General features: G+C 69.1%; 103 protein-coding genes (2 of these 103 only partly in view). 47 read left to right on the top strand and 56 right to left on the bottom strand.

Annotation, left to right across the window (positions count from 1 at the left end; all coding sequences use genetic code 11):
- A protein-coding gene (locus ACGFI6_RS23665) for an LLM class flavin-dependent oxidoreductase (protein ID WP_393121936.1) crosses the window boundary here: on the bottom strand, window positions 1-632 show its 5' portion. The gene continues 202 nt to the left of window position 1, outside the view; only the first 632 of its 834 coding nucleotides appear in the window; its start codon is at window positions 630-632; its stop codon lies off the left edge, out of view.
- Window positions 633-725: 93 nt separating this feature from the next.
- On the opposite strand from ACGFI6_RS23665, the gene ACGFI6_RS23660 reads away from it, so the two are divergent.
- The 3 genes from ACGFI6_RS23660 to ACGFI6_RS23650 are packed head-to-tail and all read left to right on the top strand — an operon-like array spanning window position 726 to window position 2,818.
- Window positions 726-1,193, top strand: coding sequence for an Lrp/AsnC family transcriptional regulator (locus ACGFI6_RS23660; protein ID WP_393121935.1), 468 nt, complete (start codon window positions 726-728; stop codon window positions 1,191-1,193).
- A 12-nt stretch (window positions 1,194-1,205) separates the two neighbouring features.
- Window positions 1,206-2,042 (top strand): hypothetical protein, encoded by an 837-nt coding sequence (locus ACGFI6_RS23655; RefSeq protein WP_393121933.1) that lies wholly within the window; start codon window positions 1,206-1,208, stop codon window positions 2,040-2,042.
- Window positions 2,039-2,818 (top strand): SDR family oxidoreductase, encoded by a 780-nt coding sequence (locus ACGFI6_RS23650; RefSeq protein ID WP_393121931.1) that lies wholly within the window; start codon window positions 2,039-2,041, stop codon window positions 2,816-2,818. The genes ACGFI6_RS23655 and ACGFI6_RS23650 overlap by 4 nt, the downstream gene beginning before the upstream one ends.
- On the opposite strand, the gene ACGFI6_RS23645 is transcribed toward ACGFI6_RS23650, so the two are convergent.
- Window positions 2,805-3,083: a hypothetical protein gene (locus tag ACGFI6_RS23645; RefSeq protein WP_393121929.1), complete on the bottom strand. Its 279-nt coding sequence runs from the start codon at window positions 3,081-3,083 to the stop codon at window positions 2,805-2,807. The genes ACGFI6_RS23650 and ACGFI6_RS23645 overlap by 14 nt on opposite strands.
- A 55-nt stretch (window positions 3,084-3,138) precedes the next feature.
- Window positions 3,139-3,579, bottom strand: a complete 441-nt coding sequence (locus ACGFI6_RS23640) for a MarR family transcriptional regulator (protein ID WP_393121927.1) — start codon at window positions 3,577-3,579, stop codon at window positions 3,139-3,141.
- A 68-nt stretch (window positions 3,580-3,647) separates the two neighbouring features.
- On the opposite strand from ACGFI6_RS23640, the gene ACGFI6_RS23635 reads away from it, so the two are divergent.
- Window positions 3,648-4,442 (top strand): alpha/beta fold hydrolase, encoded by a 795-nt coding sequence (locus ACGFI6_RS23635; protein ID WP_393121925.1) that lies wholly within the window; start codon window positions 3,648-3,650, stop codon window positions 4,440-4,442.
- On the opposite strand, the gene ACGFI6_RS23630 is transcribed toward ACGFI6_RS23635, so the two are convergent.
- Complete coding sequence (locus tag ACGFI6_RS23630; RefSeq protein WP_393121923.1) at window positions 4,432-4,860, bottom strand: OsmC family protein; 429 nt, start codon at window positions 4,858-4,860, stop codon at window positions 4,432-4,434. The two genes, ACGFI6_RS23635 and ACGFI6_RS23630, sit on opposite strands and share 11 nt — an antisense overlap.
- Window positions 4,861-4,892: 32 nt before the next feature.
- Complete coding sequence (locus ACGFI6_RS23625; protein WP_393121921.1) at window positions 4,893-5,543, bottom strand: SDR family oxidoreductase; 651 nt, start codon at window positions 5,541-5,543, stop codon at window positions 4,893-4,895.
- A gap of 17 nt (window positions 5,544-5,560) precedes the next feature.
- Here ACGFI6_RS23625 and ACGFI6_RS23620 point away from each other — a divergent pair, with 17 nt between their 5' ends.
- Window positions 5,561-6,340 carry an alpha/beta fold hydrolase gene (locus ACGFI6_RS23620; RefSeq protein ID WP_393121919.1) on the top strand — a complete coding sequence of 260 codons (780 nt, stop codon included), beginning with the start codon at window positions 5,561-5,563 and terminating at the stop codon, window positions 6,338-6,340.
- Here ACGFI6_RS23620 and ACGFI6_RS23615 read toward each other — a convergent pair.
- Window positions 6,308-8,224: a propionyl-CoA synthetase gene (locus tag ACGFI6_RS23615; RefSeq protein ID WP_393121917.1), complete on the bottom strand. Its 1,917-nt coding sequence runs from the start codon at window positions 8,222-8,224 to the stop codon at window positions 6,308-6,310. The two genes, ACGFI6_RS23620 and ACGFI6_RS23615, sit on opposite strands and share 33 nt — an antisense overlap.
- 17 nt (window positions 8,225-8,241) lie before the next feature.
- On the opposite strand from ACGFI6_RS23615, the gene ACGFI6_RS23610 reads away from it, so the two are divergent.
- On the top strand, window positions 8,242-9,162 hold the full coding sequence (locus ACGFI6_RS23610; protein ID WP_393121915.1) for a threonine/serine dehydratase: 921 nt from the start codon (window positions 8,242-8,244) through the stop codon (window positions 9,160-9,162).
- Here the strand turns inward: ACGFI6_RS23610 and ACGFI6_RS23605 are convergent.
- Window positions 9,155-9,766, bottom strand: coding sequence for a rhomboid family intramembrane serine protease (locus tag ACGFI6_RS23605; RefSeq protein ID WP_393121913.1), 612 nt, complete (start codon window positions 9,764-9,766; stop codon window positions 9,155-9,157). The two genes, ACGFI6_RS23610 and ACGFI6_RS23605, sit on opposite strands and share 8 nt — an antisense overlap.
- A 107-nt stretch (window positions 9,767-9,873) precedes the next feature.
- Between ACGFI6_RS23605 and ACGFI6_RS23600 the strand changes: the two genes are divergently transcribed.
- Entirely contained in the window at window positions 9,874-11,073 is a 1,200-nt protein-coding gene (locus ACGFI6_RS23600) for a Cmx/CmrA family chloramphenicol efflux MFS transporter (RefSeq protein WP_393121911.1), read from the top strand.
- Here the strand turns inward: ACGFI6_RS23600 and ACGFI6_RS23595 are convergent.
- Window positions 11,015-12,424 (bottom strand): APC family permease, encoded by a 1,410-nt coding sequence (locus ACGFI6_RS23595; RefSeq protein WP_393121909.1) that lies wholly within the window; start codon window positions 12,422-12,424, stop codon window positions 11,015-11,017. The two genes, ACGFI6_RS23600 and ACGFI6_RS23595, sit on opposite strands and share 59 nt — an antisense overlap.
- Window positions 12,425-12,557: 133 nt before the next feature.
- Here ACGFI6_RS23595 and ACGFI6_RS23590 point away from each other — a divergent pair, with 133 nt between their 5' ends.
- Both ACGFI6_RS23590 and ACGFI6_RS23585 read left to right on the top strand, forming a co-directional pair.
- Window positions 12,558-13,511, top strand: coding sequence for a DUF389 domain-containing protein (locus ACGFI6_RS23590; RefSeq protein ID WP_393122528.1), 954 nt, complete (start codon window positions 12,558-12,560; stop codon window positions 13,509-13,511).
- A 154-nt stretch (window positions 13,512-13,665) separates the two neighbouring features.
- Window positions 13,666-14,613, top strand: coding sequence for a transcriptional regulator TrmB (locus tag ACGFI6_RS23585; protein ID WP_393121907.1), 948 nt, complete (start codon window positions 13,666-13,668; stop codon window positions 14,611-14,613).
- Here the strand turns inward: ACGFI6_RS23585 and ACGFI6_RS23580 are convergent.
- From ACGFI6_RS23580 to ACGFI6_RS23570, 3 genes are all read right to left on the bottom strand, one after another.
- Window positions 14,610-15,239 carry an HNH endonuclease family protein gene (locus tag ACGFI6_RS23580; RefSeq protein WP_393121905.1) on the bottom strand — a complete coding sequence of 210 codons (630 nt, stop codon included), beginning with the start codon at window positions 15,237-15,239 and terminating at the stop codon, window positions 14,610-14,612. The genes ACGFI6_RS23585 and ACGFI6_RS23580 overlap by 4 nt on opposite strands.
- Before the next feature lie 108 nt (window positions 15,240-15,347).
- Window positions 15,348-16,109 carry a YaaA family protein gene (locus ACGFI6_RS23575; protein WP_393121903.1) on the bottom strand — a complete coding sequence of 254 codons (762 nt, stop codon included), beginning with the start codon at window positions 16,107-16,109 and terminating at the stop codon, window positions 15,348-15,350.
- A 97-nt stretch (window positions 16,110-16,206) separates the two neighbouring features.
- Window positions 16,207-17,151: an aldo/keto reductase gene (locus tag ACGFI6_RS23570; RefSeq protein WP_393121901.1), complete on the bottom strand. Its 945-nt coding sequence runs from the start codon at window positions 17,149-17,151 to the stop codon at window positions 16,207-16,209.
- 34 nt (window positions 17,152-17,185) lie between these two features.
- Here ACGFI6_RS23570 and pepN point away from each other — a divergent pair, with 34 nt between their 5' ends.
- The 3 genes from pepN (at window position 17,186) to ACGFI6_RS23555 (ending at window position 22,108) form a co-directional block, all read left to right on the top strand.
- Window positions 17,186-19,651, top strand: a complete 2,466-nt coding sequence (pepN, locus tag ACGFI6_RS23565) for an aminopeptidase N (protein WP_393121899.1) — start codon at window positions 17,186-17,188, stop codon at window positions 19,649-19,651.
- 187 nt (window positions 19,652-19,838) lie between these two features.
- Entirely contained in the window at window positions 19,839-21,326 is a 1,488-nt protein-coding gene (sepH, locus tag ACGFI6_RS23560) for a septation protein SepH (RefSeq protein WP_393121898.1), read from the top strand.
- 374 nt (window positions 21,327-21,700) lie between these two features.
- Window positions 21,701-22,108, top strand: coding sequence for a hypothetical protein (locus tag ACGFI6_RS23555; protein ID WP_393121897.1), 408 nt, complete (start codon window positions 21,701-21,703; stop codon window positions 22,106-22,108).
- 492 nt (window positions 22,109-22,600) lie between these two features.
- On the opposite strand, the gene ACGFI6_RS23550 is transcribed toward ACGFI6_RS23555, so the two are convergent.
- On the bottom strand, window positions 22,601-23,020 hold the full coding sequence (locus ACGFI6_RS23550) for a winged helix-turn-helix transcriptional regulator (RefSeq protein ID WP_393121896.1): 420 nt from the start codon (window positions 23,018-23,020) through the stop codon (window positions 22,601-22,603).
- A 56-nt stretch (window positions 23,021-23,076) separates the two neighbouring features.
- On the opposite strand from ACGFI6_RS23550, the gene ACGFI6_RS23545 reads away from it, so the two are divergent.
- Window positions 23,077-23,874 carry an NAD(P)H-binding protein gene (locus ACGFI6_RS23545; RefSeq protein ID WP_393121894.1) on the top strand — a complete coding sequence of 266 codons (798 nt, stop codon included), beginning with the start codon at window positions 23,077-23,079 and terminating at the stop codon, window positions 23,872-23,874.
- A 12-nt stretch (window positions 23,875-23,886) separates the two neighbouring features.
- Here ACGFI6_RS23545 and ACGFI6_RS23540 read toward each other — a convergent pair whose 3' ends face one another.
- Both ACGFI6_RS23540 and ACGFI6_RS23535 read right to left on the bottom strand, forming a co-directional pair.
- Window positions 23,887-24,165, bottom strand: coding sequence for a hypothetical protein (locus ACGFI6_RS23540; protein ID WP_393121892.1), 279 nt, complete (start codon window positions 24,163-24,165; stop codon window positions 23,887-23,889).
- A gap of 166 nt (window positions 24,166-24,331) precedes the next feature.
- On the bottom strand, window positions 24,332-25,483 hold the full coding sequence (locus ACGFI6_RS23535; protein ID WP_393121890.1) for a hypothetical protein: 1,152 nt from the start codon (window positions 25,481-25,483) through the stop codon (window positions 24,332-24,334).
- Window positions 25,484-25,608: 125 nt separating this feature from the next.
- On the opposite strand from ACGFI6_RS23535, the gene ACGFI6_RS23530 reads away from it, so the two are divergent.
- Complete coding sequence (locus ACGFI6_RS23530; protein WP_393121888.1) at window positions 25,609-26,718, top strand: tyrosine-type recombinase/integrase; 1,110 nt, start codon at window positions 25,609-25,611, stop codon at window positions 26,716-26,718.
- Here the strand turns inward: ACGFI6_RS23530 and ACGFI6_RS23525 are convergent.
- Window positions 26,705-27,256, bottom strand: a complete 552-nt coding sequence (locus ACGFI6_RS23525; protein ID WP_393121886.1) for a TetR/AcrR family transcriptional regulator — start codon at window positions 27,254-27,256, stop codon at window positions 26,705-26,707. The genes ACGFI6_RS23530 and ACGFI6_RS23525 overlap by 14 nt on opposite strands.
- Window positions 27,257-27,346: 90 nt before the next feature.
- Here ACGFI6_RS23525 and ACGFI6_RS23520 point away from each other — a divergent pair, with 90 nt between their 5' ends.
- The 3 genes from ACGFI6_RS23520 (at window position 27,347) to ACGFI6_RS23510 (ending at window position 33,707) form a co-directional block, all read left to right on the top strand.
- A complete protein-coding gene (locus ACGFI6_RS23520; RefSeq protein WP_393121885.1) occupies window positions 27,347-28,711 on the top strand; it encodes an MDR family MFS transporter in 1,365 nt (454 codons plus the stop codon).
- Window positions 28,712-28,786: 75 nt separating this feature from the next.
- On the top strand, window positions 28,787-32,611 hold the full coding sequence (locus ACGFI6_RS23515; RefSeq protein WP_393121883.1) for a glycosyl hydrolase family 28-related protein: 3,825 nt from the start codon (window positions 28,787-28,789) through the stop codon (window positions 32,609-32,611).
- A gap of 7 nt (window positions 32,612-32,618) precedes the next feature.
- A complete protein-coding gene (locus tag ACGFI6_RS23510; RefSeq protein WP_393121882.1) occupies window positions 32,619-33,707 on the top strand; it encodes a Gfo/Idh/MocA family protein in 1,089 nt (362 codons plus the stop codon).
- A 55-nt stretch (window positions 33,708-33,762) separates the two neighbouring features.
- On the opposite strand, the gene ACGFI6_RS23505 is transcribed toward ACGFI6_RS23510, so the two are convergent.
- Genes ACGFI6_RS23505 through ACGFI6_RS23475 form a run of 7 tightly spaced genes read right to left on the bottom strand, consistent with a single transcriptional unit; the run spans window position 33,763 to window position 40,985 of the window.
- Window positions 33,763-34,320, bottom strand: a complete 558-nt coding sequence (locus ACGFI6_RS23505) for a GNAT family N-acetyltransferase (RefSeq protein WP_393121880.1) — start codon at window positions 34,318-34,320, stop codon at window positions 33,763-33,765.
- Window positions 34,317-35,591 carry an ROK family transcriptional regulator gene (locus ACGFI6_RS23500; protein ID WP_393121878.1) on the bottom strand — a complete coding sequence of 425 codons (1,275 nt, stop codon included), beginning with the start codon at window positions 35,589-35,591 and terminating at the stop codon, window positions 34,317-34,319. The genes ACGFI6_RS23505 and ACGFI6_RS23500 overlap by 4 nt, the downstream gene beginning before the upstream one ends.
- Before the next feature lie 57 nt (window positions 35,592-35,648).
- Complete coding sequence (locus tag ACGFI6_RS23495) at window positions 35,649-36,902, bottom strand: enolase C-terminal domain-like protein (RefSeq protein WP_393121876.1); 1,254 nt, start codon at window positions 36,900-36,902, stop codon at window positions 35,649-35,651.
- Window positions 36,903-37,778: an NAD-dependent epimerase/dehydratase family protein gene (locus ACGFI6_RS23490; RefSeq protein WP_393121875.1), complete on the bottom strand. Its 876-nt coding sequence runs from the start codon at window positions 37,776-37,778 to the stop codon at window positions 36,903-36,905.
- Between the two features lie 7 nt (window positions 37,779-37,785).
- Window positions 37,786-38,670: a carbohydrate ABC transporter permease gene (locus ACGFI6_RS23485; RefSeq protein ID WP_393121873.1), complete on the bottom strand. Its 885-nt coding sequence runs from the start codon at window positions 38,668-38,670 to the stop codon at window positions 37,786-37,788.
- A complete protein-coding gene (locus ACGFI6_RS23480) occupies window positions 38,667-39,545 on the bottom strand; it encodes a carbohydrate ABC transporter permease (protein ID WP_393121871.1) in 879 nt (292 codons plus the stop codon). Before ACGFI6_RS23480 ends, ACGFI6_RS23485 begins: the two co-directional genes overlap by 4 nt.
- A gap of 51 nt (window positions 39,546-39,596) precedes the next feature.
- Window positions 39,597-40,985 (bottom strand): ABC transporter substrate-binding protein, encoded by a 1,389-nt coding sequence (locus ACGFI6_RS23475; protein WP_393121869.1) that lies wholly within the window; start codon window positions 40,983-40,985, stop codon window positions 39,597-39,599.
- Window positions 40,986-41,182: 197 nt separating this feature from the next.
- Here ACGFI6_RS23475 and ACGFI6_RS23470 point away from each other — a divergent pair, with 197 nt between their 5' ends.
- On the top strand, window positions 41,183-41,659 hold the full coding sequence (locus tag ACGFI6_RS23470) for a GNAT family N-acetyltransferase (RefSeq protein WP_393121867.1): 477 nt from the start codon (window positions 41,183-41,185) through the stop codon (window positions 41,657-41,659).
- Here the strand turns inward: ACGFI6_RS23470 and ACGFI6_RS23465 are convergent.
- Together ACGFI6_RS23465 and ACGFI6_RS23460 are read right to left on the bottom strand one after the other, a co-directional pair.
- Window positions 41,656-42,711: a DUF4185 domain-containing protein gene (locus ACGFI6_RS23465; protein WP_393121865.1), complete on the bottom strand. Its 1,056-nt coding sequence runs from the start codon at window positions 42,709-42,711 to the stop codon at window positions 41,656-41,658. The two genes, ACGFI6_RS23470 and ACGFI6_RS23465, sit on opposite strands and share 4 nt — an antisense overlap.
- A gap of 93 nt (window positions 42,712-42,804) precedes the next feature.
- Window positions 42,805-43,203 carry a MarR family winged helix-turn-helix transcriptional regulator gene (locus ACGFI6_RS23460; protein WP_393121864.1) on the bottom strand — a complete coding sequence of 133 codons (399 nt, stop codon included), beginning with the start codon at window positions 43,201-43,203 and terminating at the stop codon, window positions 42,805-42,807.
- Between the two features lie 85 nt (window positions 43,204-43,288).
- Here ACGFI6_RS23460 and ACGFI6_RS23455 point away from each other — a divergent pair, with 85 nt between their 5' ends.
- Entirely contained in the window at window positions 43,289-44,224 is a 936-nt protein-coding gene (locus ACGFI6_RS23455) for a zinc-binding alcohol dehydrogenase family protein (protein WP_393121862.1), read from the top strand.
- A gap of 68 nt (window positions 44,225-44,292) precedes the next feature.
- On the opposite strand, the gene ACGFI6_RS23450 is transcribed toward ACGFI6_RS23455, so the two are convergent.
- Both ACGFI6_RS23450 and ACGFI6_RS23445 read right to left on the bottom strand, forming a co-directional pair.
- Window positions 44,293-45,114 (bottom strand): sulfurtransferase, encoded by an 822-nt coding sequence (locus ACGFI6_RS23450; RefSeq protein WP_393121860.1) that lies wholly within the window; start codon window positions 45,112-45,114, stop codon window positions 44,293-44,295.
- Window positions 45,111-45,764, bottom strand: coding sequence for a thymidine kinase (locus ACGFI6_RS23445; protein ID WP_393121858.1), 654 nt, complete (start codon window positions 45,762-45,764; stop codon window positions 45,111-45,113). The genes ACGFI6_RS23450 and ACGFI6_RS23445 overlap by 4 nt, the downstream gene beginning before the upstream one ends.
- Window positions 45,765-45,861: 97 nt before the next feature.
- Here ACGFI6_RS23445 and ACGFI6_RS23440 point away from each other — a divergent pair, with 97 nt between their 5' ends.
- Window positions 45,862-47,505 carry a S8 family serine peptidase gene (locus ACGFI6_RS23440; RefSeq protein ID WP_393121856.1) on the top strand — a complete coding sequence of 548 codons (1,644 nt, stop codon included), beginning with the start codon at window positions 45,862-45,864 and terminating at the stop codon, window positions 47,503-47,505.
- On the opposite strand, the gene ACGFI6_RS23435 is transcribed toward ACGFI6_RS23440, so the two are convergent.
- From ACGFI6_RS23435 to ACGFI6_RS23415, 5 genes are all read right to left on the bottom strand, one after another.
- Window positions 47,502-48,626 (bottom strand): alkaline phosphatase family protein, encoded by a 1,125-nt coding sequence (locus ACGFI6_RS23435; RefSeq protein WP_393121854.1) that lies wholly within the window; start codon window positions 48,624-48,626, stop codon window positions 47,502-47,504. The two genes, ACGFI6_RS23440 and ACGFI6_RS23435, sit on opposite strands and share 4 nt — an antisense overlap.
- A 4-nt stretch (window positions 48,627-48,630) precedes the next feature.
- A complete protein-coding gene (locus tag ACGFI6_RS23430; RefSeq protein WP_393121852.1) occupies window positions 48,631-49,242 on the bottom strand; it encodes a DUF5998 family protein in 612 nt (203 codons plus the stop codon).
- 68 nt (window positions 49,243-49,310) lie between these two features.
- Window positions 49,311-50,945: an FtsX-like permease family protein gene (locus tag ACGFI6_RS23425; RefSeq protein WP_393122526.1), complete on the bottom strand. Its 1,635-nt coding sequence runs from the start codon at window positions 50,943-50,945 to the stop codon at window positions 49,311-49,313.
- 5 nt (window positions 50,946-50,950) lie between these two features.
- A complete protein-coding gene (locus ACGFI6_RS23420) occupies window positions 50,951-51,718 on the bottom strand; it encodes an ABC transporter ATP-binding protein (RefSeq protein ID WP_393121850.1) in 768 nt (255 codons plus the stop codon).
- A gap of 108 nt (window positions 51,719-51,826) precedes the next feature.
- The gene (locus ACGFI6_RS23415) at window positions 51,827-52,876 is read right to left on the bottom strand and encodes a P1 family peptidase (protein ID WP_393121849.1); all 1,050 of its coding nucleotides are present in this window, start codon (window positions 52,874-52,876) and stop codon (window positions 51,827-51,829) included.
- Between the two features lie 45 nt (window positions 52,877-52,921).
- Between ACGFI6_RS23415 and ACGFI6_RS23410 the strand changes: the two genes are divergently transcribed.
- A complete protein-coding gene (locus ACGFI6_RS23410) occupies window positions 52,922-53,434 on the top strand; it encodes a DUF2087 domain-containing protein (protein ID WP_393121847.1) in 513 nt (170 codons plus the stop codon).
- On the opposite strand, the gene ACGFI6_RS23405 is transcribed toward ACGFI6_RS23410, so the two are convergent.
- Complete coding sequence (locus ACGFI6_RS23405) at window positions 53,435-56,140, bottom strand: GNAT family N-acetyltransferase (protein ID WP_393121845.1); 2,706 nt, start codon at window positions 56,138-56,140, stop codon at window positions 53,435-53,437. It lies immediately after the preceding gene.
- 41 nt (window positions 56,141-56,181) lie between these two features.
- Between ACGFI6_RS23405 and ACGFI6_RS23400 the strand changes: the two genes are divergently transcribed.
- The 4 genes from ACGFI6_RS23400 to ACGFI6_RS23385 are packed head-to-tail and all read left to right on the top strand — an operon-like array spanning window position 56,182 to window position 59,967.
- Window positions 56,182-57,228 (top strand): SLC13 family permease, encoded by a 1,047-nt coding sequence (locus ACGFI6_RS23400; protein WP_393121844.1) that lies wholly within the window; start codon window positions 56,182-56,184, stop codon window positions 57,226-57,228.
- Between the two features lie 21 nt (window positions 57,229-57,249).
- Window positions 57,250-58,950, top strand: coding sequence for an AMP-binding protein (locus tag ACGFI6_RS23395; protein WP_393121842.1), 1,701 nt, complete (start codon window positions 57,250-57,252; stop codon window positions 58,948-58,950).
- 4 nt (window positions 58,951-58,954) lie between these two features.
- Window positions 58,955-59,722 carry an ABC transporter permease gene (locus tag ACGFI6_RS23390; protein ID WP_393121840.1) on the top strand — a complete coding sequence of 256 codons (768 nt, stop codon included), beginning with the start codon at window positions 58,955-58,957 and terminating at the stop codon, window positions 59,720-59,722.
- A complete protein-coding gene (locus tag ACGFI6_RS23385; protein ID WP_393121839.1) occupies window positions 59,719-59,967 on the top strand; it encodes a DUF2630 family protein in 249 nt (82 codons plus the stop codon). The genes ACGFI6_RS23390 and ACGFI6_RS23385 overlap by 4 nt, the downstream gene beginning before the upstream one ends.
- 157 nt (window positions 59,968-60,124) lie before the next feature.
- Here ACGFI6_RS23385 and ACGFI6_RS23380 read toward each other — a convergent pair whose 3' ends face one another.
- Genes ACGFI6_RS23380 through ACGFI6_RS23365 form a run of 4 tightly spaced genes read right to left on the bottom strand, consistent with a single transcriptional unit; the run spans window position 60,125 to window position 62,886 of the window.
- Window positions 60,125-60,529 (bottom strand): CoA-binding protein, encoded by a 405-nt coding sequence (locus tag ACGFI6_RS23380; RefSeq protein WP_393121837.1) that lies wholly within the window; start codon window positions 60,527-60,529, stop codon window positions 60,125-60,127.
- A gap of 2 nt (window positions 60,530-60,531) precedes the next feature.
- Complete coding sequence (locus ACGFI6_RS23375) at window positions 60,532-60,822, bottom strand: cupin domain-containing protein (protein ID WP_393121836.1); 291 nt, start codon at window positions 60,820-60,822, stop codon at window positions 60,532-60,534.
- A gap of 34 nt (window positions 60,823-60,856) precedes the next feature.
- Window positions 60,857-61,510, bottom strand: coding sequence for a response regulator (locus ACGFI6_RS23370; protein WP_393121834.1), 654 nt, complete (start codon window positions 61,508-61,510; stop codon window positions 60,857-60,859).
- The gene (locus tag ACGFI6_RS23365) at window positions 61,492-62,886 is read right to left on the bottom strand and encodes a sensor histidine kinase (RefSeq protein ID WP_393121833.1); all 1,395 of its coding nucleotides are present in this window, start codon (window positions 62,884-62,886) and stop codon (window positions 61,492-61,494) included. The genes ACGFI6_RS23370 and ACGFI6_RS23365 overlap by 19 nt, the downstream gene beginning before the upstream one ends.
- A 109-nt stretch (window positions 62,887-62,995) precedes the next feature.
- Between ACGFI6_RS23365 and ACGFI6_RS23360 the strand changes: the two genes are divergently transcribed.
- The 11 genes from ACGFI6_RS23360 to ACGFI6_RS23310 all read left to right on the top strand — a co-directional run bounded on the left by ACGFI6_RS23360 (window position 62,996) and on the right by ACGFI6_RS23310 (window position 75,421).
- Window positions 62,996-63,763, top strand: coding sequence for an ABC transporter ATP-binding protein (locus tag ACGFI6_RS23360; protein WP_393121831.1), 768 nt, complete (start codon window positions 62,996-62,998; stop codon window positions 63,761-63,763).
- Window positions 63,760-65,706, top strand: a complete 1,947-nt coding sequence (locus ACGFI6_RS23355; RefSeq protein ID WP_393121829.1) for an FtsX-like permease family protein — start codon at window positions 63,760-63,762, stop codon at window positions 65,704-65,706. The genes ACGFI6_RS23360 and ACGFI6_RS23355 overlap by 4 nt, the downstream gene beginning before the upstream one ends.
- Window positions 65,707-65,765: 59 nt before the next feature.
- Window positions 65,766-68,213, top strand: coding sequence for a DNA topoisomerase (ATP-hydrolyzing) subunit A (locus ACGFI6_RS23350; RefSeq protein WP_393121827.1), 2,448 nt, complete (start codon window positions 65,766-65,768; stop codon window positions 68,211-68,213).
- 14 nt (window positions 68,214-68,227) lie between these two features.
- Window positions 68,228-68,926 (top strand): LppX_LprAFG lipoprotein, encoded by a 699-nt coding sequence (locus ACGFI6_RS23345; protein ID WP_393122524.1) that lies wholly within the window; start codon window positions 68,228-68,230, stop codon window positions 68,924-68,926.
- A complete protein-coding gene (locus tag ACGFI6_RS23340; protein ID WP_393121825.1) occupies window positions 68,923-70,632 on the top strand; it encodes an MFS transporter in 1,710 nt (569 codons plus the stop codon). Before ACGFI6_RS23345 ends, ACGFI6_RS23340 begins: the two co-directional genes overlap by 4 nt.
- Window positions 70,633-70,680: 48 nt before the next feature.
- Complete coding sequence (locus ACGFI6_RS23335) at window positions 70,681-71,640, top strand: sucrase ferredoxin (RefSeq protein WP_393121823.1); 960 nt, start codon at window positions 70,681-70,683, stop codon at window positions 71,638-71,640.
- A complete protein-coding gene (locus ACGFI6_RS23330) occupies window positions 71,637-72,134 on the top strand; it encodes a beta-class carbonic anhydrase (protein WP_393121821.1) in 498 nt (165 codons plus the stop codon). The genes ACGFI6_RS23335 and ACGFI6_RS23330 overlap by 4 nt, the downstream gene beginning before the upstream one ends.
- An 89-nt stretch (window positions 72,135-72,223) precedes the next feature.
- The gene (locus tag ACGFI6_RS23325; RefSeq protein WP_393121819.1) at window positions 72,224-72,811 is read left to right on the top strand and encodes an RNA polymerase sigma factor; all 588 of its coding nucleotides are present in this window, start codon (window positions 72,224-72,226) and stop codon (window positions 72,809-72,811) included.
- The gene (locus ACGFI6_RS23320) at window positions 72,793-73,473 is read left to right on the top strand and encodes a hypothetical protein (protein WP_393121817.1); all 681 of its coding nucleotides are present in this window, start codon (window positions 72,793-72,795) and stop codon (window positions 73,471-73,473) included. The genes ACGFI6_RS23325 and ACGFI6_RS23320 overlap by 19 nt, the downstream gene beginning before the upstream one ends.
- Window positions 73,470-74,063 (top strand): hypothetical protein, encoded by a 594-nt coding sequence (locus ACGFI6_RS23315; protein ID WP_393121815.1) that lies wholly within the window; start codon window positions 73,470-73,472, stop codon window positions 74,061-74,063. The genes ACGFI6_RS23320 and ACGFI6_RS23315 overlap by 4 nt, the downstream gene beginning before the upstream one ends.
- 32 nt (window positions 74,064-74,095) lie before the next feature.
- Window positions 74,096-75,421 (top strand): hypothetical protein, encoded by a 1,326-nt coding sequence (locus ACGFI6_RS23310; protein WP_393121813.1) that lies wholly within the window; start codon window positions 74,096-74,098, stop codon window positions 75,419-75,421.
- Between the two features lie 32 nt (window positions 75,422-75,453).
- On the opposite strand, the gene ACGFI6_RS23305 is transcribed toward ACGFI6_RS23310, so the two are convergent.
- The 6 genes from ACGFI6_RS23305 to ACGFI6_RS23280 form a co-directional block, all read right to left on the bottom strand.
- On the bottom strand, window positions 75,454-76,668 hold the full coding sequence (locus ACGFI6_RS23305) for a Gfo/Idh/MocA family oxidoreductase (protein ID WP_393121811.1): 1,215 nt from the start codon (window positions 76,666-76,668) through the stop codon (window positions 75,454-75,456).
- A 9-nt stretch (window positions 76,669-76,677) separates the two neighbouring features.
- Complete coding sequence (locus tag ACGFI6_RS23300) at window positions 76,678-77,505, bottom strand: carbohydrate ABC transporter permease (RefSeq protein WP_393121810.1); 828 nt, start codon at window positions 77,503-77,505, stop codon at window positions 76,678-76,680.
- Window positions 77,502-78,503, bottom strand: a complete 1,002-nt coding sequence (locus tag ACGFI6_RS23295) for a carbohydrate ABC transporter permease (protein ID WP_393121808.1) — start codon at window positions 78,501-78,503, stop codon at window positions 77,502-77,504. The genes ACGFI6_RS23300 and ACGFI6_RS23295 overlap by 4 nt, the downstream gene beginning before the upstream one ends.
- Window positions 78,503-79,972: an extracellular solute-binding protein gene (locus ACGFI6_RS23290; RefSeq protein WP_393121806.1), complete on the bottom strand. Its 1,470-nt coding sequence runs from the start codon at window positions 79,970-79,972 to the stop codon at window positions 78,503-78,505. Before ACGFI6_RS23290 ends, ACGFI6_RS23295 begins: the two co-directional genes overlap by 1 nt.
- A 6-nt stretch (window positions 79,973-79,978) precedes the next feature.
- Window positions 79,979-83,023 (bottom strand): endo-1,4-beta-xylanase, encoded by a 3,045-nt coding sequence (locus ACGFI6_RS23285; RefSeq protein ID WP_393121803.1) that lies wholly within the window; start codon window positions 83,021-83,023, stop codon window positions 79,979-79,981.
- A 223-nt stretch (window positions 83,024-83,246) separates the two neighbouring features.
- Window positions 83,247-84,338, bottom strand: a complete 1,092-nt coding sequence (locus ACGFI6_RS23280; protein WP_393121801.1) for a LacI family DNA-binding transcriptional regulator — start codon at window positions 84,336-84,338, stop codon at window positions 83,247-83,249.
- Between the two features lie 277 nt (window positions 84,339-84,615).
- On the opposite strand from ACGFI6_RS23280, the gene ACGFI6_RS23275 reads away from it, so the two are divergent.
- Window positions 84,616-86,586 (top strand): hypothetical protein, encoded by a 1,971-nt coding sequence (locus ACGFI6_RS23275; RefSeq protein ID WP_393121799.1) that lies wholly within the window; start codon window positions 84,616-84,618, stop codon window positions 86,584-86,586.
- A 43-nt stretch (window positions 86,587-86,629) separates the two neighbouring features.
- Entirely contained in the window at window positions 86,630-88,732 is a 2,103-nt protein-coding gene (locus ACGFI6_RS23270) for a Xaa-Pro dipeptidyl-peptidase (RefSeq protein WP_393121798.1), read from the top strand.
- Here the strand turns inward: ACGFI6_RS23270 and ACGFI6_RS23265 are convergent.
- Both ACGFI6_RS23265 and ACGFI6_RS23260 read right to left on the bottom strand, forming a co-directional pair.
- A complete protein-coding gene (locus ACGFI6_RS23265; RefSeq protein WP_393121796.1) occupies window positions 88,725-89,390 on the bottom strand; it encodes an HAD family hydrolase in 666 nt (221 codons plus the stop codon). The two genes, ACGFI6_RS23270 and ACGFI6_RS23265, sit on opposite strands and share 8 nt — an antisense overlap.
- Complete coding sequence (locus ACGFI6_RS23260) at window positions 89,390-91,474, bottom strand: type IIA DNA topoisomerase subunit B (protein WP_393121794.1); 2,085 nt, start codon at window positions 91,472-91,474, stop codon at window positions 89,390-89,392. Before ACGFI6_RS23260 ends, ACGFI6_RS23265 begins: the two co-directional genes overlap by 1 nt.
- Before the next feature lie 394 nt (window positions 91,475-91,868).
- Here ACGFI6_RS23260 and ACGFI6_RS23255 point away from each other — a divergent pair, with 394 nt between their 5' ends.
- Window positions 91,869-92,099, top strand: coding sequence for a hypothetical protein (locus ACGFI6_RS23255; RefSeq protein WP_393121792.1), 231 nt, complete (start codon window positions 91,869-91,871; stop codon window positions 92,097-92,099).
- Window positions 92,100-92,195: 96 nt separating this feature from the next.
- Here ACGFI6_RS23255 and ACGFI6_RS23250 read toward each other — a convergent pair whose 3' ends face one another.
- Window positions 92,196-93,680, bottom strand: a complete 1,485-nt coding sequence (locus ACGFI6_RS23250; RefSeq protein ID WP_393121790.1) for a PLP-dependent aminotransferase family protein — start codon at window positions 93,678-93,680, stop codon at window positions 92,196-92,198.
- Between the two features lie 82 nt (window positions 93,681-93,762).
- On the opposite strand from ACGFI6_RS23250, the gene ACGFI6_RS23245 reads away from it, so the two are divergent.
- Window positions 93,763-94,392 (top strand): LysE family translocator, encoded by a 630-nt coding sequence (locus tag ACGFI6_RS23245; RefSeq protein WP_393121788.1) that lies wholly within the window; start codon window positions 93,763-93,765, stop codon window positions 94,390-94,392.
- On the opposite strand, the gene ACGFI6_RS23240 is transcribed toward ACGFI6_RS23245, so the two are convergent.
- Window positions 94,376-96,355: a glycogen debranching N-terminal domain-containing protein gene (locus ACGFI6_RS23240; protein WP_393121786.1), complete on the bottom strand. Its 1,980-nt coding sequence runs from the start codon at window positions 96,353-96,355 to the stop codon at window positions 94,376-94,378. The two genes, ACGFI6_RS23245 and ACGFI6_RS23240, sit on opposite strands and share 17 nt — an antisense overlap.
- 143 nt (window positions 96,356-96,498) lie before the next feature.
- Here ACGFI6_RS23240 and ACGFI6_RS23235 point away from each other — a divergent pair, with 143 nt between their 5' ends.
- The 4 genes from ACGFI6_RS23235 (at window position 96,499) to ACGFI6_RS23220 (ending at window position 99,903) form a co-directional block, all read left to right on the top strand.
- Window positions 96,499-96,984, top strand: coding sequence for a DUF456 domain-containing protein (locus ACGFI6_RS23235; protein WP_393121785.1), 486 nt, complete (start codon window positions 96,499-96,501; stop codon window positions 96,982-96,984).
- An 82-nt stretch (window positions 96,985-97,066) separates the two neighbouring features.
- A complete protein-coding gene (locus ACGFI6_RS23230; RefSeq protein ID WP_393121783.1) occupies window positions 97,067-97,591 on the top strand; it encodes a hypothetical protein in 525 nt (174 codons plus the stop codon).
- A gap of 90 nt (window positions 97,592-97,681) precedes the next feature.
- Window positions 97,682-98,383 (top strand): response regulator transcription factor, encoded by a 702-nt coding sequence (locus ACGFI6_RS23225; protein ID WP_393121781.1) that lies wholly within the window; start codon window positions 97,682-97,684, stop codon window positions 98,381-98,383.
- The gene (locus ACGFI6_RS23220) at window positions 98,383-99,903 is read left to right on the top strand and encodes a sensor histidine kinase (RefSeq protein WP_393121779.1); all 1,521 of its coding nucleotides are present in this window, start codon (window positions 98,383-98,385) and stop codon (window positions 99,901-99,903) included. Before ACGFI6_RS23225 ends, ACGFI6_RS23220 begins: the two co-directional genes overlap by 1 nt.
- 294 nt (window positions 99,904-100,197) lie before the next feature.
- Here the strand turns inward: ACGFI6_RS23220 and ppk2 are convergent, their stop codons facing one another.
- Window positions 100,198-101,106, bottom strand: a complete 909-nt coding sequence (gene ppk2, locus ACGFI6_RS23215; protein WP_393121778.1) for a polyphosphate kinase 2 — start codon at window positions 101,104-101,106, stop codon at window positions 100,198-100,200.
- Between the two features lie 64 nt (window positions 101,107-101,170).
- Here ppk2 and ACGFI6_RS23210 point away from each other — a divergent pair, with 64 nt between their 5' ends.
- A complete protein-coding gene (locus ACGFI6_RS23210) occupies window positions 101,171-102,358 on the top strand; it encodes a 4-hydroxybenzoate 3-monooxygenase (RefSeq protein ID WP_393121776.1) in 1,188 nt (395 codons plus the stop codon).
- Window positions 102,359-102,416: 58 nt separating this feature from the next.
- On the opposite strand, the gene ACGFI6_RS23205 is transcribed toward ACGFI6_RS23210, so the two are convergent.
- Window positions 102,417-103,043, bottom strand: a complete 627-nt coding sequence (locus ACGFI6_RS23205) for a class I SAM-dependent methyltransferase (RefSeq protein ID WP_393121774.1) — start codon at window positions 103,041-103,043, stop codon at window positions 102,417-102,419.
- A gap of 66 nt (window positions 103,044-103,109) precedes the next feature.
- Window positions 103,110-104,426: an MFS transporter gene (locus ACGFI6_RS23200; protein ID WP_393121772.1), complete on the bottom strand. Its 1,317-nt coding sequence runs from the start codon at window positions 104,424-104,426 to the stop codon at window positions 103,110-103,112.
- Between the two features lie 92 nt (window positions 104,427-104,518).
- On the opposite strand from ACGFI6_RS23200, the gene ACGFI6_RS23195 reads away from it, so the two are divergent.
- Window positions 104,519-105,325 (top strand): phosphotransferase, encoded by an 807-nt coding sequence (locus ACGFI6_RS23195; protein WP_393121770.1) that lies wholly within the window; start codon window positions 104,519-104,521, stop codon window positions 105,323-105,325.
- Window positions 105,326-105,331: 6 nt separating this feature from the next.
- Here ACGFI6_RS23195 and ACGFI6_RS23190 read toward each other — a convergent pair whose 3' ends face one another.
- A complete protein-coding gene (locus tag ACGFI6_RS23190; protein ID WP_393121768.1) occupies window positions 105,332-107,419 on the bottom strand; it encodes a DPP IV N-terminal domain-containing protein in 2,088 nt (695 codons plus the stop codon).
- Between the two features lie 112 nt (window positions 107,420-107,531).
- Here ACGFI6_RS23190 and ACGFI6_RS23185 point away from each other — a divergent pair, with 112 nt between their 5' ends.
- Window positions 107,532-108,263: a TetR/AcrR family transcriptional regulator gene (locus ACGFI6_RS23185; protein WP_393121767.1), complete on the top strand. Its 732-nt coding sequence runs from the start codon at window positions 107,532-107,534 to the stop codon at window positions 108,261-108,263.
- 63 nt (window positions 108,264-108,326) lie between these two features.
- Here ACGFI6_RS23185 and ACGFI6_RS23180 read toward each other — a convergent pair whose 3' ends face one another.
- The 6 genes from ACGFI6_RS23180 to ACGFI6_RS23155 form a co-directional block, all read right to left on the bottom strand.
- Entirely contained in the window at window positions 108,327-109,382 is a 1,056-nt protein-coding gene (locus ACGFI6_RS23180; RefSeq protein WP_393121765.1) for a Gfo/Idh/MocA family protein, read from the bottom strand.
- Window position 109,383: 1 nt separating this feature from the next.
- Complete coding sequence (locus ACGFI6_RS23175; protein ID WP_393121763.1) at window positions 109,384-110,190, bottom strand: sugar phosphate isomerase/epimerase family protein; 807 nt, start codon at window positions 110,188-110,190, stop codon at window positions 109,384-109,386.
- Window positions 110,191-110,225: 35 nt separating this feature from the next.
- Window positions 110,226-111,380 (bottom strand): ROK family protein, encoded by a 1,155-nt coding sequence (locus ACGFI6_RS23170; RefSeq protein WP_393121761.1) that lies wholly within the window; start codon window positions 111,378-111,380, stop codon window positions 110,226-110,228.
- 891 nt (window positions 111,381-112,271) lie between these two features.
- Window positions 112,272-112,949, bottom strand: coding sequence for a YidC/Oxa1 family membrane protein insertase (locus ACGFI6_RS23165; RefSeq protein WP_393121759.1), 678 nt, complete (start codon window positions 112,947-112,949; stop codon window positions 112,272-112,274).
- 90 nt (window positions 112,950-113,039) lie between these two features.
- On the bottom strand, window positions 113,040-113,306 hold the full coding sequence (locus ACGFI6_RS23160; RefSeq protein ID WP_393121757.1) for a DUF6412 domain-containing protein: 267 nt from the start codon (window positions 113,304-113,306) through the stop codon (window positions 113,040-113,042).
- A 4-nt stretch (window positions 113,307-113,310) separates the two neighbouring features.
- On the bottom strand, window positions 113,311-114,182 hold the 3' portion of the coding sequence (locus ACGFI6_RS23155) for an RNA polymerase sigma factor (protein WP_393121755.1). It continues 445 nt past the right edge of the window; 872 of the gene's 1,317 nt are visible here — the last part of the coding sequence; its start codon lies beyond the right edge, outside the window; it ends in the stop codon at window positions 113,311-113,313.

Genomic DNA, 114,182 nt, shown 5'->3' with positions numbered 1-114,182 from the left:
TCGCCGGTCAGCCGGAGCAGGATCCGCGGCGCGAACTCCGGCACCGGCCGGTCGAGCTCCGCCGCGATCGTGGTCAGCCGCGTCAGCCCGTCGCGCAGTTGCGCGATCGTCTGCCGCAGCGGGTGCCACGCGTCGCCGTACCGGACGGTCCGCCGCAGTCCTGCCGGACTGCTGCCGCCCACCCAGATCGGGATCGCCGGACCGTCGGCCCACACCCGTCGCAGCTCCGCGAGCACCTCGTCGGTACGCCGGCCGCGGGCGGAATGGTCCGCGCCGAGCGCCTCGAACTCCTGCCGCGCCCAGCCGATCCCGACGCCGAGCACCAGGCGGCCGTCGCTCAGCGCGTTCAGGTTCGCCGCCATCCTTGCCGTCAGCAACGGATGCCGGTACGGCGCGATCAGCACCGTCGTCCCGAGCCGCACCCGTTGGGTGATGCCGGCCAGCCAGCTGAGCGTCGTGAACGGCTCGTAGAACGGCTCCGGGTACTGCTCCGCGACGTCCGGTGTGATCACCACATGATCCGAGACCATCAGCAGGTCGTACCCGAGTCCTTCGACGACCCGCGCCCAGTCGCGCAGCCGGGCGGGGTTGGTTCCCGGCCCGAAGTTCGGCACGTTCACTCCTAGTTCCACCCCTTCAGGCTATCCAGGCGAAGACCATCAGTTGAAGAGACTTCTCCCGGCGTATGCGTACCGCGGCCGTGGATTCACCGGTAGATTTGCCGCATGACCGAGAGTCTCGATTCGACCGACTGGGCGATCATCAACGAGCTGCAGGAGGACGCGCGGCTGTCGCTCACCCAGCTCGGCAAGCGCGTCAACCTGAGCGCCTCGGCGACGACAGAACGGGTCCGGCGGCTGGAGTCGATCGGCGTCATCACCGCCTACCGCGCCGAGGTCGATCTCACCAAGGTCGGCTACCCGGTGCTGGCTGTCGTACGGCTGAAGTACCCGGGGAACAAGCACGACCCACTGCACCGGTTGCTGGCCGAGCGGCGCGAGATCCTCGAGTGCCTGCGGACCACCGGCGACGACTGCTACACGCTGAAGGTCGCGGCGGCGTCGATGCCGCACCTGGAAGAGCTCGTGAACGAGCTGACCGACTTCGGCAGTACGACGACCAACCTGGTCTACTCACAGACGCAGCGCTTCCGCGGTCCACAAAAGCCGGTGACCGATCCGGCCGGCGAATGAGAACGTTGCGGGATGCTGACCGTCCTCGGTATCCCCGTCTCCCCCGCCCTGCTGGAACGATGGGTCGACTGGCTCGCGCCTGACGAGCAGCCGTTCTTCGTCACCAGGAAACAGGCGACCGCGTGGCGGCTGGAGACGGACGACCGGGAGCCGAGGCGCGAGGACCGCGACACGTACTGGATCTACGCGATCGACGCCAAGGCCTCGCGGGCGGCCTGGCTGACCGAGGCCGCGTACAACGAACTTCCCAGGCCGACTCGCGCCGGGCTGGTGCGTGCGCAGGTGAACCACGGACGCGGCTCGGTGCCGACCGTCCGGCGGTGGTCCGGTGTGGTCGGGGCGGACGTACGGCAGGCCGACGGTCACCGCTTCGTCTGGTGGAAGTCGCTCCTCGAGCGTCCGCGGGAGATCCTGCCGCAGATCGTCAGCGAGGACCTCGGGCCGAGCCGGCACCGGGAGGTCCGCACGTGGCCGAAGCTGTTGCCGCGCGTCCGCGAGCTGGCCGGCACGTTCGCGGACGGCAGCGGCCCGAACTGCTTCGGCACCGTGATGGCTGCATCCGGGGTCGAGGGTGCCGAGCACGTGTGGATGGTGCGGGAACCATTCGAGGAATGGCTCGCGGGTCACACGGAACGCGGTGGCAGCGACGATGTACCGGGAACGGTCTTCGTCTGGCGCGACGCCGGCGGGCTCGTGCAGCATGCGGGACTGACCATCGGCGACGGGTGGATGCTGCACAAGCCGTCGCAGTCGTGGAAGTCGCCGCGGAAGATCCGCACGGTCGCCGAGGTGAAGCGCGCCACGCGGACCGCCGGCTGGCGACTGGAACGGCATAGAGTTCTGGTGTGAGGCTTCTCGTCACTGGAGCCGCAGGACTCCTGGGGCGTGAACTCCTGCGCACTGCCCAGCACGACGTCGTACCGGCGTACCACTCCCAGACCGTGCCGGGCGGAGTGCAGCTCGACGTACGGCACCGCGACCACGTGCGCGCGGTGATCCGTGATGTCCGGCCGGACGCGATCATCCACACGGCCTATAAGCAGGACGACTGGGCCACCACCGCCGAGGGCGCGGTGAATGTGGCGCTCGCGGCGGACGGCGCGCGGCTGGTGTTCGTGTCGTCCGATGCGGTCTTCGGATCGCGTGCGGCGGCGTTCGGTGAGGACGAGCCGCCGTGCCCGACCACTCCGTACGGCGCAGCGAAGGCCGCGGCCGAGACCACCATCCGCACGATCCGGCCGGACGCCGTCATCGCCCGTACGTCGATCATCGTCGGATCCGACGGGAACTCGGGCGAGGAGCAACGGGTACGGCGCCTCGCGGCCGGCGAGCCCGGCACGTTCTTCACCGGCAACATCCGCCGGCCGGTGCACGTCGGCGACCTGGCGTCCGCGCTGCTCGAGCTCCTCACGTCCGACGCCGAAGGCATCGCGCACCTGGCCGGCCCGGATGCGTTGAGCCGCCATCAACTCGGCTGCCTGATCGCCACCCGCGACGGCCTCGACCCCGACGCCCTGCCCTCGACCCCCGGAGACCCGTCCGACATCCAGCTCGACTCCCGCCGTACGCAAGCCCTGCTGCGAACTCGGCTCCGCGCCCCGTCGGAGTTCCTCAGCCGGCCCTGAGCCGATCGATGATCGCCTCGTACAGGTCGGCATCGATCAGACCGTCGATACTGGCCTGCTCGATCTCGTCGACGGTCCCGGGCGGCTGCACGATCGCGTCGTTCCACTCCCGGTCGTCGACGGCCGGCGTGTACTCATACGCCGCCAGCACGTCGATCAATGATTCTCGATCGACCTCATCGAGCGCATAACGCCGACACCACTCGTACGGTGTCACCGCCTGCGCGGGCGCTACGTTGTTCTGATCGTCGTCAAGGTCGTCCATCAGATCCAGCTCCCTCCCTTTCCGCGACCCAGCATGACGAACGGTGGGTTCACCGTTACCTGGCCGGGAGGAGGGCGTCGGCCAGTTGGTCCAGGGCGGCGGTGAGCTTGGCGATGCGGGCGGGGTCGTCCGTGCCGAGGGCTTCGGTCAGGGCGGGGACGATGCTGGTGGCGCGGACCTCGGTGAGGCGGTCGGAGGCGGTCGGTGCCTGGGTGACCAGGGCGCGCCGGCGATCCGTGGGGTCGGTGGTCGTGACGACGGTACCGGCCTCCTTGAGGCGGCTGATCGCGGTCGACACCTGGCTCTGCGGCAGACCGGTCCGGGCGGCGATCTCCCCCACCGCGCTGTCCGGATGCTCGGCGATGTCGGTCGCGACGATCAGCACCATCCGCGTACTTCCGGCGTACCGGCCCGAGCCACCGGGAGGCTCGGGCAGCGCGTCCTCGCCGATCTTCATCAGGGCCCGCCCGAGCAGGAACAGCTGCACTCCGTTCACGCCGAGAAATCTACATCATTGTCGATACATCTTGATAGATGTATCCAAACAGATGTAGTTTCAGGATCATGACGACCATCGAGGTTCCCGGCGCAGTCCTGCACTACCAACTCGAGGGCAGCGGCCCACTTCTGCTGATCGCACAGAGCGGCGAAGGGGACGCCGACCGCACGACCGACCTGGTGAGCCACCTCGTCGACGACTACACGGTCCTCACCTACGACCGCCGCGGCCTCTCCCGCAGCAAGACGGCCGCCGGCGCCACGATCGCCGAGCACGCCAACGACGTACACCTGCTGCTGGAACACGTGACCGACGAGCCGGTCGCCATGCTCGGCTGCAGTATCGGCGCCGTCCTCGGCCTGCACCTGACCGTCAAACATCCGCGCCAGCTGCACACGCTCGTCGCGCACGAACCGATCGCGCCGTGGCTGCTCCCCGACCCGCAGCCGCACCGCGACGAGCTGGCCGCGATCCGCGACCACTACCTCACCAACGGGCTCAAGGCGACCATCCCCGAGATCGTCGGTTCACTCGGCATCGACCAGTCGAACGGCGAACCCGGCCGTACCGACTTCCCGATGGACGCGAACCGGCTTGCGAACTTCGACTACTTCATCCGCCACGACTTCACCGCCGCGGCCACCGACGAACTCACGCCGTCCGACCTCACAACGAGCAGCGCGACGATCGTGCCGGCCGCCGGTACGACGACACCGCACACCGTCTTCGACTACCGCTGCGCCGAGGCCCTGGCCGACCTGCTCGACCAGGACCTCGCAACCTTCCCGGGCGGCCACAACGGAAACCTCAGCCACCCGAAGGCCTACGCGCAGCGCCTCCGTGACGTGCTCAGTCGTTGACCGTCGTGGTGACGGGGGTGCCGAGCTCGACCGTGCGGCTGACCGTGCAGAGCCGGTCGTGGGACATCTTCACCGAACGCGGCAGGGCCTCGCGGGCCTTGTCACCGTCCTCGCCCTCGGGGAAACGGACCGTGAACTCGACGGCGAGGTTCTCCATCCGGTTGCCCTCGTCGGCGTCCCGGACCTTGTCGCCGCGGACCACCGCACTGAACTCGGTCGGCTCCGCGCGCCGGCTCACCACGATGTCGACGTCGATCGCCGAGCAGGTCCCGATCGCGGCCAGCAGCAGTTCCACCGGTGTGAAGTCGGTGTCCGCGCCGCCGGAGCCTACGCGCAGGGTGCCGCCGCGGGCGTTCTTCACCTCGTAGCTGCTGTTCGCGAGGCGTTCGAAGCTGATCTGGCGGAGTGTGTCTGCCATCGTTCCCGTCACATTCTGTTGCGTGTGGCAACTTAAAGGTTGTCGAGGGCCTCGCGGACCGGGGTGTCCCCGGCCACGAGTTCGAGCGTCCGGCCGATCGCGGCCGGGGTCTCGCAGAGGCCGGCCAGCACCAGCGCGACGTCGTCGCGGGTGATCCGGCCGTTGCCGGTCTTGTCGGCGAGGTGCACCTTGCCGGTCCCGGGGTCGTCGGTGAGACCGCCGGGACGCAAAACGGTCCAGTCCAGGTCGCGGGCGCGCAGGTCCTCCTCGGCGGCCCACTTGGCCTTGAGGTACACCGTGAACGACGCGTCGTCGGTCAGCGAGTCCGCCCGGTCGGCACCCATCGAGCCGACCTGGATGTGTCGCCGGACGCCGGCCTGCTCGGCAGCGTCCGCGAACAGCGCGGCCGCGCCGCGGTCGACGGTGTCCTTGCGGGCGTTGCCGCTGCCCGGCCCGGCACCGGCCGCGAAGATCGCCACATCGGCGCCCCGCAGTACGTCGGCGACCGCGGCATCGCCGGCCTGCTCGAGGTCGAGGACCACCGCCTGTCCACCGGCGGCGATCACATCGATCTCGTGGTCCGGGTTCCGCACCACGCCGACCACGTCGTGCCCGGCCGCACTCAGCACCCGGGTCAGCCGGAGCGCGATCTGTCCGTGTCCACCCGCAATGACGACTCGCATACCTGCACACTATCTCTGTGCCACACGCCGCAGCTGTTGACGGGACGAGGATCGCCTTTCAGGTTCGTGGCGAGGGGCAACCACTCGTACTGCTGGCCGGCCAGTCGAACAACCACACCTGGTGGGACCCGATTCTTTCCGACTTCGAGGGACACCAACTCATCACCCTCGACTGGCGCGGTACGGGTGACAGCGACAAGCCGGACGACGTCTACAGCACGCGAGGCTTCGCGCAGGACGTCATCGCCGTACTGGACGTTCTCGGACTGAACAGCGCGCACATCTACGGGACCTCGATGGGTGGACGGGTCGCCCAATGGCTCGCGATCGATGCACCGCAGCGCGTCGGCAGACTCGTACTCGGATGCACCTCACCCGGCGCGGCCCACGGGCACGAGCGCAGCCAGCAGATCCGCAAGGCGCTCGCGGATCCGGCGCGAACCGACCGCGTCCTGCTCGAGCTCATGTACACCCCGGAGTGGCTCGCCCAGAACCCCGGTCCGTACTACGTCCTCGGGGACACGACCATGCCGTCGTACGCGAAAGGCAGGCACCTGGTCGCGAGCAACAAGCACGACGCCTGGGACGGCCTGCCGAGCATCACCGCGCCGACGCTGATCCTGCACGGCACCGACGACATCTTCAGCCCGGTCGCCAACGCGCAACTGCTCGCCGACCGCATCCCGGGAGCGCGCGCGGAGCTGATCCAGGGCGCCCGGCACGCGTACTTCCACGAGTTCCGCGCGACGGCGAGCCCGGCGGTCCTAGCCTTCCTGGACGCGCAGGACCGGGCGTAGCGCGTCGAGTACGGCGGGATCCTCGATCGTCGACGGCACCGGCTCGTCCCGGCCGTCGGCGATTCCGCGCATCGTCCGGCGCAGGATCTTCCCGGAACGCGTCTTCGGCAGTGCCTCCACCACGGACACGTCCCGGAACGCGGCGACCGGCCCGATCTCCTGGCGTACCGCGGCGACCAGTTCGTCGCGCAGCACGTCCTCGGGAACCGTCGCGCCGGCCTTCAGTACGACGAGAGCCCGCGGCAACTGTCCCTTCAACGCATCGTGCACGCCGATCACCGCGCACTCGGCCACGGCCGCGTTCGCAGCCACCACCGCCTCGATCGAACCGGTCGACAGCCGGTGCCCGGCCACGTTGATCACGTCGTCGGTCCGGCCCATCACGAAGATGTAGCCGTCCTGGTCGATGTAGCCGCCGTCGCCGGTCAGGTAGTAGCCGTCGTACTCCGTGAGGTAGCTGTCGATGTAGCGCTGGTCGTCACCCCACAGCGTCGGCAGCGCACCCGGCGGCAGCGGCAGCTTGATCGCGATCGAGCCCTCCTCGTGCGGCTGCAGTTCCTTGCCGGACGGGTCGAGGATCTGCACGTTCCAGCCCGGCATCGGCACGGTGGCCGAGCCCGGCTTGGTCGGCAGCGGCTCCAGACCGCGCGGGTTGGCGGCGATCGGCCAGCCGGTCTCGGTCTGCCACCAGTGGTCGACCACCGGGACGTCCAGATGCTCGTGCGCCCAGTGGTACGTCTCCGGGTCGAGCCGTTCGCCCGCGAGGAACAGCGTCCGGAACGAATCCATCGGGTACTTCGCCAACTCGCCGGCCCCGGGATCCACCTTCTTGATCGCGCGGATCGCGGTCGGAGCGGTGAACAACGCCTTCGCCCCGTGCTCGGAGATCACCCGCCAGAACGCGCCCGCATCGGGCGTACCGACCGGCTTGCCCTCGTACAGGACGGTCGTCGCACCGACCAGAAGCGGCGCGTAGACGATGTACGAGTGGCCGACCACCCAGCCGACGTCCGAGGCGGTCCACCACACGTCGCCCGGCCCGATGTCGTACACGTTCCGCATGGTCCAGGCGAGCGCGACCGCGTGACCGCCGTTGTCGCGGACGACACCTTTCGGGCGGCCGGTCGTACCAGAGGTGTAGAGGATGTAGAGCGGATCGGTCGCCGCGACGGGCACCGGATCGGCGGGCTGCGCCTTGGCTACCAGCGCGGTCCAGTCGAGATCGCGCTCGCCCAGCTGCGCCTCGGCCTGCGGGCGCTGCAGTACGACGGTGTGATCCGGACTGTGCGACGCGATCGTCAGCGCCTCGTCGATGATCGGCTTGTACTCGACGACCCGCGACGGTTCGACTCCGCACGATGCAGCCACGATCACCTTCGGGCCGGCGTCTTCGATCCGGGCCGCGAGCTCACGCGGCGCGAAGCCGCCGAAGACCACCGAGTGGATGGCGCCGAGCCGGGCGCAGGCGAGCATGGCGACTACTGCTTCCGGGATCATCGGCATGTAGACAATGACCCGGTCACCCTTGTCAACTCCGAGCGAGCGCAAGGCGCCGGCGAAGAGGGCGACCTGGTCGCGCAGCTCGGCGTAGGTGAAGCTCGCGCCTGATCCGGTCACCGGTGAGTCGTAGATCAGGGCGGTCCGGTCACCGGCACCGGCTTCGACGTGCCGGTCGAGAGCGTTGTACGACGTGTTCAGGACACCGTCGGGATACCAATGGAAGATCGGGGCGCCGGTCTCGTCGAGGGCCTGGGTCGGTGGACTCGTCCAGGAGATCGCCTCGGCCGCTTCCAGCCAGAACCCGTGCGGGTCGTCCAGGCTCCGGCGGTAGCTCTCCTCGTACGCGCCCATGTGTATGGCCTCCATCCGTCGGCTGTTCCCCATCGTGGCAGGGTTGGGGCATGACGGTAAGAGTCGAGGATGTGCGGCAGGCTGCGGAGCGGATCGCTGGGCGGGTCCTGCGGACGCCGGTGATCGAGGTACGGCCCGGGCTGATCTTCAAGCTCGAACTGCTCCAGCACACCGGGTCGTTCAAGCCGCGGGGTGCCTTCAACCGGTTGCTGACCGCGAAGGAGAACGGCGAGCTGACCGGGCAGGGCATCATCGCGGCGTCCGGCGGCAACCACGGTCTGGCGGCCGCGTACGCGGCGCGCGCACTCGGCGTACCGGCCCGGATCTTCGTGCCGGTGACCACGCCCGCGGCCAAGCTCGGGAAGCTGCGGACGCTGGATGCCGAGATCGTGCAGGTCGGGAGCGAGTACGCCGAGGCGTACCAGGCGGCACTGCACGCGCAGGAAGAGTCGCACGCGCTGCTCGTTCATGCGTACGACCAACCGGAGGTCGTTGCGGGCCAGGGCACGGTCGGGCTGGAGCTTCTCGAGCAGGTCGACGGGTTCGACACCGTTCTCGTGGCGGTTGGCGGCGGCGGGCTGATCGGCGGCATCGCGACCGCGATCGGCGACCGGGCACACGTGGTCGGCGTGGAGCCGGAACTGGCGCCGACCATGCACCGTGCGCTTGGTGAAGGCCGGCCGACCGACGGTTCGGTCGCCGGCATTGCAGCAGACTCGTTGGGCGCCCGCCGCCTCGGCGACCATGCGTTCGCCTCGGTCCAGGACCATCACGTGCAGTCCGTACTGGTGACCGACGACGCGATCGTTGCCGCCCGCAAGGAGCTCTGGCACGACCATCACCTGGCGACAGAGCACGGCGGCGCGACGGCGTACGCGGCGCTCGTCTCAGGCGCGTACGAGCCTCAACCCGGTGAGCGGGTGGTGGTCGTCGTCTGTGGTGCGAACACCGATCCGGGCACGCTCAGCTGACGCGCTTGGGCTGCTTGTCGTCGGCCAGGACCCACGCGGCAAGAACTCCGGCGAGACCGCCGAACAGGTGGCCCTGCCAGGAGATCCCGTCCTGCGGCAGCAGCCCGCCCCACAGCGCACTCCCCCACACCATCACCACGACGATGCCGACGAGCACCTGAGCGATCCGGCGGTTGAACAGCCCGCGCAGGACGAGGTACGTCGCGTAGCCGAAGACCAGGCCGCTTGCGCCGATCGTGATCACGTTCGGCGGTGAGATCAGCCAGGTGCCGAACCCGCCGATCACGGTCACGATCGCGGTCACCGCGAACAGCCGGGCCGCGCCGCTGATCGCGATCAACGCCCCGAGCGTGACGAGCGGCAGCGTGTTCGAGATCAGGTGCCCGAACCCCAGGTGCAGGAACGGCGCAGTCAGGATGCCGACCAGGCCGCGCGGCTCGCGCGAGATGATCCCGTACTGATCGAGGGCCCCGTTCGTCGCGGTGTCCACGACCTCGATCACCCACATCAGCCCCACCAACGCACCAAGCAGCTTCAACCCGGACCCGATCCGGGCAGTGTCCACACTCCGCCCAGTGCGCTTCGCCGGGGTCTGGGAGCTCATGCCTCCACAATGCCGTATCCGGCCAAGTCTCAACCCTTGACAGGCGCGGCGACAGCAGAACGTGACGTCTGCGATACTGCGAGTGGCTCGTCGAGTGAGGGGGAACGATGCCGATCGCCGTGTACGTGCTTGGGCTGAGCATTTTCGCTCAGGGGACGTCGGAGTTGATGCTGGCGGGGCTGCTGCCGGAGCTGGCCGCTGATCTGCACGTGTCGATCCCCCAGGCCGGGCTGCTGATCTCGGCGTTCGCCGCCGGCATGCTTGTCGGCGCGCCGGTCCTTGCGGTCCTCACGCTCGGCTGGTCCCGCCGTACGGCGTTGCTCGTCTTCCTCACGATCTTCGCACTCACGCACGTCGCGGGCGCCCTGACCACCAACTACGCCGTACTGCTCGGCACCCGGATCGTCGGCGCCTTCGTGTACGCCGGGTTCTGGTCGGTCGCCGCGGTCACGGTGATGACGCTCGTCCGCGCGGACAGCCGGGCGCGGGCGATGAGTGTCGTGACCGGCGGACTGACCGTCGCGACCATCGTCGGGCTCCCGCTCGGGACCGTCCTCGGTCAGCACCTCGGCTGGCAGTCGGCGTTCTGGACTGTCGCCGGCCTGTGCGTGCTCGCGATGGCCGGCGTCCTGGCCACAGTGCCCGCCGGCCGGCCCGATCCAGCGCAGGCTCCACGGCTGCGCGACGAGTTCCGCGCGCTGGGCAACACTCGCCTGTGGCTGGCCTTCGGCACCACGGCGCTCGTCACCGCGACCATCCTGGTGATCTTCAGCTACCTGGCCCCACTCCTCACCGAGACGGTCGGCCTGAGCGTTGAGGCCGTCCCCGGCGTGCTCGCGCTGTACGGACTCGGCTCGTTCATCGGGATCAACCTCGGCGGCCGGTTCGCCGACGCACTGCCGTTCCGTACGTTGTTCATCAGCATCACCGGCCTGATCGTCTTGTCGGCAGTGCTCGCGCTGACGACCACCGACAAGGTGCTGACCATCGGTGTGATCGTTCTGCTCGGCGGCTTCGGCTTCGGCGCGAACCCGGCGCTGAACGCCCGCGTGTTCAGCCTCGCCGGTGACCGCTCCACGCTCGCGACCGCGACCAACTTCTCGGCGTTCAACGTCGGCATCACCGCCGGGCCGTGGCTCGGCGGCCTCGCGATCAACGCCGGCGCCGGCTACCGCGCGCTCGGCTGGATCGCGGTCGGCACCGGGCTCGCGGCCCTCGCGACCGTGCTGTTCGCGGCGTTCGTGCCGGTCAGTTCACCGGACCCTGCGGGTCGAGGTGTGACGGATCGAAGTCGGCGTGCCGCTTGAACACGTATTTGTTCAGCAGCCAGGTCAGCGCCCACAGCCCGACCCCGACGACCATCAGCCAGCCGGCGATCTTGTAGTCCGCCGAGTCCCGTCCTGACAACGGGCTGGCCAGGTACACGCACAGGACGGCGCCCACCACCGGCAGCGCGGTCGGCGCATGGAAGTGCTTGTGCTCGACCTTGTCCCGGCGCAGCACCAGGACGGCCACGTTCACGATCGCGAAGACGCAGAGCAGCAGGAACGCCGTCGTACCACCGAGCGCGGCGAGGTCCGCGTACCCGATCAGCGCGAACGCGAGCAGCGTCGTGAACAGGATGGCGATGTACGGCGTCCGGCGCTTGCGCAGCACCCGGCCGAGCGGCCCGGGCAGCACCCGCTCGTGCGACATCCCGTACAGCAGGCGGCTCGCCATCAGCATGTTGATCAGCGCCGAGTTCGCGACCGCGAACATCGTGATCCACGCGAACAGCTCGAGCGGGAATCCCGGTGCACCGGCCTGGACGACCTTCAGCAGTGGCGTCGCGCCCTGGTTCAGCTCGTCCGGGGTCACGAGTGCGACCGCCGAGATCGCGACCAGTACGTAGATGACGCCGGTGATGCTCAGGCCGAGCAGCATCATCTTCGGGAAGATCCGGACCGGGTCCTTGGTCTCCTCGGCCATGTTCACCGAGTCCTCGAACCCGACCATCGCGAAGAACGCGAGCGCGGTCGCCGCCGTCACCGCCCCGAACCCCGACTCGCCTTCGGGCACGTGGAACTCGGTGAGCCGCGAGGTGTTGCCGTCGCCGCCGAACAACGCCCAGGCGCCGATCCCGATGACGATCAGCAGACCGCTCAGCTCGACGCAGGTCAGGACCACGTTCGCCTTGACGCTCTCGCCGACGCCGCGCAGGTTCACCAGCGCGATCAGCGTCATGAACACGAGCGCGGTGATCATCAGCAGCGCCCCGCGATCGGCGTCGATGTGCGCGGCGGAGAAGAAGTTCGCCGCGAACGCCTTGGAGGCGCTGGACGCCGACGTCAGCCCGGAGCACATCACGGCGAACGTCAGCAGGAACGTCAGGAAGTGGATCCCGAACGCCTTGTGCGTGTAGACCGCCGCGCCGCCCGCCTTCGGGTACTTCGTGACCAGCTCGAGGTAGCTCGTCGCGGTCAGCATCGCGACCACGAACGCGCATAGGAACGGCAGCCAGACCGCGCCGCCGACCTCGCCGGCCACCTTCCCGGTCAAGGCGTAGACGCCCGTCCCGAGGATGTCCCCGACCACGAAGAGCAGGAGGAGACCTGGTCCCATCACCCGCTTCAGCTCGGGACGTTCACCGGTCTCCGGTACGGCGGCAGTGTCGCTCATCGTGCCTCCCTGACGTCAGTGCGTCACCCAATGGTCGCACCTGAGAGGCAACTGAGACACGCAGCCGCGCGTTGCGGCCCTCCAGCCTGCCTGAGCCGTTCGCACCCGGGCGCCTGAGAGCATGGCGCTCGTGATGCACCTTCGCCTGATCGTTCCCCCGGAACGCAGTGACCTCGTTCAGGACACGCTCGTCGCCGATCCACGGGTCACCAGCATCGTGCGGCTGCCTGGCGCCGCGCAGCGTCCAGCCGGCGACGTCATCGAATGCGACGTGACCCGCGAAGCGACCTCGGACATCCTCACGTTCCTGAAGAACGAGGGCCTGTACGAGGACGGCACCGTTGCCCTGACCGCTGTCGACGCCGCGCCCTCGCGGAACGCCCAGGCTGCGGAGAAGGCGGCGCCGGGAGCACCCGACGACGCCGTGATCTGGGATGCCGTCGTCGACCAGGCGTACAACGAGGCCGGCGGATCCTGGGTGTACTACGCCTTCCTGACGCTCGCGACGATGATCGCCTCGGTCGCGGTGATCACCGACTCGTCGATCCTGGTGGTCGGCGCGATGGTCGTCGGACCGGAGTTCGGCGTGGTCGCCGCGCTGGCCGTCGGGTTGTTCCTGCGCAAGGGCGGGCTGTCGCGGGCGTCGCTCGTACTGCTCGTCAAGGGCTTCGTGCTCGCGATCGTGCTGACCGCACTCGCCGCGTTGCTCGCCCGGGCGGCCGGCTGGGTCGATGCCGACTCGGTCTCGGCGGCACGCCCGCTGACCGGCTTCATCTGGCGGCCGGACAAGTGGTCCGCGGTTGTCGCCGTGCTCGCCGGCTGCGCGGGCGTACTGTCGCAGACGGCCGGCCGCGGGAACGCGCTCGTCGGGGTGTTCATCTCGGTCACCACCGTCCCGGCCGCCGGTGACCTCGCGTTGTCGCTCGCGCTCTGGGCACCGCACCAGATCGGTGGGTCGGCCGCGCAACTCGGTATCAACCTGGCCGGTATGACCGTGGCGGGAGTGGTGACGCTGATGCTGCAGCGGATGATCTGGCGCAGCTATCTGCGTGTGAAGCGTAGGGCGGGCGCGCGCGTTGAGGCTTGACCGGGCGTCCCCTGTCCGATCCGCGCGCGCCCAGCACCGACAGATTTACCCCAACCCGGAGCCGTTCGCGCCCCCTCCGGGCGACGTATCCCGGACATGGCGCGAAGTCGCCAAACCGGTACAGTCCGTCCAACCGACGAGATAGCCTGTTCGGATGCTGGAGTCTCTGGGGGTCGAGCCGTCCGACGAGGAGGCCTATCGGGCGTTGTTGTCGGCCCCGGGCTGCGAGATCGGGCAGCTCGCCGAGCGCCTCGGCCGCGACGAGCAGGAGCTCACCGGGACCGTCGGGTGGCTGGAGAAGCTCGGCCTGCTCACAACCACGTCCGACGACCCGATCCGGCTGATCCCGACCCGTCCCGACGTCGCGGTGGACGCCTTGGTCGCCGTACGGCGGGCCGAGCTCGACCGCGTACGCGCCGAGGCCCGGGTGCTGTTGTCGGAGCTCAGCACCCAGGAGAGGTACCGCCCGGAGAACCTGGTCGAGGTGCTCGTCGGGCAGGAGGCGATCGCGGCCCGGTTCGCACAGTTGCTGACCGGCACCCGCGAGGAGTTGCTCGTCATCGACCGCCCGCCGTACGCCTCGAAGACCGGCGAATCCGAGCCTCGGGTGCGCGGCCTGCTCAGCGACGGGGTCGTTGTCCACGGCATCTACTCCCCCGACTCGCTCGGCGTCCCGGGTGCGGTCGACCAGGCGTACAGCGCGGCGGACGCGGGCGAGATCTCCCGGATCCATCCGCAGCCGCCGATGAAGCTCGCCGTCTTCGACCAGAAGGCGGCGCTGCTGCCGCTGGTCGTGGACCAGTTGGTCGACAGCGCCCTCGTCGTCCATCCCTGTGCGTTGCTGGACGCGCTCACCCAGATGTTCTGGCTGCTGTGGGACCAGGCCGTTCCGGTCGTCCCGTCACCGAAGGCCGACCCGACCGACGCCCGCCTGATGACCCTGCTCGCGGCCGGGTTCAAGGACGACGCGATCGCGCGGCAGCTCGCGCTGAGCAGCCGGACCGTCGGCCGCCGGGTGGCCGAGTTGATGGAGACGCTGGGCGCGCGGACCCGTTTCCAGGCCGGCATCCACGCCCAGCGCCGCCACCTGCTCGAGGACTAGCAGGTTCCGAGCATCTGCTGCAGAGCGGTCTTCTCCGCGGACTGCAGCGACAGCTTGTACGTGTACTTCACCCAGATCCACTCGCGCGCGTAGATGCAGTGCACCGCCGTGTTCGTCGGCTTCCACTCCGACGGGTCCCGGTCGCCCTTCGATCGGTTGCTCGACGCCGACACCGCGATCAGCTGCGCGATCGTCAGGTTGTTCGCGAACTCCTGGCGCCTGGCCTGCGTCCAGCCGCTGGCGCCGGACTTCCACGCCTCGGCCAGCGGCACGATGTGGTCGATGTCCACACCGGAGGAGTCGGTGATGTACGTCGAGTCGTACACGCTGTACCACTTGCCGGCCGTCGGCTGGCAACTGCTGTCGACGGTCACACCGGTGCCGTCGCGCTTCAGGACTTCCTCGCGGGTGTCGCAGGTCCCGGACTGGGTGATCCAGTGCGGGAACTTGTCGCGGCTGTATCCGGTCGTCGAACCCTCCGTCTTCACGGTCAGGCTCGCCAGCTCGGTCGCGGCCGTGCTCGCCGACGGCGGGTCCGGTGGGTACGCCAGCGCCGGTCCGGCGCTCAGGGTGAAGGCTGCCGTCGCAGCTACTGCGGTGACGGCAGCGGTGATCGAACGTCGCATCGGTCAGGCCTCCGAGGGTTAGGGCGGATCCCCCCTGACGTTGCTGCCCTCAGCCTTCCCCGATCACCCACCGTAGGAAACCACTCACCAGTTACAGTCGGATGAACGTCAGTCGTGTTCCACGACGGTCAGGGTCCAGCCCGCCGCCGCGCGCTCCAGCTCGGCGTTCCAGCGCTCGTTCACCAGCTTGTGCAGGGATTTCGCCGTGCCCGGATCCTTGCCCGATTCAAGCAAGTGCCGGGCGACCAGGCCGCGGGTGTGCTTGGCGTTGTGCGAGACGACGGTCCGTAAGCCGTTGCGCTCGCGGACCACGTTCACCGACACCCACTTGTCCGCCTGCGCACCGCACGGGCGCCACGCGGCCACGTACGTCGACGAGCGGCAGTCGACGATCACACCGTCGACGTCCTTGAGCGCCGCGCTGAGCGGATCGCGCCAGACCGACGCCAGCGGTCCGTGGCCGGGCAGGGTCGTACCCATCGAGAGCCGGTACGGCGGGACGCGGTCCGCGGGGCGGAGTGCGCCCCACGCGGCCGAGATGACGAGCAGCCGGTTCGCGGCGCGGCGCTTCGTACCTGCGGAGAGTGTTGAGTAGCTGAGAGCGTCGTAGAGCACGCCGGAGTACAGCTCGGAGACCGGGACGGACGGCTCGGTCCGCCAGCGGGTGTTCCGCTCGACCTCGTGCTGCAGCGATGCACCGACCTCCAGTACGTCGTGCGCATCCGCGGTGGCGGAAACCTTCGCCAGCGTCTCGAGCACCTGCTCACGCACCGGGTTCAACTCCGGAAACGACAACGTCCCGAAGTCCACAGCACGACCCCGCGCCCGCCCACTCTTCCCCTCGGACGGCGGCAGCAAGATCAGTGTCATGGGGCCTCCCGGTCTGGACTGAGGAGCGGAGCGACGAGGGAAGATCGGGAGGCACAGCCCCATGACACGCCGCGCGGAGCGCGGCATTCAATACAGGTCACGTGAGTTCGTCCAGGGTGGCTAGGTCGGCGGGGGTCGGGTCCCAGGTGCCGGCGGCGACGTTCTGGGTGATCTGCTCGGGTTTGGTGGCGCCGGCGATCACCGAGGCGACCGCGGGCTGCGCGGCGAGACCGCCGATCGCGACGTCGATCATCGTCAGGTCGCGCTCGGCCGCGAACGTCTCCAGCGCCTCGATCTTGTCGAAGTCCGCCTGCGCCAGGCGGTCCGGCTGCGTCGCGAGCCGGGTGCCGTCGGGTGCCGACGTACCGCGCTTGTACTTGCCGGACAGCAGACCGGACGCGAGCGGGAAGAACGGCAGGATGCCGATCCCGAGGTGCTCACAGGCCGGCACCAGCTCGTCCTCGACGTCCCGCTCGAGCAGCGAGTAGTGGTTCTGCGCGCTGATGAAGTGCTCGAGCCCGTTCGACCGCGAGGTCCAGTCCGCGTCCACCACCTGCCAGCCGGCGAACTGCGAGCTGCCGATGTACCGCACCTTGCCCTCGGCAACCAGTTCGGACAAGGCTGCCAGCGTTTCCTCGATCGGCGTGACCGGGTCCGGGAAGTGCAGCTGGTAGAGATCGATCCAGTCGGTGCCGAGCCGCTGCAGACTCGACTCGACCGCCTTGCGGATGTACCGCCGGGAGCCGCGGACGCCCCAGTCCGGGCCGTTCACCCCGCCCATGTCACCGCCGAACTTGGTCGCGATCACGACCTCGTCGCGGCGCGACCCGAGCGCCTTGCCGAGCAGTTCCTCGCTGAACCCGTGCTCGCCGCGGTAGATGTCGGCGGTGTCGAACAGCGTGATCCCCGCGTCCAGCGCGGCGTTCACCACCACCTCCGTACGGCCCGCATCCAGGCGCCGTCCGAAGTTGTTGCACCCCAGCCCGACAACGCTGACGGTCAGACCCGAGTCACCCAACTGGCGGTACTCCATATCACTCATGTGCTCAGCCTAATCTCGGCATACAGTGGCCCTCATGCCGAGTCTCACCGTCGACGGCGCCCGCACTCGGGCCGCCGCGCTTTCCGTCCAGTCGTACGACGTCGATCTCGACCTCACCCAAGGCGAGCGGACGTTCGGGTCCACCACCACGATCAGGTTCACCGCCTCGGAGCCGTCGAGTTGGGTGGACGTCAAACCCGACGCACTGATCTCGGTCACCCTCAACGGTGCGGCCGTCGACGTCGCCGGTCTCAACGACGGCCGGCTCGAGCTCACCGGGCTGCAGGACGACAACGAACTGGCGGTCGTCGCCACCATGGCCTACTCCCACGACGGTGAGGGCCTGCACCGCGCGGTCGACGCCGCCGACGGCCTCGCCTACACGTACGCGATGTCGTTCCTGGACGCCGGCCCGCGGATCTTCGCCTGCTTCGACCAGCCCGACCTGAAGGCGCCGTACCGGTTCAAGGTGACCGCGCCGCAGGACTGGCTGGTGCTCGGCAACGGCGCCTCGACGCAGGTCTCCCCCGGCCGCTGGGAGCTGGCCGAGACCAAGCCGCTCTCGACGTACTTCGTGACCGTCGTCGCCGGCCCGTACCACCAGCTCACCGACTCCCACGACGGGATCAACCTGAGCGTCGTCTCCCGGCAGTCGCTGAAGGACGCGCTCGACCGCGAGGCCGCGGACATCTTCGAGGTGACCAAGCAGTCCTTCGACGAGTACCACCGGATGTTCGGCTACCGGTACCCGTTCGGCGAGTACCACCAGGCGTTCGTCCCGGAGTTCAACGCCGGCGCGATGGAGAACCCGGGCTGCGTGACGTTCCGCGACTCGATGGTGTTCCGCTCCGCGGTGACCGACGGCGAGCGCAGCCAGCGGGCCCGGACCATCGTGCACGAGATGGCGCACCAGTGGTTCGGCGACACCGTGACGATGAAGTGGTGGAACGATCTGTGGCTGAACGAGTCGTTCGCCGAGTACATGGCGCACCGGGTCTCGACCGCCGCCACCCGGTACACCGACAACTGGATCGACTTCGCCTACATCCGCAAGTGGTGGGGCCTGCAGGCCGACCAGCGGTCGTCGACGCACCCGGTCGCGGCCGACGCGGTCAAGGACGCGGCGTCCTCGCTCGACGACTTCGACGGCATCTCGTACGCGAAGGGCGCCGCTGTCCTCAAGCAGCTCGCGGCGTACCTCGGTGACGACGTGTTCCTGGCCGGCGTCAACGCGCACATCGCGGCGCACGAGTTCGGCAACGCGACGTTCGCGGACCTGCTCGGCAAGTGGACCGAGGCCGGCGCAAGCGGGCTCGACGACTGGGCTCAGGCGTGGCTGCGGACACCGGGCGTCGACACGCTGACCGTCGTTCGTACCGCCGACGGGATCAAGCTGCACCGCAAAGCGCCTGCGGCGTACCCGGCGTCCCGGCCGCACAAGCTCATCGTCGCCGGGTACACCGCCGACGGCACCCGGACGACCGTCGACGTACTGGTCGACGCCGACGAGGTGGACGTCGACCTCGACCCGTCCGTGGCCGTCGTGATCCCGGATGCCGGCGACGACAGCTGGGCAAAGATCCGGCTCGACGCCGACAGCCTCGCCAACCTCGCGGCCCTGCTGCCGAAGATCGATGACGGAGTCACGCGCGCCGTCGTACTGAACAGCGTCCGGGACTCGGTCGCGGACGCCGAGCTGGACCCGAAGGCCGGGTTCGACGTGGTGCTCGGGATGCTGCCGACCGAGACCAGCGACATCGCGGTCGGGGCCTTGCTGGGCTGGTCGCTCACTCGCCTGCTCGGGATCTACCTTCCGTACGAGCCGTACCGCGGGCAGCTGGCCGACGTACTGCGGGATCGTCTCGAGACGGTCGAGGCCGGGACCAGTGTGCAGCTGTCGCTGGCCCGCGGGTTCGCGACGCTCAGCGACGACGTCGAGCGGCTGAAGGGCTGGCTTGCGGGTGACTCTGCCAACTCCGTACCGAACGGCGTCGTCATGGACGCCGACCTGCGCTGGCTGGTGACGCTGCGGCTCGCGCGGCTCGGAGCGATCGGCGAGACCGACATCGACGCAGAGCTCCAGCGCGACTCCTCCTCCGAGGGCGTGGTGCACGCGACCCGTTGCCGGGCCGCGCTGCCGACGCCCGAGGCGAAGGAGCGTGCGTGGGCGCAGATCACCACGGACGCCGACCTCGCCAACTACGAGCTGTACGCCGCGTGCGAAGGGTTCTGGCACCCGACGCAGTCCGAGCTCACCGCGCCGTACGCCGACCGGTACTTCGCGGAGATCGCGGGCACCGAGAAGCTCCGCTCCGGGTGGGTCGTGGCGACCAGCGCGAAGCTCGCGTTCCCGCGCTACACGATCGACCAGCGCGTGGTCGACCGCGCCGCCGACCTGATCGCGGACGAGTCCGTGGCCGCCGGCATCCGGCGATCCGTCGGCGACGGCGTCGACGATCTGAAGCGGGCGCTCGCGGTGCGTTCGGCCTTCGGCGGCTGAGTTCTGGTTAGTAGTCACACCGTGTTGTGGCTACTGTGACTGGTGTGACCAGGAGGACCCTGGTGACCAGGCAAGATGTGTTTTCGTGACGTAACCTCCACAATGACCGGGCGGCACGGCGCGCCGGTCTTGGTCAGGCCCAGCGTCCGGGAGAGACTGTCTAGAACCGCACAGGAGAACAAGGTCAATGCGCGAGGCGAGGCTCGTCGGTCTGAGCCAGGACGGAACACAACTCGTCCTGGCGATGGCAGAGACGGGTGAGGAGTTCGCCGTTCCGGTCGACGACCGGTTGCGTGCGGCCCTCCGCGGCGACCGTGCCCGACTCGGCCAGCTGGAGATTCAAATGGAGAGCGCGCTGCGCCCACGAGACATCCAGGCTCGTATCCGCGCCGGCGAAAGTCCCGAGGCGGTCGCAGCCGTCGCCCAGATGCCGATGGAACGCGTGATGGCGTTCGCCGGCCCGGTCCTGGCCGAGCGGGACCACATCGCCAGCCTCGCGCAGCGCGCATCCGTCCGTCGTCGCGGTGGCGGCGACGCCCCGACCCGCAACCTCGGCGCCTGGGTGACCGACCGGCTCCGGCTGCGGCAGATCGACCCGGCATCGGCCGAGTGGGACGCATGGCGGCGCGAGGACGGCCGCTGGGCCGTCCGCGTGTCGTACTTCGTCGAGTCCGAGGACACCGACGACTCCGGCGAGGAGCAGAAGGAAGAGAAGATCGCCATGTTCGCCTACGACGCTCCGGGGCGGTACGCCGTCCCGGACGACGACGAGGCGCGCTGGCTGGTCGGCGAGCAGGCCCAGGTACTGCCGACACCGGTTCAGCCGCAGCCCGGCGAACGGCGACTGGCCGCGGTCGCGGACATCGACCCGATGCTCGCCCCGGACCACGGCGCCGACAGCTACGAAGCCGGCTTCGAGGACACCGTCTCCCTGCGCCGCCGAAACCACCCGGTTTCCCGCGACGAGCCGCAGGGCCACCAACGCGAAGTGGCCCGCGGCAACCGGGACCTCGACCGCGGGGCGCGCGACGCCGAGCCCCGCGCGTGGGATGCCGAGCGAGGACAGCGTGACCTGGAGCGCGGCGCGCGAGATGTGACGCGTGGTCAGCGTGGTCAGGAGCCGGGCACCCGAGACGCGGAGCGCGCGCAGCGGGACGGTGAGCACAGTGCGCGTGAGGTCGAGCGCGGGCAGCGGGACTTCGAGCGCGGTGCGCGTGACGGGGCTCGTGGGCCGCGGCGCGTGCACTCGGTGCCGAACCCGGACGAGGAGCCGACGCTGATCGACGTACCGGTCGACCAGCCGCCCGCCCCGCGCCCGTCGGTCCGCGCCGTCGAACGCCCGACCGACCCGCCCGCCTTCGCCTCCCCCGCGGACGCCCCCACCGAGCACGAGCCCACCCTTCAAGAGCAGGCACGTCAGGTTCGCCAGGAGTCTGCCCGGGAGGACCTGGATCGCCGCGACGACGCATCCGCGGCGACCGAGGTGACCGAGGCAACAGAGGCGACCAAGGCGGGCGAGCCTGCCGCGAACGCGCAGCCCGAGCTGTCCGACGATGCAGCAGCAGCTCAGGCAGGCGAGACCCCGGCCGAGCCGAAGAAGAAGCCGGCCCGCCGCGGCAAGCGCGCCAGCGTCCCGAGCTGGGACGAAATCATGTTCGGCAAAAAGGCCGACTGACCCAACCAACACCCTGCATCCAGTTCCTCGCACCGCATCGTCGCGCCGGACCTGCCTGCCAGAACTCGGGGCCTGGCCTACGGGCCGGGGGCCTTGAACAGGAAATAACAGGTGCTCGCGCACCACTTCCTGTCCACACCCCCGGTTGCCGTACTACGGACGGGTGACCCGCCGTACTGGTGGACAGCCGTGCTGGTGGACAGGCGTCCCAGATCGCGGACGGTGTTTGGTGGTGGACCGTGCGTGCTGTCATCATCGTGCACATGCAGATGCTGTGTTGTTGCTGTTGTCGCTGACGCGCGCCGAGTCCGGCGCACGAGGCCCTGACCCCTTCCGTGGCCCGCCCGCCGACACAGCACTCACAGGAACTTCGCATGAATCTCCCGGCTCTCGCCGACCTGCTCGCGTCCCGTGGTCTCCACCTCCTCCCCGGCTCCTACGCCGTACCGGTCGAGCTGCTCGTCCAGTTGCCTGACGCAACGATCGGACGGTTCACCGCCCGCGGTACGACGCTCCGCCTGCGCACCTACTCCGCAGACTCACTGACCATGATCACCATCCCCGCCGAGTGCGGCTGCGGCGACCACCACCCGCAGACCGGCCCGTCCCGCATGACGCTCAGCCGCTACGCCGTACCGCTGCAGGAACGCATCATCGACGGCGAACTCGAGTACGGCTGGCACCACCACGAAGCCGGCCACCTCCGCCTACCCGAAGCCACCGAACACTTCTTCACCCTCCTAACCCAACTCCCCACCCGAGAACTAGTCGGCGTGGCCTGACAAACCAGCGGATATCGGGCTCTCCTGTCCGATGTGTGGGTCCGGAGAGCTGGTTGTCCGGCTCTTCACGATTGGGGGTGTAGGTGGGTCTGAGGCCGGCGGGTGCCCGGCGTAGATTGCCTCACCGCTGACGGGTTATGTCACCACTGGCCTGTTGCTCGACGCCAGCGGTCAAACAACCCGCCAGCAGCAGCCTGGGCATCTCCGTTTGGGTGGTTCACCTCTCAGATTGCCCGTTTGCCTCCAGGATGCGAGCGGGGAAGGGGCAAGGGCGGGGGTTAACCACCCAAACGCAGCCCAGCGATGAGCGGCGGGATCTCGACAACCGGCCCCACCGCCATCCGCCACCTCCCCGAGCGACGACGGGCCGCCGGTCGCAGCACTGCGACCTACACCCTCGACCGCGAGGAGCCGGTTATCCACTCGTGGCGGGGGTTCTTCACCGGCATACCAATGGAGAACCCCGGCCACCGATGGATATCCGCTGGTTTGTCAGGGGCGGCGGTGGGCGGGTTCGTGGGTGTCGAAGTGGTGGCGGGCTGCTTCTACCTTGGTGAGGTTCGGGGACCAGTTGGCCAACGAGTGGAAGAGTGGGGCGAGGGTACGGCCCAGGGGGCTGATGTCGTACTCGACCCGGGGTGGGACCTCGGCGTAGTACGTCCGCGTGATCAGGCCGTCGCGTTCGAGTTGGCGCAGGCGCTGGGTGAGCACCTTCGGGGTGATGGCGCCGATCCGGCGCTGCAGTTCGAGGAAGCGCTGGCGGCCGTACTCGTTCAGCGTCCACAGGATCGGGGTCGTCCAGCGGCTGAACACGAGGTCGACGACCGGCGCGATCGGGCACGCCTGCACGGGATCAACGGCGGCGGCTGTGGCTGCCGTGGGGGCGGGGGCGGCGGCTGTGGGCTCGGTCACAAACCTAATACTATCCTCTAGGTACCTACTATCCCCCGGCTATTAGCGTCATCCCCATGATCGTGATCACCGGAGCAACCGGCAACGTAGGCCGCCCCCTCGTCGAGACCCTGACCGCCGCCGGCGAGGACGTCGTCGCTGTCTCGCGCAGCGGCGCCGGCCACCAGGCCGACCTCACCAAACCCGAAACCCTCATCCCCGTCCTCGACGGCGCTAAGGCCGTCTTCCTGCTCACCGCCCCCGACTTTCTTGCCCACGGCAACCTCAAGGACGTCGTCGACGTGATCCGTACGGCCGGGGTCCCGCGGGTCGTACTGCTGTCGTCGCAAGGCGTCAGCACCCAGCGCCATCCGTCCATCCACGAGGATGCGGTGACCGGGTCCGGCCTGGAGTGGACGATCCTTCGCCCCGGCAACTTCGCCACCAACGCGTACGCCTGGGCCGACTCCATCCGGACGCAGCGTGCGATGGCTGCCCCGTTCGCCGACGTGCCGCTGCCGGCCGTCGACCCGCAGGACATCGCCGAGGTCGCCGCGGCCGTCCTGCGCGAACCGGGTCACTCCGGCGCCGTCTACACCTTGACCGGCCCCGCCGCGATCTCGCCCCGCGGGCAGGCCGAGGTGATCCAGGCCGCCGTCGGTACGCCGATCACCGTCGTCGAACTCACCCGTGCCCAGGCCCGCGAAGGAATGCTCGGCTTCATGCCCGAACCCGTCGTCGACGCGACCCTCGACGTACTCGGCTCGCCGCTGCCGGCCGAGCAGGAGGTCAGCCCGGATGTCGAGAAGGTGCTCGGCCGGCCGCCGCACACCTTCGCGGACTGGGTCACCCGCAACCTCCACGCCTTCGGCTGAAGATCCGGTTGGTCAGTGCTGCAGGACCTTCCGCAGTTCGAAGGCTTCAACGACTTGCTCGGCTGCCTTCTCCGGTGTGAGGTCCGTGTTGTCCACCCGGAGGTGATCGTGCCGCTCGATCAGCTCCTCTGCCTTCGTTCGTGGACCGCCGGTGTTCAACGTATGGTCCGCATCAAGCGCGAGCAGGTTACGTCGAGAGCTCTCCAGGTCGCGCTTGCTAGCCTTCTGAGCCAGGCGGAACTCGGTGACGTTGCGGGCGAGCCGCTCGTCTTGAACCCGGTCAGCTCGCACAGCGCGTGCCCCACGGTCATTTTCCCGACCGCGGCCGGGCCGAAGACGATCACCAGTTCCATGCGCACATCGTGGCAGCCCATCGCCGTACGCACGAAGTGTTTACTCCGATACAACCTTTCGCCGTCCGGGGCGACGGATCTGCTGGGCCGGCGGATGGCTGGAGTCAGGCCTTCAGCTGTTGGCGGAGTGCGTCGGCGACCTGTTCGGCTGCGCGCTGTGCGGCGGTGACTGCGGCGAAGCGGTCCTCGGCGGCCTTCTTCACGTCGGCCAGTTGGGCCTGATGGTCGGCGCGTAGCTGCTCGCGGTCAGCGCGGTGGTCGCTGCGCAGCGCGTCGACCTCGGCGCGGTGCCGCTCGCGCTCGGTGGCCAACTCGGCGCCCAGTTCCGTACGCAGTTGTTCGGCCGCCTGCTGCGCCGCGAGCCGCTCGGCCTCCGCCGTAGCCTGGGCGGTCCGAGCGGCTTCGACCTCACCACGGGCCTGACGCAACTGCTCCGCGGCCTTGGCCTGGAGGTCACGAATCTCCTGCTCGGCCTCGGCACGCACCCGCTCAACCTCCGCCGCCGCAGCATCACGGGCAGCCGCGACCTCCTGCTGGGCCTGCTCCAACTCAACAGCCGCCGAGGCCCTGATGGCCGTGGTCTCTTGCCGGGCCTGCTCCAGCTCGCCAGCCGCACTCTCCCGAACGGCGGCCGCCTCCTGCCGAGCCTGCTCCGCCGCTTCCTCGGCCAGCCTCTTGGCGACGCGCACCTCCTCGAGCGCCTCGACGGCTTCGCGGGCGGCCTCGTCGGCCTCCTCCTGAGCGTCCTCGGCGTCGGCCGCCTGCTGCTCTGCTGTCCGACGGCGGTGCTCCTCCTGGCCGCGCTGCCGCTCGAGATCGGCCAGCTCTGCCCGCGATGCCGCGTGCAGCTGCTCCACCTCGGCGGCCACCGCCTCCGCGTCGCCGTACGTGCGAACCGCTTCGGCGATCTGCGCCAGGTATCCCTCCAGCTCCTGCATCAGGCGCGGCAGGTTGCCCTTCATCAACTGCTCGAGGGTCATCCGGGCGGCCGTCACCGGCCCCGGCTCCGAACCCTGGGCCGGTACGCCGACCCGACGAGCCGGCTGCCTGGCCAGGCGATTCTTCGCCGCCCAGGCATTCGCCTTGTTGTGTAGGACCGGCTTCCCGTCGACGCCGGCTCCTTCGCGGCCGCAGTACTTCGGCGGCCGGCCCGGCGTCCCGGGATCGACCTGCTTCGGATTCGCGCAGCTCACGCCCGGGAACTCGCACAACCCGTGCCGAGACGGCGCGATGGCCTCGGGCTCCGTCGTCGTCATGACACCACCCTACCGGATTAAGTCGATAAAGCTTGCTTTGAGTTTGGTTTCAGTCCACTACTTTGTACCTATCTAAACTGAACTGAAGTAGCACATAATCCCCGTTATGCGCTAACCTCTCTCCTGTGGACGATCAGCCGGGACCGCTCGTATTTCGCCCAACAGACAACGTGGTCGAGCTGCCGAGACCCGATGCGAGCACCGAAGCCGCCGTGCGCCGCTCCCTCGGACGCCGACGACCACTCTGGGATCCGGGCGCTCCCCCGGTCGACCGGCTCGACCTCCTCACCGAGGCCCTCACCCCTGAGTTGACCGCTCTGGCCGTGCTGTGGCTGGGCGGCACGAGGCGGGCAAGCCGCGACACCCGGATCGGGTACGCCGACGACCTGCTGCTCTGGGCCGACTGGGCACGCCGCGAGCTCGGCCGGGAGCGGTTCGGTCTCGACCTGCATCGCGGCGAGGTGACGATGTGGCTGACCGGTCAGCAGGACGCGGGCGCGGCGGCGTCCTCCATCTCACGCCGGCTCTCGACGCTGTCCAGCCTGTATCGGTACGCCGCCGGCTGGGGCCTGCCCGCGGTGTCCCCGATCTCCGACGACGACCACCGGCCGAAGTTCCACCGCGGCCGGCGCGCCACCTCTGCGCGGGTCCTGGATGCGGAACAGATCGCGGCCCTGCTCGCGGCAGCCGGTGACGTCCGCGACGCCCTGATCGTCGGCCTGCTCTACACCGGGGCCTTGCGCGTCTCCGAGCTGTGCGGGGCCGACGACGCCGACCGCCACGACGAGGGCCGCCGAACGTGGCTCGTCGTCACCCGCAAGGGCGGCAAGGCGGTCCGCGTACCGCTCGAGACCACGGTCGCAGAGCTCCTCGACCTGTACCGGGCGATCCGGCCGGCCTGGACCGGAGCAGGACCAGCCCCGCTCATCGCCGACGCCACCGGCGCTCGCCTCGACCGGCACGACGTCACCCGGCTACTGCGCCGCCTCGCCCGAACAGCCGGGATACCCCGCCCCGAAACGGTCGGCCCGCACTCGCTGCGCGCGACCGCGATCACCGATCAGAAGCGTCGTGGCCACAGCGCCGAGGACCTCCAGGAGCTGTCCGGTCACGCGGACGTCCGCACGGTCATGATCTACATCGACGACGACGGCCGCGCCGAGCGGGTCGCCGCCCTCACCGACGACCTCGGTCGCGTCATGACCGCCGTACCGCGCCATCTCAAGTCCCCCTGACCAGCGGCAGGAACACGTCGTCGACCAGCGCCGTCATGGTCGACGACGGTACGGCCGAATGGCTGAAGAACATCTCGTGCCGCATCAGGTTCGTCGGCGCGGTGAGGACCGCGGCCGGAACGTCGGCGGTCGCGATCTCGCCGCGCTCCGCGGCCCGCTTCACGATCGTCGCCATCACGCCGGTCATCCGGCTGTACATCTCCGGCTCCAGGTCGGGCGCCTCGGCCATCAGCCCGTGGACCGTGTCCGGACCCATCCGGGTGACCCGGTCGGCCATCAGCTGCAGCACGCCCAGTACGTCGCCGCGTAACGAGCCGGTGTCCGGTACGTTCTCGACGATCGAGCCGGTGTGGTGCCGCATCGCCGCAATCACCAGCTCGGCCCGGTTCCGCCAGCGCCGGTACAGCACCTGCTTGCCGGTCTGGGCCCGCGCCGCGACCGCTTCCATCGTCAGCCGCGCGTAGCCGGACTCCATCAACTCGGCCCACGCGGCGTCCAGCAGGACGGCCTCCAGTTCGGCACCGCGCCGGCGTTCCATCGAACCTCCAGAGGAGACCTTGCGTCTCTTATCGCTCCGAGCCTACTCTAAGCTCCGTAAGAGACGCTACGTCTCTAAGGAGCTTCCCGAATGACTACCCAGACAGACCGTCTCGACCGGTCGGTTATGACCCTTGCCGGCGTCCTGATTCTCGGCGCGATGGCCCCACTGCTCGACAGCACGATCGTCACGATCGCGATCCACACCCTCGGCGTCGAGCTGCACACCTCGGTCGCCACGGTCCAATGGGTCAGTACGGCGTACCTGCTGGCGCTCGCGATGGCCGTGCCGATCACCGGCTGGTCCGCGAACCGGTTCGGCGCCAAGCGGATGTGGATCATCGCGCTCGGCCTGTTCCTGGCCGGGTCGATGCTGTGCGGCGTCGCCTGGAACATCGGCTCATTGATCGCGTTCCGGGTGATCCAGGGCGCCGGCGGCGGGCTGATGCTGCCGATCCTGCCGACGATCCTGCTGCGTGCCGTCGGCCGCGACCGGATCGGCCGGCTGATGGGGGTCGTCACGCTGCCGGTGGTGATCGGTCCGATCCTCGGCCCGGTGCTCGGCGGTCTTCTCGTCGGTCACCTCGACTGGCGCTGGATCTTCTACGTCAACGTCCCGATCTGCCTGGCCGCGATCATTCTTGCCATACGTACGCTCCAGCCCGACCCCGCACCGACCGCAGCCGCGCTCGACGTCACCGGCCTGCTGCTCGTCTCCCCTGCGATCGCGGCGATCGTCTACGGCCTCAGTCAGGTCGGCGATCACGGCTTCGGGCACGCTGCCGTCCTGATCCCGATCGTGCTCGGCGTGATCCTGCTGGCGGCCTTCGTCCTGCGCCGGGCCGCCGAGCCGCTGATCGACCTTGCACTGTTCCGGACCAGGTCGTTCGCCGCGTCGACGGCGTTGATGTTCCTGACCGGCTTCGGTCTGTACGGCGCGATGCTGCTCCTGCCGCTGTTCTACCAACAGGCGCGTGGCGAGACGGTCACCGCGGCCGGCCTGCTGCTCGTACCGCAGGGCATCGGCAGCCTGATCGCCCGAACGGCCGGCGGCCTCACCGATCGGTACGGTCCGCGTCCGGTGGTCCTGATCGGCATCGTGCTCACCACGATCGGCACGATCCCGTTCGCGATCAGCAACCTGTCGTACTGGCTGCTCGCGATCGCACTCGTGATCCGTGGCGCCGGTCTGAGCGCGGTCAACCTGGCCGTCATGGTCGGCGCGTTCCGCGACCTCGAGCCGGTCCAGCTGCCGCACGCGAGCAGCACCACCCGCATCATGCAGCAGCTCGGCGGTGCGTTCGGCGCGGCGACGTTGGCTGTCGTCCTCCAGAACCAGCTGCACCAGCACAGCGCAGCCGCGGCCTACGCCCACAGCTTCGGCTGGGCCGTCGCCTTCACCGTGATCGCCGCCGCGCCTGCCTTGTTCCTCCCTGGGCGCAGAGTCTTGAATTAGTAACACGCTTGGTTTAACTTATCCGCGCAGCTGCTCTCGCCTGTCCTTCCGGTACTGCCACCTGGAGGTTCCAGCATGTCCAGACGCCTGCTCGCGCGCGTCCTGTCCACCACCTTGTCCACGGTTCTTCTCGCCGGCCTGCTCGCCGTCCCGACGGCGCACGCCGCGACCATGTACCCCAGCGGGGTCGGCGCCGATCTCGGCCCGGCCCCGACCACCCTCGGGATCCAGCCCGCCGCCGGCGACGACCCGGCCGGTCTCCGCACCGGCACCGAACAGGGCCGGACGTACTGGCAGACCAATCAGGCGGCCGGCACCGGCTACCTCGAGTTCGATGTCGACAGTGACTACAGGGACTACGTCGACGAGATCGGCACCGACGACGTCCTGGTGACGGTGACCTACCTCGACAGCGGGTCGGGCACCCTGAACCTCCAGTACGACGCCCAAGCCGACCCGCAGCAGGACGCGACCGGCATCCAGCTCACGAACACCGGCCAATGGAAGACCGGCGTGTACGCGCTGACCGGCATCGCGTTCACGAATCGCCTTGGCGACGCCGACGTCCGCGTCTTCGGCAGCTCCGACATCACGCTCGCCGCGCTCCGGATCAGCACGGCAGGCGCCGCCGTACAGCTCGGTGCCGCGCCGGTTCAGAACGGGATCAGCCCGCGCGCCGGGGACGACGCCTCGCACCTGATCACCGGCGTCCAGGACGGCCGTCCGTACTGGCAGACCGACCGCACCGCGCCCGCGCCGGGCACCAGCTTCTTCTACATGAACGTCGCCGACACCTACCTGTACGACAACCACAGCCTGGTGCTCGTCAGCATCGACTACTTCGACGAGGGCAACGGGCAGTTCGGGCTGCACTACGACTCCCCCGGCGACACGATCCCGGACAAGTTCAAGAACTCCGAGGTCGTCACGTACGGCGACACGAAGACCTGGAAGACCTACACCTTCGCGCTGCCGGACGCGGTGCTGACCAACCGCTCCAACGGCGGCGACTTCCGGATCCACAACGGCGACGGCTCCGCCGACCTCAAGGTCGCCGCGGTCCGGGTCGCCAAGGTCGCGACCACGCTCGACGTCACCGAAGGTCTCGTCGACCTGATCGGGGAGGCCGCTCGCGCCGAGAAGGCGGCCCGCGAGGGGACCCGCGACGGCCAGTACCCGACCGGCAGCCGGGCCAGCTTGCAGGAGGCGATCGACAACGCTCAGGCGGTCGCGTCCACTCCAGGCGTCACCGACGTACAGGTCAAGGAGGCCCTGACCGCACTGCAGGCCAAGCTGGACGCGTTCAACGCTTCGGTCGTCGACACGAACTTCGCCGACGAGGGTACGGCGTCGGCGAGCGGCGGGACCGGTGCCGCGAACGTCAACGACAACAACCACCAGACCTCCTGGACCGGCGGCGCGTCGTCGTGGCTGCAGCTCGATCTCGGCAGGCCGCGGCCGGTGAACGACGTGCGCGTGGAATGGGCCGAGGCCTACTCCCCTGACTACACCGTGCAGGTGTCGAACGACGGCAAGAAGTTCACGAACGTCGGCCGGACCGGGTCGCCAGGCGGCAACCAGCTCAGCCGGACCCGGTTCGCCACGACCAGCGCCCGGTACGTGCGTGTCGCGATGACCGGCGCCGACGCGTTCGTCGTGAAGGAGCTCCAGCTCCGCGAGTCGCCGGTCGTCGTACCGCGGCCGAAGCTCGTGCGGACCGCCAACCCGACCGAGGACGGCGTCGTCGCCGACTTCGACGCCACGCAGTACGGTGCGGACCGGACCGGCCGGCGTGATTCGACGAAGGCGATCCAGCAGGCGATCTACGCGTGCCAGGACGCCGGCGGCGGAACCGTCTGGCTCCCGGCCGGGAGCTACAAGGTCACCGGCACGATCGAGGTGCACGCGTTCTGCACCCTGCGCGGCGACCACGGCCCGAAGCTCGGCACCGGCACCGTCGTGATCGCGGACCTTGCGCCCGGCGACGACGGACCGAGCCTGTTCCGGATCGGCGGCAGCGCCGGCGTCCTCGGCGTCACCACGTACTACCCGAACCAGAACGCGGCCGACCCGGTGCCGTACAACTACACGTTCGAGATCCCGGGCGGCGCCTGGATCGGCAACGAGAACTACATGATGTCGACCGTCTCCGACGTCACCATGCTCAACTCGTACCGCGGGATCGGCGTCAGCACGATGCCCAACGACCACGGCAACGCGCCGAGCTCGGGTCAGGTGCACGAATCCACGACGATCCGTAACGTCACCGGTACGGCGCTGTTCGAGGGTGCTCGGGCCTACAACGGGGCCGACGTCGGCACCTGGGAGAACGTTGCCTTCAGCAACTCGTACTGGTCCTCGGCGCCGGCCGCGTTCCATCCGCCGGCGCGGGCCGCGCTGGACGCCTGGACGCGCGCGCACGGCACCGGCCTGGTGCTCGGAGACCTCGAGTGGGATCAGTTCTACCGGATCGCAGTCTCGGACTACGCCATAGGCATCCATGTGGTGAACGGCCAGCGCGCGCAGTTCACCGGCAGCTTCCTCGAGCCCGACGTACGCCGGACCGGGACGGGGCTGCTCGTCGAGGTCATGGACGACCGCTGGGGCATGACGCTCGCCGGCGGCCACGTCGAGGGCACCGACGCAGCAATCACCAACAACTCCAACGGGTACGTCAAGACCACCGGGACCGCGCTGACCGGCGCAGTCACCGGGACCGTCGACCAGATGTCCGGCACCGCGCCGACCTACACCCAGCGACCGCTCCCGAAACCGGTCCAGAAGCTGTACGTCGTGGATGCGCCGCACGGCGTCGGCTACCTCCCGTCCGCGGACGCAACTCGCGACGTCCAGCGGGTGCTCGACCAGGCGGGGCGTGCGGGTGGCGGGATCGTGTACCTGCCCGCCGGGTGGTATCGGATCAGCACGCACCTGAACGTCCCGGCGAAGGTCGAACTCCGCGGTGCGTCCGCCGTACCGAACCGGGACGAGGGTGGTCTCAGCGGTGGGACCGTCCTGCAGGCGTTCGAGCGTGACACCGACACCGCGCTGGTCACGCTGCAGAGTCGTGCGGGGGTCCGTGGGCTGCGCGTGTTCTACCCGGAGAACAATCCGGCGAACGGTGTGGTGCCCTATCCGTACGCGATCCGCGGGCACGCCGGCGGGAACTACGTGATCAACGCCGGCTTCCCGAACGCCTGGAACGGGATCGACCTCAGCGGCGACGACGTCGTCGTACGGAAGGTCGCCGGCGCGTTCTTCGAGCACGCGATCACGATCGGGGCCGGACGCAACGGCCGCGTTGAGGGCGTGCTGTCGAACGGGAACGCGGTCACCCGGGTCGGCTACTCAGAGCCGTACTGGATGAACGAGGGCGACATCTTCACCCTTGTCATCGACAAGTACATGCGGAAGACGGCGCAGATCGTCACCGTCGACGGCGCCCGCGGCCTGACGCTGCTGGACGTGTTCGCGTACGGCTTCCACAACGGCCTGGTGGTCAACTCCGGCCAGGTCGACGCGTTCAACCTGGGCACCGACAACCTCGGCACGGACGGCCACACCGTCCAGGTGCTGGACGGTGACGTCGAGGCGACCAACCTCGCCCGGTACAACGGTGCGACACTGAGCGGGCCGGCGACCTTGCACAACGTGATGGTGATCAACGTCGTGCAGCGCAGCGTCGCGGTGCAGGCGAACGGCAACGGCGCCGTGGCGATCGCCGGCAACGAGTCCGAGCCGGGAACGTACGAGGTCGGCGCGCAGGTCACAGTGACTGCGACGCCAGGATCGGATAGCGTTTTCCGTGACTGGACCGTGAACGGGACGGTGGTGTCGACGAAGGCGTCCTACACCTTCACTGTCGCCGCGGACCAGGTACTGACCGCGAACTTCCAGTAGGAGCGAGATGCCTGACACACAACAGCAGGTCGCGATCGTCGGGTGCGGCATCATCGGCCGCACCCACGCCAACACCATCGCGGAACGGCCGGACGCGATCGTCACCGCCCTCGTGGACGGCGACGCCGCGGCCGCGGAGGCACTGCAGGCGAAGCTGGTCGAGCTCGGGCAGCCGGAGCCGAAGGTGTACCCCGACCTGACCGCGGCGCTGAGTGGGTCGGACGTGTCGCTCGTCGCGATCTGCACCCCGAGCGGGACGCACGCGGCGCTGGCCGAGGAGGCGCTGAACGAGAAGAAGCACGTGGTGATCGAGAAGCCGCTCGACGTGGACCTGGTCCGGGCCCGCCGGCTCGGCGCCGCGGTCGACCGGGCCGGGCACTCCGGCGTGGTGTCGTCGGTGATCAGCCAGCACCGGTTCGACGCCGGCAGCGCGGCCATCAAGCAGGCGATCGACGCCGGGCGGTTCGGGAAGCTGACGTCGTCGGTCGCGTCGGTCGCCTGGTGGCGCAGCGACGAGTACTACGCCTCCGCCGGCTGGCGGGGCACCTGGGCGCAGGACGGCGGTGGCGCGCTGATGAACCAGGGCGTGCACACCGTCGACCTGATGCTGTGGTTCATGGGCCGCCCGGTCAGCATCCAGGCGCAGGCGCTGCGGGCCGCCCACCACGCGATCGAGGTCGAGGACACGGTCGTCGCGACGCTCACCTTCGAGAACGGCGCGGTCGGTACGCTGCACGCGACCACCGCGGCGTTCCCGGGTGGCCGCACGCGCGTCTCGGTCCACGGCACCGAGGGCGGCGCGGAGCTCGAGGACGACCGTCTCAGCCGGCTGAACGCCGACGGCGGCAAGGACGACCTGCCGCTCGACGGCGGCGAACCGGGCGGCCACAAGGCGCAGTACGACGACATCCTGAAGGCGATCGCCGACGGCGGGCGACCGGCCATCACGGTGCAGGACGCCATCGACGCGCTGGCCACGGTACGGGCTGTCTACATCGCCTCGACGCTGCAGCGTCCGGTGAAGTTCATCGACGTACTGGAAGGCAAGTACGACGACGTGGACGTCTCCCGCGGCGTCGGCCTCCCACCCAACTGAGTACAACGTCCGAAGACGTGTGGGCTGTTGCCCGCACTTCTTCGGACGCAACGGGTCAGGCGCCGGGCTCGCGGGAGTTGAGGATGCGCTGGTAGAGGTTGCAGTCCTGCCAGTAGCCGTCGATGTGCAGGTACGTCGGCGCCATCCCGATCTGGTGGAAACCGGTGCGCTCGAGGACGCGCTGCGAGGCCGCATTGCCAGTGAGCGTACTGGCCTCGATGCGGTGCAGCTTCAGCTCGGTGTCCGCGATCTCCGCGACCGCCTCGACCGCACGGGTGGCGAGGCCGCGGCCGAGCACGTCGACCGACAACCAGTAGCCGAGCGCGGCGCTGCGGAACGGTCCGGGGACGAGATCGCTCAACGTGATCGCGCCGACGATCCGGTCGTCCTGGGCGAGCACCCACGGCACCACCAGACCGTTCTTGTAGCGCTCGAGCTGGTACGTCATCCGCTCGGTCTGGCCTGCGGCCGTGAACCACTGCTCGTTGCGGACCGGCTCCCACGGCCGCAGATGTTCACGGCTCAGCGTCTGCGCAGCGGCCAGGGCAGGGGCGTCGTCGAGGGTCGCGATACGGAGCTCGACGTCCGCGGTCAGCGGGCGGGATGCGATCACTTGGGCAGCCTACGGGCCTGACTCGAGCCCGAAACCCGAGGGGTGAACGCGTCGTGGAAGATCGTCGACGCCGCCCCGACCGCGGCCGCGTCCTTCTGCAGCATCGACTCCTCGACGACGACCTCGCGCGTCTCCCGGGCCAGCGGATGCCCGTTCACCGCCCGGCCGATCTCGGCCAGGAAGATCTCCGAGATCTCCTTGCCGAACGCCGGTCCGCCGAGCACCAGCAGGTCGATGTCCAGCAGATCGACGAGCCCGACCGCGCCCTGCCCGATCACCCGCGCCACCTGCCGGACCGCCTGCACCGCGGCCTCGTCCCCCGCGGCGGCGGCGTGGCAGACCGCCTTGTACCGGCTGGCCTCGTCGGTCGCGTTCGCATCGGTCTCGACGTATCCGAAGTCCGCCGCGATCACCGGGAGCGAGGCCGTCGGATTGCACTCCGGCACCAGCCGGGGCCCGTTCTCCGGGTCCCACTCCCCCACCCGCAGCGCCGCCACCTGCCCGAACTCGCCGGCGTTCGACGTACCGCCGCGATAGATGGCGCCGTTCAGGAACAGGCCGCTGCCGACGCCGGTCCCGAGATAGAGGTACGCGAAGTCCCGGGCCCGCGCCGAGCGGCCGATCCAGCGCTCGCCGATCGCGGCCGCCGTACCGTCCTTCTCCACCAGCACCGGGTGGTTCAGTCGCTCCTGCAACAGCTGCCGGATCTTCAGCCCGCGCCAGGCAGGCTGCAGCGGAAGCGCCAGGAAGGACCCGTCGGCGTCGATCGGACCGGGGACGGCGACCCCGACGCCGAGCATCGAGTCCAGGTCCACCTGGCTGATGCTCAGCGCGGCGGTCACCGTCGCCGCCGTCAGGTCCACGAGCTTGCCGGCCTCCAGATCCTCGGCCAGGTCGACGGTTTCGCGCCGGACGATCTTCCCGTCCAGGTCGACGACCGCGACCGTCAGCAACTCCGGGTCGATGTGGATCCCGACCGCGTGCGCCGCGTTCGACCGCAGCCGTACCGGGGTCCGCGGCTTGCCGAGCCGCTCGGCGCGCTCCTGCGCCTCCTCCACCAGCAGGCCCTGCTGGAGCAGGATGCGCAGGATCCGCGACACCGACTGCTGGGTGAGGCCGGTCCGGCGGGAGATCTCGGTCCGGCTGATGATGCCGGCCAGCCGGATCGTCTCGATGATCACGGCCTCGTTGAACGAGCCCAGGTCGTACTGGTTCGCGCCCGCTCGACGCATCCCGTCGACCCCGGTCACGCCGGCGCCCGAATCGCTCATCTCCACCTCCCTCGTCCGTCCCTCACTGACCGTGATCGTACTGCCGGACCGCCTGGATCACGGGGCCTCGAGAGCCCCGTCCAGCCGCCGTACGCCGGCCGCCCACTCGTCGTGACCGGACAACTCCGCCGGATAACGGGCCGCCGCCTCCAGGTCGACGTCGATGCCCCAGCCGGGAGCCTCGTTCGGCCGGAGCCAGCCGTCCTCGATCCGCAGCGTGCCGGGGAACACCTCGTACGTGGCGTCGTTGTAGATGTGCCCCTCTTGGATGCCGAAGGCAACCGACGTGACGTCGAGCGCGACGTTCGCGGCGGCCCCGATCGGCGACGTGTCGCCCGGACCGTGCCAGGCCGTCCGGACGCCACAGAGCTCGGCGAGATCGGCCAGCTTCCGGGCCGGGGTCAGGCCGCCGATGTCCGAGACGTGCGAGCGGATGAAGTCCACGCCGTGGTCGCGGATCAGCCGGACGGCGTCGTTCATCGACGTGGTCAGCTCACCGACCGCGATCGGCACCGGCGACGCGGCCCGTACCTCGGGCAGCCGGTCCCAGTTCTCCGGCGCGAGCACGTCCTCCAGGAAGAACAGGTTGTACGGCTCCAGGGCACGGGCCAGCACGATCGCCTCTTTCGGCGTCAGCCGCGAGTGCACGTCGTGCAGCAGTTCGATGTTGTCCGGCAGCGCCTGCCGGGCCTCCGCGAAGAGCTCGGGCGTCGTGCGCAGGTAGTCCCGCACGGACCAGCCGTTGTGGTACGGCGCGTCCGGGTAGAGCGTCGGCACGCGCGGAGCGCCGTACCCGCCGCCGCCCGGCGTGGACACCTGCAGCCGGATGTGCCGCCAGCCCTGCGCGACCAGCTTGTGGGCGTGCTCGATCGTGTCCTCGATCGTCCGCCCGCTGGCGTGGATGTAGGTGTCCGCGGCCGCGCGCACCTTGCCGCCGAGCAACTCGTACACCGGCATCCCGGCGCGCTTGCCGGCGATGTCCCAGAGCGCCTGGTCGATGCCGGAGATAGCGTTGTTGGTGACCGGGCCGCCGCGCCAGTAGCCCGAGTACGACGAGAGCCGCGTCAGGTCGCCGATGTCGCCTGGGTAGCGGCCGACGAGCAGTCGCGCCAGGTGCTCGTCGACGAACGTCTGGACCGCCTTCCAGCGTTGCGTGAACGTGGCGCAGCCGAGCCCGTACAGGCCCGGCTCGGTGGTTTCGATCTTCACGACCACCAGCGGGATGCCTTGTGGCGCCGTGACGATGGCCTTCACGTCGCGGATCCGGACGTCGTCGCGGACCGGCCACGGCTGGTCGAAGTTCGAGGGCATTCAGTGCTCCAAAGGGAGAGTGGGCAGGTCGAGTTCGTGCCGGGCCTGGAACCCCAGCACGGTGCGGACCGCGGTCAGGTCGAGCGGCACCTCGCGGCCGACGAACCGGCGCAGCCGCGGCACCTCGGGCATGTACGCGTCCAGCAGGTCCTCGGTCGCGTACGGCGCGGTGGTGGTGCCCGCGGCAACGAAGAACGTCTGTGCCCCGGACATCGAGGCGGTCAGTCCGAGCTCCACCACGTAGGCGGCGTCCCGGGTGTCGAGGTAGCTCCAGGCCTCGCGCATGCCGCTGTCCGGGTTCACCCGGACATTCTGCGACATCCGCTCCAGCACGTCGGCAGAGTTCACATGCGGGAACCGGAACGACGCCACGTCGATCCCCCAGCGCCGCCAGGCCATCCGCGCGGTGTTCTCGTCGTTCTGCTTCGACAGCGAGTACCAGTCGCCGACGTCGCTCGGCGCCTTCTCGTCCCACGGGAAGTACGCCGGCCGGATCTCGTGCGGGTTGAACGGTACGCCGGTGGCGTTGATGCTGCTCGCGATCACCGCCCGGTCGATACCCAGCGCACCGGCCTGCGCCAGGACGTTGAACGTCGACACCACGTTGATCGCGTACACGTCGTACGGCGTACCGGCCGACGGGTGAGCCAGGGCCGCGAGGTGGACGACGTACTCCGCACCCTCCAGGGCGCGGGCCACGTCGGACTCGGACCGGGTGTCGCCGATCAGCACCCGGTCCGCCTTCAGGTCCGGGTGCTCCACGTTCGACAGAGCGGTCACCTTCGCGCCCAGGGCGTTCAGATGCTCGACCGTGACCAGCCCGATCCGCCCCGCGGCCCCCGTCACCAGCACCCGCCGGCCATTCAGTTCATTCACGCTGCCCTCACTCTTTGATGCCTCCGGCCATGCCGACGCCTCGCAGGAATTGTTTCTGGAACAGCAAGAACAACACCACAGGGATCAGAACCGCGAGGAAGAGGGCCGACATCTGCAGCGAGATCTCGGTGGTCTTCTGCACTCGCGGCAGGGCGACCGAGATCGGCTGCAGGGTCGGATCGGGCAGCACGAGCAGCGGCCAGAGGTAGTCCTTCCAGGAGCCGATCACCGTGAGCAGCGCGACGACGCCGACGATCGGCTTGGACAGCGGCAGGATCAGCGCCGTGAACAGCCGCAGGTTGCCCGCGCCGTCGATCCGGGCGGCCTCGATCAGCTCCCGCGGGATCGAGTCGAAGTACCGCTTCATCACGAGCACGTTGAACGCACCGGCCGCCGACGGCAGCCAGATCGCCCAGAACGTGTTCTGCAGGCTGATGTGCAGCAGCGGCATGTCCAGCACCGTCATGTACAGCGGGACGAGCGAGATGACACCGGGCAGGAACAGCGTCGCCAGGACGGCACCGGTGACGACCGGGCCCCACTTCGGGCGCAGGATGCTGAGCACGAACGCGCCCGTCGTACACACGAACAGCGTCGAGATCATCGAACCGATCGCGATGAACGCCGTGTTGCCCAGGTACGCGCCGATCTGCACCCGGTTCCAGGCGTCGGGGATGTTCTTCAGCTGGATGCCCGACGGCCACAGCTGCATCGGGCCGCTGAGGATGTCCTGGCTGGTGGAGACACCGGACTTGAGCAGCCAGAGCAGCGGCCCGACGCCGGCGACCGCGACGGCGATGAAGATCAGCACCTGGATCGCCGGCAGGCCGTACCGGATCAGACCGCGCTGCCGGTCGGCGGTCGAGATGATTCCGCGTTCGGAAAGACTCATGTCGTACTCCAGCGGCGAGTGACGAAGTGGTAGACGACCGACAGCGCGCACAGCACCCCGGCGAGCAGCACGCTGAGCGCCGTCGCGGCCCCGAAGTCGCCGTTGATGAACGCGTACCGGTAGATCAGCAGCAGCACCGTGGTGGTGGCGTTGTTCGGACCGCCGCCGGTGAACAGGAACGGCTCCGTGAACACCTGGAACGTCCCGATCAGCTGCAGCAGCATCATGATCAGGATGATGCCGCGGATCTGCGGCAGCGTGACGTGCCAGACCCGGCTCCAGATCCCCGACCCGTCCAGCTCGGCCGCCTCGTACAACTCCGTACGGACGCCGGTCAGCGCTGCGAGGTAGATGATCGAGGTGGCACCGGCACCGGCCCAGGTCGCCTCCAGGACGATCGCGGGCATCGCCAGACTCTGCGAGTTCAGCCAGGCGAAGGGCCCGATCCCGAACCAGCCGAGGATCGAGTTGAACACGCCCGCACCGCTCGGGTCGTAGAAGAACGTCCACAGCAGGATCGCCGCCACCGGCGGTACGACGGCCGGCAGGTACGACAGCACGTTGTACAGCCAGCCGGTCTTGCGCAGCTCGCTGATGAACACGGCCAGGAACAACGGCACCGGGAAGCCGAAGATCAGCGCCAGGAGCGCGAAGTACAGCGTGTTCAGCGCCGCCTGCGGGAGTTGTGGGTCGGTCAGTACGTAGCTGAAGTTCGACCACCCGACCCACTCGGGCGGCGCGACCAGGTTGTTCTTCTGGAAGCTGAGCACCAGTCCGCGGACGATCGGGCCCCAGGAGAAGTACAGGAAGATCAGCACCAGGGGCAGGCCGAACAGGACCGCGCTCAGCCCGCCGGAGCGATACCAGGTGGCCAATGACCTACCACTGCTCCGGCCGGGCCTCGTCTTTTGCTGGAACATGGCGGGCTACCGGGCGAGGCGGGCGTCGATCTTCGAGGCCGTGTCACTCAGGAGCTTGTCGATGTCCGCGTCCTTCTTGGTCAGCACCTGCTGGACCACCGGGTCGAGCAGCGAGTAGACCTCCTGGCCCTTGTTCGACGGCTCGGGCAACAGCTTGAGCGCCGTGGTCGAGTCGATGTAGCTCTGGAACTGCTTGACCGGGACGTTCACGTACGGCTCCCGCCACTTGTTGAACTGGTCGTAGGTCGCCTGGCTCAGCGGGCTGATGCCGGGACGGCCGACGAACCCCTTGTCGGCGATCGTGGTCTTCGCGTCCTGGACCGCGACCGACTCGGTCGTGTACTTGTCGAACTGGTCGAACTTGATCCACTTCAGCGCCGCGACGATCTCGTTCTTGGTCGCCTTCGGGCTGATCATCTTCAGCGAGCCGCCGGTCAGCGTGCCGTGCGGGCCGCCGTCCTGCGGCAGCGCGGCCTCACCGAAGTCGGCGGGCTTCATCCCGAACTGCTTGACGCTCATGTCGTAGGCGTCCGGCGCCTGCAGGACCATGCCGATCTTGCCGGCCGCGAAGTCCTGCCGGACCTCCTCCTGGTTGTACAGGAACCGGCTGCCCATCGAGTTGTCGGTCCAGCGCATGTCCTTGAGCAGCTGCAGCGCCTTCTTGGTCGGCGCGTCGTTGAACGTGGACTTCTTGCCGTCCTGGCTCTCGACCGTGCCGCCCATGCTGTAGGTCATCGTGGTCAGCATCCAGCCGCCGGTGTTGTTCGTGGTCAGCTGCGCGTAGCCCGCCTTGCCGGTCTTGTCGGCGATCTGCTTCGCGTACTGGCGGACCTCGTCCCAGCTGGTCGGCGGCTTGTCCGGGTCCAGACCGGCCTGGGTGAACAGCTTCCGGTTGTAGGCCAGGCCGACCGAGAACACGTCGATCGGTACGCCGTAGATCCGGCCGTTGGCGTCCTGGACGATCTTCAGGACGTTCGGGTTCAGGTCCTTGGTCAGGTCGACCAGCTTCAGCTCGTCGGTGATGTCCGGGAGCTGCTTGTTCGGGATCATGTTCGCCGGCTCGGTGAAGCTGATGTTCATCACCGTCGGCAGCGTCCCGCCGGCCACCTGGGCCTGGAAGGTCTGCGCCTGCCAGGCGGTCTCGGTCGACTTCACCGTGATGTTCGGGTTCTTCGCGGTGAAGTCGGCGATCTTCTGGTTGAACGCCTTCAGGTCGTTCGGCTTGTCGGGGGTCGGACGGTCCCCGATCGTGATCGTGACCGGCGCGCTCTGGTCGACGCCGCCGCCGGCGCCGCCGGACGCCTCCGGCGTGCTCTTCGCACAGCCGGCGGCAAGCACCAGACCGGCCACACCGAGGGCAGCCCCGTACCGGCCCCAAATGCTCACTCTCGTCATCGGAACTCCTCAGGTTTCCGGATGCCGCCGATGTGCTCTGAGCCACACACCGGCCAGGTCCCGAGTAAGTTAAACCAAGCGTGTTACTAACTCAAGACTTCATCTCGATCGGTTGCGGTAACGCTTTCGCAACGCCGTACCCGGCGATTCCCGATAAACCGGTGGAGGCGGCGGTCGCCGGACGTGAGGATGCAGGTATGCATCTACGACCGGCGGCCGCCGCCGACCTCCCGTTCCTGATCGAGATGCTGCTCGAGGCATGCAACTGGGACGGCACACCGTGGTACGACGAGGCGAAGGCGCGCGCGGACGACCACGCCTGGCGCTATCTCGACGGCTGGCAGCGGGCGACCGACTTCGGGGTGGTCGCGGAGGTCGACGGCTCCCCCGCCGGTGCCGTCTGGGCGCGCCTGCTCACCGCCGATCGCGCCGGCTACGGGTACGTCGCGGACGACGTCCCCGAACTCACCCTCGGAGTCGCGGCCGGGTTCCGGCGGCGTGGAGTCGCGCGGGGCGTGCTGGCCGAGGTGATCGAGCAGGCGCGCGCGGCGTCGTACGGGCGGTTGTCGCTCAGCGTCGACCCGGACAACCCGGCCCGGAAACTCTATGAATCATTGGGCTTCCGGAAAACCGGCGTTGTCGGTACGTCGGACACGATGGTGCTGGACCTCTAGCCGAAGCCGCGGACGCGGAACTGCATCACGCGGTACGGCCAGCCGGCGTCGGTGTTCCACTGGCTCACTGACAGGTGCAAGTCCGACAGCGTGGAGCCGGGGATCACGTACCCGCCGTACAACTGGGCGACGTGGTTGTCGTCCTCGGAACCCCAGGCGCCGCCGTAGATCAGCGTCTGGCGGTACGCCGTGTAGAGGTTCGACGTCGGCGTGTCCATGATGATGCCGTCGATGCGGTAGTCGCCTGCATTGAACCAGGTCAGCACCCACTTCCCGCCGAGCGGCCGCAGGCTCATCTCGCCGAAGCTCCCGCTCAGGATCGGCGTCGCGGGATTGCCCCAGGCCCAAACTCCGTCGCGATAACCCCAGGGTTCGTACGCGGCTGGGTTCGCGATCTGGTCCGCGTGGACGCGCTTCAGGATGATCGGCTTGTTGCGCTGGAAGCCGGTCGAGTAGACGTACACGTAGCCGTCGTTGCCGAGACCCCAGGTGAGCAGCTGGAACATCCCGCCGTCGATGTTCGGGTCGAACTTCGCGCCGGTGTGGTACCAGCTCGCACCCGAGTCGTCCGACCGCCAGATCTCCGTCCAGACAACATTCCCGAGGCCCTTGTTCACCATCGCGTGCAGGTACATGGACCCGCCGATCGTGATCACGTCCGACGGCAGCACGGTGGAGAACGTCGGGTTGTCGTGCGGGTAGTCCCACAACTGCTGCGCCGCGTCTCCCCCGACCGCGCCGGACCACTTCACGCCGCCGCTCAGGTCGGACGTGGTGGACCACAGCGCGACCGGTGAGCGCCACCAACCGCCGCCGACGCGCGCCTCCTCGAAGGTGTCCCCGAACATGAACAGCAGCCGGCCGTCAGGCGTTCGCGCCGGAATCCCGAGGTCGGTGGCGGCCATCCGGAACCGGTCGGTCAACCCCGGCCCGGTCAGGTCGGCCACCTTGCTGGTCTGCACGGCCTGGGTGCTCCCGAGCGCTCGGCCAGGTACGGCGGCGAGCACTCCGGCACCGACCGCGGCCTTGAGGAACGTGGATCGCTTCATCATCTGTGGTGACTCCCGGCATCAAAGGGGCGGACTGATGGGAAATCGATTTCTGCAACACCATCCCGCACGCCCGGCGGGAAAGTCAAGGGTGGTCTAACCCGCCACGAGCACCGCGGCCAGTTGGGTGAACTGCTTGCGCTGGGTCACGTTCAGCTGCTTCATCAGGGCGGTGATCCGGCGGGTGACCTCCGCCTCGCCCTGCTCGGCAAGGCGACGACCGGCGGGCGTGAGCGACACCAGGACTCCGCGACCGTCATGCGGCGACGGCGAGCGCTCGACCAGGCCGCGCTTCTCGGCGCGCGAGACCAGTCCGGTCATCGAGGACTTGTCCAGGCCGAGGTGCTGACCGACCTCGAGCATGCCCGGCGTCCGGTCGCGGAGGATCCCGAGCAGCCGGAGCTGGATCACCGACAGGTCGTGCTCGGCCCCCACGGCGGCGAGGATCCGCTGCACCTGGAAGGACAGCTGCACGACGGCGTCCACGGTGTTCATGCTCCGGAGTCTAGTTGACCTGGTACGTGGCACAAACTATCGTCGATATAGTACGTGCGACAAACTACTTTGCGAGGGGTGCCCGATGCAGGCAGCTGTGGTGCGGTCGTTCGACGAGCCACCGACGTACGACGAATATCCGGCGCCGGTGGTGTCCGGCGCTGGTGAGGTCCTGGTACAGGTCGTTGCCACGGGCCTGCATCCACGGGTCCGCTCGGCCGCGGACGGAACGCACTACACGTCGGAGGGCGCGCTCCCGATGGTGCCCGGGATCGACGCGGTCGGGCGTACCGACGACGGCGAGCTGCTCTATTTCGTTGCTCCGGACAACGGGACCGGGACGATGGCGGAGTTCGCGGTGGTGGATCGCCGGCGGTCTGTCGTACTGCCGGAGGGGACCGATCCGGTGGCGGTCGCGGCCGCGATGAACCCGGCGATGTCGTCGTGGATCGCGCTTCGCCGACGTGCCCGGTTCGCGCCTGATGGCTCCGTACTGGTGCTCGGGGCAACGGGTAGTGCGGGCCGGCTCGCAGTCCAGGTCGCAAAACACCTGCAGGCTTCGCGGGTGGTCGGTGCGGGGCGTGATGCCGAACGGCTGGCTCTCCTGCCGGACCTCGGCGCGGATGCGGCGGTCGAGCTAAGCGCGGTGGCGGATCAGGCGGCGGACGTGGACGTCGTACTCGACTATCTGTGGGGTCCGCCGACCGAGCAGGCCATGTCGGCGATCCTTCATGCGCGGACTGATCGGGCGCGGCCGCTGACCTGGATCCAGATCGGCTCGATGGCCGCCCGCGAGCTCACCCCGCCGTCCTACCTGCTGCGCGCCGCCGCCCTCACCATCATCGGCAGCGGGCAGGGGTCGGTTCCGGCCCGCGACATCCTCGCCGAGCTTCCGGAGCTGGCCGCCCTCATCACCTCAGGCGCCGTCGCTGCCAACCCCTACCCCGTGCCGCTCGCCGAGGTGGAGAAGGCATGGACGATGCAACTGCCCGCCGGCACTCGGCTCGTGTTGGTGCCCTGATACCGGGTTGTGTGACGGCTGGCGGGTTGTAGCGGGCCATCGGTGAAACAACCCGGTAGCGGGGTGGGTCAGTCGGTGCCGGTGGCTACGGGGCGGGTGGGGTCGGTGATCCATTCGGACCAGCTGCCTACGTAGACCGTGGCGGGGAGGCCGGCGGATTCCAGGGCCAGGGCTTCGTGGGCGGCGGTGACGCCGGAGCCGCAGTAGACGGCGGTTTCGGTGCCGGTGGTGATGCCCAGGGCGGAGAACCTGGACCGGAGGTCGGCGGACGGCAGGAAGTGGCCGGTCTCGTCGACGTTCGCGGCGGTGGGGGCGTTCACGGCGCCGGGGATGTGTCCCGCCACCGGGTCCATCGGCTCGACCTCACCGGCGAACCGCTCGGGAGCGCGCGCGTCCAGCAGGACGCCCTTCACCGCGACCGCCGCGGCACCGTCGGCGTCGAGCATCGGGAGATGTCCTGGAGTGGCGACGTATGTGCCCGAGGCTTCGGCGGGAGCGTCCGTGGTGACCTCTCCCCCGGCGGCCTGCCATGCGGTGAGCCCACCGTCGAGGACGCGGACGTCGGTGAGGCCGAAGTACCGGAAGATCCACCAGGCGCGGGCCGCGGACATCGAGTTCGCGGTGTCGTAGACAACCACCGGCGTGTCGGCCGAGCTGATGCCGAGACGCTCGAACGTACTCGTCACAGTCGTTGCGTCAGGCAACGGGTGACGGCCGGCGCCGGGCGGGCCGGCGAGCTCGGTGTCGAGGTCGACGAAGTACGCACCGGGCAGGTGGCCGGCGTCGTACGCGTCCTTGCCGGGCGGACCGGCCAGGTTCCACGTGACGTCAGCCAGCACCGGCGCGGTACCGAGCGCTCGCAGCTCCTCGACAGTGATCAACGGGCTCATGAAGCAGTTCCTCCGAACGGCAGGACCTCAGGTGACAGGGTGGCGCGAGCGCGGGCCTGGGTGAGTCGGCGACGGTGGTGCCGGCGGCAGAGCACCTCGTACGCGACCTCGTGGTCCCGCGTCTCGATGTCGCCCACCACCAACTGCTCGCCCTCGGTCACCATCTCTCCACCGATCGTACGGGCGTTGTGGGTGGCCCGCTCACCGCACCAGCACAGCGCCTCGACCTGGAGCAGTTCCATCCGGTCTGCGAGCTCCACCAGCCGCGCCGACCCCGGGAACAACGTCGCGCGGAAATCGGTCAGGATCCCGAAGCAGAACACGTCGATCTGCAGCTCGTCGACCAGCCGCGCGAGCTGCTCGATCTGCAGCGGGCTGTAGAACTGGGCCTCGTCGCAGACCACGTAGTCGATCCGCCCGCCGTGCGTCAGCTCGCCGACCACGTAGTCCCAGAAGTCGAACTCCTCGGGCACCTCGACCGCCTCCGCGGACAGCCCGAGCCGCGACGACAGTACCGACTCCCCGGCCCGGTCGTACCTGGTGAAGATCCGGCCGCGGCGCCCGCGTGCCTTGTGGTTGTGATCCATCTGCAGCGCGAGGGTCGACTTGCCGCAGTCCATGGTGCCGGTGAAGTACAGGAGCTCAGCCACGAGCGGACATCCTGCCAAGTCAACGGCCCAGTACGCACTCCGGGGTCCGTCGGAGGGGTGGCTTGGGTTCTGAGCCCCCGTTCAGTTTGAATGGATCGTGCGCAAACCCCTGTTCCTCGCCCTCGCGGCCTGCCTGCTGGCCGTCAACGCCACCCTCCCGGCCGCCGCCGCGCCGGAACGGTCGGAGGCGGGACTGCGCGCGTACTTCGTGATCACCGAGCCGCACCAGACCGGAAAGGTCACCGCCGGGATCACCCAGAACGGCGGCACGGTGTACGCGACCTACGACGCGATCGGGGTGATCGTCGTGCACGCGACGGCGGCCGACTTCGCCACCAAGGTGCGCGGCGTCGACGGCGTCCAGAAGGCCGGAGCCACGCGCACCACGGACCTGCCGGCGGACGTCGGCAGCCCGGCGATCCCGGCGCAGGTGCCGGAGGCCGCGGTCACGCAGCCGGAGAGCGACCGGGCGGACATGAGCCAGATCGGCGCGGACCAGGCCTGGGCGAAGAACCCGGGCTCGAAGAACGTCACGGTCGGGGTCCTGGACACCGGGGTGGACGACCAGCACCCGGACCTGAAGGCGAACTTCGACGCGACCAAGTCCGCGTCGTGCGCATACGGCAAGGTCGACGCCCGGCCCGGCGCCTGGCGTCCGGTCGGTGAGCACGGCACCCACGTCGCGGGCACGATCGCGGCTGCGAAGAACGGCGTCGGGATGGTCGGGGTCGCTCCGGGTGTGAAGGTGTCGTCGATCCGGGTCGCCGAGCCCGGCACCGAGCTGTTCTTCCCGGAGAACACGGTCTGCGCGTTCATGTTCGCCGCGGACAAGGGCGTCTCGGTGACCAACAACAGCTACTACGTCGACCCGTGGCTGTTCAACTGCCCGACCGACAAGGACCAGGACGCCATCGGCGAGGCCGTTCGGCGCGCCGTGGCGTACTCGGACACCAAGGGTGTCGTGAACGTCGCCGCGGCCGGCAACGAGGACTACGACCTGGCGAACAAGACCGACGACACGTCCAGCCCGGACGACTCGACCGCCACCGACCGTCCGATCACGAACGACTGCCTCAGCCTCCCGACCGAGCTGCCGAACGTCGTCGTGGTCGCGTCGGTCGACCCGACCAGCCAGAAGTCCCCCTTCTCGAACTTCGGCGAGAACAAGATCAACCTGGCCGCGCCGGGCCAGGCCGTCTACTCGACGGTGCCGGGCGGCGGCTACAAGATCCTCGAGGGTACGTCGATGGCGTCGCCGCACGTGGCCGGTGTCGCGGCCCTGCTCCGCAGTGTGAACCCGAACCTGTCGGCGGCCCAGGTCCGCGCACGGCTGGCGCAACAAGCCAACGACCTCGCCTGCCCGCCGGCGGCCGCCGGCGAATGCTCCGGTTCGGCAGGCAACAACTCCTTCTACGGCGAGGGGCTCGTGGATGCGGCCGAGGCCGTCGGGGCCGCGGCCGCCCAGCCGCAGGGCGCGATCTCGGTTACCCAGCCGCAGGAGCAGATCGGCGTCGGGGGCATTCCGGCGATCCCGCTGCTGCTCAAGGGCGCCGGTGGCACCGGCGACATCAGCTACAGCGCCGTCGGTCTGCCGCCCGGCCTGGTCATCGACAAGACCCGCGGCTGGATCACCGGTGTCCTGACCCGCGGCGCCGGCCGCTACAAGGTGACCGTCACCGCCCGCGACGGCGAGGCCAAGACCGCCACAACCACCTTCTTCTGGAGCGTGTGGAGCTTCTAGCCCGCGTCGATGAGGAGCGGGATCTCCATCTCGTCCGGCGTCAGCGAGCCGTGCAGGCCGATCAGACCCGCTTCCTGCGGGTGCCGCCGGCTCGCCACCAAGGCGACCGGGCCGAGGGACGCGACGATCACGTCGCCGAGCCGCGGCGAGACCCGGTCCTCGACGGTCGGGCCGAACCAGCCGCGGGCGATGGCGTCGGCACGCGAGAGCACCAGCGCCCTGTCACCGAGTCGCTCCCGGTACGTGGCCAGTACGTCGGTGTCGGCGCCGGGAACGCAGTACAGGTGACGGAAACGCGACTCGCCGCCGATCAGGCTGACACCGTCGGTCAGGGCCGGCTCGGCGTCCAGATCGACACGGTGTTCGGGGGCGACGTCGATCATGCCGTGGTCGGCGACGACGAGCAGTACGGCGTCCCGCGGCAGCGCTGAGCGCACCTTCTGGGCGAACTCGTCGGCCGCGGTCAGCTCCTTCTGCCACTGCCACGAGTCGCAGCCCTGCTGGTGGCCGATGTAGTCGAGCTGCGAGTCGTACACGTAGACCAGTGACGACTGTCCTTCGCGGCTGGCGAAGCGGGTCGCGTCGAGCCGGTCCTCGATGGTGTCCGCGCCCCGATGGGCACTCCCCCGGAACGCCGCAGCTGTCAGGCCGGACGTCTCGAACCGCCCCTTGCTCACGTTCCGCGCCGCAACACCGGCCGCCGTCAGGCGGTCGAACACGGTCCCGTGCGGCTGCCAGCGCCGCGGATCCACCGGCGCGTCCCACTGCAACGCGTTCAGCAGCGCGCCGGTCTCCGGCACGATCGACGTGTACCCGACGATGCCGTGCGCGCCCGGCGGCAGGCCGGTACCGAGACTGGTCAAGCTCACCGCGGTCGTCGACGGCACGCCGGCCGTCAGGCTGCGACTGTTCGGGATCAGCGACGACAGGTACGGCGCGGCTTCGGCGTACCGCTGGAGGAGATTCCAGCCGAGGCCGTCGAAGAGCAGGACGGCATACCGCGGTGCGGGCGGCAGGTCGAGCAGGTTGGTCTCGCCCCGCACCGACAGCGCGCCGGCGACGGACGGCAGTACGTCGGCGAGTGCGCCACCACCGTACTGCGGGGAGACCGGCACGATCACGGCACTACCTGCTGGTCGCGAACGAGAGCGCCTTCGCGAACTCGAGCACCTGCTGGATCCCGGCCGGGCCGTCGGCGGCGGCGCTGATCCGCAACGAGATGTCGTCGGCCGCGACCGAGCCGGTGTAGCCGTGGTCGGCCTCGCAGTTCGGGTCGGCGCAGACGGCGGGCTCAAGGTCGATCCGGTTCACCATGCCCCAGCCGATCGTCAGCACGACCTCACCGCTGCCGGCCACCGCCGGGTCGGCCTTGCCCGACGCGTAGCCGGCCGGGTTCGGGACGACGCGGTTCACCACGACGGCGTTGATGCGCTGCAGCGGGATCGCCTCGGTCGAGGTCGACGCGTACGGCGCGCGGATCAGCTCGTCGGCGGCGTGCTCGTCGGTGTGCCCGACGATCAGCCGGCTCGGGGTCAGCGCCAGGATCGTGATGTGCCGCCGGACCTCGTCCCGGTCGAACGTCGGCTCGTGCTGCAGCACGTACGCCCGGATCGGCTCGTCGGCGATCGCCACCTCGAGCGAGTCCGTCACCACGTCGGGGTAGTAGCCGCACCGATCGATCGCCTCGCGGAGGTCTGCTGACGCGTCCGCGAGCTCCGGTGTATTCAGGTCACGCATGCCCTCATCCTCGCACGACCGCGAACCGGAGCATTCCACCCTTCGACCGTGCCTGTGGACAACCGGGATCAGTTTGCACTTGCCTTCCGCAGCACCGGTGCACCGGCTGCGCCCGCCACCGCGACCAGCACGAGGCCAACGACCACCTGTCCCAGCAGGAGAAGCACGCCGGAGCTGCCCTCGGTGAAGACCTTCCCGGCGCTCAACGCCAGTCCACATAGCGCTCCGAAACCGACCACGGGCAGCCCCACACCGATCACCGGTACGACGGCAGCCAGCCGAGCGGCCCGCTCGATCACCTGCAGCGGTACGCCGGAACGCCGCAGTGCACGCGCAGGAGCCGCCTGGTCGAGCGCTGTACCCACTGCGCCGGCAGCTGTCGACGCGGCGACGGTCAGGAACACCAATGAGAGCAGTAGCGCGACACCAATCCGCATGTCGTGGAAGGTCGGGTCGTCCTCCCCGGAGGGCATGAAAACCGAGATGAACCCGGTGACGAACCCGGACAGCACCAGTGCGGCCACCGGACGGAACGCGCCCTTGGGGTCGTCCACCAGCCGTCGCCCGGCGAGCAGCGACACCGGTCCGTTCGCTCCCTTCGCCATCAGCTTGCCGATCACCTGGACCAGCCACGGTCCGATGATCCGTACGGCGAGTGCGGCGAAACCGACCCCGATCAGCACCGGCACGACGGCTCCGCGCAACCCGTAGAACCCGAGGATCACCGGGCCGATCACGAGGAGCCCGATCCGGATCATGCTGACGCCCTTGCGGGTCTGACCGCGTACGACGCCCAGCGGGGTGATGCTGACGCGTCCGAGACCGATGAGCGCGCTGATGACGGACAAGACCGGTACGGCAACCAGTACGACCAGAACTGTCCACCACTGAACGGTGATGTCACCGACGTACCAACGTCCACCGCCGAGTGGGATCTGGGCGATCAGTGGACTCAGGACGGTGTAACCGATCAGCCCGACCACCGCGCCGGCCAGGCCGAGCACGGCTTGCTCTACTGCACTCAGCCAGAGCACCTGGGTGCGGGTGGCTCCTGCAAGACGCAGTGCGGCCAGCCTGTGTTCGCGACGCTTGGCTGCGACGCCCGCGGCTTGTCCGACGAGGCTGAGGATCGGGAACAACACAAGGGTGATGCCGAACGCCACGGAGATCAGCAGCCCGAGCATGCGGCTGTCCCAGACCTTGTCGTGCCAGCTGCTCACGTACTGCGGATAGTCGTCGGCCGGGATCGTGTCGACGCCACGGATGATGATGAACTCCTCGGGCGAGGACAGGCCCTTGTCGCTGATCACACCGGTCGGCTTGTCGCCGTACTGGCTGCTGAGGCTCGACCAGTGCTTGGCGACCTCGGGCGACACGTACACCTCCCCCGGCCTCGGGGCGTGGTCGAGGCCGGGTGGAGCGGGTTCGCTCGGCTTCAGGACGGCCAGGTCGAGGACGCTGAGGCGATGGCCGTCGACACGTTGGTCGTCGTCCAGGTTCAGCATGCCGATCGCGGTCGCCGGGTCCGCCTTGTCTGCGCTCCGCCACCCGATCCGCTCGGACCGGTGACTCAGCCCGAGCGACCCCGCGATCAGGAACGTCACCAGCAACGCGACCACAGCCGTCGCGCCGAACGCCGCCAGGTTCGCGGCACGCCCGCCCGGCCCCGGTCGCCGTACGAACCGCAGACCGAGGTCCGTCATCGGGTTCACTGCCGCACCCCCGGCCCGAACGGCCCTAACGGCCCTGACGGCCCTGACGGCCCTGACTGCACCGCCACCGGGAACTGCGCACTGTCGCTCACGCGTCCGTCGACGATCTGCAGCGTGCGATTGCAGCGAGCCGCGACCGCGTTGTCGTGGGTGACGACGACCACTGCGGCGCCTCGATAGGTGGCGGCGCCGACGAGCAGGTCGATGACCTGGGAGCCGGTCGCAGCATCCAGCGCTCCGGTCGGTTCGTCGGCGAACACCACCTGTGGTTCGCCGACGAGCGCGCGGGCGATGGCGACTCGTTGCGCCTGGCCGCCGGACAGTTCGCCGGGGCGGCGACCCACCTCTGCCGCCAGACCGACCTGAGCCAGTGTGTTGCGGGCCCGTCCGATCGCGTCATGACGGCTCAGGCCGTCCACCATCAGCGGCAGTGCGACGTTCTCGTCCGCGGGCAGCTCCGCGAGCAGTTGGTTGTCCTGGAAGACGAAGCCGAGCCGGCGCCTGCGAAGTACGGTCCGACCGGCGTCGTTCAGCTGGTCGACGCGCTCACCGCCCAGCCACACCTCGCCCTGGTCCGGCGTAAGGATGCCGGCGAGTACGTGCAGCAGTGTGGTCTTGCCGTTGCCGCTCGGGCCCATGACAGCGAGGGCCTCGCCGGACCGGACGGCGACGTCGACACCTGCCAGACCGACCACGCTGCCGTAGTACTTGACGAGGCCGTGCCCGCTCAGCACCACCTGTGACTGGGGACTCTGGAAGTTCATACCGCAGAGCCTTCCGCGATCACGTCCCGCGAGCGTCGGACCACGGACCGGTCTTGTGATCGCCTTCGGGTGCCTTTCGGCGGTCTCGTGTACGACTCAGGTCGTACGTCACTCGTCCCGGAAGGCCGACGGATAGGCGTCCCGATAGCTCGGGATCGTGCCCGTCGGGGTCTCGACCGACTCCGCGTTCAGCATCGCGTGCACGATCGCGCGGGTCAGCGTCCGCGCGCCGGCGGCGTACACGGTCTCGAGCTGCCCGAGCGCCGTCGGGTCGGTGACGCTCAGCCGCGGCTCGTCCGTCGTCCTGGTCGAGAGCGCGAAGATGCTGTCGCCGTCGACGAGCGTATGGATCGGATCGATCGCCCGTGCCAGGCCGTCGTGCGCCACCATCGCCATCCGCTGGGTCGCGGCCTTGTCCAGCGGTACGTCGGTGGCGACGATCGCGATCACCGTGTTCATCGAGGGGCCGGGAATCAGGTTCCGCCCGGGGGCGGCGGCCGGCGGTGGCTCGGTCGGCGTCCGCAGGTGCGTGAACTCGGCGCCGAGACCGAGCCGCGCGCCGTACAGGTTGCCGTCGGCATCGACCGTCGAGCCGGCCGCGTTCACGATCACCAGCGCGCCGACCGTCGTACCGTCGTCGAGCCGGACACTCGCCGAGCCCGCACCGCCCTTGAGCGACCGCGCGCGGGCCCCCGCCCCGGCACCGTGGTTGCCCAAGGCAACCGGTCCGTCAGAGGCGGCCGCGATCGCGTCCGCACCCCACGACGGCTCGGGCCGGGCCTTGAAGTCGCCGCCGCGGGCAAGGTCGAAGATCACCGCCGTCGGCACGATCGGCACCACGTCGTACTCGCCCTGGCCGACCCGGACGCCCTCGCCGCGCTCCTCCAGCCAGCGCATCACAGCCCCGGCGGTGTCGAGCCCGAACGCACTGCCGCCGCTGAGCACGATCGCGTTCACGCCGCCGTTCGAGTTCACCGGCGAGAGCAGATCGGTCTCCCGCGTACCGGGCGCGCCGCCCCGTACGTCGACGCCGGCGACGGCGGTCTGCGGGACATGGACGACCGTCGTACCGGTCAGGTACGGAGCGTCGAGGCGCTCCACCTGACCTACCAGAACGCCGGGGACATCGGTGATCGCGTTGTGCGGGCCAGGCTGCATACCGCCGATCCTAATTCGGTTGCGGTGCGGCTTAGCGTGAAAGGTATGAATGCCGATCAGCTCTGTGGTCTGCTGGCCGAACCGTCGAGGTTGCGGACGTACTCCGCGATCGTCCTCGGCGCCTCCACTCCCGAGCAGGTTGCCGGAAGCACCGGGCTCGCCGCGCCGGTCGTCGTGAAGGCGCTGCAGCGGCTGACCAAGGGCGGGCTGATCGCCGCCGGCCGCGACGGGTTCACTGCGGACGGCGGTGTGTTCAAGGACGCCGTACGGGAGAACCGTCCGGAGTGGGTGCCGCTCGATCCGGACCCGGCGCGCGACAACGTCCTCAAGGCCTTCATCCGCGACGGGCGGCTGACCCATTTCCCGACGGTCCCGGACAAGTACCAGATCGTCCTGGAGTACTTCGTCCAGAGCTTCGAGGTGGGACGGGCCTACCCCGAGTCCGAGGTGAACGAGATCCTCAACCGCCGCCACGCGGACCACGCAGCTCTCCGCCGCGGCCTCGTCGATGCCCGGCTCCTGCACCGCGAGAACAGCATCTACACGCGGCAGAGCTGATCAGGTCAGCCGGCGGGCCGGAGTGTCCTGCCGGGGCTTCTCGTTCGGGGCGATGCGGACCCGGGTGTCGAGGACGGTGGCGCCTTCCGCCGCGACCAGGACCGAGCGGAGGTCCAGCCGGACCACCTCCTCGAGGTCGAGGGTGAGGCGGGAGACCCGGTGCAGCAGGTCCTCGATCGCGGAGATGTCGACCGGGTCCGAGCCGCGGTAGCCGTACAGCAGCGGCGCCGCCTTGACCTCGCGGACCATCTCGGCGGCGTCGCGCGTGGTCAGCGGCGGCATCCGGTACGACCGGTCGCCGAGCAGGTCCGTCGCCACCCCCGACAGGCCGAACGTCACCACCGGCCCGAACGACACGTCCTCGATCGTCGAGATCACCACCGGTACGCCGGGCGGCGCCATCTTCTGGACGACGAACTGCGCCCGCGCCGGATCCGCGGCGACGCCGAACGTGTGGGTCATCTCCGCCCAGGCCGCGCGCATGTCGTCCTCGTCGTGGATGTGCCGCCAGATGTCGGCCAGGTCCGGCCGCATCCGCCACTGCTCCGCGGTCGCCTTCAAGATCACCTCGAACCCGAGGTCGGCGGCCCGCGCCACCGCCTCGTCCGCGCTCAGCACCGGGAACGCCGGCAGCACCGAGATCCCGTAGAAGCTCAGCAGCCGCTGCCGGTCCGCGTCGTCCAGCTCCGCGCCGGACGGATGCCGCTGGAGGAACTCCGCGACGAAGTCCTCTCCCCCGGCGGTGTCGATGTCCGGCAGGTCCGGGATCCGGCTGTCGGACCGGCGCCGCCACTCGGCGTACTGGGTGGCCTTCGCGAGCGCGCCGACCGCGTACTGGGGATTCAGGAACGACGGGATCGAGCCGCGGGCCGCCCCGCCGTCCTCGTCCGGGACGCGCAGTTCCTGGGGCACGCTGCGGGACGCGAGGAACGTCGACACCACCGGCTTGTCCGAGTCGGCGGCCGCGGCGGCCAGTACCTGTGCGATCCCTCCCCCGTTCGACTGCACCGGCGGCGTGTAGATCACCACGACCGAATGCACCTTCTCGTCCGAGAACACCTCGGACAACGCCAGTCCGAAGTCCGACGGGGTCGCGTCCGGACTGAGGTTCCGCGGGTCGCCCGCGACCTCGAGCCCGCAGCTTGCCATCGTGTCGAGTGCCAGCAGCGTCAGGGCGTCGGAGTTCGACACGACAGCGACGCGGCGGCCCTTCGGCAACGGCTGGTGCGCGAGCAGCTGGGCGACGTCGAACAGCTCGCCGGTCGTGTCCACACCGATCAGACCGCTCTGCCGGAACATCGACTCGATCGTTGCGGGCGGCAACTGACTGCGCCGGACCAGCTGGCCGACCGGCACGCCCTGGGTCGCGCGCCCGGACTTCAGCGCGATCACCGGCTTCCGCCCGGCCAGCCGCCGCGACACCCGGCTGAACTTGCGCGGGTTGCCGAGCGACTCCAGGTACAGCAGGACGACCTCGGTCGCCTCGTCGGAGTACCAGTACTGCATCAGGTCGTTGCCGGAGACATCCGCGCGGTTGCCGGCCGAGACGAAGCTCGACAGCCCGAGACCACGACCGGCCATGTCGGCCAGGATCGGTACGCCGAGCGCGCCGGACTGGCAGAAGAACGCGACCCGGCCCTTGCTCGGCATCAGCGGCGACAGCGTGGCGTTCAGCGACACTCCGGCCGCGGTGTTGATCAGGCCGAGCGCGTTCGGGCCGATCACCCGCATGCCGTACGAGCGAGCGAGGCCGACCAGGTACCGCTGCCGCTGCCGGCCCTCGTTCCCGATCTCGGCGAACCCGCTCGACACCACGACCAGCCCGCGGACACCCTTCGCCGCGCAGTCCAGGACGACGTCCGCGACCATCTCCGCCTTCACCGCGACCACCGCGAGGTCGACGGTGCCCTCGACGTCCCGGATCGTCGGGTACGCCGGGACGCCCTCGATCTCGTCCGCTTTGGTGTCGGTGTTGACCGCGTACAACCGGCCCGGGAACCCGCCGTCGCGGAGGTTCCGCAGCAGGGCGTTGCCGATCGTGCCCTCGCGCCGGCTCGCACCGATCACCGCGACACTTCCGGGTGTCAGCAGCCGGGCGATCGAAAGGGCCTCGGAGCGCTGCTCGCGGGCCTGCATCACCCCGAACGAGGTGTCGGTCGGCGCGATGTCGAACTCGACCATGATCACGCCGTCCTCGAACTCCCGGGCGACCTTGTACCCGGCCTCGGTGAAGACCGTGATCATCTTCCGGTTGTCCGGCAGGACCTCGGCGACGAACCGGTGGATGCCGTTCTCGCGGGCGGCCTGGGCGAGGTGCTCGAGGAACAGCTGGCCGAGCCCGCGGCCCTGGTGCGCGTCCTCGATCAGGAACGCGACCTCCGCGGTCCGCCGGCCGGTGCGCTCGTACCGCCCGACACCGATCATCTCGTCACCGACGGTGACGATCAGTGCCAGCCGGTCGTGGTAGTCGACCTGAGTGAACCGCGCCACGTCCCGCTCGGACAGCTGCGGGTACGGCGCGAAGAAGCGGTAGTACTTCGAGGTCTCGGACACCCGGGCGTAGAACGCCACCAGCAGCTCGGCGTCGTCCGGCGTGATCGGGCGCAGGTGCGCGGTCGCACCGTCGCGCAGCACGACATCCGCCTCGTACTCCGCCGGATAGCCGTCGGGGAGTTCGAGGTCATACTTGTCCGGCGGTGTCACCACTCCGCAAGCGTACTCAAACGGGCACCGCGGAGGTCGGGAATTTGGTAGAGCGGATCGCGCCGGTCCTGGTGTTCCTCGTCGCAGTCACAGTCATCGCGGAGCTGGCCGACCACGCCAAGGTCTTCGATGTCGCAGCGCGGGAGGCGGCGCACCTCGCTCGTGGGCGGGTCTGGCGGCTCTGGCTGCTCGTCGTTGCCCTGGCCACCGGTCTGACGATCGTCCTGTCGCTCGACACCTGCGCGGTGCTCCTGACCCCCGTGGTGCTGTCGATGGCCCGCCAGTTGGACATCCCTCCGAAGCTGTTCGCGTTCACCACCGTCTGGCTGGCCGGTACGGCGTCTCTGCTACTGCCGGTGTCCAACCTCACGAACCTGCTCGCACTGCATCAGTTCCGCCTGCTGGACGTCAGCTACCTGTCCGTGAGCTGGCGGCCGGCCATCGCGGCGATCGTCATCACCGTCGCAGTACTCGCAGCGCTGTTCCACCGCGACCTGCCGCGACGGTACGTCGTACCGCCCACCCCTGGTGTCGACGACAAGGTGCTGTTCTGGGGGGCCGCGGCGGTGTGCGTGCTCCTCGGGCCGGCGTTCGTGTCCGGTGTCGAGGTGGCGATCCCGGCGAGCATCGGGGCAATCGTGCTGGTCGTGTTGTTCGCCGTACGTCGCCGCAGCGTGCTGCGGTGGTCGCTGATCCCGTACAAGCTGGTGATCACGGTGGTGGTGTTGTTCACGGTGGTCGGGTTCCTGAGTTCGCACGGCCTCGAGGACGTACTGCGGCGGGTGGCGGGGACCACGTCCGAGCTGCGGCTGAGTGCGACGGCGGCGCTGGGCGCGAACCTGTTCGACAACCTCCCGGCGTACATCGCGATGGAGCCGGTCGCCGCCGACAGCCCGCACCGGATGATGGCACTCCTGATCGGCGTCAACTGCGGCTGCCTACTCACCCTCTGGGGTTCCCTCGCCACTCTCCTCTGGCGCTCCCGCTGCCACGCCGCCCGCGTCGAGATCACCTGGTGGTCGTTCCTGTGGCGCGGACTGATCCTCACGCCACTCGTCGTGACCGGCGCAGTACTGGCACTGAATGGGTAGTGAATGGGTAATGTGCGCAACATGGCGACGGAGCAGAGCACTTCGGAGGTCACCCGGGAGTTTCGGGCGGCGCGGGACTTTCTCGTGGCGCATCGCGACGAGTACGAGACGGCGTACCGGGACTTCAGCTGGCCGCAGTTCGAGCGGTTCAACTGGGCGCGGGACTGGTTCGACGCGCTCGCGGTCGAGCAGGCCGAGGTCGCGGCGCTGACGATCGTCGAGGAGGACGGCGAGGTCAATTCACGGACGTACGCCGAGATGGGCGAACAGTCCCGCAAGGTGGCGGGCTGGCTGACGGCGGCAGGACTGAAGCCGGGCGACCGGGTGCTGATCGTTCTCGGCAACCAGGTCGAGCTGTGGGAGACCATGCTCGGCTGCATCCGGGCCGGCGCGGTGATGATCCCCGCCACCACCCTGCTCACCGACGCGGACCTCGCGGACCGGATCTCCCGCGGCAACGTCCGTGCGGTCGTGACGAGCGGCACCGACGCCCCGAGGTACGCAGGCATCGCGGACCACTGCATCCGCGTCGCGGTCGGCGAACCGGCCGAGGGCTGGCTGCACTACCCGGACGCGGCGAGCTACGACGGCCCGGTCCCCGAGGTGGACACCGCCGCCGACGACCCGCTGCTGCTCTACTTCACCTCCGGGACGACGAGCCAGCCGAAGCTGGTCGAGCACACGCAGGTCAGCTACCCGCTCGGCCACCTGTCGACGATGTACTGGATCGGTCTGCAGCCCGGCGACGTACACCTGAACGTCTCCTCGCCCGGCTGGGCGAAGCACTCCTGGAGCAACGTGTTCGCCCCGTGGAACGCCGGCGCGACCGTCTTCTTGTACAACTACACGCGCTTCAACGCCGAGAAGATGCTGGACGTACTGCAGACGTACGGCGTGACCACGTTCTGCGCGCCGCCGACCGTCTGGCGGATGCTGATCCAGGCCGACCTGTCCGCGGTCGACGTCCGGATCCGCGAGTGCATCTCGGCCGGTGAACCGCTGAATCCCGAGGTGATCGAGCAGGTCCGGAACGCCTGGGGCATCACGATCCGCGACGGGTACGGGCAGACCGAGACCACCGCGCAGATCGGCAACCCGCCGGGCCAGCCGGTGAAGCTCGGCTCGATGGGCCGCCCGCTGCCCGGGTACAGCATCGCGCTGATCGACCCGGCGACCGACGAGATCGGCGACGACGGCGAGATCTGCATCGAGCTCGCGCCTGCGCCGGTGCCGCTGATGCGCGGTTACCGCGACGCCGACGAGCTGACCGCCGAGGCGATGCGCAACGGGTACTACCACACCGGAGACGTCGCTAGCCGCGACGAGGACGGCTACATCACGTACGTCGGGCGCTCGGACGACGTGTTCAAGGCCAGCGACTACCGCATCTCGCCGTTCGAGCTGGAGTCGGTGCTGATCGAGCACCCGGCCGTCGCTGAGGCCGCCGTCGTCCCGTCACCGGACCCGGTGCGGCTCGCCGTACCGAAGGCGTACGTCGTCCTCGCCGCCGGGCACGAGCCGTCGCGGGAGCTGGCCGGGGAGATCCTGGCGTTCTGCCGCGAGCACCTGGCGCCGTACAAGCGGATCCGGCGGCTCGAGTTCGCGGACCTGCCGAAGACGATCTCCGGGAAGATCCGGCGCGTCGAGCTGCGCGCGGACGAGGCGAGCAAGGTGCAGAGCGGGAACGCCGGCCAGACCTACGACGAGGCCGACTTCAAGTAGTCCGATGTCGTTCCATACCGGCCTCGGCTGGGCAGCCGTCGGCGTCCTGCCGTTGCTGATCGCGTTCGGAGTCGCGGCCTCGCGGTACGCCGGGCTGCGGCACGACAAGGGGATCGTGACCGCGGCGCTGCGAGCCGTCGTGCAGCTCGCGGCGGTCGGCGCCGTCGTCGGGGTCGCGCTGCAGCACACCGTCGGCGCGCTCGCGTTCGTACTGCTGATGTTCGGTGTCGCGACCTTCACGAGCACGCGGCGGCTGCACGGTACGGCGGTGGTCCCGCGGCAGTGGATGTACTGCGCGGCCGCGATCGGGAGTGGCGCGTTCGCCGTACTGCTGCTGCTCATCCTGCCGGGTGTCGTGCCGCGGAACCCGGCCACAATCCTGCCGATGGGCGGCATCATCGTGGGTGGCACGATGACCGCCACCACGCTGGCCGGGCGGCGGGTGCTGAGCGAGTACCAGAGCCGGTTCGGTGAGTTCGAGGCCGGGCTGTCGATCGGGCTGCTGCAGCCGGACGCGTTCAAGCTCGTGGTGGGGCCGGTCGCGGGTGATGCCCTGCTGCCCGCTCTGGACCAGACGCGGACGGTCGGCCTGGTCACGCTGCCCGGGGCGTTCGTCGGCATGGTCCTCGGGGGCGCCTCCCCCGTCGAGGCCGCCGCGCTGCAACTGGTCGTACTGATCGGTCTGGTCGCCGCCGAGTCGATCGCGATCCTCGTGATCACCGAGCTGCTGTCCCGATCCGGCCTGCCGGACGGCCGTACAGTTACCTCATGACTGACGACAAGGGCATCCTCGGCCGCATCGACGAGCTGGTCGCCGAGGAGCACGAGCTCCGCACGAAGCACGCGGCCGGGCAGGTCGGCAACGACGACGAGAAGACCCGCCTCCGGGCGCTCGAGGTCGAGCTGGACCAGTGCTGGGACCTGCTCCGGCAGCGCCGCGCCAAGCGCGAGTTCGGCGAGAACCCCGACGACGCCGCCGCCCGCTCCACCGACACCGTCGAGGGCTACCTGAACTGACCCCGACGCGCCGATGGAACCGGGACCCGCCCCCGGTTCCGCGGTCGCCGACGTACAACGCGGGCTAGAAGCCGCGGAGCTTCTCCGGAGTGATCCGGATCAGCACCGAGTACGACGCGTGGAACTCGCCGCTGTGCGTCGCGTTGAATCAGGCTCCTTAGCTTGCCGGTCCGAGGCGTCCCCACTCGATCGCCGGGCAGCGGTCCATCACCATCGTGAGCCCCGCCGCGGTCGTTCGGTGGTAGGCGTCCTGATCCACTACATCGAGCTGGAACCACACCGCCCGGGCGTTGATTCCCACCGCCTGGTCCGCGATGTCGCCGGCCAGGTCGGAGCGGACGAAGACGTCCACGCAGTCCACCGGGAACGGGATGTCCGCCAGCGTCGCGTACCCCTGCTCGCCGTGCACGGTCTCCGCCGCCGGATGCACCGGCACGATCCGCTTGCCGTGCCCCTGCAGGAAGCGCGCCACCCCGTACGCCGCGCGGCTGGTGTTGTTCGACAGCCCCACGACGGCCCAGGTCTCACACTCGGCCAGAATCTTCCGGATCGCCTCGTCCATGACTACCTATTCTCGCCCGCCCGAAGCCAGTCCGCCTCGGCGACCTCTTCGAACCACATCACCGCGTCCTCCGTGGACTCGGTCTGCACAGCCACATGCGTCAGCGCACGGTCCGGCCCCGCGCCATGCCAGTGCTGCTCCCCCGCGTCCGTCCAAACCGCGGATCCCGGCCGCAGCTCCACCACCGTGCCGTCGCGATTGCCGACAAACCCCACACCGTCGACACAGATCAGCAGCTGCCCGTTCTCGTGCACGTGCCACGCTGTCCGTCCGCCCGCCTCGAACTGGACCACGTAGGCATGCAGCGCCGGATCGCCGTCGGGCGGTTTAGCTCCTCAGGTAGGTGAGGACGGCGGAGACTCGGCGGTCGCGGCCGGTGTCCAGTTCGAGCTTGGCGAAGATGTTGCCTACGTGTTTGCGGACGGCGGCCTCGCTCACGACCAGGTGTTCGGCGATCGAGGCGTTCACGCGGCCCTCCGCCATCAGCGCGAGTACTTCGAGTTCGCGCGGGGTGAGCGCCGACAGTGGCCCGTCGTTGCGCCGCCGGGCGAGCAACTGCCTCACCACCTCGGGGTCGACCACGGTGCCGCCGTTCGCGACCCGGTCGAGCGATTCCAGGAACTCGGTGACATGCCCGACCCGGTCCTTGAGCAGGTAGCCGATCCCGCCGGTCGTTGTCTCGAGCAACGTCGACAGGTACGCGTCGGCCACGTACTGGGACAGCACCAGGATCCCGATCGCGGGCAGCTCGGCCCGGATCGCCGCAGCGGCCCGCAGCCCTTCGTCGCTGTGCCCGGGCGGCATCCGTACGTCGGTGATCACCACGTCCGGCGGGTCCTTGCGAACGACCGCGAGCAGCGTGTCCGCGTCCCCGACCGTGTCCCTCACCTCGTGCCCGGCGCGGTCGAGGATGCTCGCCAGCCCCTCACGCAGCAGCAGTGAATCTTCGGCCAGGACGATCGTCAGTCGCCGAGTCGGCACGGGCACTCCATCCTCAGTCGTGTCGGCCCTCCGGGTGGGCTGTCGACGTCGAGTGTGCCGCCCAGCGCGTCCAGCCGCGTCACCAGGCCGGTCAGTCCGGTACCGGCACCGAGCTTCGCACCACCGACGCCGTCGTCCTGTACGGAGATCACCAGCCGCTCGCGGTCCACCCAGCCGGACACCTCGCACGTCGAGGCCTGCGCGTGCTTCGCGACGTTCGCGAGCGCCTCGCTGACCACGAAGTACGCAGCCGCCTCGATCGGTCCGGGCAGCCGGCCCGGGATCGTGAAGTGCAGCGACACCGGCAACGGCATCCGGTCGGCCACCTCCCGTACGGCAGCCTCGAGCCCGTGATCGACCAGGACCCGCGGATGGATGCCGCGGACGGCCGCGCGCAGGTCGGCGAGCGCCGCCTCCGCCTCGGCATGGGCCTTCACGACGAGCCGCCGGCCCTCGCCCTCGGGCAGGTCCAGCTCCGCCAGGCCGAGCGTCATCGTCAACCCGACCAGCCGCTGCTGGACGCCGTCGTGGAGGTGCCGCTCGATCCGTACACGCTCGGTCTCGAACGCGTCGACCAGGTCGAGGCGGGACCGCCTCAGCTCGGCCAGGTTCCGCTGCAGCTCGTCCTGCCGCGGCCCGAGCATCGCCTTGGCCAGCGAGGCCTCCGCGCCCGCGATGACACCGAGCAGGTACGAGCTGACCGCGTAGAAGACCGGCCCGAACAGGATCAGGAAGACGAACCCTTCACGCGCCGAGTTCAGCGTCCACGGGCCCATGCCCATCTCGTCGCCGTCGGCGATGATCGGCGCCCCGAGCGTGATCACCAGCGTCGTGACGCTGACACCGGCGAACAGTGCGCTCAGCGGCCAGATCAGTACTCCGAGGACGAACCCGTACCCGAGCCCGCGCATCGAGGCCTGCTCGCGCCGCCGGAACTTGAGCTTCTCGCGCAGCCCGAGCGCCGTAGGCAGCTTCGCGTGCGGGCTGCTGATCCCGTCCACGAGCATCAGGCCGGCCCGGCGGCGCTCCAGCCAGCCGATCGCGCCGCCGATCAGCGGGAACGAGCTGATCATCAGGATGCCGACGAGGATCGGGCTGAGCAACGCACTGAGCCCCGCCAGCCCGACCAGCACCCCGATCGCCAGCGCGCCGACCGGTACGGACGTGAGCAGATACGCATAACTCCGCCACGGCCACGACGAGATCAGGTAACGCGGCGACGCCAGCGCTCCCCAAACGGTCCTGGGGCCTCCCGGTCTGGACTGAGGAGCGGAGGGAGCGAAGCGACCGGAGCGACGAGGGAAGACCGGGAGCAACAGCCCCAGGACCCGCCGCGACGGAGTCGCGGCCATCTCTACCGTCTTCGGACTGTCCACCGGTCCAAGCCTAGGGCGGCGGGCCGTGCTTGGGCGGTAGCGTGCGCGCTACTGCAGGTCTCGTGTGTAGGCCAACGCGTTGGGCGACGTACGGCGGTTTGCTGGCAGCATGACCGCTACCGCGCCGACGTACCCCTCTGTAGCACCAGTCGAGCCACCTGCTCTGTTGCTGGACGGCATCACGAAGACGTACCGCTCCAAGGCCGGAGCGGTGGATGCGCTGCGCGGGGTGACGTACCACTTCGCCCGCGGCTCGTTCACGGCGGTGATGGGACCGTCCGGCTCCGGCAAGTCGACGCTGCTGCAGTGCGCCGCAGGGCTCGACCACCCGACCAGAGGCACGGTCGTACTCAACGGAGTGACCCTGGGCACGCTGAACGAGGTCGAGCTCACCAAGCTGCGCCGCAGCGAGATGGGGTTCGTGTTCCAGGCGTACAACCTGCTGCCGTCGCTGACCGTGTACGACAACGTGGCACTCCCCCTACGGCTCACCGGCCGCCGCCCAGCGCGCAGTGACGTATTGCGCGTGCTGGAGCAGGTCGGCCTGGACGGAATGGCGAAGCGCCGACCGGCCGAGTTGTCGGGTGGTCAGCAGCAGCGGGTCGCGATCGCGCGGGCGCTGATCACGCAGCCGTCGGTGTTCTTCGCCGACGAGCCGACCGGCGCCCTCGACAGCGGAACCAGCCGGCAGGTCCTCGAGTTATTGCGCGCGGCCACCGATCGCGCGGGCCAGACCGTCGTGATGGTCACCCACGACCCGGTCGCGGCCGCGTACGCCGAACGGGTGCTGTTCCTGTCCGACGGGCTGCTCGCCGGGCACCTCGACCGCGCCACGCCCGCGCAGATCGCGGCCGCCATGAGCGAGCTGGAACGATGATGTTCCAGCTCAGCCGGCAGACGGTCGGGCAGCATCGTTCGCTGTACGCCGGCTCGTTCGTGGCGCTCGCGGTCGGCGTCTTCATGCTCGGCCTGGCCGCGACCACGACGGCCGCCACCATCGGCTACCACCGGCCGGACTCGTCGACGATCAGCGTGACGACGCTCGGCGGACCCGACAATCCGGCGCGGCACGTGAAGGTCCCGCTCACCGACGCCGACGTGTCCGGGCTGCAGACCGTGCTCAGCATGGTCGGGGTGATCTGCGGCTTCATCACGATCTTCGTGATCGCGAGTACGTTCGCGTTCGCCGTCGCGTCCCGCCGCCAGGAGCTCGGCCTGCTCCGGCTGATCGGGGCGACGCCGCGACAGCTGCGCCGGATGATCGTCGGCGAGGCGCTCGTCGTCGCACTCGCCGCCTCACTCACCGGAGCGGTCGCGGCCCAGCTCGCGACTCCGCTGCTACTGAGCAAGGCGTCGTACACCGAACTGGCACCGGTGAAGCTCGAGCCCGCGGCGCCGTGGGTACCGCTCGCGATCGCGGTCGGAGCGGGGATGCTGGTCGCACTGCTCGGGGCCCGCTCGGCCGCGCGCCGGGCCGGCAAGGTCGCGCCGATCGACGCGCTCCGCGAGGCCGCGCTGGAACCGCCACGGATCGGGCCGGTACGGATCATTTTCGGGCTGCTGTTCCTGGCCGGTGCGATCGTGATGCTCACGCTGATCCGGCCGTCGACCGGTGAGGGCGCCGTACCGCTGGCGATGTTCACGCCGATGGTGATCGTGATCGCGCTGACGCTGCTCGCACCACTCGTCGTACCGGTCCTCGGCCGGCTGTGGGCGGCGCCCTTGGTCGCCTGGACGCACGTGTCCGGGCGACTGGCCCGCAGCAACGTCGTCGCCGCGCCCCGCCGGAGCGCCTCGCTGGCCGCGCCCATCGTCGCGATCTCTGCGATCGCCGGCTCGATGGTGCTCAGCCTGAGCTTTGCTGCCGACAGTTCGGCGGCGACGATGCGTGATGCGGTTCGCGCGCCGATCGTGGTCAGCGGAGCAGCACCCGCTGCCGACCCCGGTCTGAAAGCGGTGGATGCCGCCGTACCGACGCAGGTCGTGCGGATCTCGGAGGACGACGCGCAGTTGGAGGACGTCGAGGGGATCGACCCGGCGGTTGCGGCGCAGACGCGGGACCTCAGCGTGCTGGACGGCGATCTGAGCAGGCTCACTGGGAACGCGGTCGCAGTCGCCAAGGAGGCGGCCGGGTTCGAGCACTACCGCGTCGGCGACGAGATCCCCGTGGTGTTCCTGGACCGGCAGCCGGTGAAGCTGCGGGTGGTGGCGATCGTGAAGGACGCCTTCGGGGTGAACTCGTCGTACATGATCCCGCTCGACGTCGCGCGGAAGCACGCACCAGACGCCCAGGTCGAGCGGAGCTTCGTACTGCCTGCGGACGGAGTCGCGGCAGCGGACCTCGTACAGCGGCTCCCCCACGCACAGCTCGCCGCGGACTGGGTGGCGGACCAAACTGAAGGGCTCCGGAAGGGCAACCAGGTCGGACTCGTGATGCTGCTCGGGCCGGCCGCGCTCTACAGCGCGATCGCGATCGCCAACACGCTCCTGATGAGCAGTCTGCAGCGGCGCCACGAGTTCCGTACGTCGCAACTACTCGGCGCGACCGGAGCGCAGCTGCGCCGGATGGTGCTGTGGGAGTCGTCCCTGGTCGGCGCGGTCGCCCTGAGCCTCGGGACCGCGACCACGATCACCGTCGGTGTCCTGATCCGGCACGCGATGACATCGGGGCTGACGGACGTACCGACGACGGTCCCGTGGGGCATCCTGCTGGGCATCGGCGCACTCTGTCTGACCCTGGCGGTAGGGTCCGCCTTGGCCCCGACCGCGTACCTTCTGCGGGTCGTGACCAGGCAAACAGTGGGTGAGCAGGGACAATAGGGGCGGCGCCGGACCGTCGCGGCGCCGGCACCACTTGATCGAGGAGTTCGTAGACCCGAATGGCACGTCGTACCAGTACCGCCGAACCCGAGGACTTCGAGGAGCACATCCTCGACGTCGACGTCTCCGACGAGATGCGCACCAGCTACCTCGAGTATGCCTACTCGGTGATCTACTCGCGGGCCCTGCCGGACGCGCGCGACGGGCTGAAACCGGTCCAGCGGCGGATCCTGTTCTCGATGGCGGAGAACAACATCAACCCCGCTCGCGCCCACGTGAAGTGCGCCCGCGTCGTCGGTGAAGTCATGGGTAAGTACCACCCGCACGGCGACGGCGCCATCTACGACGCCCTCGTCCGCACCGGCCAGACCTGGTCCATGCGCGTCCCGTTGATCGATCCTCATGGCAACTTCGGATCTCTGGACGATGGACCAGCGGCGATGCGATACACCGAGTGCCGGATGGCGCCGCCCGCGGTGGCGATGACGGATGGGCTGAGCGAGAACGTCGTCGATTTCAAGGCGAACTACGACGGCCAGGAGGAGGAGCCGGCGGTGCTGCCGGCCGCCTTCCCGAACCTGCTCGTCAACGGCGCCGCCGGGATCGCGGTCGGGATGGCCACGAACATGGCCCCGCACAACCTGGTCGAGGTGATCCAGGCGCTCCGGCACCTGATCAAGACGCCGACCGCCGACCTCGACGACCTGATGCGGTTCGTCCCCGGGCCGGACCTGCCGACCGGCGGCAAGATCGTCGGCCTGGACGGCATCAAGGACGCGTACGCGACCGGCCGCGGCAGCTTCAAGATGCGCGCCACCGCCCGGATCGAGAACGTCACCCCGCGCCGCAAGGGCATCGTGGTCACCGAACTGCCGTACTCGGTCGGCCCGGAGAAGGTGATCGAGAAGATCAAGACCCTGGTGCAGAGCAAGAAGCTCCAGGGCATCGCGGACGTCAAGGACCTCACCGACCGTACTCACGGCACCCAGCTGGTGATCGAGGTCAAGAACGGCTTCGTCCCCGAGGCACTGCTGGAGCAGCTTTACAAGCTGACCCCGCTCGAGGACTCGTTCCACGTCAACAACGTCTGCCTGGTCGAGGGCCAGCCGCGCACGCTCGGCCTGAAGCCGCTCCTCGAGGTCTACCTCGAGCACCGATACGACGTGACCCGGCGGCGCAGCGAGTTCCGCCGGAAGAAGGCGCAGGACCGGCTGCACATCGTCGAGGGCATGCTGATCGCGATCCTCGACATCGACGAGGTCATCCAGGTGATCCGCAGCAGCGACGACTCCGCCGCGGCGCGGTCCCGGCTGATCGAGATCTACGACCTGTCCGAGATCCAGGCGAACTACATCCTAGACATGCCGCTGCGCCGCCTGACGCGCTACTCCAAGCTCGAGCTGGAGACCGAGAAGGGCGAGCTGGAGCGCGAGATCGAGGCGCTCAGCGCGATCATCGACGACCCGAAGCTGCTCCGCAAGACGGTCTCCGACGAGCTCGCCGAGGTCGCGAAGACGTACGGCACACCGCGCCGGACCGTGCTGCTGGAGTCGTCCGGCGCGACCAAGACGGCCGCGGTACCGCTCGAGGTCAGCGACGACCCGTGCTGGATCCTGATGAGCTCCACCGGACTGCTCGCCCGGACCAACGGTGTCGAGCCGTTCGGGCCGACCGAGTCGCGGGCCAAGCACGACGCGATCGTGTCCGTGATCAGGAGCACCGCCCGCGGGCAGTACGGCCTGATCACGAGCGCCGGCCGGCTGATCCGGCTCGAGTCGCTCGACCTGCCGGCCGTACCGACGACCGCGAACGCGCCGAACCTGCAGGGTGGCGCGCCGATCGCGGAGTTCGTGTCGCTGGAGCCCGGTGAGAAGGCGCTCGCGCTGACCACGATGGACCCGGACTCGGTCGGCGTCGCCCTCGGTACGTTGTCAGGCGTGGTGAAGCGCGTCGTACCGGACCACCTGAGCAACCGTGACTCGTGGGAGATCATCGGGCTGAAGGACGGCGACCAGGTCGTCGGAGCGGTCGAGCTGACGACGGGCGAGGAGGAGCTGTGCTTCATCACGTCCGACGCGCAGCTCCTGCACTTCTCAGCGTCCGCCGTCCGGCCGCAGGGCCGCACTGCCGGCGGCATGGCCGGCGTCCGGCTGGCGACGAAGCAGAAGGTCGTCTTCTTCGGGGCGGTGGACGCTGGCCGCGAGGCACAGGTCGTGACGATCGCGGGCTCGTCGTCCGCGCTGCCGGGGACCGAGGTCGGTGCTGTGAAGGTGACCCCCTTCAGTGAGTACCCGGGCAAGGGCCGCGGGACCGGCGGTGTGCGCTGCCAGCGGCTGCTCAAGGGCGAGGACGGCCTCCTGCTCGGGTACATCGGCGTGGCGCCGGTGAAGGCCAGCGCCAGCAGCGGTGCGCCGGTCGAGCTGCCGCCGATCGACCCGCGCCGGGACGGTTCCGGCGTGCCGGTCGCGCAGCCGATCGCTGCGTGCGCTTCCGATCTGGCAGGCTGACGTCCGTGAAGAGAATGCTCGCGCTGTGCGCGGTCGTCGTCCTTGCCGTGGCGGGCTGCAACGACAAGAAGGACACCGCCGGCGGTGGCGGCGACACCGGCGGGGACGCGGTCGCGCTGCTGACCGGCGCGAAGAAGGCGATCGACGACGCGGCCAGCGTGCACATCGTGCTGACCGGGCGCGACCTGCCGGAGAACGCACGGACCCTCGGCAGCGGTGACGGCGTCGCCACCCACGCGCCGGCGTTCAAGGGCAAGCTGACCGTGCGGTCCAGCGGGTCGCCGATCGACGCCGAGGTGGTCGCCGTCGGCAGCAAGGTGTACGCCAAGGTGTCGTTCGCACCGGCCTTCATCGAGCTCACGCCGAGCCAGCTCGCCGGACTCGGCGCGCCGGACCCGGCGATTCTGCTCGATCCCGCCAAGGGCCTCACCGCCGTACTGCCGACGCTCAAGGACGCGAAGGTGAAGGGCCAGACCCGCGACGGGTCCAAGGTGCTCACCGAGGTGAGCGGTTCGGTCGAGGGCAAGTCGCTGCAGGGCATCTTCCCGAAGGCACCGGCCGACGGCAGCTTCCCGAGCACGTTCAAGATCGACAAGGACAGCGGACAGCTGGTGTCGGCCACGATCACCGGGCCGTTCTACTCCGGTGCCACCAGCAGCTACGACGTCACCCTGGACAAGTACGGCGAGAAGGTCGAGATCACCGCACCGTGACATCGGGGCGGACCTCGGGGCGGACCTCGGCGCAGGCCCGGCTGACGCTCGCGTCGATCGCGGTCGCCTTCGCGGCAGCGGACACGTACGTCGTCGTCCTCGCACTGCCGGACATGATGTCCGGCGTCGGGCTGTCGGCGGACGAACTGCAGCGGGCGGCGCCGATCATCTCGGGGTTCCTGCTCGGCTACATCGCAGTACTGCCGCTGATCGGCCGGATCGCGGACGTCGTCGGCCGGACGCCGGTGCTCGTCGGGGCGCTGTTGCTGTTCGCGGTCGGGTCGTTGGTGACGGCCGGTGCCTATGACCTGCCCCTGGTGGTAACCGGTCGGTTTCTCCAAGGCGTCGGCGGTGGTGGGCTGGTCCCGGCGACGTTGGCGCTGGTCGCCGACCTGTGGCCCGCCGATCGGCGAGGGCTGCCGTTGGGCGTGGTCGGGGCCGTCCAGGAGCTCGGCTCGGTGCTGGGGCCGCTGCTCGGCGCGGCCGTCCTCGCAGTGGCCGACTGGCGGTACATCTTCTGGCTGAACCTCGTGGTCGCCGTTGTGCTCGCGCTCCTGCTGCGGCGCCGATGGCGCCCACGGGTCTCTGGCGTGATCGGGTTGCTTGCCTGCATCGCGCTCGGGCTGACGCTCACCGCACCGGACCGCTTGGCGTCGGGCGTGACGCTCGGGTTGCCATTCGTGCCCTTCACCGGGACGTCACGGCTGCTCACCCCGATCGGGGTCGCCGCGCTCGTGCTCGCGCTCGGCTGGCTCGGTCTCGTGCTGCAGCGCAGCCGCGGCCACCTGGCCGGCGTGCTGGCGCAGGTGGATCTCGTCGGTGCGGTGCTGCTTGCGCTCGCGCTGGCGGGTGTGGTGCTGGCGTTCGCGACGGCCGATCCTGAGCGGCAGCTCATGTCGCCGGCTGGGCCGTGGCTGCTGGTTGCGTCAGCCGTCTGTGCGGTCGCGTTCGGGTTCTGGCAGCGCCGTACGCCGGCCGCGATCGTCCCGCGTGGGTTGCTGGGCAGTCGTGCGGCGTGGGGCTCGCTCCTGGTCAGTTTTCTGATCGGTTGTGCGTTGATCGCAGCGCTGGTCGACGTACCGGTGTTTGCCCGGACGACGCAGGGCGGCGGGCAGTTGGACGCCGCGTTGGTGCTGCTGCGGTTCCTGATCGCCCTGCCGGTCGGCGCGGTGGCCGGTGGATGGCTGACCCGCCGGTACGGGCTCGGGCTGATCACCGGTGCGGGGCTCGGACTGTCCGGGGCGATGTTCGTGCTGATGGCGTACTGGGGCCGTACCGCGCTGGATCACTGGCCGGCGACCCTCGTACTGCTCGGCTGCGGTCTCGGGTTCGGCCTCGCGCTGTCGCCGCTCAACACCGCCATGCTCGGCGCGACACCGGCCGGCAGCCACGGTCTGGTGAGCGCGCTCGTGGTCGTCGCGCGGATGGTCGGGATGCTCGTCGGCGTCTCCGCACTGACCGCGATCGGCCTACGCCGGTACTACGCGCTTGCCGAGGGCATCAAAACGCCCAACGAGCTGTGCCCGTCGTCACCGGCGAACTGCCGGCCGTACGTCGACGCGCTCCGGGACGCGGCCGTTTCACAAGTTCACGCGATCTTCGCCGGAGCCGCCGTGTGCGCGTTCCTGGCCGCTCTTCTCGGGGTGCTGCTGCTCGGCCGGCGCTCTGCTGGTCCTGGCCGCGAACGTGGTGCAGCGCACACATGATGATCATCATGAGGGACAGCTGTCTCACGTCGCGTACCGTGTGATGCTGTGAGCCCTGCACCTGCCTCCGGCCTGTGCTCGACGTTCTGTCGGGTGCTCCAGGAGCCGTTGCCCGGCACCGCGGTGGTGGCGACCGGCTGGGTCGTCGTCGAGCAGCCGGGCCCGTGGGGCGCCAAGGCGCCGACGCAGAGCCACCTGGATCCGGTCTTCGGTGGCGCCTTCGACGACCGGTGCAAGAAGCTCGACGTCCGTTTCGGCCTGATCCGCTCCCCCGGCCGGCACGCTGACGCGGTCCAGCGGTCACACCAGGTCTTCGTCGCGTCGACCACCCCCGGCCGTACGTGGCTGCTCAGCGGCCAGGTCGCCGACCCGGTCGAGCTGGACGCGCTCGACCTGCGTGCGGTCGCGCGTGGTGACCGTACGGCGGTTGTCGCGTCGCTGCCCTCGCTGGCTCCCGTCGACGACCCGATCGTCCTCGTGTGTACGAACGGCAAGCGTGACGGCTGCTGCGCCGTACTCGGCCGGCCCCTCGTCTCCGGACTCGCCGAACGGGTACCGGGACGCGTGTGGGAGGCCACCCATCTCGGCGGGCACCGATTCGCGCCGACAGCGACGTATCTGCCGGCCGGAACCATGCACGGCCACCTCACGGTCGACACAGCGGTCGAGGTACTCGCCGCAGCCGATCGTGGGGAGACAGTTCTGACCGGGCTGCGCGGTCGCTCCACCTGGAGCAAGCGCGGTCAGGCCGCCGAGGTCGCCGTCCGCGAACTCCTCGGCGAGCTCGCGCTGGATGCCCTGCGGATCGTCGGCGAGGACGCCGGCACCGTGACCGTCCAGCACGCCGACGGCCGGTCGTGGAGCGTGCCGGTCAGCACCGCACCCGCCGATCCACCCCGTCCGGACTCCTGCGGAAAGGAACCGTTCGCCATGTCGATCCTGCAAACCGGTACGCCAGTACCCGAGTCAGGTCCAGAATCCGGTCCAGTGTCGGGTCCGGTCCGATGAGCGGCGGGTTCGACGACCTGCTGGCCGCGAACGCGGAGTACGCGGCCGACTTCCACTACAGCGGCTTCGACGGGATCGCGCACGCGGGGATCGGCGTGGTCACCTGCATGGACTCGCGGATCCCGCCGCTGGAGATGCTCGGCCTGAAGGCCGGCGACGCGAAGGTGCTGCGCTCGGCCGGCGGCCGGGTCACCGAGATGACGATGACCGGGCTCGTGCTCGGCGTCCAGCTACTCGGCGTCCGGCGGATCATGATCATCCCGCACACCCGCTGCGCGATGGCCGCGATGTCCGAGGACGCGCTCCGCGAAAAGGTCGAGCTCGCGGCCGGCAAACCGGCCGGCTACCTGCCGATCTCCGTCATCCCCGACCAGCTCGAGGCCCTCCGCCGCGACGTGGCCGCGGTCCGCGAGCACCCACTGATCGGCGAGGACATCGTGGTCGGCGGCTTCATCTACGACGTAGACACCGGCAAACTGACCCAGATCGACTGACCGGCCCCTGCCCGAACGCTCGCCGCACTGTCCGACAAGTACCTGATGACAGCGGTCGTCGAACAGTGCGCGGGCAGAGAGCGGGGCGGATGACGAGCGACGAGGAGCAGTTGCGACTCTCGCAGGAGGTCGCGTCGGCCTTCGAGCCGCTGGTCGAACGCCTCGCGCCGCCGATCCACGCCTACCTGGCCAGGCGCGCTCCCCACGAAGCCGACGAACTGCTCGCGGACGTGTGGCTCGCCGCGTTCAGCAGCCGCGCGACGTTCGACCCGACCCGAGGCACCGCGCGGGCCTGGTTCTTCGGCATCGCTCGCCATACCCTGCTTGCGCACTACCGCCGGACCGCGCGCGATGCCGCGCCGCACGGCACTGGTCCGACGGAGATGGACTGGGCGGCAGTCGACGCCCGGTTGGATGCGGCTGCCGTACGGCCCGCGTTGATGGAAGCGCTCGCGGAGCTTCCACCGGTCGAGCGTGAACTGCTGCTGCTTGTCGGGTGGGAACAGCTGACTCCGACCGAAGCCGCTGACGTGGTCGGCATCCCTGCGGGCACTGCGCGGTCGCGTTTGCATCGTGCGCGGGAGCGGATGCGCGAACGGCTGGCGGACTCCACGCAAGTACTCGGTAAGCGACGTTCAGAGCTGGAAGGAGATTCGCCGTGGACGAGCAGCAGTTGACGGACGAGCGCTCCGAGTTGCCCGGATGGGACGAACTGGTCGCCGCCGGGAGCGTCGAGCCGCTGGATGCCCGCGTGCTCGAGGAGGTGCGGACCCAGGTACGCCGGGCGGCCGAATCGGCGCAGCCTCGAAGGGCTCGTAGGCTGTCTGGTGGGCGTTGGAGCATCGGGGGTGCAGCATTGGCGGCTGGGGCTGTGGCCGCCGTTGCGGCCGCGATTTTGGTTGCGGTGGTGCTGGTCGGCGGCGGGCTGGACAAACCGCCGGTCGCGATTCCGGTGTCCCAACCCACTGCCTCGCCGACCGGCCGTGGGGCGAGTTGTGTCGAGGGGTACTCGCTGACGACCCTTGCGCATCGGAACATTGCGTTCGACGGGACGGTGGAGCGGGTGGTGGGGATGGGTGAGGGGCCGGTGGGGCGTGTGCAGATCACCTTTGGCGTCAACGAGTGGTTCCGTGGTGGGGCAGGCCAGCGGGTCACGGTGGTCGCCGATACGGCCGGGGAGGATGCGGATCGGTTGGATCTCCAGCGGGGCAGCAGGCTGCTTGTGTCGGGGCAGACGCAGCCGGGCGCGCTTCACCCGATCGCGTGGACCGGGTGCGGGTTCACGCGGTCGTACGACGCGGCCACCGCAGCCGACTGGAAGTCCGTTCTGCACGGATGAAGGTCACCAGAACTCGCGTTGCCGGGTGGGTCGAGGTCGTCCTGCTGGTGCTGGGCGCCATCGGGCTGCTGATCTTCGGGTACTGCCTGTTCGGGTTCAGTGTCGGGCTGCCGCAGGTCGATCCGCGACGGCACGGCATCGGCACGAGGGGTGCGGGGCTGGATGGGTTCTGGTTGGTCGCGCTGCTGATCACGACCGCGACGATCCTGTTCGTGGGTGGGTTGCCGACCGGTAGGGCGTGGTCGAGCCGCGGGTCGCTGCGCGCCGCGATCGCGCAGGGCATCGGCGGGTTCGTCATTGCCTGCTGGACGCTTGCGGTGGCGGAGTTCAACGCCGGCAGCTACTTCACCGGCACCGACGACGCGTGTACGTACCCGAACTGCTGGCCGGTCGACGCGCAGAAGTGGGCGTTCGTCGTACCGGGGGTGCTGATCGGCGTCGTGATGATCGTGATGGCCCTCCTGGTCACGCGGATCCCTTGGTACGTCCGTGCGTTCACCCCGGTCGTCGTCTGGGTCGTGGCCGTGCACGTCCACTACTGGATCTGGACCGCCTACCTACTGCCCATTTTCGAGGGCCCGCCTCGGTAGGAGATGCGGGTGCGATCTGGTAGACAGCCTGTATGAGACTCCGCCCCAGCTCATTTCAGCGTTCTCTGGTTGCCGGCGCCCTAGCGGTGACCGCGGTGCTGTCCGGTGCCCCGATCGCGCACGCGGCGCCCGACACCGCTCCGGCGCTGCACGGCGGGCCGGTGACCGGCTGCCTGGATCATTCGGTCGTCGGTACGGTCGAGGAGCAACGCCTCACCCGCGGCGTCAACGGCGGACCGTCGGTTCCGGCCGAGATCCTGCGGCGCACCGGCTTCGACCACCAGGTCGGCGTCTTCGCGCAACTCCTGTGCCGGGTACCCAACCGCAAGGCCGCGACCGCGCTCGTCCGCGCGCACGGCGAGGCGCTCTGGCGGGCCGCGACCCACCGCGCCCAGCACGCACCCCGCGGCACGGACGCTCTCCCCTCCACCGACGACCGCGGCCTGTACTGGGCGCGCCTCTCGATGGCGCTGACGCTGCGCCAGTGGCAGCCTTCCTTCGGCCTCACCACAGCCGAACGCGCCGACCTGATCCGCTCGTTCGAGTACGCGTCCCGCGGCATCACGAGCACCCGCTTCACCCCAGGCGTACGGAAAATCCTGGTCACCGGGTTCGACCCGTTCACGCTCGACGCGGACATCCGGATCGGCAACCCCTCGGGTGCCAACGCCCTCACCCTCGACGGCCGGCGCTGGACCGTGAACGGGACGACGTACGAGATCCAGACCGTGGTCTTCCCGGTGCGGTACACCGACTTCGACGAGAGCATGGTCGAGAACACGCTCGCCCCGCACTACCGGCCGGGTCCGCAGCACGCCGACGTCGTGATGACGAGCAGCCAGGGACGGGTCGGCATCTTCGACCTGGAGGCGTTCAACGGGCGGCGCCGTTCGGTCAGCTCGATCGGCGACAACAACAACCTCTGGGGCGGCGGCACGATCAGCGCGCCCGTCGTGTCCCCGAGCATGCCGGCCGGCCCCGAGTGGATCACGTCCAGCCTGCCGCTGGCGCGGATGGCGCAGACCGCCGTACCGGCGCCGTTCCGGACCCGCGTCAACACGTCGGTGCTCGAGATCCCAGCCGGCCAGACCACACCCGTACGGCGACCCGACGGGCCGACCGCCGGCTCGATCGCGTCCGAGGGCACCGGCGGCGGCTACCTCTCGAACGAGGTTGCCTACCGCAACACCTTGCAGCGCGACCTGCTCGACCCGTCGATGCCGGCCGGGCACCTGCACGTACCGGTGCTCTCCTTCGACCTCACGAACAAGACAGCTGTCACGGATCCGACGTACGAAGCCAACCGGCAAGCGATCGTCGCGGGCGCCCATGCGATCCTCCGCGCCGCCCTCTCATGATCAGAATAGTGATCATCTGACCACTATTCTGATCACAATCTGAGGACGTCGGCGGTCCGCACCGGCAGCCCGGTTTCGAACGAGCGATTGGCCGCGAGCCCGGTCACCAGCGCGAGCGCAGCCTGCCGCGCATCCGCGACCTCAGCGCCTTCCGTCGGCTCGTCGTCGAGCAGTGCGGCCAGGACGCGCGGGTCGGCGCCACCATGGCCTTCATGGTCGTGATCGACGGTATGGTCGACCGGCGGCGACCAGAACGGGCGCAGCGTGATGCCGGTAAATGTCGACTCTTCGACATTCAATTCGAGTCGTCCGGCCGATCCATTGAACATCACCCGATAGCCCTCGTACGGCGCATACGCAGTCAGGTGGTACGTCATCGTGGCGCCGGTGTCGTACCCGACCAGTACGGCCATGTCGTCCTCGATCGACACGCCCGCACCGAACACGTTCTGGTCGCGGTGGTAGCCGTCCTCCCCCTCGGCGTCCAGGTACAGCTCCCGCATCGTCGCGTTCTCGGCCATTTGCAGCGCGAACGGATCGTCGGCCGCGGCGCCCGATCCGTGTGCACGCGCGTACTCACGGGCGTACCCGTGCTCGTGACCCGGTCCGTAGAACGCCAACTGCCCTTGTGCATAGACCGTTTGCGGCTCCGCGCCGATCCACCAGTTCACGAGATCGAAGTGGTGACTGGCCTTGTGCACCATCAACCCGCCCGAGTTCGCCTTGTCGCGGTGCCAGCGGCGGAAGTAGTCCGCGCCGTGCGACACATCGAGCAGCCACTCGAAGTGCACCGAGTGCACGGACCCGATCGCTCCCCCGGCCAGCAGTTCGCGCACCCGCCGGTGCACCGGATTGAAGCGATAGTTGTACGCCACCGACAGCGTGCCGCCGGTCTCCTCAACGGTGTCGAGGATGCTCCGCGCCTTCACCGCATCCGTCGTCATCGGCTTCTCGCAGATCACCCGCGCACCGGCGCGCAGCGCGGCGTTGATGTACAGGTCGTGCGTGGCGTCGACACTCGCCACCACCACGAGCTCGATCCGCTCGACGCGCAGCATCTCCTCGAAGCGCGCCGGCGGCCACAGATGCGCCGTACGTCGGCCCGCGGCGAGCAGCATGCGGTTGTGGAACGCCATCCGGACCGAGTTCGGGTCGCAGAACGCGACCACCTCGTACGCGTCCCGCTTGGCCAGGCCCTCGGTGAACAGCTGGGCCCGGTGACCGGTGCCCACGATCGCAGTGCGCATGACTTCCCCCTATTGCTTGACGGCGCCGGCGAGGCCGTTGACGAAGAACCGCTGCAGCAGCACGAACAGCAAGATGATCGGCGCGAGCGTGATGACGGTGCCGGCGCAGAGCAGCGTCCACTCGGTCGAGTTCTCGCCGATGAACGCGTACATCCCGATCGCCAGCGTGCGCAGCTCGGGGCGGCCGAGCGTGAACACCAGCGGAACGAAGAAGCTGTTCCAGGCCGTGATCGCGGTGAACAGCCCGACCGTCGCGAGCATCGGGCCGGACAGCGGCAGCATGATCCGCAGGAAGGTCTGGTGGAAGTTCGCGCCGTCGACCTGGGCGGCGTCCTCAAGCTCCTTGTCGACGGCCATGAAGTAACCCATGAACAGGAACGTCCCGAAGACCACTCCGCCGGATGCCTGGACGATGATCACCGACCACAAGGTGTTCAGCAGGTGCAGTCGCTGCATCAGGTCGAAGACCGGGATGATGGTGTATCCGTGCGGCAGGAACAACGTCGCGGACACCAGCCCGAGGCAGAATCCGCGGCCCGGGAAGCGGGTCCGGGCGAGGACGTAACCGGCGCAGGCAGTGACTACTAAAGTGATCACTACCGTGCCTGCGGTGATCAGTATTGTGTTCATGAAGTACCGGCTGAACGACGCCTCCTTCCACGCCGTCAGGTAGTTCGCCCAGAGGAAGTGCGACGGCATCGGGTTCAGCCCGTCGGTGAAGAAGTCGTCGTCGCTCTTCAGCGAGCTCCCGAGCGCCCAGAACAACGGATACAGCCACGCCAGCCCGCTGACCAGCAGCGCGACATGCGTCATCACCGTCACCATCCGGCGCCTCATGCCAGTCCTCCCGCTCCACGTCGTTTCGCCAGGGATCGCAGTACGACGACCTGCACCACCGAGAACGCGATCAGCAGCACGCCGTACACGAACGACGCTGCGGAGGCCAGACCGATGTCGGGCTGGACGGCGTTCGCATTACTACCGCCGAACGCCAGGTGGTAGATGTAGGTGTTCACGACCTCGGTCGCGAAGAACGGCCCGCCGCTGGTCAGCACCTGCACCAGGTCGAAGATCTGGAACGTCCCGATCACCGCGAGGATCACGATCACCACGCCGACCGCGCGCAGCATCGGGATCGTGATGTACCAGAAGGTGGCGAACCGCCCCGCCCCGTCGAGCCGCGCCGCCTCGTACAGCTCCTCCGGGATCGTCTGCAGGCCGGCCAGGAAGTACACGAGGTTGTAGCCGAACGTGTGCCAGATCCCGACCAGGATGATGATCGCGAGCGCGAAGTGCGGATCCCCCAGCCAGTCGACGTGCTGGTGGATCACGTGCAGCTTCAGCAGCACATCGTTGATCGAGTCGCCGAAGTTCGACACCAGCAGCTGGATGACGACCCCGATCACCGCCGCGGACGTCACCACCGGCAGGAAAAACAGCGTCCGGTAGAACGACGCGAACCGCAGCCGCTTGTTGTTCAGTACGAGGGCGAGCGCCAGCGCCAGTACGAGCTGGATCGGTACGACGAACGCCGCGTACACGAAGGTGTGTCCGAGCGATCGCCAGAAGATGGTGTCGTGGACGATCTGCCGGAAGTTGTCCAGGCCGACGAAGTTCGACGGGTCGCCGATGCCGTCCCACTTGTAGAAGGTGTAGCCGAGCGACGCGACGATCGGGTACACGATGAAGACCAGCAGCAGCACCATCATCGGTGCCAGGTACACGTACGACCACAGGTAGGTCCGGCGGCGCGCCCGGCGCCGCCCGGCCGAGCGCGGAGGCTCGGCGCGGGCGGTACCGGGGGCGTCGTTGCGGACCGTGGCGGTCACCGCCATCAGGCGCCCGGCTTGGTGGTGTAGGGCTTGGTCAGATCCCAGTCGGGGAACACGAAGTCCTTCGCGGTGACTCCCGGAGCCTTGGTGATCGCGTCGCCGAGCGCCTGGTTCATCTTGTCGGTCAGCTCGTTCAGCGCGGCCTGCGGATCCTTGAGCTGACCGGTGTAGACGCCCGCGAGTACATCGTTGATGTCCGGCTTCACCGCGGGCAGCTGGATGGCCGTCGCCTTCGGGTTCCGGATCGTCGGCTGCGGCCCGACGACCGCCGCGCCGGACATCGCGACGTACTGGGCGAACGGTGCGAACGTCACGCCCTTCGGATCGTTGTTCTTCGCGTACACCGACAGGCCCTGCCCCTGCTCGACCCAGCGCTTGCCCGCGTCCGGGCTGTACAGCCAGTCGAACCACGCCCACGCCTCGTCGGCGTGCTGGGTCTTCGCGTTCACGGCGACGAACTTGCCACCAGGAGGCCCGTAGAACAGTGCCTTCGGGTCACCGGCGGACGGTGTCGGCAGCGTGACCAGGCTGTAGTCGGTGAACTTGTGCTGCGTCCACTCCGGCTGGTTCCAGACACCGCCGACGGTCATCGCGAACCGGCCGCGCTCGAAGAACGCCCGCGCCTGCTCGTCGGAGATGCTCATCGAGTTCGGGTAGAACCAGTTCTTGCCCTTCCACTCCAGCAGCAGGTTGACGACGTCCAGATAGTTCCGGTCGGTACCGAACGTCCACTTCCCCACCCGGTAGTCCATCCCGTCGATGCCGCCGACGGCCGCGCCACCCGGCGAGCCGGCGCCCCGGACGAGCAGATCCAGCCACCAGGCCAAGGTCGTGTTCGTCGAGTTGCCGAACCCGAACGGTGCCACCTTGCCGCCGCTCTTCGACGCGATCGCCTCGGCCGCACTGGTGAGGTCGTCCCAGGTCTTCGGCAGCTTCACGCTGCCGTCCGCGTTGGTCAGACCGGCGTCCTTGAACACCCCGTGGTGGATGTAGAGCTGCAGCGACGGAGCCGGCGCGGCGAACGGCGCCGTGTAGACCTTGCCGCTGAACTCGTCGACGCCCTCGACGAAGCTGTTCTCCGGGAAGCGTCCCTGCCAGGAGTCGGTGGCCCACTTGTCGAGCGGCATCAGCCAGCTCTGCGAGATCTGCTGGCTCAGCTGCGGGCTCTTCGGGATCATCAGGATGTCCGGCGCGTTGTTGCTCCGGTACGCCAGCGACACCAGGTCCGCGTACTTGTCGCTGACCTGCGTGGTCTTCTTGACCGCGATCTCCGGATGCGCCTGCTGGAACAGCTTGATCTCGTTGTCGACCCACCCGGCCTGGCTGGCGTACCAGTCCCAGTACGTGATCGTGGTGGCGGCCTTGGAGCCGGTGCTGCTGTCGTTGCCGGACGAGCAGGCCGCGAGTGCGCCTGCGCCGGCCAGTCCGGCGGCGCCACGGAGCAAGGTCCGCCGTGAGATGGATGAGGACATGGTGAGTTACCTCCGATGCTGCCCGGCGGTCGCGGAACCGCATGCCGGGGACGTGGACGAGGCGGTCTGTGTCTGCGCACCGAGTCGCCAAGTAAGTGGGCTGCCGTCCCAGGTGACCGCTACGCGTCGCGGACGCTGGTACGGCAGGAACGACACGGTCTGACCGCGATCCGACGGACCCGGGCTGAACGCGTTGTCAGCACCGACCGGGACCGGGATGTAGTAGTTGTTCGCGTTGGAGTAGCCGAAGTACGCCGTGTAGCTGCCCTGGTTGTGGACGACACAAGCCGCCGTCGGCACCACGGGATTGAACGCGGTCTCGGCCGGCCCGGTAGGCCGCGGGGCTGCTTTCGCCATCGGCGCGAAGGACGCGTCGTCGACCAGGAGATCGCCGGCACCCGTTGCCGTACTGATCCACCACTCCGCCTTCGTCAGCGTGCCGGTCCAGGAGATCTCCGCGTTGGCCGCCGAGATCTGCGTCCACCCGGTACTGGTGACCGGCGCGGAGCCGAGCCGGTACGTTGTCGAGCCGGTCGAGGTGGTCAGCTTCAGACTCACCATCGCGGTATCCGAACCGCTGGCCAGTCGCACCCAGGCCGAGGAGTCGTACAGACCTCCGTTCACCACGGACACGCCTTGCGCCGGCCCCGCCCAGGCCGCACCTCTCGCGGTCACGGACAAGTCGCCGGTGCCGGCGTGCGGAGTCGTCGCGGCGTTCTTGAGCGTGCAGGTCCCGAGGCAGTACCAGCCTGTGGTGTTCGATTGGTTCTCGAGCGAACCGTTCCCGAGCACCGAAGGAGTCGGCAGGTACGGCGTGACTGCAGGCGCGCCCTGCGGTGGTGGCGGCGTACCGTCGGTCGGGGTGATCGCGAGGTCGTCGAGGGTGCACTGGGTCGACACCGAGCCCGGATTCGACCAGGCGAACGCCTGCACCCACTTGGTTCCAGCGGGTGGTGTGAAGGCAGCCAACTTCTGCGTGTAGGCACGTTCGTCGGCGTACGACAGCTCGTACTGGAATGTCGGCGTACCCGCCGTGGCCCCGCCGCGAACACCCACGTAGCACTGGGTGCCGCCGCCGTTGAGCCTTCCCCAGCCGGAGAGCAGGTAGCTGGTTCCGGGCGTGATGCCGGTCAGGTTCTGTGTGACGCCGGATCCGGGGCTGAGCGCCAGTGCGGTGTGGCCGCTGTGCGCGTTGGCCGCCGTGGCCGGTCCGGTGCCGAGCGGGGTCCAGCCGCGGGTGCCGTCCTCGAAGCCGCCGTCGCCGATCGGGTTCGGCTGATCTTGCCGTACGGTCGTCGCCTGACCGTCCGCGATCACGGTGACCGACGCGCCGGCCGTCGTCGGCATCGCGACCTTCATCTGCTTGGAGATGCCGTTCACGGTGACCGTCACCAGGTAGTCGCCGAGGAACCCGCGGGTTCCGTACGTGCCGGCCGCAGTGGTCTGGCCGCTCACACTCGTGTGCCACTGGTGCTTGATCAGGTCCTCCCACACCAGCGCGTTCGGCTTCGGCGACCAGTCGTCGTTGTAGAGGGCGACGCGCGGGTTGTAGATGTTCTTGGACCAGATGCCGAAGTTGCTGATCTGGTTGACGTTCGGGTTCGAGAACATCGCGGTCATGAAGTCGCGCGTGTAGTCGGCCTGCAGTTGCTGGTCGTCGGTGTCTACGTCGAACTCGGTGACCGCGACCTTCACGCCCAGTCCGGCGAACTGGTCGACGATTGTCATCAGGTCGTCGGGCGAGGTCAGCTGCAGTCCGTTGAAGTGGCTCTCGAACCCGACCACGTCGAGCGGTGCACCAGCGGCCTTGATCGACTGCACGGTGTTGTAGACGGCGTCGCGGTGCCGCTTCTCCCAGCCGTTGCTCTCCACCAGGCCGTAGTCGTTGAGCGCGAGCGGTACGTTCGGGTCGGCCTGGTGCGCGAGGCGGAACCAGTTCGCGATCTCGTCGGGCCCGAGGATGTCCTGGACGGAGTGCTCGGAGTACGGCTCGTTCACCACGTCCCACTCGTCGACGATGCCGGCCAGCGTGCTCGCCTCGTCGGTGATGTGGTTGTTGATCCGGGTGCGCAGCGCGGCCGGGTCGTTCTGCAGGTTCACCACATCGGGCTGCATCAGGCCCCAGGACGGCCAGATCACGTTGTGCCCGCGGATCCGCAGCCCGTGCTCCTTCATCCACTGCAGCGCGGGCAGCGTGATCGCGTCCCGTTCGGTCGGGTTCTCCCAGTGGTTCCACTTCAGGTTGTTGCCCAGGGCCCCTTGGTTGAAGAGTGTGGAGTACTTCTCCTGGTACTGCGCGAGGTCCGTGCCGCTGATCCCGCCGGACGGATCACCGACCAGCCGCGCGCCGTCTGCCGCGGCACCGAACTTGAACGCGCTCGTCTGCTGGACGGCGGACACGGTCGCTCCACTGACCGGGTGACCGGTCGGATCGACGACCGAGACCGCGAGATTCCCCTTGCGGTACTGGTCGATCCGCGCATCGGCCGCCGTACGCCAGGCAGCGTTCGGATCGCGGCCGTCGTACGTGATCTGCGGGTAGCCGGCCGGCGTACCGGGGCCCCAGTCCTGCACGGAGACACCGGCGATCTGGAACGTCTGCGCGCCGTACCCGAGCCAGAGGTTCAGATGCGCGGCGGTCGTCGTCCCGGCCGTGTACGTTGTGGCCGCCCGGAACGGGAACTGGAACTTCTGCCACTCGGTCCCGTAGAGGAGCGCGGCGTTGAGCGACTTCTTGTACGGCGAGCCGTCGGTCTCGAACACGAGGTGTGCGTTGCCCGTGGTGGCGCCGGCGGTCGGCACGATCGAGCGCGCCCAGACGGTGGCGACCAGTGCATCGCCCTCGGTCACAGTCCCCGAGGCCGGTACGCCGAGCGTGATCTCGTACTCGCCGTCGAGGCCGGGGCTCTGTGGACCGTTCGGGACGGCGATCTGGAGGGCCTTGCTGAAGTTCGGGTTGCCGGCGATCGCGACCTGCTCGGTCGCGTCGGCGGGCAGGCTCTTGAACTCGCTGAAGTTGGCAACGGCATCGGCCGGCAGCACTTCATTCACGGCAGCCTGAGCAGCAGCCGGAACCGCAACCGCCACAGCAACAAGAGCCAAAGCCACCCCGACCACACCCAACCGAGCGGAGCGAGGTGGTTTTACCGGTTTTCTGATCACTGGAGGGATTCCTTCCAGAGGCGCACGGCAGCGCGGACCGACCGGCGTACGCCGGGGTCCTGAGCGGTGCTGCTGTGTACGGGCGGTCGGGCGGGACTCGATCCGGCGCGGATCAGGCCTTTGAGGTCGTCTGCGAACGTCCGCGCGGGGACCGGGTCACGGGCACCGGCCCGCAACTCGCCCGGACGATCAGGCTGGTCGGCATCACCAGGCGGGGCAGCTCCCCCGCCTCGGCGGCCGGTGGTTCGACGGGTTCGGGGTCGGCGGGGCCGATCGCCTCGAGCAGCATCTCGGCGGCGCGTTTGCCCATGTCGACGAACGGTTGCTGGATCGTGGTCAGCGGCGGCCGGATCTGGGCCGCCGACTCGATGTCGTCGAACCCGATCACCGACACGTCCTCGGGGACCCTGAGCCCGGCCTCGGCGGCAGCGGTCATCACGGCGTACGCCGTCACGTCCGAATGCGCGAACACCGCGGTCGGCTGCTGACCGGCCGGCAGTGCGAACAGCTCCCGCGACCGGGCGCGGATCTGTTCGGGCAGGAAGTCTCCGGGTTTGGTGAGCTCGGGATCGGGCTGGATGCCGGCGGACCGGAGCGCGTCCAGGTAGCCGCGGTAGCGGTCCTGGCAGCAGCGGTACGTCATCCGGCCCTGGACACAGGCGATGCGTTCGTGCCCCAGCTGGAGCAGGTGATCCATCGCGGTCAGCGCGCCGTCGTAGTTGTCGGCGGTGACCGACGGCAGGGCCACGTCGGCGTCGATGGTGTTGACCAGAACGACCGGCAGGCCTTCGGAGTGCAGCTGGACGAGCGGCTCCAGTGATTGCTCGTGGCTGACCACGAGCAGGCCGGAGACCATGCTCGACGTGAGGATCCGGTCGATCAGCGAGCCGTAGTCGCGGTCGTTGGTCGCCGTGTAGAGGATGATGTCGAACCCGCTGCGCTCGGTCACCGCGGCCACCCCGATGTTGATCGAGGCAACCATGTGCCAGGACAGGCCCGGTACGACCATGCCGATCAGCCGGGTGCTGCCCTTGGCCAGCGCGGTCGCCGCGAAGCTCGGCACGTACCGGTTGCGGCGCATCACCGCGAGCACGTGCCGCCGGGTTGCCGGGTCGACCTTCGGGCTGTTGTTCAGCACCAGGGAGACGGTCGACTTGGAGACGCCGGACAGCGCGGCGATGTCGCGAATCGTCAGCTTCGCCATCCGATGATCCTTCGTCCGGTCCGTTGGACTGGTCCAACGGGGTGTGCACCGGAACGTAACAGCGGCCCGGTACGGCGTCAACACCTGACGTGCAAACGGTTGCGCTACGGAGCATTGCGCCGTACGGCGTCTTCGTGTCACGATCGGGGCACCGTGTTGGACCGGTCCTACGCAGGCCGGGATCACCTGCCCGGACCGGTCCGGCACGCCCCCGGGGAGACCCGGCAGTTCCCGGCGCTCCGCCGCCGCTCTCCCGCCGCCGCCAGGAAGGCCGCCCATGCCGCCGTACTCGCTCGACGATTTCTCCTTCGACCTACGACGCGCCGCCCCGCCGGACGAGATCTGGGCGAGCAGCGGCACTGGCACTGTCAGCCGCCTGGCCGGGACCGTGTGCGGGGTCGGCGGCTGGTTCGCTCCGCCGCTCGCCGCGTCCGACAGCACCCTCACCGTCTGGTTCGAGGTCGACGGGCACCGGCTGGTCGACGCGGCCCGTCCGGGCGCCGGCAATCGCGGTCTGCTGCCGGCCGGCAGTACGTGGCGTCCGGATCGGATCGTCCGGCACGGCACCTACCACCAGTACGCCGACGGCCGCCTCACCTCGCTGGCCGTCGAGTCCACTCTCGTCCCGGGGCACCGCTCCCCCGGGTACGTCCTCACGCTCAAGGTCCGCAACCGCTCGGGCGCCTCCCACATCATCACCGTGCATCCCGATCTCGCGCCAACCCACGCCCATCCCGTCCCGCTCGCGGACTGGGGCTGGGTACCTCCGGGCGCTGGTCCCGGTGAGCCGGTCACCCTCGCGCACGAAGGTCTGACGAAGACGCTCGCGGCGAACGGCGAAGCGACCTTCGTGCTCCGCGTGCAGGGAGCGACCCTGGCCGAAGACACCCGCGCCGCGCGGGCCCTCGGCAAGGTCCCCGTCCTCACCAGCGACCTTCCTGGCCTCGAGCAGTACTACCGCCGCTCGCTCGCAAGTGGGCTCGTCTGCTGGTGGGACCATCCCGGCTTCGTCACCCAGCCGTTCATCGCAACCTCGGGGCTCGACGGCGGCGCCCTGTGTTCCTACGCCTGGGACACCGGTGGCTACGCCCCGAACCTGCTGAGTCTGATGCTCGGCGACAGCGTCCTCGACATCATCACGTCGTTCCTCGACGCGGACCTCACCGACCGGTACGCCATCGCTCCGGACGGCACCGGCCTCGGCGTCGCGTACGCGTACAGCGGCTGGTCTCTCGTCGCGCTGACCCGAGCGGCCGCCGCCGAACGCCGCCTCGCCCCGGCACTGATCGCCCGGTTGCACGACGTACTGATCGCTCTCGACAAACGCTTCCGGCCGGACGACCGGACCGGCGTACTGCGCGACTACGGCGATCAGAGCAATCTCCTCGAGATGCGCGGATCCGGCTGGGAACACGTCGTCGCCAGCCCCAACGCCGAACGCGCCTGGACCCTCGAGACCCTCGCCGAGCTCTCCGAGCTCACCGGCGCCGCATTGCCCTCCGGCGAGCTCCGCGCAGCGGCACAGCAGATCCGGTCCGAGGTCGTCCGCCAGCTTTGGGACGCCGACGCGGGATGGTTCCGCAGTCGTTATCCCGACGGTCACACCGAGCTCGCGTACTCCGTCCAGGCATTCGACGTGCTCCGCACCGGTGCTTGTCCGCCGGAGATGGTGGCGGCCCTGATCAGCCACCTTCGACCGGGTGCCTTCCTCGGTGAGTACGGCGTCAGCAGCGTCAGCGCCGAGGACGAGCTGCACTACGAGACCGCCGACATCGACTGGTCGGGCGCCGGGGCGTACACGGGTGAGGCGCCGCAGCTCGCCCTGACGCTCTGGCAGCAGGGCCGTGGCGATCTCGCCTGGGACGTTCTTCGCCGGCTGTTCTGGATGGGCGACCACTACCCGTACTTCCCGCAGGACCACTACTCCGACCGACCCGGAGCACCGGCCTCCGGGCGCCGCATCAACATCATCGCCGGCCTCACCGGCGCCGAGGCCGTTCTCACCGGGCTGGCGGGCATTCAGCCCAACCCCGACGGCTCGCTGTACATTCGCCCGCAACCTGTTGCTGGCGGCAACGTCTCTCTCAGTGGGTACGGCTACCGCGGACACACTGTCGACATCGAGATCGGTAGCGATCGTTTCGAGGTCTCGGTCGACGGTCACCACGTGCCGCCCGGGCCGGACGGCACCGTCGTCGCAGTACGCCCCGCGGAGCGCGGTTGCGGTTCCGGCGACCGGGCCGGATGATTCAGAGGTTCGATCTGCCCGTCGAATGCTGAGAGGCCCGCCCATGAGGATCCGATTCCTGGTGACCGCTGCGGCAGCGACCGCACTCGTCGCAGCCACACTTGCCAGTCCCGCCTCCGCGTTGCCGCAAGCGCCGCCGAAGCCGACGTTCGTCGACGGTCTCGCCCAGCCGGTCTTCTCGACCAACCCCTCCGACTGGTACAGCGGTGAGGTGTGGGTGCAGGCGCCGTTCGACAGCGACCACGACGGCGTACCGGACCGCATCCATGCCGACTTCACCGCGCCGCCGGAGGTCCGCACGCAAGGGCTGAAGGTGCCGGTCATCTTCGAGGACAGTCCGTATTACGCGGGCACCGCGAACGAGTACAGCAACTGGGGTGTCGACCACGAGCTCGGCTCCCCGCCGGCGACGCGGCCACGCGCGCCGTTCTGGACGGCGTCCAACACGAGCCCCGTGATCAGCACCGCGTACGAGTCGACGTGGGTGCCCCGCGGATTCGCCGTCGTGCACGCGGAGTCGCCGGGGACCGGCTACTCGGACGGCTGCCCGACGTCCGGTGGCACGAACGAGACGCTGGCCGGGAAGGCCGTGATCGACTGGCTCAACGGACGGGCGCCCGCGTACACCACCAGGGACGGCTCGACCCGGGCCGTGGCCAGCTGGACGACGGGGAACGTCGGCATGATCGGCACCTCGTACAACGGCACCCTGCCGGAGGCTGTCGCGACGACGGGTGTGCCCGGCCTGAAGGCGATCGTGCCGATCTCCGCGATCTCGGACTGGTACGACTACTACCGCGCGAACGGCATGGTCCGCGCGCCGCATTCGTCGTCGAACCCGACCGGCAACAACAACGCCTATCAGGGCGAAGACCTCGACGTGCTCGCGGACGTGGTGTACTCGCGGATCGACGAGACCGGTGCCCGGACGATCTGCAAACCGGTGATCGACGACATCGAGCAGCACATCGATCGCGCAACCGGGAACCGGAGCAGCTTCTGGCAGGAACGCAACTACCTGAAGGACGTGCGGAACGTCCACGCCGCGACCCTGCTTGCCCACGGCAACAACGACTTCAACGTCATCGCGAAGAACGCGGCGCAGTTCTACGACGCGTTGAAGAAGCAGCACGTGCCGCACATGTTCTACTTCCACCAGGGTGGCCATGGCGGTGCGCCGCCCGACGTACTGATCAACTACTGGTTCACGCGCTACCTCTACGGCGTGCAGAACGGTGTCGAGCGGCTGCCGCGGTCGTGGGTCGTCCGTGAAGCGGCAGCCTGTCCGCCGCGTCAGACGACGGTGGCCGAGGACGCGTCGAACACGGCGACGCTCACGGTGGCCGATACCCGACCGTTCCGGATCGGCTTCTCGTTGACAGTGCCGCAGACCAACGCCGACGGCACGATCACCACCACGACCCGGCTGATCGCCAAGATCCCCGACTCGAAGCATCTGGTCCTGGCCTCACCTGTCGCGACGGCCGACGGCCAGAAGGTCGCGGGCGGTGCGACCGTGAGCCTGCAGTGCAGCAACGCGAATCCGACCCCGTACGCCGAATGGCCGGACCCGGCGGCGGGACAGACCGGACTTCACCTGACGCCGGGAGCCCCGGCCCGCGGTGGGCTGACGTTCGCGCCGGGCAAGCGGGGTGCCGAGACACTCACCGACGATGCGACGATCCCCGCGATCACCTCGGCGAACGCGCCGTCGTCCGAAACCCGGCTGATCTACCAAACGGCGCCACTCACCAAACCGGTCCGGATCAGCGGTACGCCGTCGGCCTCGCTGCAGCTCGCGTTCAGCGCCTCGAAGGCGAACGTCACGGCCGCACTGGTCAGCTACTCGCCCACCGGGACCGGGACGATCCTGACGCGCGGCTGGATGGACCCGGCGAACCGGATGTCGGACTGGGTCGACGCGCCGGTGAAGCCGGGCAAGTCGTACCGGATGGCCGTCGACCTGCAGCCGAAGGACACCGTCGTACCGGCTGGGAACCGGTTGGCGCTGATGGTCGTGTCGAGCGACCGCGACTTCACCGTGCGGCCGGCTCCCGGCACGCGGCTGACGCTCGATCTGGCGCACAGCTCGATCGACATCCCGGTGGTCGGCGGGCGCAAGGCGCTCGCCGACGCCCTCAACTGACAGACAGGATGGTGAACGCGTCGAGCACCGTGTCGACGTGATGGTCAGCGACCGGTGAGTCCACCGCGTGGTGGCTGCCGACCTGGATCGTCCGCAACCCGGCGTTGATGCCTCCGGCGATGTCGTACGCCGGGTGGTCGCCGACCATCCACCCGCCGTCGAGCGTGCCACCGGCATGTTCGGCGGCGATCTCGAAGATCCGCCGATCGGGCTTCCGCACCCCGACCGCGCCGGAGACGCACGCGTAGTCGATCGCCTTGTCGAGCTGCGTGTACTCCAACTTCAGGTCCTGCTGCGCCGGATCCCCGTTCGTCACCACGGCCACGCGCCAGCCACCGGCCCGCAACGACCGGAGCCCGTCGAGGACCGCGGGCCGTACGCAGGCGAACAACGGATGCTCCTCGTTGTAGTCCGCCACCAGCTCGTCCACCGGCGCCGCGATCCCGAACCGCTCCCGCGCCAGCCCGAACAGTTCTCCCCGCGGCCGATACCCACCGTTGTCATAGGCAACAAGCCACTCGAGCGCCGCCTCGTCCAGCCCGTGAAGCTCGACCCACCACCGAGCCCACCGAAAGAACGCCCCGTTCCGATCGATCAATGTGTTGTCCAGATCGAAACAGACCAGCCGCGCCTCCGGCTCCACACCGGACCGCTGCATCAGACGTCGATGCGGTTCTCGTCGAGTTCGTAGGCGCCCTGGACGAGGAATTCTTTGCGGGGGGCGACGTCGTTGCCCATCAGGAGGTCGAAGACCTGGGCGGCGTCCTCGGCGTCGTCGACCGTGATCCGGCGCAGGGTGCGGTGCCGCGGGTCCATGGTGGTTTCGGCCAGCTGGTCGGCGTCCATCTCACCGAGACCCTTGTAACGCTGCGGTGGCTCCTTCCAGCGGACGCCCTTCTTCATCAGCTCGGCGGTCTTCCGCTGGTACTCGGCATCGCTGTAGGTGTAGAGGTACTTCTCCTGGCCCTTCTTCGGGTTCGTCAGCTCGAAGCGGTGCAGCGGCGGTACGGCGGTGTAGACCCGGCCGGCCTCGACCAGCGGACGCATGTACCGGAAGAACAACGTCGCGAGCAGGCAGCGGATGTGCGCGCCGTCGGAGTCGGCGTCGGCCATGAAGATGATCTTGCCGTACCGCGCCTGCTCCAGGTCGAACGTCCGCCCGGAGCCGGCCCCGACCACCTGGATGATCGACGCGCACTCGGTGTTCTTCAGCATGTCGCCGACGGACGCCTTCTGCACATTCAGGATCTTGCCCCGGATCGGCAGCAGGGCCTGGAACTCCGAGCTGCGCGCGAGCTTGGCCGTACCGAGCGCGGAGTCACCCTCGACGATGAACAGCTCGGACCGGTCGACGTCGTTGCTGCGGCAGTCCGCGAGCTTGGCCGGCAGCGCCGACGACTCGAGCGCCGTCTTGCGCCGCTGCAGCTCGCGGTGTGCCCGCGCGGCGACCCTGGTCCGCGACGCGGCGACGACCTTCTCGAGCACCGCCCGTGCCTGGGCCTTCAGCGCGCCCTTGGTCGAGGTCAGGAACGATTCGAGCTCGGTCTGCACGACCTTCGCCACGATCCGCGACGCCGCCGGAGTCCCGAGCACCTCCTTGGTCTGGCCGTCGAACTGCGGCTCGGCCAGCCGAACCGTAACGACCGCGGTCAGGCCCTCGAGGACGTCGTCCTTGATGACCTCTTCGCCGTTCTTCAGCAGGCGGGTGCCGTCCAGTGCGCTGGTGAAAGTCTTCGACAGCGCGCGCTCGAAGCCGGAGACGTGCGTGCCGCCCTTCGGCGTCGCCACGATGTTCACGAACGAGCGCAGCTCGGTCTCGTACCCATCGCCCCAGCGGACCGCGATGTCCACGTCCAGGTCGCGCTCGACATCGGTCGGCGTCATCTCGCCGGCGTCGTCGAGCATCGGCACCGTCTCGGTGAAGTGGCCGGTCCCGGCCAGCCGGACGACATCGGTGACCTTCTGGTCGGTGGCCAGGAACTCGCAGAACTCGCTGATCCCGCCGTCGTGCTTGAAGTGCTCCTCGGTCGGCTCCTCGCCGCGCTCGTCACGGATCACCAGCAGCAGGCCGGGAACCAGGAACGACGTCTGCCGCGCCCGGGTGACCAGCTCGTCGTAGTTGAAGGTCGCGTCCTTCGTGAAGATCTGGCGATCGGCCCAGTACCGGATGCGGGTGCCGGTGACGCCCTTCTTGGCGCGGCCGGCCTTGCGCAGGCCCTTCGCCGCGCTGAACGACGCGGTCGACCCGTCGCCGTCGAACTCACCCGACACGCCCCGGCGGAACGACGTGGTCCAGATCACGCCGCCACGGTCGACCTCGACGTCCAGCCGCGCGGACAGCGCGTTCACCACCGAGGCGCCGACGCCGTGCAGGCCACCGGACGCGTTGTACGACCCGCCGCCGAACTTGCCGCCGGCGTGCAGCTTGGTGAAGACCACCTCGACGCCGCTCAGTTTGGTCTTCGGCTCGACGTCGACCGGGATGCCGCGGGCGCGGTCGATCACCTCGACGGAGCCGTCCTTGTGGAGCACGACGTCGATCCGCTCACCGTGACCGGCGAGGGCCTCGTCCACGGCGTTGTCGATGATCTCCCACAGGCAGTGCATCAGGCCGCGGCTGTCGGTGGACCCGATGTACATGCCCGGGCGCTTCCGCACCGCCTCGAGACCCTCGAGGACGAGCAGGTGACGAGCGTTGTACGTCGGGTCGATCTCGGTACTGCGAGGCGTCGGGGCGGCCACAGGGCTCCTTCACTGGTTCACGCGCACTTACTCCGCACAGCCTATGCGGCCGTACCCCCAAAACTGTGCAGGCACGTGCCGGGCCGGACATGCCGACGAGTACCGGAGATAGATGTCGCCGCAGGTATCGATCCGGACTCGATTCGAAGTGGCGTACGACACTCCGAACCCGAGCAGACGGTGACGGAAACATGGCGCACAGTGAGAAGAGGAGCATCCGCCTCCGTGGCTCACCAGAAATCCGCCGTACCACGAAACGATTCCTTGTCAGCAAACGTCATAGGGAAACAGGTGGTTCGTCTCACATACGGACACGTTGTCCCCACCGGGAAGCGATCCGCATGTCAGGATGTTGCTATCTGGTGAGTACGGAACTAGATGAGATGAGGCCTCAATGACTACAGCACTCGCCCCGAGTTCGGCGCTGTCGGCCGCGGATCGTTGTGACCGCTGCGGTGCGCAGGCCTACGTCCGAGTCACCCTGACCAGCGGTGGGGAGCTGCTCTTCTGCGCCCACCACGGCCGGGAGCACTCGGAGAAGCTGCGCGACATCGCGATCACGATCCACGACGAGACGGGCAGGCTCGACGCCACGCCGACGATCACCTCCGAAGACGAGCGGTAAATCCCCCAGGCTGTTCCAAACGCGCCAACGACGGCGCCAAAGTCATACAGGCTTCGATGGCGGTTCACCCCGACGGGTGACCGCCATCCTTTCCGTTTACACGACAGGTACTCCTGGCCCTGGCCCGTGCCGGCGCAGTTCGCGCCACGCACGGGCCAGCCGCGCGACTGCATCATCAAGCACTTGCTCGGAGTACGCGAACGGCACCCGTAGGTAGTCGTCGTGCTCACCGGTCGGATCCATCGCCTGCCCGGCCACGACCTCGACCCCGTGCCGCAACGCCACCTGGGCGAAGACGCGCGCATCGGTGTCCGGCAGCCGGATCCACAACGCCGACCCACCCACCGGTACAGACCATTCCCACTCCGGTAGTCGCTCAGTCAGCAACTCGCCCATCAGCGTCTTGCGTGTTGTGGCCAGCCGCGCCCGCGCCGCGGTGAGTTCGCCCAGCCGGGGCAGCAACCTTGCTGTCAACGCCTGATCGATCAGCGGACTCCCGAGGTCCGCCAGCGCCTTGTGCCGCGCCAGCCGCTCCGCCAACGGCCGGGACGCGCGGATCCACCCGATCCGCAGCCCGCCCCACACGGCCTTCGACACCGACCCGATCGTCAGCACCTCCGCAGAGGCTGCAGTGGCCGGCGCGTATGCAGCCAGTGGCGGCGGAATCTCCGGACCGGCCGGGTCCCACGCCGAGTACGCGTTGTCCTCGACCACGACGACCCCGTGCCGCGCAGCCAGCTCCGCCACCTGCCGTCGACGTACAGCTGACATCAGCAGGCCGGTCGGGTTGTGGAACGTCGGCATCACGAACAACATCGCGGGCTGGTGCTTCGCGAACGTCGCCTCCAACAGGTCCGGCCGGATGCCTGCGTCGTCCAGCGGTACGCCGACCACGCGCCCGCCGGCTGCGCCGAACAGGTCGAAGCACCCCGGCCAGCTCGGCTGCTCGATCGCGACCGCGGCACCACTGCGCAGGTACATCTGCGTCACCAGCGCGATCGCCTGGTGCGCGCCGGTGGTCACGACGATCTCGTCCGCGGCGGTCGGCAGCCCGGAGCCGGTGAAGTGTTCGGCGATCCGCTCGCGCAGTACCGGCAGGCCACGCGGGTGGTAGCCGACGTCACCCAGCAACGCCGGCAGATCCGTCGACGCCAGCTCGATCAGCTCCGACGAGAGCTCCGGCAGTCCGGGATCCACTGCGTACGTCAATGAGATGACCTCGCCCGGCCCGACCGTGATCCGGTGGAACAGGGACTCGCCGTAACCGGCCGGCATCCGCTTGTCCGCTCGTGAACGCCCACGCCCGGCAGCCCGTGCCACCGTCGTGCCGCTACCGCGCCGGCTCTCGACGAGGCCGCGGGCGCGGAGTTCGTCGTAGGCCGCCACGACCGTCGAACGGCTGATCGCGAGCGACTCGGCGAGCCGCCGTTCGGCGGGCAGGCGGGCGCCGACCGGGAGCTCCGCGGAGCCGATCAGCGCGGCGATCTCGTCGGCCAGGCGCCGGTACAGGCCGCCGCTGCGGACACTCAGCCGGTGCCCGATCAGGTCCGCCAGCGCGGCCGGGTCTCCAGAACGGTCCACTTCTCCTCTTATTGGCTCGGGTGGACTGCTTCTCGCGCCGACAGGCTAGTGCCGGTAGGCAGTCCAGTTCGAGGAGACGAAGATGCTGGTCGGACAAGCGCTGGGGTTCGCGGGCGCGACGGTGGTGCTGGTCGGGATGCCGGGACCGAACAACCTCTACATCTCGCTCCGCAGCCTCACCCAGGGCCGGCGGGCGGGTGTCGTCTCCGCACTCGCCGTCGAGACCGGGACGCTCGTGTACATCGTCGTCACCGCACTCGGCCTCGCGACACTCGTACAGGCCTCCCCCACCCTGTTCACCGCGATCACCCTCGCCGGCGCGTCGTACCTCGCCTACTTGGGCGTACAGGCACTCACCGCGCCGACGTTCGACCACGCGGACGGCATCCAGGCGGCACCGCTCGGCCGCGTGTTCCGCGATGGCGTCCTGGTCAACCTGCTGAACCCGAAGGCCACGCTGTTCTTCCTCGCGTTCCTCCCCCAGTTCACGACCCGCGGCACCGACCCCGATCAACTCCGTACCGAGATGCTGCTCCTCGGCGCCGGCACCCTCCTGATCGGCCTCACCCTCGACCTCACCTACGCCCTCGGCGCCGACGCCATCGGCCGTCGCTTCCGCTCCGCCCGCACCACAACCCGCCGCCGCAACCAGGTCGTCGCGACGATCTACCTCGGTCTTGCGGGGTTTGCGCTCGTCAGTGCTCTGCGATGAACGAACGGACCACGGTTGCCTCGCCGTTCCTCAGTTGGACGGACAGCGTTCCGTCGCCGACTCGCAGTCCGCTGAGGTCGAGCTGCTGCCACTGTGCTGCCGCGTGGACAGCCAAGGAGCCGCCCGGTACGTCGGGCTCGATGCCGAGGGCTGCGATCAGTACTGCGACGGCTGAGGCGGCGGCCCAGGCCTGGGGGCGGCACGACAGCGGGTAGGGGGTCGGTGTGTTCTCCTCGCCGGTCCCCCGTCCCCCGTACAACTCCGGAAGGCGGTAGCCGAACGCCTCGGCGGCGCGGATCAGTCCCTCGACGTACGAGGCGGCGACGTCGGCGTGGCCGGTCGCGTACAGGCCCTGGATGGTCATCGCGGTGTCGTGCGGCCAGACGCTGCCGGTGTGATAGCCGAGCGGGTTGAAGCGGGTCATTGCCGTGGACAACGTTCGCAGCCCGAAGCCGCTGTCGAGGTCCGCGCCGGCTAGCACCTCGGCGACGGTCTGCTCCTCGGCCGCGTCGAGCAGCCCGGTGCCGAGCAGGTGGCCCATGTTCGACGCGCGGCCTGCGACGGGGTTCTTCGCGCCGTCGAGCGCGATCGCCGGGTAGCCGTCGACCCAGAACGCGGCCCGGAACCGTTCCTGCAGCGCGGCGGCCCAGGCGCGCCACTCGTCGCCGGATTCGCCGTACGCCTCGAGCAGCTCGGCGCCCCGGACCGCGGCGGCGTACGCGTAACCCTGAACCTCGCACAGCGCGATCGGCGCCGTCGCGAGCGTTCCGTCCGGCCACTGCACGGCGTCCGCGGAGTCCTTCCAGCCCTGGTTCGCGAGGCCGTGGCCCGACTCGTCGACGTACTCGAGGAAGCCGTCGCCGTCCGGGTCGGCGTACTCCTTCATCCAGGTCAGCGCGCGCTGCAGGTTCGGCAGGAGGTCGCGGACCTCGTCAGCAGGCATGCCCCAGCGCCACGCCTTGTGCAGCGTCATGATCCACAGCTGGGTCGCGTCGTGCGTGCCGTAGTACACCGGAGGGAGCACCAGGCCGCCACCGTGATCGGCCACGTCCGCGCGCAGCTCGTGCGGGATCTTGCCCGGCTGCTCCGCCGTGTCCACGTCGACCTTCGTCCCTTGCCGCGCGGCCAGCGCACGCAGCGTGCCGGCCGCGAGCGTCGGGTCGACCGGGATGAGCATGCCGGAGGAGATCAGGGAGTCGCGGCCGAAGAGCGTGAGGTACCAGGGCGGGCCGGCGCCGAGGTACCGGTCGCCGTCGGCCGCGAGTTGCAGCGCGCTGACGTCGTCGAGAGAACGCTCGAGCCAGCGCTCGACGCGCTTGTCGTCACAGCTCACAGTCACCTCGTACGGCGTGCGTTCCGCCGGCGGCTCGATGGAGAACCCGGTCGTGGACTTCGGGAAGTCCGCGGTGACGTGCAGGGTGATCGTGAACTCGTCGCCCGGTTCCAGGCGCGGCGTGGCCGAGACGCCCGGGTCGGCGGTGACGGCCACGCGGGTGTCGTCGCTCTCCCAGCGGGTGCGGCCGGGGCCGTCCGGCAGCGGAGCGAGCTGCGGGAGGTCGGCGGCGGCGCCGCTGCGGACCGCTGCCGTACCGGCGAGATCGGTGCCGAGGGCAACGTCCAGGCGGCATTCGACGGTCGCCCGGGAGCGGTTCACGAGCGTGATCCGCTCGGTGAGGCCGTCGGAGGCGACCGTACGGGTGCGGTACAGCATCACGGTCGGATCGTGTCGGGTGTCGCCGAGGCCCTCGGCCAGCGCGACGTACTCGTGCGTCGCGGCGTCGCGCTCGTCGGCGTGCACCGGGAGCGGTTCGCGGCCGTCGATCGTGACGCTCAGCCGGGACAGGATCCGGCGGTCCCGGGCGTACACGCCCTCCGCGCCGGAGCCGGTCAACTGGCCGGATCGCGGCGACAGGACGACCCACGGAGCGGCCAGGGCGGTGACGAGTTCGTGCAGTGCGGTCATCGGGCCTCCCGTCCTGGACCGAGGAGCGGAGCGACGAGGGAAGGACGGGAGTTACAGCCCGATGACCCGCCGCGACGGAGTCGTGGCATCAATACCGACATGTCCCCACCCTAAAAGGTCTTCCGATGCGCCACAGTGGGGGTATGGAGACAGGGGTGACCGTGCTCGTCGGGATCGCGATCTTCGTCGGGATCGTGGGCATCGTGGTGCCGATCCTGCCCGGCGCGCTCCTCAGCCTGGCCGCGATCCTGGTCTGGGCGATCGTCGAGCGCAGTGCCGCCGGCTGGGTGGTGTTCGCGATCACGGTGGCTCTGATCGGTGCCAGTCAGGTGGTGAAGTACGTCGTACCGGAGCGTCGGCTCCGGGAGGCCGGCGTACCGCGGCGGTCGATGATCGTCGGGATCCTGCTCGGCATCGTCGGCTTCTTCCTGATCCCGGTGGTCGGGATGTTCATCGGATTCCCGGTCGGGGTTTACCTGTCCGAGCTGCAGCGTCAGCGCACCCACGCCGCCGCCTGGACGTCGACCAAGCACGCGCTCCGGGAGACCGGCGTGTCGATGCTCATCGAGCTCATCGGTACGTCCCTCGCTGCCGCCGTCTGGCTCATCGCGGTCCTGTTCGTCGTCTGACCGGCCCGGTTCTTAGCCGATTGCCAGCTTGTTCTTAGCCGCACCGGAGGTTCGTTTCAGCTCCGCGCGCCACTGTGGAGCGATGAAACTCTCACAGAAGCGGTGGCGACTGCTCGGCACGGTTGCCGCAGTCGCCGTGACCACGACAGCAGGCGGCGTCGCGTGGGCGACCAGCAACGCCGATCCGACGCCGTCGGCCTCCCCTTCGAGCCCGTCCAAGCCCGATCAGAACCAGAAGCCCGGTGGTCCGGGCCACGGTGGGTTCCGCGGGGAGTTCGGGCTCGGCGGAGCGCTGCACGGCGAGTTCGTCGTACCGAAGGACGGTGGCGGATACCAGACTGTCGCGACCCAGCGCGGCAAGGTGACCGCGGTCAGCAAGGACTCGCTCACCGTGAAGAGCGACGACGGCTACAGCCGGACGTACACGCTCACCTCAGACACGATGGTGAACGCTGCGCGGGATGGGATCGACAACGTGAAGACCGGAAACACCGTGAACGTGTCCGCTGTCGTCACCGACGGGAAGGCGACCGCGACCAGGGTCAACGACGGGACCGTACGGCAGGCAGCCGGTCAGAAGTGGGGCTTCAAGCACGGGCCACGCTGATCAGGGCTGACAGCCGGCGTCCGGTCGACTCACAGCTGATTGCCAGGAACCTTCCAGGGTTCGCATGGGAATCGGCTGCACACTGTGAGCATGAGTCCGCATCTGCTGGTTGTCGACGACGAGCCGAACATCGTCGAGCTGCTGTCCGCGAGCCTGCGTTTCGCCGGGTACGACGTGACCACGGCGACCCACGGTGCCGAGGCACTGCGCAAGGCGCGGGACGTGGACCCGGACCTTGTGGTCCTGGACGTGATGATGCCCGGACTCGACGGGTTCGAGGTTGTCCGCCGGCTGCGCGGTGAGGACCGGCACGTACCGGTGCTGTTCCTCACCGCGCGGGACGCGGTCGAGGACAAGGTGCTCGGGCTGCAGACCGGCGGCGACGACTACGTCACCAAGCCGTTCAGCCTCGACGAGCTGGTCGCGCGTGTCCGCGCACTGCTGCGCCGCTCCGGGCACCGGGAGCAGACCGCGACCGAGGCCGCCGTATTGCGTTACGCCGACCTGGAGCTGAACGAGGACAGCTACGAGGTGTTCAAGGCCGGTCAGTCCGTGCAGCTGTCGCTGACCGAGTTCAAGCTGCTGCGCTGCCTGCTGGAGAACGCCGAGCGGGTGATGTCGAAGGGGCAGATCCTCTCCGCGGTATGGAACTACGACTTCGCCGGCGACGCGGGCGTGGTGGAGTCGTACATGTCGTACCTGCGCCGTAAGGTCGACACCGGCGACCAGAAGCTGCTCCACACCGTCCGCGGGGTCGGCTACGTCCTGCGCACCCCGCGAGGTCCCAACTGATGCAAGTCACCCAACGGCGGTTCGCCGACCGGTACCCGTTGCGCGTCACGATCGTCGTCGTGCTGCTGGCGCTCGTCGCGCTCGCACTGGCCGCGTCCGGCGTGCTCGCGACCACGATCATGCGCGGCTACCTGATCGACCGCGTCGACGAGCAACTGCAGCAGGCGACCGTACCGCTGTCGCACGCCTCGTCCGATCGGCGCCCGCTGCCGCCCGCTGGCGGTGGTCCGGTCCGCCGCCAACTGCCGAGCCAGTTCGTCGTGCAGTTCAACGACTCCGAAGGCACCAGCGACCGGGGCCTGGTCGGGTCCCGGCTCGCCGACACCGAGCCGTTGCCGAAGTTCCCGGTCCTCAACCTGAACGCGGTCCGCGAGCTGAACGGGAAGCCGTTCGAGGTCGACGCGCAGAGCGGCGGCGCGACCTGGCGGGTGCTGGCGGTGCCGACCGACGACGGCAAGGGCTCCGTCATGGTCGCCCAGAGCCTGAAGGAGATGGACCACACCATCCAGCGGCTGATCGGGATCCAGGTCGCGGCCGGGGTCATCCTGCTCGTACTGCTGGCCGGCGTCGGGACGTTCGTCGTACGGCGAAGTCTGCGCGGACTCGAGGACGTCGAACACACCGCGGTCGCGATCGCCGGCGGGGACCTTTCGCGACGGGTCCCGCAACGGGATCCGCGGACCGAGGTCGGGCGGTTGTCGCTCGCGCTGAACCAGATGCTCGGGCAGATCGAGAACGCGTTCGCGCAACGTACAGCGTCGGAGTTCGCGGCTCGGCGCTCGGAGGACACGGCCCGGCGGTCCGAGGAAGCGGCCCGGCAGTCGGAGGACGCCGCTCGGCAGTCCGAGGAGCGGATGCGGCGGTTCGTGGCGGACGCGTCGCACGAGTTGCGTACGCCGCTGACGTCGATCCGCGGGTTCGCGGAGCTGGCCCGTCAGCGCGGCGACCTCACCGACTCCGACACCATGCGACGGATCGAGGACGAGGCGCAGCGGATGGGGCTCCTGGTCGACGATCTCCTCCTGTTGGCGCGCCTGGACCAGCAGCGTCCGTTGCGGATGGAGTCCGTGGACCTGCTCCCGATCGCGGCCGACGCACTGCACAACGCCCAGGCGATCCAGCCTGATCGCCCGCTGTCGTTGACGATCCTCCCCGACTCCGAAGCGCCTGTCGTCGAGGGCGACGAGGCCCGGCTGCGGCAGGTGCTGGGGAACCTCGTCAGCAACGCGCTGAACTACACGCCGGTCGACTCCCCCATCACCGTGTCGGTGGGCACCCGCGGCGGCGAAGCCATCCTCGAGGTCAGCGACACCGGCCCCGGCCTCACCGAAGAACAAAAAGCCCGCGTGTTCGAACGCTTCTACCGGGCCGACACCGCCCGAACCCGAACCACCGGCGGCTCCGGCCTCGGCCTGTCCATAGTCGCCGCCCTGATAGCCGCCCACCAAGGCCAAGTAACCACCACCAACACCCACCCCCACGGCGCCACCTTCACCATCCACCTCCCCCTCCCGAGGTAAACCCCCGCCCAACGTCAACCCCGCACACCTCGCCGCGAGCCTGGACGCGACGCTCCTCAAACCCCCGGTTCCACGAGGCATCGAGCCGTTCCCCGAGTTGCTTGCGAGCTCCCGCTTAGCCCGCTACCTCAACCTCCACGCCGCGCAGTCCAGGGGTTGGCCCCTGAGTTGGTGGGTTGACGGCCTGCAGACCGGGGGCGAACCCACCAGCTCAGAGGTCAACCTCTCACCTGCGCGGCGCACGACTATCGTCACCCGCCACTCGCCAAACCGCGGCGCGTGCGTGCGGTGCGGCTACAGGACCGGGAAGACTCGGTCGGCGGATTCGCCGTGTTCTAGGACTTGGGGGGCGGGGCCGAGGATTTTGGGGTCTGGGTGGCCTACCAGGTCTTCGTCTTTGTTGGTGTAGTTGTAGAGGGACAGGACGTGCCGCATGGCCTCCAGGCGGGCGCGCTTCTTGTCGTTGCTTTTGACAACGGTCCAGGGGGCGTGGGGCGTGTCGGTGTAGTGGAACATCGCCTCCTTCGCCTCCGTGTACGCCTGCCACTTGTCGAGTGAGGCGAGGTCGGTCGGCGAGAGTTTCCACTGCCGTACGGGATCGATCTGGCGGATCGTGAACCGGGTCTGCTGTTCGGCCTGCGACACGGAGAACCAGAGCTTCACGAGCAGGATCCCGGACCGTACGAGCATCCGCTCGAACTCCGGCGCCTGCCGCATGAACTCCTCGTACTGCTCTTGCGAGCAGTACCCCATCACGTGCTCGACACAGGCGCGGTTGTACCAAGACCGGTCGAACAGCGTCATCTCCCCCGCCGCCGGCAGATGCGCGACGTACCGCTGGAAGTACCACTGCGTCTGCTCGCGCTCGGTCGGCTTCTCGAGTGCGACGATGCCGGCCCCGCGCGGGTTCAGATGCTCCATGAACCGCTTGATCGTGCCGCCCTTGCCGGCCGCGTCGCGTCCCTCGAACACGATCACGAGCCGCTGCTTCGACCGCTTCACCCAGTACTGCAGCTTGAGCAGCTCGATCTGCAGCAGCCGCTTGTCGCGGTCGTAGATCTCCCGCGGCAGCCGCTCGGCGTACGGATAGCCCTCGCGCCACGTGTCGACCGGCGTGCCGTCCGCGCGTAGCAGGACCGGGTCGTCGTCCTCCTCGTCCAGTACGCGGAAGCCGAGTTCTTGCACCAGATCAAGCTCACTCATGACCCCGATGGTCCGCTGCAATGGTGACGTCCAAGTGAACAGGCCACGGTGAGGAGGCCGCGACGTGACGACACGCACTGCGGTGGTCGTTGCTGGCGCCGGACCCGCCGGACTGACACTGGCGAACCTCCTCCGGCGCGCAGGAATCGGGTGCGTGCTGATCGAGGAACAGAGCCGGGCGTTCGTCGAGCAACGGCCGCGGGCGGGGTTCATCGAGGAGTGGGCGGTACGCGGCCTGCAGCAGCGCGGGCTCGGCGAGAAGCTGATCGCGTCGGCGCCGATTCACGAGAAGTTCGAGTTCCGGTTCGCCGGGCGGCGGCATGCGTTCCGGTACGCGGACCTCACCGGCCACCGGCACTACGTCTATCCGCAGCAGTTCCTCGTCACCGACCTGATCGCGCAGTACGTCGACGCGGGCGGCGATGCAGTGTTCGAGGTGAGCGACGTCCAGCTGCACGACCTGACGTCGGACTCGCCCGCTGTCACGTTCCGTACCGCTGATGGTGAGCACCGCATCGACTGCGACTTCGTCGCCGGGTGCGACGGCGCTCGCGGGGTGTCGCAGGGCTACCTGCCTGCGGACACGACCGTCCGCGCACGGCACGACTACGGGATCGGCTGGCTGGCGCTGCTCGCGGAGGCGCCGCCGTCCGCGGACGGCGTCCTGTTCGGTATCCACCCGCGGGGCTTCGCGGCCCACATGGCACGGACGCCGACGGTGACCCGGTTCTACTTGCAGACGGCGCCGGGTGAGACCGAGGCCGACTGGCCGGACGAGCGCGTCTGGCGCGAACTGCACGCGCGGCTGACCGTACCGGACGGCGCCATCGTCCAGGGCGAGCTGATCGAGAAGCGGATCCTCGACATGCACAACTACGTGATCGAGCCGATGACGTACGGACGCCTGCACCTGGCGGGCGATTCGGCACACCTGGTCGCACCGATCGCCGCGAAGGGCCTCAACCTCGCACTGCACGATGCGTTCATCCTTGCGGACGCGATCGAGGCGTATTTCGCGGGCGATCCGGCGCCACTGGCCGGGTACTCCGATGCGTGCCTGCCGCTGGTCTGGCAGTACCAGGAGTTCTCGCTCTGGCTGTCCGAGGTGTTCCACCACAGCGCCGCCGAGACCAGCAACCCGTTCCTCGCCCGGATCGCCGAGGCCCGGATGCGCCGGCTACTGGACTCCCCCGCCGCAGCGGCCGCCTTCGCCGAGCTCTACATCGGCCGACGATCCGCCGCCGATCTCTAATGCGCCAAAGGAACCTCCGGCGCGGCGCACTCTCAGCGGCGGTCCCAACGGCGGCGCACTAGCGACGACGCAGCTTGACCGTGCAGTCGCGGCGGTTGATCGGCTGCCCATCGCGCAGCACCTGCGCCCGGTCGTGTACGCGGCTGACCAGCGTCTCCCACTCGCCGTCGGGCAGCGCGAGGCTCTCGATCACCTCATCGGGCTCCGGGAAGTGGATGTCGGGGTGCGGGTTGTGCTCGCCGGGCGGGAAGCCCAGATGGCCCTCGATCAACAGGACCCCACCCGGCGCGACGGCGGCCGCTGCCTGGCGCAGGATGCCGTCGCGCGGCAACTCGGTCTTCGAGTGCAGGAACTGTGCCGACACCAGGTCGAACTCCCCGTCCGGGAACGTGCTGCCCAGCTCGTGCTGCTGCCAGTCGATCCGCTCGCCGACCCCGGCCGCCTTCGCGTGCTCGGCCGCGCGGCCCAGCGCGACCGTCGAGATGTCGACGGCGGTGACCGTCCAGCCCTGCTGCGCGAGCCAGATCGCGTCCGCACCTTCGCCGCAGCCGAGGTCGAGCGCCCGGCTCGGTGTCAGGTCGACAACCTCCTCGGCGAACGCAACGTTCGGCTTGCCGCTCCAGATCTGCTCGTGCTCGGAGTAGAACGCGTTCCAGTGCTCGTCGGGGAGCTGTTCGGTCGTCATGCAACGATGGTGCACACATCCCCGACGTACTGGCAAAGATTCTTGCCGTGTTGGCAAACGCGACGGTCAGCGGTCCGGGACCGGCAGCGGTTCGGCCTTGCCGACCACGAAGGCGTACGTCAGCGCGCCGATCACCGCCACCACTCCGGCCACGGCGAACGACGGCAGGTACGACCCGTGGTAGATGTCGAGCAGCAGCCCGAAGACGTACGGGCTGATGATCCCGGCGATGTTCGACGCGAAGTTCTGGATGCCGCCGATCGAGGCGACGTGCCGCGACGACGGCGCTACGTCACCCGGCAGCGACCAGATCCCCGTGGCCGCGATCGCCAGGCTCGCGTACGAGATCGCCAGAAACAGCAACGCGACGTACACCGACTTGGCCGGCGCCGCGAACACGATCGCCGCACCGCCGAGCAGCCCCCCGACCATCACGGTCTTCCGGACGCGCGTCACGTCGGCGCCCGCGCGGATCCGGCGATCGGCGAGCAGGCCCGCGATCCAGCCGCCGGCGATCGCGGTGATCCCGGGCAGCGTGCCGAGCGTTCCGAGCTCCTTCAGGTCGAGCCCGCGAGCGTCCTTCAGGTACGACGGGAACCAGGTCAGGAAGAAGTAGATGACGAAGTTCAGGCAGAAGAAGCCGAGCATCATGCCGCGGATCGTCCGGTACCGGAACAGGTCCCGCCAGCGGATCTGCGCGGCCGCCTCGGAGTCGTTCTCCTCCAGGCGCGCGCCGTTCGTGGCGATGTACTCCCGCTCGGCCGCGTTCGCGTGCCGGTGTTCGCCCGGATCGCGGTAGTACCAGTACCAGACCGCGGCGAGCATGATCCCGAGCACCCCGAGGACGACGAACGAGAAATGCCAGCTCACCAAGGCGATCAGCGCGGTCACCACCGGCAGTGACAGCACCGTCCCGACCCGCGAGCCGGAGTCGATGACCGCGCTCGCGAACGCCCGCTCGTGCGCCGGGAACCACCGCGACGCAGCCTTGGTGGCGCTCGGGTACGCCGGCGCCTCACCCGCACCGAGCCCGAACCGGAACGCGAACAACGACCAGAACCCGCGCGCCAGCGGCGTCAGCGCGGTCACCACACTCCACCACAGCGCGGCGAACGTGAACGCCTTCCGCGGCCCGACCTTGTCCGCGAACCAGCCGGCCGCCAGCATCGCGCCGTCGTACGCCCAGAAGAACGCGCCGAGGATGAGTCCCTTCTCGGCGTTGCTCAGGTCGAGGTGCAGGTCGTCCTGGATGAACGGCAGCGCGACGCTCAGGTTGGCGCGGTCCAGGTAATTCAGTGAGAGTCCGACGAACGCGAGCCCTAGGATCAGGTACCGCGTGCGGCTGGCTCCGGGTGGAGCCTTCACAGGCGTGGTGGCGGTCACTCTGTGCCTCCGATCGGGTGCGGATCGTGGAACGGTACGCCGCGCGCCGCCTTTGTGCAGACAAATGTTTCATCCAGTGGAATGGGGTTCGAGTGATCGAGGACGGCGAAGAGATCCCGCTGCTCGGGGGCGACGTGACCGAGGGGCTGGTGCGGGTCGGCGACACGGTCCGGCGACCACCCGGCGAGCGCGCCGAGATGGTCCAGGACCTGCTGCTGCACCTGGAGAAGGCCGGCTTCGAGGGCGCGCCGCGCTTCCTCGGCATCGACTCCGCCGGGCGGCACGCCCTGAGCTACATCGAGGGCGAGGTCGCCGGACGTCCACGCCCGCCGTGGATCGCCGACGAGGAGCGGATGCTCTCGGTCGCGCGGCTGCTGCGGGCGTACCACGACGCGGTCGAGCCGTTCGGGATCCCGGACAATCTGCCCGCTCCGATCGAGCCGGCCGGGCTGCCCGACCTGAACGATCCGCCGGAACTGGTCGGGCACCAGGACGTGACACCGGAGAACGTGGTGTTCCGCGACGGCCGTGCGTACGCGCTGATCGACTTCGACATGGCGCGTCCCGTGAGCCGGGCCCGGGAGGCGGTGAATCTGATGCTCTGGTGGGCTCCGTTCGGTGCCGACGACGATCTGGATCCGGCGCTGCGCGGACTCGACCGGCCCCGTCGCTGCCGGCAGATCGCGGACGCGTACGGGCTTGCCGAGGCCGACCGACGCCGGCTGATGGGCCTGTCGATCAGTCTCAACGAGCGCGCCTGGCACACGATGAAGTACCGCGCGGACACCCTCGGCGGCGGCTGGCAACGGATGTGGAGCGAGGGCGTCGGCGACGACATCAAGCACCGCCAGGTCTGGCTCGAGGCCAACGCCGACGCCATCACCGACGCGATGCTCTGACCGGCATCACGCCAGTGCGGCGAGATCCACCGGAGCGGGCTGCAGCCGATAGTCGGGCGGAGTGATTCCGGCGACGTACTGCAGCAGATGGTTCCAGCGCCGCCGCACGATGTGGTGCAGGTAGCCGATCATCAGGTGCTCGGCCCGCGGTACGACCAGCAGGTCGAAGTCCTTGTCGGCGGCGATCAGGCTTTCGGCCAGCCGCAGCGTGTGCTCCGGGTGAACGTTGTCGTCGAGCCCGCCGTGGACGAGCAGCAGCCTGCCCCTGATGCGGTCGGCAAGCTCGAGCAGCGAGCCGTCCGTCGCGACCTCGGCTCCGGGAGGCGCGACGTACGACTCGGTGAAGAGCTGCTGGTAGAAGCGGTTGTCGAGGTTGCCCGACTCCGCCACGCCGGCCTTGAAGAAGTCCGGGAAGTCCGCGAGCGCACGGACCGTGGCGTACGCACCGCCGGACGTTCCGAAGATGCCGACGCGATCCAGATCCATCCACGAGCGGGTCTCGGCGAGCTGCTTGATCGCGGCGACGTGGTCGTCGATTCCGGCGGTGTAGTTGCCGTACGACGCGTCGTGGAACGCCTTGCTCCGCCCGGGCACGCCACGACCGTCGACGACCACCACGACGAACCCGAGCGCGGCCATCGCCTCGGCATCGGAGCCGTACCGGCCGGGGTCGAAGGACGGCACCACCCGGCTGACCTGCGGACCCGGATACGGGTGATCGAGGATCGGCCAGCTCATCGACGGATCGAACCCGTGCGGCTTGTACAACACACCGTGCAACCCGGTGACCCCGTCGGCGGCCAGCGCCCTGAACTCCTCCGGCGGCTGCCAGCCGGTCGCCTCCAGCGCCGAGCTGTCCGCCTTCTCCAACTCCACCAGAACCTCGCCTGCCCACGAGCGAACGGTGCTCACCGGCGGCAGCGCCACGGTCGACGCGGTGTCCACGAAGTACTCGCCGTTCGGTGCGACCGCGACCACGTGATCGAGGTCGTCGTCCGTGACGCGGGCGAAACCGCTGCCGTCCAGCCCGACCCGGCAGACCGTCCGTCGATAGGGGCTGTCGGCAACCAGTCCGACTGCGGTGAAGTACACGACGTCCGCCTCCACGTGCAGGATCTGACGTACGCCCCACTCCCCCGACGTCACCTGTCCGAGCAGCTCGCCCGTACGCAGGTCGTAGCGGTAGAGGTGCGGCCAACCGTCCCGCTGCGAGTACCAGAGGATCTCGTCGCCGACCGTCCGGACGACCGCGCCCAGCTCGTAGATCTGGTTCGGCTCGACCCGCGTGGGGCCGGTCTCGGTAATGATCACCGTGACCTCGCCGGACGCAGCGTTCATCCGCTTCAGCAGCAGCGTGTGCTGGTCCCGCGACTGCTCGAGGAAGTAGACCGTGCCGTCGGACCAGAAGGCCCAGTTCAGCGCCACCGGCGAGATCAGCGGTACGGCGAGCGGCTCGCCCTGCGCGCGGACCTGTGTGCCGGTCGCGACGTCCAGTACGACCAGGCGCCCGAGCGGAAGGTGTTCGTCACCGGGATACGCGAACCGCTGGCTCAGCAACTGCGGCGCACCACCGTCGTCCGGCAGAACGTCGACCAGGTGCGTCTGCCGGACGAGCCTGCTGTCGATCTGCAGTGTCAGGACGCGCGTCGAGTCCGCCGACCAGACCACCGCCGGAGGCAGATGCGGCAGCCCGATCTTGGAGAGCGCGACAGCCAGGGAGAACGGGCTCGTGCCGTACACGTTGTCGGTCTCGCCGTCGGTCGTCAGCGCCCGCTCGGTGCCGTCGGCAACCGTCCGTACCCACAGGTCCGACCCGTTGCGGTACACCTCGTACTTGCCGTCCGGTGACACCACGGCGAGGAAGTCGCCCGTGCCGGCGGGCCCGGGCAACGTGCTCGGGTCGTCAACCTCGGTCCGGGACCGCTCGGCCGGGTCGACGACGTACAGCAGGTCCTGGCCGGCCTTCTGGACCTGATAGCTGAACCGCGCTCCGTCGTCGATCCACTGGGGGTCGACCTGTCCGGCGTCGACGAGACGTGCGCGGTTGTGCCGCAGGAGCGCCTCGGCGGCCTGGAGGTCGGGCAGTTGGGTCATCGGTGCAACCTTCCGAGAATTGAACACTGTGCAATACCATTTACAGTGTGCAGGTCACTTGAACAACGTGCAACTCCTGTACACTGTTCAACAGTTGCACTACAGTGCCGTCATGGCGACCGAGAACTACCCGTCCGTCTGGACCCGCCCACGCCGCGGGCGGCGCCGCGAGCAGCCGGCCCTGAGCACCGAGCAGATCGTCACCGAGGCGCTGCGGCTGCTCGACGCGGACGGCCTGGAGGCCTTGAGCATGCGGAAGCTCGGCACTGCCCTCGGCGCGGTCGCGACCGCGGTCTACTGGCACGTCGCCAACAAGGAAGAGCTCGTCGAGCTGGTCGTCGACCACGTGTACGCCGAGATCGAGATCCCCGAGATCACCGACGCCGGTCAGTGGCGGGCCGCGGCGGAGTCCTCGGCGCGCAGCCTGCGGGCGATGATCGTGCGGCACCCGTGGGTCGCTCCGACGCTGGCCGACATCGGCATGAACTATCTGGGCCCGAACCTGATGCGGGTGTCCGATGAGCTGCTCGGCATCTACCTGACCGCCGGCTTCGACGTGGTCGAGGCCGATCACGCCTCCAAGACGCTGTGGGGCTACGTGATCGGCATCGCGTCGACGGAGGCCGCGACCATCTCCAAGCTCAGGCGCAGCGGCCAGGACCAGGCAGCGTGGCGGGCAGCGGTCTGGCCGGCCGCGGTCGAGGCCGCCGCCCCGTACCCCCACCTCCGAGCGCTGTACGCCGCCCACCAGAACACCGACCTCGCCGACGACACCGACGCGAACTTCCGCTACGGACTCGGGCGGGTCCTCGACGGCCTCGAAGCCGGGCTGCGCGACCGCTGAGACCGGCCTCGAAAACAGTTGCCCGGGGCCACAAAGCCCCGGGCAACCGGGTTGTGCTGGTGGTCAGCGCGCGATCTTCACCTCGGAGCCGGACTTGGCCGACTCGTAGATCGCCGACAGCATCCGGGCCATCTCCAGGCCCTGCTCGGCGGTCGCGTCGGCCGGGATCTCGCCGCGGCAGATCTGCAGGAAGTGGTCGATCTGGTTCGCGAACCCGACCCGGAAGTCGAACCCGAGCGAGTCGATCTGCGGCTGGACGTGCAGCAGCGTGTCGTGCCGCTCGGTGATCATCAGCAGCTCCGGCTCGATCTCGGCGCCGCCCTTGTCCCCGTGGATCCGGACGCTGATCTCGTTGCGAGCATGCAGCGAGTACGACGTGTCCACGTCGAGGACGGCCCCGCCCTCGAAGCGGATCTGCGCGGTCGCGTAGTCCTCGACCGTGTTCGCCCGCGCCGCCGACGCGGCCTTGTACCGTGTGAGGTTCTGGATGTTGTCCCGCGCACCGAGCGGAGCGAACGTCACGCCCGACGCCGACACCGCCTTCGGCATCCCCATCAGGTACCAGCACAGGTCGATGATGTGGACGCCGAGATCGATCAGCGGCCCGCCGCCGGACAGCTCCACGTCGCCGAACCAGCCACCGGGGTTGCCGGCCGTCCGCAGCAGCGTGGCGCGGGCCGCGTAGATGTCGCCGAACTCGCCCGCGTCCAGGAACCGCTTGGTCACCAGCGCGTTCGGCGCGTACCGCCGTACGTACCCGATCTGCAGCGCCTTGCCGGTCTCCTCGACCGCCTTCACCAGCGCCTCGGCCTCGGGCACCGTCACGGTCATCGGCTTCTCGACCAGGACGTTCTTGCCGGCCCGCAGCGCGGCCTCGGCGATCGGCGCGTGCAGCGTGTTCGGTACGCAGACGCTCACCGCATCGATGTCCGGGTCCGCGAAGATCTCCGCGGCGTCGCCGGTCACCCGCTCGACGCCGAACTGCTCGGCGCGCGCCTTCGCCCGCTCGAGGTCGACGTCGCATACGGCGACGACCTCGGCATCGGGGTTCTTCTGGTACGCACTCAGGTGCTCGACGGCGATCGTGCCCAGGCCGATCACCGCAATCCGGGTCGTCATCTCAGGCCTTGCCTTCCGTCAGTCGGAGGATATTCGCGAGCGAGCGCTCGATGGCGGGCAGCGGCGACTCCATGCCCTCGAACTCGAGGCTCACCGGTACGTCGGGCTTGGTGGCGGCCAGTGCGAGCAGCCCGGCCACGTCCACGTCCCCGTGACCCGTGACCGTACCGAGCAGATAGTCGCCGGCCAGCGTCTTCAGCCAGCCGTCACCGGCCGAGCGCCGGATGTGGAAGTCCTTCACGCCGATCGAGGCCGCGACCTCGATCAGCCCGGCTGCGGTCTTGCCCGGCACCTCGCCGACGCAGAGGCCGTTGCCGAGGTCTAGCGTGACGCGGAAGTTCGGGCGGTCCACCTCGTACACCAGGCGGGCCAGCCGCTCGCTGCCGTTCATGAAGAAGCCGTGGTTCTCGATCGTCGACACGATGCCCAGGTCGGCCGCGTGGTCGGCGACCGCGCGGCAGCCCTCGACGACCTTCGCGAACGTCGACTCGAACTCGCCCGGGTCCTGCTCGCGCCACGCCCACGGCGCCACGTCGTGCCGGAAGATCTTCGCCCCGAAGGCGTTCGCGACATCCAGCTGCTTGCGCAGCCGGTCGATCTCGGCGGTGTCGGCGGTCCGCAGGTCGCCGCTGACCAGGTAGTTCACGATCGGTACGTCGATGTCCGCGGCGTGCTTGGCGGTGTCGCGGACCACGTCCTCGTGCTCCAGGTAGTACTCCCCGTCCATCGCCGCGACCTCGATGTGCCCGGCCGAGGAGGCCGCGACCCAGTCCAGGACCGCGATCAGGTCCATCTCGCCGCTCGTCATGAGCTGGCGGAAACAATACGAGCTGACTCCGAGCTTCACCGGGTGGTCCTCTCCACTGCGTGAGTGATGCGGTTCCACGGACTGGGGACGTCGTGGATCCCGTAGATTCCTGACTTGAACCGGTCGAACGCGTTGCCGACCGCCCCGAGCACCACTGCCTCCCGCCCCAGCGCCGAGGCGACGAAGGGTGGGCGCTCGGGGAAGACCAGTTCGTTCTCGACCGCGGCCGCGAGCGGGCGGAGCAGCGCACTGCTGTCCTCCGCCGGTCCGCCGCGGACAACCACAACCTCCGGATCGACGACCAGCAGGACGGTCGCGATCCGTGGGGCGATCTGGGTGCAGAACTCTTCGAGCTCGGCCTGTGCTGCGGCGTCGCCCGCGGCTGCTGCGGTCAGTACCTCGGCGCCGGTCGGCCGCGCGTTCCACACCAGTTGGCCGCGCTGGGCGTTCCGGGTCCAGCGCATGCCGCGTTGCGCGCCGAGCTCGCCGGCGAGGCGGTGGCGGCCCTGGCGGATCACGCCGTTCAGCACGATCGACACCGAGAGCCGGTGGCCGATCTGCAGGTAGACGACGTCGGAGTACCCCAGGCCGGCGCCACCACGCTGCTCCGCGAGCGCAGCCAGCTTGATGTCGTTGTCAACCACGACCGGCTGCCCGAGCTCCTTGGCCAGTAACTCCCCGACCGGGAGCCCCACCAACTCGGGCATCGCCAAGCTAGCCCGCAACCGCCCGTCGGCCTCAACAACCCCAGGCAGCCCAACCCCGACAGCACGCAACCGCCCGAACTCAAGCCCGCCCGCTGCTGCTTCGAGAGCTTGTGGGATGAGGCTCAGGTCGGACTTGCCGTTCGGGGGTAGTTCGGCGTAGCCGACTCGGTGGCCGGAGAGGTCACAGATGATGGCGCGGGCACCGCGCGGTCCGAGATCGACTCCGGCCACCAGCCCCGCCTCGCGAGCAAACCGGAACGCGCGCGCCGGCCGTCCCGGACCCGCCGTCGCCGGACTCGTGGCCTCGACCAGTCCCACCTCGAGCAGATCGTCGAGGACCGCATGCACAGTCGGCCGCGACAGGCCAGTACCTTCGCTGATCACGCCGACCGTACGCGCCTCGTCCGCAGCGGCAAGGAAGCGCACACAAGCGACCTGATTGGCCGCCCGCTCCGCCTGCGCGGCTCCGCGTGCAGTCTCCATCCACCCTCAACCCATTAAAGAACCGCCTTTAATAAACACGCTAACAGAACGCCGCACCCCCTGACAACGCCTCTCACGCCCCGCTCCAGAACCCGCTACACGGGTGGATATCCATCGCTGCTGTGGGTTCTCCACTGGTACTAGAACGAAGAACCCTGGGGGGCAGTGGATATCCGGCTCTCCTGTCGTATGTGTGGGTGGACCGACGGTGGGCGGGCATGGGGTTCCGGACGAAATTGGTGGGCTGGGACAGCTAGCCGGGGCCGCCCACAGGTAACGACCTGTCCACCCCCACCACTGCCTGTCAACCCCCACCACTGCCTGGCCGAACCCTCCGCCATCGCCCTCCACGCCGCCCAGTTCACCAGCCAACCGACCGGGCTGGCCGGGCTGGCCGGGCTGGCCGGGCTGGCCGGGCTGGCCGGGCATGGACATTTCGACAGGTAGTGCACCCCGAGACACCGTACGCGCAGCGCACTTTTACGCTCAGGTGTACTACCCGCCGGCCAGACACCGACCGACATGTCCTGTCGACCTGTCCGCCCGGCCACCCGCCACCCGCCACCCGCCGTGCGGCAGTCGTCAGGTTTCGTCGAGTCGTGGATCTTGGTAGTGAAATACGGGGCAAACGCAGCCTCGATCCACGACTCGGTGGGCCGGGTGCCAATCGAACGCCACGACTCGGCGCGAGCCCGCGTGGAGGGTAGGACGAGGGGGTCGCGGCTCGCGTGCCGCATCACGGAACCGTGCCCCATCCCGCTGCCCGATCCTGTGCCCGATCTCGCTGTACGGCTGGGTATCGGAGTGATCGGCACCCACACATCGGACACAAGAGCCGGATATCCACTCGTGTTCAGAAGGTGCAGTGTGACGCGAGGGGATGCGTGGCCCCTAGCGTTGGAGGATCGTGCGTTCGAGGAGGGTCCAGGTGGTGGTTGTCAGGAGGTAGAGGCCGGCTGCTAGAGGGACGAAGGCGGCGGTCAGGAGGGTGCCGTACGGGAGTAGTTGGGCGATCCGTCGTGACAACGTCGTCGCGGACGGGTCGAGCTGGCGCAACTGGAGTCGTGCCGAGAAGAACGCGACCACGCAGAGCAGCAGCGCGATCACCGCGTACGCGGGCGTACTGGTCAGGATCGGCCAGTGGGTGCCGAGAGGCGACCCGAGCAGGCTGCCGCTGATCAGGTCGTTCGACTCCCCCGCGACCATCGCGCGGGAGAACAGCGTGTACATCAGCCAGAAGAACGGCAGCTGCGCAAGCGTCGGCAGGAACCCGGCGAACAGCGACGTACCGGACTCGGACTGCAGTTTGGCGACCTCACGTTGCAGGCGCTCCGGATTGTCGCGGTGTTTGTCCGTGAGCTGCTTCAACTGCGGCATCAGCTCGGCGCGGGCCTTTGTCCCGCGCTGCGCCCGCACGCTCAGCGGGACGAGACACAGCCGGACGACGAGAGTGCACATCACGATCGCGATCACGGCGGCGTACGCGCCGGCGAACGGTTGCAGCAAGGAGACGAGGGATGTGAGCAAGTGATAGGCACCGGCGACCGGTGCCTCCAGGAAAGAAGGCATGACAGAACTCCACGAGTGAGAAGGAACGAGCAGGCGTACGCGCTACACCGACCCGGTCGCGGAAGGCGGCGGGGTACGGCGGCGCGGGCGCTACTTTCCTGGGGCTCGTGGGCGGGGGCGGCCGGCGGCGTCGGGATCGCGCAGGCGGAGGAAGACTGTCTGCTCGGCGCGGCGCCGGACCGACGAAGCGCGGGCGAGCAGCGGCGCGGCCTGGTGACCCGGGAAGCGCGCGGCCGAGCGCGCCACCACGACCAGCGCCAACAGCAAAGCCGCCGCCGTGAGCACGGCGGCGGCCAATGAAGCCGTCTCGAACACAGGGATCACCAGCGCAAACACGCTGGTGATCGCCTGCGTCATGACATCAGTCCAGGTAGTCGCGGAGGACCTGGGAGCGGGACGGGTGGCGCAGCTTCGACATGGTCTTGGACTCGATCTGGCGGATCCGCTCGCGGGTCACGCCGTAGACCTTGCCGATCTCGTCGAGGGTCTTCGGCTGACCGTCGGTGAGACCGAAGCGCATCGAGACCACGCCGGCCTCGCGCTCGGAGAGCGTGTCGAGGACCGCGTGCAGCTGCTCCTGGAGCAGCGTGAACGAAACGGCCTCGGCCGGCACGATCGCCTCGGAGTCCTCGATCAGGTCGCCGAACTCGGAGTCGCCGTCCTCACCGAGCGGAGTGTGCAGCGAGATCGGCTCGCGGCCGTACTTCTGCACCTCGATGACCTTCTCCGGGGTCATGTCGAGCTCCTTGGCGAGCTCCTCCGGAGTGGGCTCCCGGCCGAGGTCCTGCAGCATCTGGCGCTGGACCCGGGCGAGCTTGTTGATGACCTCGACCATGTGCACCGGGATCCGGATGGTGCGGGCCTGGTCGGCCATCGCCCGGGTGATCGCCTGCCGGATCCACCAGGTCGCGTACGTCGAGAACTTGTAGCCCTTGGTGTAGTCGAACTTCTCGACCGCGCGGATCAGACCGAGGTTGCCCTCCTGGATCAGGTCCAGGAACAGCATGCCGCGGCCGGTGTAGCGCTTGGCCAACGACACCACCAGGCGCAGGTTGGCCTCGAGCAGGTGGTTCTTGGCGCGGCGGCCGTCCTCGGAGATCCACTCGTACTCGTCGCGGACCTTCTCCTTGAGCTTGTTCGCCTCGTCGGCGGACTGCTCCTCGGCGAACAGGCCGGCCTCGATCCGCTTCGCGAGCTCGACCTCCTGCTCGGCGTTCAGCAGCGGGACCTTGC

It is taken from the genome of Kribbella sp. NPDC048928 (assembly GCF_043197975.1).
Classification (GTDB): Bacteria; Actinomycetota; Actinomycetes; order Propionibacteriales; family Kribbellaceae; genus Kribbella.
The sequence above is the reverse complement of the archived record's forward strand: the minus strand, read 5'-3'. Positions and strand labels throughout refer to the sequence as shown.

Coding starts and splice junctions, on each gene's coding strand:
- ACGFI6_RS23660 (WP_393121935.1), top strand. CDS start 726: ATGACCGAGAGTCTCGATTCGACCGACTGGGCGATCATCAACGAGCTG.
- ACGFI6_RS23655 (WP_393121933.1), top strand. CDS start 1,206: ATGCTGACCGTCCTCGGTATCCCCGTCTCCCCCGCCCTGCTGGAACGA.
- ACGFI6_RS23645 (WP_393121929.1), bottom strand. CDS start 3,083: ATGGACGACCTTGACGACGATCAGAACAACGTAGCGCCCGCGCAGGCG.
- ACGFI6_RS23635 (WP_393121925.1), top strand. CDS start 3,648: ATGACGACCATCGAGGTTCCCGGCGCAGTCCTGCACTACCAACTCGAG.
- ACGFI6_RS23630 (WP_393121923.1), bottom strand. CDS start 4,860: ATGGCAGACACACTCCGCCAGATCAGCTTCGAACGCCTCGCGAACAGC.
- ACGFI6_RS23625 (WP_393121921.1), bottom strand. CDS start 5,543: ATGCGAGTCGTCATTGCGGGTGGACACGGACAGATCGCGCTCCGGCTG.
- ACGFI6_RS23615 (WP_393121917.1), bottom strand. CDS start 8,224: ATGGGGAACAGCCGACGGATGGAGGCCATACACATGGGCGCGTACGAG.
- ACGFI6_RS23610 (WP_393121915.1), top strand. CDS start 8,242: ATGACGGTAAGAGTCGAGGATGTGCGGCAGGCTGCGGAGCGGATCGCT.
- ACGFI6_RS23605 (WP_393121913.1), bottom strand. CDS start 9,766: ATGAGCTCCCAGACCCCGGCGAAGCGCACTGGGCGGAGTGTGGACACT.
- ACGFI6_RS23600 (WP_393121911.1), top strand. CDS start 9,874: ATGCCGATCGCCGTGTACGTGCTTGGGCTGAGCATTTTCGCTCAGGGG.
- ACGFI6_RS23595 (WP_393121909.1), bottom strand. CDS start 12,424: ATGAGCGACACTGCCGCCGTACCGGAGACCGGTGAACGTCCCGAGCTG.
- ACGFI6_RS23590 (WP_393122528.1), top strand. CDS start 12,558: ATGCACCTTCGCCTGATCGTTCCCCCGGAACGCAGTGACCTCGTTCAG.
- ACGFI6_RS23585 (WP_393121907.1), top strand. CDS start 13,666: ATGCTGGAGTCTCTGGGGGTCGAGCCGTCCGACGAGGAGGCCTATCGG.
- ACGFI6_RS23580 (WP_393121905.1), bottom strand. CDS start 15,239: ATGCGACGTTCGATCACCGCTGCCGTCACCGCAGTAGCTGCGACGGCA.
- ACGFI6_RS23575 (WP_393121903.1), bottom strand. CDS start 16,109: ATGACACTGATCTTGCTGCCGCCGTCCGAGGGGAAGAGTGGGCGGGCG.
- ACGFI6_RS23570 (WP_393121901.1), bottom strand. CDS start 17,151: ATGAGTGATATGGAGTACCGCCAGTTGGGTGACTCGGGTCTGACCGTC.
- pepN (WP_393121899.1), top strand. CDS start 17,186: ATGCCGAGTCTCACCGTCGACGGCGCCCGCACTCGGGCCGCCGCGCTT.
- sepH (WP_393121898.1), top strand. CDS start 19,839: ATGCGCGAGGCGAGGCTCGTCGGTCTGAGCCAGGACGGAACACAACTC.
- ACGFI6_RS23555 (WP_393121897.1), top strand. CDS start 21,701: ATGAATCTCCCGGCTCTCGCCGACCTGCTCGCGTCCCGTGGTCTCCAC.
- ACGFI6_RS23545 (WP_393121894.1), top strand. CDS start 23,077: ATGATCGTGATCACCGGAGCAACCGGCAACGTAGGCCGCCCCCTCGTC.
- ACGFI6_RS23535 (WP_393121890.1), bottom strand. CDS start 25,483: ATGACGACGACGGAGCCCGAGGCCATCGCGCCGTCTCGGCACGGGTTG.
- ACGFI6_RS23525 (WP_393121886.1), bottom strand. CDS start 27,256: ATGGAACGCCGGCGCGGTGCCGAACTGGAGGCCGTCCTGCTGGACGCC.
- ACGFI6_RS23520 (WP_393121885.1), top strand. CDS start 27,347: ATGACTACCCAGACAGACCGTCTCGACCGGTCGGTTATGACCCTTGCC.
- ACGFI6_RS23515 (WP_393121883.1), top strand. CDS start 28,787: ATGTCCAGACGCCTGCTCGCGCGCGTCCTGTCCACCACCTTGTCCACG.
- ACGFI6_RS23510 (WP_393121882.1), top strand. CDS start 32,619: ATGCCTGACACACAACAGCAGGTCGCGATCGTCGGGTGCGGCATCATC.
- ACGFI6_RS23500 (WP_393121878.1), bottom strand. CDS start 35,591: ATGAGCGATTCGGGCGCCGGCGTGACCGGGGTCGACGGGATGCGTCGA.
- ACGFI6_RS23495 (WP_393121876.1), bottom strand. CDS start 36,902: ATGCCCTCGAACTTCGACCAGCCGTGGCCGGTCCGCGACGACGTCCGG.
- ACGFI6_RS23485 (WP_393121873.1), bottom strand. CDS start 38,670: ATGAGTCTTTCCGAACGCGGAATCATCTCGACCGCCGACCGGCAGCGC.
- ACGFI6_RS23475 (WP_393121869.1), bottom strand. CDS start 40,985: ATGACGAGAGTGAGCATTTGGGGCCGGTACGGGGCTGCCCTCGGTGTG.
- ACGFI6_RS23470 (WP_393121867.1), top strand. CDS start 41,183: ATGCATCTACGACCGGCGGCCGCCGCCGACCTCCCGTTCCTGATCGAG.
- ACGFI6_RS23465 (WP_393121865.1), bottom strand. CDS start 42,711: ATGATGAAGCGATCCACGTTCCTCAAGGCCGCGGTCGGTGCCGGAGTG.
- ACGFI6_RS23460 (WP_393121864.1), bottom strand. CDS start 43,203: ATGAACACCGTGGACGCCGTCGTGCAGCTGTCCTTCCAGGTGCAGCGG.
- ACGFI6_RS23455 (WP_393121862.1), top strand. CDS start 43,289: ATGCAGGCAGCTGTGGTGCGGTCGTTCGACGAGCCACCGACGTACGAC.
- ACGFI6_RS23450 (WP_393121860.1), bottom strand. CDS start 45,114: ATGAGCCCGTTGATCACTGTCGAGGAGCTGCGAGCGCTCGGTACCGCG.
- ACGFI6_RS23430 (WP_393121852.1), bottom strand. CDS start 49,242: ATGCGTGACCTGAATACACCGGAGCTCGCGGACGCGTCAGCAGACCTC.
- ACGFI6_RS23425 (WP_393122526.1), bottom strand. CDS start 50,945: ATGACGGACCTCGGTCTGCGGTTCGTACGGCGACCGGGGCCGGGCGGG.
- ACGFI6_RS23420 (WP_393121850.1), bottom strand. CDS start 51,718: ATGAACTTCCAGAGTCCCCAGTCACAGGTGGTGCTGAGCGGGCACGGC.
- ACGFI6_RS23415 (WP_393121849.1), bottom strand. CDS start 52,876: ATGCAGCCTGGCCCGCACAACGCGATCACCGATGTCCCCGGCGTTCTG.
- ACGFI6_RS23410 (WP_393121847.1), top strand. CDS start 52,922: ATGAATGCCGATCAGCTCTGTGGTCTGCTGGCCGAACCGTCGAGGTTG.
- ACGFI6_RS23395 (WP_393121842.1), top strand. CDS start 57,250: ATGGCGACGGAGCAGAGCACTTCGGAGGTCACCCGGGAGTTTCGGGCG.
- ACGFI6_RS23390 (WP_393121840.1), top strand. CDS start 58,955: ATGTCGTTCCATACCGGCCTCGGCTGGGCAGCCGTCGGCGTCCTGCCG.
- ACGFI6_RS23385 (WP_393121839.1), top strand. CDS start 59,719: ATGACTGACGACAAGGGCATCCTCGGCCGCATCGACGAGCTGGTCGCC.
- ACGFI6_RS23380 (WP_393121837.1), bottom strand. CDS start 60,529: ATGGACGAGGCGATCCGGAAGATTCTGGCCGAGTGTGAGACCTGGGCC.
- ACGFI6_RS23360 (WP_393121831.1), top strand. CDS start 62,996: ATGACCGCTACCGCGCCGACGTACCCCTCTGTAGCACCAGTCGAGCCA.
- ACGFI6_RS23355 (WP_393121829.1), top strand. CDS start 63,760: ATGATGTTCCAGCTCAGCCGGCAGACGGTCGGGCAGCATCGTTCGCTG.
- ACGFI6_RS23350 (WP_393121827.1), top strand. CDS start 65,766: ATGGCACGTCGTACCAGTACCGCCGAACCCGAGGACTTCGAGGAGCAC.
- ACGFI6_RS23345 (WP_393122524.1), top strand. CDS start 68,228: ATGCTCGCGCTGTGCGCGGTCGTCGTCCTTGCCGTGGCGGGCTGCAAC.
- ACGFI6_RS23330 (WP_393121821.1), top strand. CDS start 71,637: ATGAGCGGCGGGTTCGACGACCTGCTGGCCGCGAACGCGGAGTACGCG.
- ACGFI6_RS23325 (WP_393121819.1), top strand. CDS start 72,224: ATGACGAGCGACGAGGAGCAGTTGCGACTCTCGCAGGAGGTCGCGTCG.
- ACGFI6_RS23315 (WP_393121815.1), top strand. CDS start 73,470: ATGAAGGTCACCAGAACTCGCGTTGCCGGGTGGGTCGAGGTCGTCCTG.
- ACGFI6_RS23310 (WP_393121813.1), top strand. CDS start 74,096: ATGAGACTCCGCCCCAGCTCATTTCAGCGTTCTCTGGTTGCCGGCGCC.
- ACGFI6_RS23305 (WP_393121811.1), bottom strand. CDS start 76,668: ATGCGCACTGCGATCGTGGGCACCGGTCACCGGGCCCAGCTGTTCACC.
- ACGFI6_RS23300 (WP_393121810.1), bottom strand. CDS start 77,505: ATGAGGCGCCGGATGGTGACGGTGATGACGCATGTCGCGCTGCTGGTC.
- ACGFI6_RS23295 (WP_393121808.1), bottom strand. CDS start 78,503: ATGGCGGTGACCGCCACGGTCCGCAACGACGCCCCCGGTACCGCCCGC.
- ACGFI6_RS23290 (WP_393121806.1), bottom strand. CDS start 79,972: ATGTCCTCATCCATCTCACGGCGGACCTTGCTCCGTGGCGCCGCCGGA.
- ACGFI6_RS23280 (WP_393121801.1), bottom strand. CDS start 84,338: ATGGCGAAGCTGACGATTCGCGACATCGCCGCGCTGTCCGGCGTCTCC.
- ACGFI6_RS23275 (WP_393121799.1), top strand. CDS start 84,616: ATGCCGCCGTACTCGCTCGACGATTTCTCCTTCGACCTACGACGCGCC.
- ACGFI6_RS23270 (WP_393121798.1), top strand. CDS start 86,630: ATGAGGATCCGATTCCTGGTGACCGCTGCGGCAGCGACCGCACTCGTC.
- ACGFI6_RS23265 (WP_393121796.1), bottom strand. CDS start 89,390: ATGCAGCGGTCCGGTGTGGAGCCGGAGGCGCGGCTGGTCTGTTTCGAT.
- ACGFI6_RS23255 (WP_393121792.1), top strand. CDS start 91,869: ATGACTACAGCACTCGCCCCGAGTTCGGCGCTGTCGGCCGCGGATCGT.
- ACGFI6_RS23245 (WP_393121788.1), top strand. CDS start 93,763: ATGCTGGTCGGACAAGCGCTGGGGTTCGCGGGCGCGACGGTGGTGCTG.
- ACGFI6_RS23240 (WP_393121786.1), bottom strand. CDS start 96,355: ATGACCGCACTGCACGAACTCGTCACCGCCCTGGCCGCTCCGTGGGTC.
- ACGFI6_RS23235 (WP_393121785.1), top strand. CDS start 96,499: ATGGAGACAGGGGTGACCGTGCTCGTCGGGATCGCGATCTTCGTCGGG.
- ACGFI6_RS23230 (WP_393121783.1), top strand. CDS start 97,067: ATGAAACTCTCACAGAAGCGGTGGCGACTGCTCGGCACGGTTGCCGCA.
- ACGFI6_RS23225 (WP_393121781.1), top strand. CDS start 97,682: ATGAGTCCGCATCTGCTGGTTGTCGACGACGAGCCGAACATCGTCGAG.
- ACGFI6_RS23220 (WP_393121779.1), top strand. CDS start 98,383: ATGCAAGTCACCCAACGGCGGTTCGCCGACCGGTACCCGTTGCGCGTC.
- ppk2 (WP_393121778.1), bottom strand. CDS start 101,106: ATGAGTGAGCTTGATCTGGTGCAAGAACTCGGCTTCCGCGTACTGGAC.
- ACGFI6_RS23205 (WP_393121774.1), bottom strand. CDS start 103,043: ATGACGACCGAACAGCTCCCCGACGAGCACTGGAACGCGTTCTACTCC.
- ACGFI6_RS23190 (WP_393121768.1), bottom strand. CDS start 107,419: ATGACCCAACTGCCCGACCTCCAGGCCGCCGAGGCGCTCCTGCGGCAC.
- ACGFI6_RS23185 (WP_393121767.1), top strand. CDS start 107,532: ATGGCGACCGAGAACTACCCGTCCGTCTGGACCCGCCCACGCCGCGGG.
- ACGFI6_RS23180 (WP_393121765.1), bottom strand. CDS start 109,382: ATGACGACCCGGATTGCGGTGATCGGCCTGGGCACGATCGCCGTCGAG.
- ACGFI6_RS23175 (WP_393121763.1), bottom strand. CDS start 110,190: ATGACGAGCGGCGAGATGGACCTGATCGCGGTCCTGGACTGGGTCGCG.
- ACGFI6_RS23170 (WP_393121761.1), bottom strand. CDS start 111,380: ATGGAGACTGCACGCGGAGCCGCGCAGGCGGAGCGGGCGGCCAATCAG.
- ACGFI6_RS23165 (WP_393121759.1), bottom strand. CDS start 112,949: ATGCCTTCTTTCCTGGAGGCACCGGTCGCCGGTGCCTATCACTTGCTC.
- ACGFI6_RS23160 (WP_393121757.1), bottom strand. CDS start 113,306: ATGACGCAGGCGATCACCAGCGTGTTTGCGCTGGTGATCCCTGTGTTC.